This window comes from Legionella sp. ST3F1, assembly GCF_048553315.1.
Lineage (GTDB): Bacteria > Pseudomonadota > Gammaproteobacteria > Legionellales > Legionellaceae > Tatlockia > Tatlockia donaldsonii.
In genome coordinates this window covers 1-115,343 of sequence record NZ_JBLZIO010000006.1, presented here as the reverse complement: position 1 = coordinate 115,343, position 115,343 = coordinate 1, and the positions used below count along the sequence as shown (strand labels likewise).

Genomic DNA, 115,343 nt, shown 5'->3' with positions numbered 1-115,343 from the left:
TAATGAGTCTAATTAACGCGCATTCCATATAAAAAACAGTTTGCCAAATCAATGCTAACTATTTTCTGTAACATTGTAACAAGGCCTGATAATCATAATACAAACTACCAGGTGCAATGGGACGACATTCCGTTTTAAAGGCACTCTGTTCTTCATTATATAATTGACGAATAATAACGTGACTTTTGTCATTTTTATAAACATCCCACTGAATATTCGCCGTGAAAGGTGATACGAATTCACCACGCCAAGGATTATTTGCATAGGTATAAATTTCTTCTGGTTCCACTGCCTGGCAACAGCCTGGAATTTGCATGAGAGCAACCCAGGGAATAATCGTTTCAGCATGAGCAAAACGCAATTTAGCAACTTTATTGCTACTCCCCGAAATCACCTCATCCACCTGAGTAAAAAAATCATCTTGAAGAATTTTGGCTATTTGATAAGTCATTGTTTGATTCTTAAAGCCAGGCCCCTTGCGATAAAAATCCTGGGCATCTTTAAGATAAGCAAACCAAAGGGCTTCAGAATCATGAAAATAGCGCTCAAAATGCCATTTCCCTTCTTCTTGCATAGCAGGTGCAATGCAATAAAGATTATAAAGAGCTATGGCAGCATCGATTACATTGGGACGACGTATTTTTCCTGTTTCCCTACTTTGAAATGAATACCTCGTTTTTGCCAATCGATCAACAAAGCTTTTTGTATACAGGCGCTCTAAAACGGCTTGGGCAACCTCGTGGCTTTTGGGTTGATTTTTAATCTTATCCAGGGTTTTCAAGAGCGTTGGATCATTATGGATATAATTTTGATAAGCACTGTTTTCATCCGTTTTATGAAAATATAACCGTTTGCTGTCCTGTTGCAACGGATTGAATAAAGTGCGGAGAGATGGTGAAACAGTTAGCATGCCCTGCATAAAATAATCAGCGCTCATTTCTGCGCGCGCCTTGCCTGAGGTTGCTATCTCAATACGCTGATTTTTAGTTTGAGCCAAGCTAAATAGGCGTTCTTGTCGTGTTACCAACCGCTTACCTAACGCTTCCTGCTCCAGTTTACCCAATTGACTTAAATTGCCATAACCCATGTTTAAAGCTGCTTTGGCTATCTTTTCGATATCAAGAACCAATAACTCTCCAAGTTTAGTCAGACACTTTTCCCTTCTCGCCTGCTGCCAAATCTGCAGTGTAAGCTCATTGTATTTATTACTGGATAAGACCCGTGCGCCATGACGTGCCAACAATTGTGTAAAGATCGGGTAGTAGCCTTCGGGTACGGGCTGGCAATTGACTGCTTCTTTTCGAGCGGGATATGGCGTCTTACTGGCGTAGTTAAAATTAGTTTCCATAAAACAATCACCACAAATGAGGTAACATCGCTTTTAATATAATTATCTAATATTCTAGCATGTAGTATGGTATATCCTTAGCTATAAGGATCTATCAAAAACTCATTGAGCAGGGAGCAAAATGGCCAACTACAATGCATCTTTTTTTTATTTTAATGCCAAAAAGGAGCTAACAAAGGCAACCGAGTTACTCGGACTGGAATATGAAACAGCAATTCAACCTTACTACACGGTTGGTTATCATGCTACCGCAGTTTTTTATCCCTTTGTTAATGCTTTCAAGTGTTTTATGGGCGTTGGACGCATAATAGTCGGTACGTTGTTATTTTTTGAAGCTATTTTTAATAATCCCACTAAAGCAATACCGCGAGTTCTTGGCGGTCTCGTGTTTGAAGTTGGTGCTTTGATTATCAATATTATCAATACAGCAGTTACAATAATTACTCTGCTCTCAAGAACGATGGAAACCATTTTCAATTCAGGTTATTTATCCAGAAACCTGCTACAAACTGCAGCTGGCGTTCTTACTGGTGGAGTCAATAGCGGACGACAGCTAGTGGAAGCGATCAGTTCAGAAGATGCTAATTCAAAAGCCCGCCAACAAGAAGATAGCCTTTACCAGGCAAGCATGTCCTTCTAAGCCGTACCGAAGCGATTTGCTACTAATCTGAGAATGTATTTGCTTTAAAAATACCTTGCAATAAATTTTAGCGTCCACTTAATTTATTGCACAGATTAATATCGCTAGAATAAATGGCAGTTTATAATCGCAACCATTTGATAACTTAACGATTTGCAGAATGATATTATTTAAACCCATTAGAGCAAGTGATGTTCCAATTGTACACGGTTGGCTCCAACTACCCCATATTCGTGAATTTTGGGATGATGGGCATCGCAAGCAGAAACAAGTTAAACAACATTATTTGAAAAATGATACTGTTATGCGTTTTATCATCCAGATTGATGGACAACAAATAGGTTACATACAACGCTACACCATAAATAGTAAACACCCCTTTTGGAAATACATCACGAGCTCACCCTGTGTTGGTGTTGATATGTTTATTGGCGACCCCAATTTTTTAGAGCAAGGCTGGTCAACACCAATCTTGACTCAATTCATTAATCAATATTGCCCCTCAGCGACTGAAATTATTGTAGACCCTGAAACAGACAATTACAAAGCCATTCATTGTTATAAAAAACTTGGCTTTCAAGTCCGCACAACCATTAGACTGCTCAAGAAAGAATACCAGTTAATGGGATTAGAGCGCCAAACCAATTTGCCTAACCGTATTATGCTCCTTGGTCGACCAGGCAGCGGTAAAGCGAGTTTTGCTAAAACATTGAAAACTCGATTGGGTATTTCTCTTTATTATTTTGATAAATTTTTTTCACTCGCTAGTTGGACTGAGAGAGATTATCAAGAGTTTTTAGCTCTGCAAGAAGAACTGTTAACAGAAGAGCAGAATGCTATTTGTTTATACTTTAATTTTCCTCGCCATCGCTGTTATTGGCAGGTTTTAAAAAATTTGTTTAATAAACAAATGATTATCGATGACCCTGTCCTTGGTCGGCAAAAAAAAGCAAGTTGGTCATTGTTAAAATCCATGTGGAGTTATGAAAAACGAGTTCATTCACTTTTAGACACCTTAAGAACAAAATACCCGCATGCAAATTTTATTGAATTAACGTCTGAAAAAGAATTGGAGCGCTTTGGGAAAGACATATTAATGCTGGATTAAAGGACTTTTTAGAGATGCACAATAACAACTAAAATATGCCTTATTGTGCCTCCTCATTGAGGTACCATTTATGCGTTTCCGATCGTGGCAAGGCCTCCACACCATGAGCCTCAATAAAGGCCACAATAGCCCATCGCGCATAAGGCTTACCGATCAGTGTTTCATCCAATTGAACTACATCATGCCATCCTGCTGAAAACTCATTGGTATCCATAAGTTGCCTGAAATTACTTGCCAACATAAACACTGCGTGCTCATCTTTATGCTCTACCAGTTTCAAATCATCAGGACAGCTACCAATTCTCAGGCCAGGAGAGCTTTCTGCAATTGCCAACGTAAAAGAGCCCGCATCAAAATGAGGTTTGGCCAGATACTTTCCCGATTCTTGCCAATTATAGCGGAGGAAACGCAGTAGGACATGAACATCATCCGTAGCAAAAACTTTATCCACAATCCCAGGAAATTGCTTCTCAAAAACCTGCAGGATATCACGTACTGTTTTGTAAACTAGTTCCCAAATGGGTTTCGCCTTCCTTACAAAATCCAGAACTACGGGATGGGTTTGTAAAAAAACCCCATAACGTTCAAATAAGGCAGGGTGGAAATGAAAAAAATCCTTGCAGTCATTATAAAGATGATCATTAGGATCACGATGTTTAAAACCTACATCCCCTCTACGATGTAGTGGAGCGATAGTAAAATCAATATAATTTTTAACTGAGTCTGGTTCTTCTAAAAATTTGAAAAAAGCAATAACAGCCTCTTCCAAAACATCCTGTTTTAATGCAAAAGGGATCTGGATATACTTTTGCTTCTGCAGAAGCTGAATTGTTTCATCTCTTATCAACATGGAAGTCTCTTGAACGTGCTTTCAATAAATCTTTAATATAACTGCAACAGCAAAACCTTTATATATCTGGCAATAATCACAAAAATAAAGCGTCTGTTAAAAGCTTAGATCAAAAACTTTAAAATAAATATAAGCGAGTATACTCTCCCTTTTTTGTGCTTAACAACAGACTTCCTCTGTCGTACTGGCAGGGATTTTCTCTTACTCTCAAGATGACGAAAAATTCTACGTCTTGATTTATCTAATACCTTTAGATAACATGGTAGGGTTTTTGTATAAAAAAAACACATATTATATTGGAAAGATACTTAACCGGGCCATGAACTACTTTAATTCATAGCAATAGACGAGGATGTTTTTATGTCTCTAAATGACATCTCTGTGGTCATACCAGAAACAGAAAGCCGATTTTCGGCATGGCAAAAACAAGATACAGTATGGATGCTAAGTCTTTATGGTACGGCAATTGGTGCCGGAACCCTTTTTCTTCCCATCGATGCCGGATTAAATGGTATCTGGCCGCTGATCATCATGGCGTTACTTGCATTTCCAATGACTTATTTTTCTCACCAAGCCCTATGCCGTTTTGTGCTTTCTGGTTCCTCAGCAAAAACTGATATCACCACAGTGGTTGATGAACATTTTGGTCGTGCTGCGGGGCAAGTGCTTACCTTGCTTTATTTCTTTGCTATCTATCCAATTTTGCTCATGTATAGTGTGGCTATTACCAATACCACTTCAAGTTTTATCGTCAATCAATTGGGCATGAACGCGCCGCCACGCGCACTTTTAGCAATTATTCTCATTTTAGGATTGATGGCAATTGTTCGTTTTGGACAACAGATAATTGTAAAATCAATGAGTTTGTTAGTTTATCCTTTTGTGAGTATTTTGCTTTTACTCTCGATTTATCTAATTCCCCACTGGAACGATGCTATCCTGCAACACAGCAGCACGATTGTGCCCAATGGTGAATCGCATAGTTCACTGATGACCCTATGGCTCATCATTCCAGTTATGGTATTTTCTTTTAACCACTCCCCTATCATTTCTTCTTTTGCTGTTGCTCAAAAACAACAATATGGGGAACAAGCGGATGAGAAAAGTTCGTGGATTCTGAAATATAGCCATATCATGATGGTAACTACAGTCATGTTTTTTGTATTTAGCTGTGTCTTCAGTTTGTCACCACAGGATTTAGCCTTGGCAAAACAACAAAACATTTCTATTTTGTCTTATTTGGCTAACCATTTTCATACGCCAGTTATTGCCTATATTGCTCCAATGATAGCGTTTATTGCGATAGCCAAATCATTCCTGGGGCACTATCTTGGTGCGAGTGAGGGATTACATGGCTTAATTGTTAAATCCCTGCGTGTGCGCCACATCAGTGTTTGCAGTAAAAAGGTACACCGATTGATTGAAATATTTATCATCGTTACTTGCTGGGCCGTTGCTACGATTAACCCAAGTATCCTGGGTATGATTGAGACTCTTGGTGGGCCAATCATTGCCATCATACTTTTCTTAATGCCTATGTATGCCATTGCTAGAGTGCCAGCAATGAAAAAATACCGACAACCCTTTCAGAATGCCTTTATTACTATCCTTGGACTAATAGCTATTTCAGCTATTCTCTACGGCTTTTTCACCTATAAATAGTAATTCCCTCATAAGCTCTGCGCACTCTAAAGCGCGGAGCCCCTTCTACTTGATTACAATGTCAAAATGGTTTGAATCGCCGGATTATAATATTCAGCCTGGCCTGTTTTAACCATTAGATTGTGGCGAGGTTGATAGTTAGTTTCACTATGGATATGTCCACACAATACCAAAAAATCAAGCTGGGGGTATTCCTCGGCCATTGCGATTAATACCTCACCAGTTGCTTTTGATGTATAAAAAGGCAGGAAATCAATAGTATTCCTTTTTTCACCAAGCAAGGTGTTTTCTTGAAAAGGAGGCACATGAGTTACAACAATCATACGCTCAGCATGCTCGGTAATTGCCGCTCTAAGATTTTCCTTTAATTGCTGCGCGTCATTATCAGCCAACTCTTGCATTTTTTCTAAAAGTTCAGTTTTACCCAGGCAGTTTTTCCGAAATAAATCCTCAATCATTCTGCTGTCATTCATTATGATTGAGCTGCTGTAATAATCGCCAAATCGTCCATCCGCCCACCCATCTTGTCCCAACAGATAAATGTTTTTTTCCAGTAAAATTGGCCCAGCCGTTGCCAACCAAACCAGCAATGGTTCCTGATGTGTCAATTGTTGGATTTGTTCTCGAACGTTATCAACACACCCGTGATAATAATCGTGATTTCCAAGGACAAAATAAATGGGTTTGGCATACGCCTCACACATCTCTAGCAAAAAACTACTAACAGTCGGTGCTTCAGCAATATCACCACTAATAATAATTCGATCAGCACGACTATGAATAAGCGCTTTATAGAATAGATGACGAGCCTTACTATCTAAAAAATTTAAATGAATGTCTGTAAGCCAGGCAATGTTCATAACGCCTCTCATACAACAACTTTACCCTGATTAATCACCGATTAATCCATGTTTTCTATTATGTGTTTTCACTGTTTCATCCAAACTAGCGGCTTCTGTCAAAGCAGCCACATTTTCTTTAGTAAAAAAGCCATCAAAACCATGACAACGCTCAACATATTCAGTAATCAAGATTGAATATTTGGAGTGCTTAGAAAATATTTGTTTTAAATCAGGCTCTTCTTTACATGCTCCAAAAATCTTAGCTAAAAACTCAATATTGGCCTCGTCACGCAAGGTCTCAATGACATAATCGATATTCTTTTTACCAGTACTGTGATCGCCATCTGTTACCTCGATAGCAATATGATGCATGCGGCGCCCATAGTTTCTGACAAAATTCTCAGTAGGCATGGGGAGGCCTTCAAAAGAATTCACCATAAAAGGGGTATTGTTGGCAGTAAACACCTTGGCAGGCGATTTAATATCCTGGCCATGAGAGACACGATTCACATTCGTTGATGAATTCATATCACTAATGTTGTAAGCACCCCAGAAATAGTAATTAGACAAGCAAAGAAACTCTAAAATTGAATCCTCCCGCTCGCCAGCTAAAATTCGTGTTGCCATATGATCAATCCCTTTAAGCAAAGGTTTAATGCCTTTATCAATACTGAATTGTTCTGCTTTATCTAAAAGTTTCTTTTCCTGCTTGGTTAAATAAAATCGCTGCCCCAGATTCAGGCTATCAAAATCAAAAATATCACTGTCGGTATAACCTGTACTATTGAAGCAATAATCTGATAAACGAGTAAAATAAAAATGTTCATTACAATAAAATTTATTCTCAGTCATATCAGCATCATGAAAATGGAAATCCTGAGATCTTAAAATCTTACGAGTCTCGTCTTTGTCTTTTGTTTTGAATATTTCTCCGACATAACGAGCATTGAACTTTTCTCTTCCATTGGGATACATTTTATTAATACGAGTGATATCATCTTTGAAATTTGGATCTAAGGGCTCCAGTACAATAAAAATAGGACTATTTGGGGTGTTAACAAGAAAATAAATTTTGTGTGTTGCACTAATATAACTGACAGCATAACGATATGGTGTCATGATATATAGTTCATTTAGATAGCTAATAGCGTCACCTGTTTGTACCTGCACCACGATTCCACAAATATCCCCATAAAGATCCTTCAAGCCAACACCTTGTCGCCGCTCATATATTTTCATGCGATACTCGTTAAAATAATCTGTGTTTTTTTTATCCCCTTTGGGCTGATATTCAAATGGATTAATCATTGCACTCTCCCATCTAGCCAAAAGCGTGTTAGAAGCAACCTAAAATTAAGTATATACCTGATTAAACGATTTTTTATTTCTTCAACAAGAAAGCTTGGAGAAAAGTCTGATAAAAACTAGGTATTGCCAATCCCGTTCTTTTAATAACTTTATTCCTCTGAATTTCCAGTTGGATAACTTAGATAATTAATAATTTTCCATTCACCTTTGCTGTTTTTCTCCAAAATATCCAGACCTTCATCCTGAACGTGAATTACACCACCATTTTTATTGGCTATTTCTAAATACCAGGTAATTCGTACTGCTGCCAGAAATTCAGACCGATAAATTTCATGCAATTTAAAACTGTAATGATATTTGCGTGTGTCATCAGCAAAAATTTTTTTAAAACCATTACATATATTTGTATAATTTTTCCTACTGATCCCTCGATAATCTGCAACAATGTGAACAGAAAATAAATTACAAGATTTAGCCAATTCACGGTTATTAAACGCAGTAGTCCAATTGGTAAATAATTTTTTAAAAAACACTCTATCTTCGCTTATTGCGCCGAAAGCAACTTGAGAGCACAACAAAGCCAACGATACTAGAAGAGTGACATACTCTTTTTTAAATTGCTTAAATCTCATAACAAATCCTATATAAATTTTCATCTTTATCTCTAAAACCGATTATTTTCTAATAGTAATAACAGATAATTTTACATCTGCTAAAATTAAAGCATAAGATTTACATTAAAATCTAAAAATGAAGCACAAATATACGGCGAAAATCTATTTTGAGGATGGCAAAACAGTTAAAAACCATGGAGATAATATTGAAAAATTAGTTATTTGGATGCGCAACCAAGCACGAGAAAATTTCAGCGATATCAATGGTGAAATAATTGATAACAAACTACATAGAATCATCAAAAATATCCAATACAGCCCCCTAGACACTTAATAAGAATAGTGCTTGGAAAATGGAGTAATTCACTATGGATAAATTTAGTGATCGATACGAGGCAGGGAAAGTTATAGCAACCCAGCTGAAAGATTATGCCAATAAACCGGATGTGATTGTCTTAGCCTTACCCCGTGGAGGAGTTCCCGTTGGTTATGAAATTGCAAAAGCCTTAGCACTCCCCCTTGATGTTTTTATTGTACGTAAACTGGGTGTACCCGGGCATGAAGAATTGGCTATGGGGGCCATTGCAACAGGAGGAACAACCATTTTTAATGAGGAGATTATCGATGATCTCCATATATCTCCATCAGCTATTGAGCTCATTTTACAAACTGAACAAGGCGAGTTAAAACGTCGTGAAATAAGCTACCGTGATAATAGGCCTCTTCCGAAGCTGGAAGGAAAAACAGTTATTCTTGTTGATGATGGTATTGCCACAGGAGCAACCATGCGAGCAGCAATTAAAGCAATCCTTCAACATAAACCTGCAAGCATTATCTTGGCAGTGCCGGTAATAGCTCTGAGTACTTATAACGAAATGAGCGCTCTAGTTGATAAAATTATCTGTTCCATGAAACCACTCAATTTTTATGCTGTTGGCTTATGGTATGACGATTTTTCACAAACCACAGATAGTGAAGTATCTGATTTATTAAAAGCAAGCAAAAAAAACGAGGAGCATACCCCTTCTATTGCAACAGGAGTCCATCATGAGTAACTTCATGGTAGATATGGAACATCCTGTAATTATTCCCAGTGCGGAAATTTATCTTGAGGGTCTTTTATGTATACCTAAGGAAGCCCAAGGTCTTGTGTTATTTGCTCATGGTAGCGGGTCTAATCTGCATAGTGTGCGTAACCTATATGTTGCAGATGTTTTACATAAGGGCAAGATTGCTACCTTGTTATTTAATTTGCTAACTCCTGATGAAGATGCGATTGATGTAGCAACAAGGGAATTTCGCTTTGATATCCTTCTCTTGGCCGAGCGCCTGGTTGACGCAACCAATTGGTGTTTAAAAAATCTTTCTGTTTATCACCTGTCTATTGGTTATTTTGGAGCCAGTACAGGAGGGGGCGCAGCTATTGTTGCTGCCGCAAGCGCACCAGGCAATATAAAAGCCATTGTCTCACGTGGTGGAAGACCCGATTTGGCTAAAGAAGCATTGAGTCTTATCAAAGCACCTACATTACTCATTGTTGGTAGTAATGATGAAATTGTTATTGATCTGAATCAGCGTGCTATGTCCAAAATGAACTGCATAAAAAAATTGCAATTAATTCCCGGGGCTACTCATTTATTCGAAGAGCCAGGTACGCTCGCTGAAGTAGCCCAATTGGCTAAAGCCTGGTTTATTAAGTATTTGGTTGCTTGAGCGACAATAAATTCACTTTCATTCTTATGATACCGTCTCAGGATCATTACTTACATTAATGATTATCTTTCCCACAGCCCGTTGACTTTCACTGCGTTGATGAGCCAAACCCACATCTTGCAAATTAAACTCACTGTCTATATGGGTTTTTAATTTATTCTCTTCGATAAATTGCGTAAGACTGTCTAAGTCTTTTTTATTTTTTCGCAGTAAAATAATCTTTGCTTTTGTCCGGGTAAATGTGCTGATCAAACTATTAAAAATCAATGAAGGACTGGGCAAGGTAGCAATATAAATACCATGCTTGGTTAAACATTTCTTAGACTGAGAATAACTATAAGCCGCTACGCAATCAAAAATCACATCGTATTTTTCATCGCTGACAAAAGGAGGGCTCTCTTTATAATCAATGACTTTATCAGCTCCCCATAATTGCACAAAAGCCACATTCGCAGTGCTACAAACCGCAGTAACTTGAGCTCCCAGCAATTTGGCTATTTGCACTGCAAACATGCCAACACCACCAGAAGCCCCTAAAATTAATACCCGATAATTAGCTTTAACAGCACCCTTGTCTCTCAAAGCCTGTAACGCAGTCATTGCAGCTAAGGGAATACTCGCCGCTTGTTTGAAATCTATATTCTTTGGCTTCAACGACAGGCTTGCTTCGCTCACAGCAATTAATTGAGCATAGGCCTGCCCTTCTTTCTTAATGGAACAGCTATAAACTTCATCCCCAATTTGAAAAGTCTTAACACCCGCACCGACACCTTCTACGACCCCAGAAAAATCAAAGCCTAAAATTGCCGGTAACTTAATTGGATAAACATAACGCAAGGCACCAGAACGAATTTTCCAATCAATAGGGTTGACACTACAGGCTTGAACGCGGACTAAAACCTCATTCTTATGAACAACAGGATCAGGTAGGTCTTTGATGGTTAATTGATTAAAATCACCATATTTTTCAATAATCGCGGCTTTCATAAAGTTTAAATCATCCCTACTATTTAACTTAGTTATAAACTCGAAAGCGCCCCCTCGTCAATGACTATAAGCACGACCTACAAAATCATTACTTATTCGGAGTAATGACTTGATTTTAATCTACATTGTGAGCAGATTCGGTACATCATCCTTCGGTGGTTGATTGATTAAGCCGGCTCCTTGTTTCCATTGTTTAGGAAATTTGTCTTGTAGATGAGCTTCAACCAAGTGCATACGCAAATCAAACTGTTCTTGAGCAGCATAATAATCTGGTGAACTCGCACAAAGTTTAATAACTTCACGAAAAAAATCAGCCAATCTGTACTCGTTTTTCCCTATACGAAGTATCGTGTCCTGCTCCAAACAAGCCTCAAAGTGAACCCTATCATAAAGAAGATGGGATATAGAACTATTGAAAAGTAATGCCGGATCAGAAATAAATTTACTCACCAAATCATTTAAGCTCGTTATGCCTTTTTCAACAACCACATAACTATTTGGCGCGTCTTCGTTTATCTGACAAATATTACGGAATCCCCGAACACATTGGGATCTGATATGCGCCGCTTCAAAGCCTGGAACAAAAACCAGATCATCACCCTTGCCATCGCGTTTTATGAGCCCGATTACCATTTCAATCTGAGCAAATCGTCTGCCAAGTGGTAGAAAAGAACTGTCATTTTCCTGATGCTGATATTTCGTTGCATTGGGATTTAAACCAAACAACCTACTCGCGTTAAGAAGGTTTTCGATAATTCTGCTGGTATTTTCTCTAAACGATTTTTTTTGTTCATCGTATTCTTTGGGGCCATATCTTTTCTCGTTATTAGGAAGATGCTCAATAACATGAAGTCCATCTTTAAATCCAAACCATAGCGCATCCGCTAAACTAATATAGGTATCGTTCTCCTTTTCATCTCTTCTAATCGCTATGCTATCCTCAGGGCTTAATCTACCTAATTTACCTTGTTTTTTTAATTGTTGATGCTCATCAAATATCAAGGCCATGGTTTCTGGTGTTAATAAATCGGCTATCTCCTTATCCAGGAGAATTTTTCTATTTAATGCCGCATTACCATAATAGACTTTATCGCTGTATCTATCGGCACAGATAGTTTTTATTTTTTGTATATTCGCCACAGCATCCGTTGTCTCTTCAATTCGAGCACGAACTTTCTTATCGAGTTTTTTCATATCAGCTAAAAGCCTCGCTGGCTCCACGCCTTCACTGAACCGTTTATTTGCCCATTGAATTTGCTCTTCTACCTGTTGATTGACATCCCTCATGGCGAGAACAACAGTCTGTATGTGTTTATTCGATTCAGAAGGATTAATTTTGCTGACTTTTATCAGCTCTTCACTTATTAATTTTTTTACTTCCTGTAATTTTTTCAAATAACTTGCTTGATCGAGTGGGTTACTCACTGCTAAAAAATCAATTAGCCCATCAATTTTTTGCAAAATTTTCTTACTGGAAACAAAATGTATTTTTGAAAAAAAGCCTGTTTTCGCCGGTTTTCTTTCCCGTTGATAAGTATCGAGGGCTTGAGCAAGCTCTTCATGCAATTTTATAAGCTCATCACGTATAGCAATATTTTTTGCCGAATACCGAAGTGACTCAGCGGCTGTATCAAGAGAGCGAACTGGAATAGCAGCGAAATAGTGATGTTTTTCCTTGTTACGGTATTCATAAAATTTTAATTGTGTTCCAGGGGTGAAAAGAACCTCTCTTTCTTTTTTTAGATCAGCCAGTAACTCGACTCTTTTCCCCAGGGGATTTTTTCCAAAGGGCTGATAAATAGTAACGTAAGTATCATATCGGCTGAAATTAATATCATCTTTCAATGAAGAGCTGACAAAGGCTTCTTGTTTTTTTTCTTTTCTTTTCTTTTTAACAGCGTTAACTCGTTCTTGGAATACAGCCTCCATATCACTCTTTTTTTCAAAGCGATTTAACTTCTCCAACTTTACTGATTCATCACCGCCTTCGGGAGATTGTAGATCAATTTTATTAAGCCCTTGAGCTGCAATACAACAGACTAAAATAGTTTCTTGCACTTGTTGAGCCAATTCCCGTACCGGTAATTTTCTTAGATTTTCACTTTTTCCACGAGTTCTCAAGAATGCATTGATAAGGTGATAGGCAGGGGTTGTATAAACATTAACGGCCAATTTTTCAGCATAAGATAAATCGTCATAAATACCTTCGGGATCGCGAGTTTGGAAATCTTTCCGAGTAGGAAAACCATCTTTTTTTTGCCCGCTTTCTTTCTCTGCAACCCCCACCTCATCAAGCTCCAGGTCCGCAAGCTCCACGTATGTCAGTTCAGTCAGATCCTCCGTCATATCATCTATGAGTTCTTCGGTAAGATCCTCTGTAGCCTCTTCAGTCATTTTCTCTGTAGGGTTCTCTATAAACTCAACTGTCTTTGTAGGCTCGGCCGACTGCATCAGCTGATCCAAATCATCTTCACGATCCTCATCCAAATGAGGTCTATACCTATTCGTCTTTTTTCTCAGAAAGGTAACATAACCATCAAGAGCATTATCGGCAAATTCCAAGTGTTCGAAATCAGCATGTTCAAGGATTTTTGTAAGATTATAAGTATGATCATCAATTTGAACTTCCAGTTCTTGCCGTCCATTATAAAAGACTGTAATCATATGATCTGATTCGTTTAAAAATGCTAATGCTATTTTTTCAAGATCGTAAGTAGCTTCACTTTTGTTTCTTGGACCTTTCTCTAAATGGTATGTTTGCTCTGCATAAACATCTTTCATCATTACAACCGTTTCTCTACGCTTTCTTTAATTATAGATTCACAGAGAAGCAAATTGGCAAATAAATATACTCTATGATTAATTAATAGGTTTCAAGTATAACTATTTGATTGTTAGCGGTTTGATAAGAGGCTGTTGTAGGCGATTCCCGCTTATTTCTGCTATTTTTTAAATGAGGTAAAACGCACTAGAAGCCATGTACTATAGTTAAAAACTAAAATAAGCTCATTTTGAACTTAATAAATACCACAGGAAGGAAGGAGTGAAATGAAGCAAAATAATTTTCTTTCCATGTCGAAAGAAGGCTTTCATCGAATTGCTTATACTGAATGGGGTATCCCCTCTTCATCACGCGCTTCTATTATTTGTGTCCATGGCTTAACTCGCAATGGCCGTGATTTTGACGCACTTGCCAGGTATTTAAGCCTGCAAGGTCATCACGTCTTTTGTCCAGACATTGTTGGCCGAGGCGATAGCAGTTGGCTCAAGGATTCCCATCACTATACTTATGAACAATACATTCTCGATATGAATGCGCTGATTGCTCGTACTGCAACAACAGAAATTGATTGGATTGGCACCTCGATGGGCGGTCTAATCGGCATGATGATCGCTGCCCTGCCTAACTCACCTATTCGCCGTCTAATTATGAATGATGTTGGCCCACAGATACCTGTTCATGCTCTTTGGCGATTATCTAAATATGCGGGTAAAGATCCTGAGTTCTTGAGTAAGGAACAAGCTAAAGAATATTTCAAAACTATCTATGCTACCTTCGGTGCATTGAGCGAAGAGCAATGGGAAGAATTTACTGAGCATAGTATTGAAGAGCGCTCACCTGGCATTTATGTTGTTAAATTGGATCCCGGCATTAAAGATGTTAAATGGCATGGTCATTTCTTAAAAGAATTCCTATCCAATCCTCACAAAGCGTTGGAAGGCATTTTATTTGATATTGATCTTTGGTCTATCTGGCGAGAAATTAAATGCCCAGTAATGGTGATCCATGGGCGCCATTCAGATCTTCTGCTTCCCGAACACATAAAAAAGATGCGCCGAATTCACCCTGATATTGAGGTTTTGGAGGTAGAGGATGCCGGACATGCTCCCGCTCTCCTGGATTTGGCACAGCATGAAATAATATCCAGTTGGCTGGCACAGTAAAATGCCTCATACTAAATCTTAACAGTCGAAGAGAATTCCCAACTTTTTACGGCCAACCTCTGGCGTATAAAACACCGGAGGTTGGCCGTAGGAAGTATATAATAATAGATTATTATTTTGTGCCTCTCTGCGCACGACCCGCGATAATCGAAATTAAACTTAATAGACTTCGCAGCAGGCTTGTGTCATCTCCTCATTAAGCATGTAATTGATATATTGTAAATTTCTGGTCGCTTCAATGGATGTTGGTCTTACTATTTTCGTGAGGTCAAAATCATACTCTGCAAGAAAATGAACAAGTTTAATCGCACCGTCTTCCATTCTATTTTCTTTAAAGGAAGCTTCAATTTGTCGTTTGAAGACCTGTATATCTGCATCACCGACCGGAGCAAACCCCCACCTGCCTTTCACTCTGCCAATCCCAATATGGGTATATTGCCGCTTTTTTTGATCAAAATAGGAAACCACTAACAAGTCAGGTATTGAGCTTTCTCGAATTAGCCATACTGCTTTACTAACTTTCACTCTCGCCTGGTTGGCGTCCAATTTATTTTCCACCAGTACCGTATCGAGCTCGGTGAAAATAATAGGACAGGCTTCCATTCCCTTAGTTAACTCCTCTTTTGACCACATCGCTTTCTCCTTTAGGTGTAATCGAATTTGGATAGAAGAAAATTAGCACTATTCCAGAAATAATATTTTTCGTTTAGATCGCCAAACTTTAAGATAGCGCTATCTCAAGTTCAGCACAAGAATTTGCTAATAAAGAGGACATTCTCTTTAAACCTGCCGCGTAATCGAATACGATCATTAATCCAGGATTTAGAACATTGTAAGTAAACTAACATCAATAAATTTTGTGAATAAACCGCAATTTCATGGTAAAAAAACTAAAAAAATTAAATAATGAAAGAATAATAAGTACTAGCGCTGTTTACATTTCGCTAGCTTGAGTTTATACCCTACCTAGTAGTGGAAATGAAAATAGCTCCTAGAATGGTAATAGGAATCTTGACATGAGTAATCCTAGAAGTATTAGTAACGGCATACTTGCAGGTCTTGTCGCAGGGCTTTTTTTTGCTTTCTTTCTACTCATGAACGGGATGACCGAAGATCTTGGAAGTATCATTGGCATGCCTACCAGGCTTGGTGGTTTTTTTGTGCACCTTTGCATTAGTTTAATCGCTGGTATCGCTTTCGTTCTCCTGTTAGACCGCTTAATAAATTCATGGTTGAGCGCAACTCTTTGGGGATCTGTATTCGGTATTAGTATGTGGGTACTGGGCCCCATGACTTTACAGCCCTATTTGTCAACTGATATTCCATTATTGGCACAGTGGAGTATTTCCGGTTTTGACAACAATAAACTTTCTTTAGTCGGCCATCTTATCTACGGTTTGGTTTTAGGCCCCATTTATTATGTTTTAAAAAGTACTTACTACAAAACTTAAGATTTATTTACACCTTGATAGATCAGTTCGCCAACCAATGAAAGAAGCAAAACTCGTCTGTTTTAATGGGCAAATTCAACTACGTCTATCTCATCTGATCTCGCACTGAATCCCGCCATGCCATTGAAATGATACTTTTGTAGCTCCGCAACCTAAGGTTGATGGAAAATAAATTCCCTATTTTGATCAAATTACACTCCATAAAGAATTATACTTATACAGATAGGGCAGAGTGAATCCAGATATGGGAAGCGCTTATCATGACCACTAATCCTAAAACGATTAATCTTGCGCTACAAGGAGGCGGAGCTTATGGTGCTCTGGCCTGGGGGGTTTTAGATAAATTCCTGGAAGACGGCCGTATAAATTTTGGTTCAATTTCAGCCAGTAGTGTAGGTGCATTGAATGCAGCCGCGCTTGTCTATGGCTTAATTGAAGGGGGTAATGATGAAGCTCGTGAAACTTTATATAAACTTTGGAAAATGATTAGCAATGCAGGGCAGTTGTATAATCCAATAAAAATCACCCCAATAGAAGAATTATTTGCCATAGACCTTGAACACTCTTTGTCCTTTACTGCATTTGACTTGATGAGCAAAATGTTCTCACCTTATCAGTTAAACCCCTTTAATTTTAATCCCCTAAGGGAAATCTTAAAAACGATATTAAACATTGATCAAATCAAAATTGCTCATACACCAAAACTATTTATCACCGCAACCAATGTAAAAACAGGCAAGGTTAAACTTTTTAATAATGAGCATCTTTCCATAGATGCTATTATGGCCTCGACTTGTGTCCCCTTTATGTTTCAAGCTGTTCAAATCGATGACGATTATTTCTGGGATGGCGGTTATATAGGGAGTCCAGCACTATCCCCTCTTCTTTCTCATTCACCTAATAATGACATTTTAATTCTTCATACAAATCCAATTGCTCGAGAGCAAGTACCCGAATCAGCAACCGATATTTTAAATCGGGTTAATGAAATTAGCTTTAACTCTTCGTTAATACGAGAAATAAAGGATCTGGTTTTTGTTAATGAATTACTGGACAAAGATTGTATTAAGGAAAAATATAAAAAAAATATGAAGCAGGTTTATTTGCATAGCCTGCAAGCTGACAAAGTCATGCAAGCTTATCCAGTAGCCAATAAATTATATTTTGATTGGACGTTTCTTTGTCAATTATTCGAGGAAGGACGTAGAGAGGCTGCAGATTGGCTAGAAAAAAATCTTCGCTATCTTGGTAAACGCTCCACTATAAATCTGAATGAATATTTTTAGAAAACTCTCTATCCAACAGAAACGTTCTGCTAATCTTCGCTATTTTGTCTATATTTTAATCATGGATGACTAAAAGGACTTATCATGAATGAAGTCGATATTTTGCTGCTGTTTTATGAAGAAATGAAGGCTCAAGGAAAAAGCCGAGATGCTATTTTTATGAATATTGACGAATCAATTGCTAGTGTACTTGCCCAAAAATTTAAACGTGATGTGACGCTTGAAGAGGTTCACAAACTTGCTGATATCTGTATTGCCAATGAATGGTTAGAACGTACAACCATTGATCCAGGCTATAACTTCCTCTCACTTACAGCTGCAGGCTTACAAGTTGTCCTGGCGCATGAATATGCCAAAGGCGTTTAGAACAATGTTGTCGTCTGTGCCAACCTCCTTTTCATGTCAGAATTATCTATACTAAAGAAAAATAATTTAAGATCTCACTATGAAAACAATAAATTGTGATTGTCTTATCATTGGTGGTGGTATTCAGGGTCTAATGCTTTTAAACCTTCTTCAAGAAGCCGGTGTACAATCTCTTGCCCTTGTAACTGATCAGCCCTTAGGTGAGGGGGAGTCAAATCATACTCACGGCTATTATAATAGAGGCTATTTTAACAGTTTAGTCTCCACCGTTGAAAGCAGTCATTGGTGGGATCATTTTTTCAAGCAACATCATGATAAATGCGGGAAAAAAGATAACGCTTATGTGATAGCCAATGAATCAGATGCTCAACATCTAAAATCCATTTGGCAGGCCAAATCACTACCCTATCAATCTCTAGAAAAAATTCCAGCGAGTTTACAAAGTCTTGGTTGTGAATTAAAACCCCAACAACAACTTTTCTCTGTACAAGAAGGAACGATTAATGGCTGCGCTATTATAACTGTTTTAGCACAGCCATACAGAAAACAAATTGTCCATGCTCGTGTACAAAAACTCATTTATAGTGAAGAGCAAAATACAATTATGCAGGCCGAGATAAACACTTCCAAAGGAACTTTCTTAATTAAATCAAAACATTATTTCCTTTGTGCGGGTCGAAATAATCAATTACTCACCACTATGTTAACCCAAGCCCATCACTTAAGAAAAAACCTTGTCCCCAATACCGTTCGTTTTATTCCAATGCTACTCTTGAAAGGGAAAAGCCCTGACTTAACCGGTGTCTATTTGTCATATGGTTTAACAATGGCCACTACCTACGATGAGGAAAAACAGCCTGTCACTATTATTAGTTATATTAAAGGCCTAAGCAGTACTCATGAGCTTGTTGCTTTAGGAGAGAAAATAACGGACGATGCTCAATTGGTCTATCAATGTGTAACCCAATTTAAAAAATTATTTCCTCAGTTCAAATTTGATAATAATGATTACCAATTGGCTTATTTTACCGGGCCTAAAATAGACAGTCCTGCAGATAATAATGAAATTATGAATAATGATTGTTACATCGATGACTTAGGCATTAATAATTTTGATTTTATTTGGCCTGGCTTATTTACCAACAGTTACTATGCAGCCACAGAGTTAATAAAAAAATATCGCACAGCTGGCGCCTCCTGGCTAGTCACACCTGCAAAAAAACTATTTAACGCAGCTGACGAACAATTGCCTCTACAGCAAGAAATTGCCAAAGAATATCGCTCGCCAGGAAAGTTAGAATGGTACAGCTGGAACGATTTCTGTAAAAAATATCCCATCCTTTTGGGCAAATAAGTTTTACCAAGCCTAATCTACTGAGTCAATTCGCCGCTGTAATGATTGGCTGCCTGTAAACCAAGGCTCGCACCCAATTTTTGCGCTGCGGATATAAAACTACAGAAAGCAAGTAACTCAACTAATTCCTGATCAGAGAAATATTTTTTTAAGCGCGTAATTTCCTCTTGATCAATTGATAAATGGTCCAAAGCAAATTTATTAGCCAGACGCAGTGCTTCTGCCAATCTTAACGAGTCAGGATTTTCGTCCGCTGGCCCTGCTTTGGCCATACAATACTGACAAACATGATTAAACGCTAAGACACGTCTGATTTGCTCAAGAAAGTCAGCATCAAACGTATTACTTTGGAAGAAAGCAATTTCAAGTTGCTGCCATTGGACAGAAATTTCAGGTAAGTGACCTAAAAGTTTTTCAAAGGGTGTAACCCCTTGTTTTGATAACTTAATATGTGCCATGCTTATTCTATTCCTTAAATAAATGTTGCATTTAATCTCTTTTAGTGTAAAATTTATCCAGTTATGAAACAAAAATTCTTATACACAACACTTTTTGTTAGTTTACTTGCACTGCGCATTTTTGCCGGATGGTGGTTTTGGCCTCAGCAAGAACAACCAGCCGTTGTTTTAAAACAAATCCCTTTTACCCAATTACCCGGTTGGGAGACAACGAATGTCAGGAAGTCACTGCTAACCTTTCAGGTTTCCTGCCGCACCTTTTTAAAGCAAGATCCTGAGCAATCAGTTGGTAGTCAACAGATCGAGCTAAAAGCAGGAGATTGGCACCCCGCTTGTCAAGAAGCATTGTCGATTACCTCTACCTCAAAGACAAGAGCACAAAAATTTTTCCAAAAATGGTTTAAAGTCGTTGAATTTTCCAATAACGAGCCAGTAAGAGGTTTATTTACCGGCTACTATATGCCCTTACTTCATGGAAGTTTAACTAAAACCAAGAAATACAATATCCCTATTTATAGTTTACCTTCCGATCTAATTACAATTAACTTAGCTCCTTTTGATCCAAGCTTAAAAAATCGCCGGGTTATTGGGCGTTTAGAAAAAAATACCGTAGTACCTTACTACACACGTAAAGAAATCAATAAAGGCGCCATCGCTAATAAAGCGGAAGTGTTAGTTTGGATTGATAATCCCATTGACAGAGTATTTTTAGAAATTCAAGGTTCGGGCATTGTCCAGCTGCCTGACGGAAAACGCATGTACGTTGGTTACGCAGGCCAGAATGGCGCCCCCTATACGTCGATAGCACGGGTATTAATTGATAAGGGAGTTATGACGAAAGATAATGCTTCGATGCAAAGAATCAAGCGCTATCTTAAAGCACATCCTGAAGAGATTGACGCTGTTTTAAATCAAAATAAATCCTTTGTTTTCTTCCAGGACTTAAAACAAAATGCTGCTTATGGTGCGCAAGGGGTTGCCTTGACTGCCGGTTACTCTCTAGCCATTGACCGCAAATATATCCCGTTAGGTGCCCCGATCTGGCTAAATACCACCAGACCCGATAAGCATCATGACGATAAAAAAGTATTTCAACGCCTAATGATCGCCCAGGATACTGGTGGTGCAATTCGCGGAATGGTGCGTGGTGACGTTTATTGGGGAGCAGGTAAACAAGCGACTTTCATTGCCGGCCATATGAAGAATGCTGGCCATTACTGGTTGCTTTTACCACGCCATACCATTACTCAACTCGAGAAAAAGGAATTGTCCTAATAAAGACAATTTCTTTTCTCAACAAGCAATCAAGATTTATAGTTCTGAAATAGGCTATTAAGAACACTGTCTTGAAAAATCATTTCAAAAGCCTCCTCATTTCGTGCTTCTGCTGGGGTGATAAGCGTAGGGGCAGTACCCTCCAATGCGTCAGCTAAACTTATAAAGCGATACCCATGCTGCTGATATAAATCAATGATATCTCCTAAACAATAGCTGTTAATCAAATTGGCGTGAATTAACAATATTTGCTTAACTGGCTTATCTCCATTAAATTTTTTTGCTTTATTTTCTGCTCTGACTGTTTGACTCCAAATATAGGCAAGATACCTTTGTTTAAGGCGGTTTAAATTTTGCTCCCGTAAACGATAGGGAATAGCAAATAACTGACTGTTAAATAGAAAATCCTTACTATCAATCGTTACAGGCGCAATAATATATTGATGTTCAGTAAGGTAATCATAGACCTTCTGTTTTTTATCCCCTTTGCTTTCGGCCAGGTAGGGATAACGGAAATATTTCTGTGTTGTCATTAAAGGCGTTAAAATTTTATCTGCCTTATCGACATCCTCGATGTATTTTTCAGCACTGACGCTATTTAAACTTCGATGAGAATAAGTATGATTCCCTAAAATAAAACCGGCTTGCTGGAATTGCTCTAAAAGTTCCCATTGCCCCTTTTCAATTGAACCAGCAATCACAAAGCCAGTAGCTGGAACATTCTTATCACGCAATGTTTGCAGGATTTTCATAAAGCGATCATGTTCTCGCTGTAAATTGGAAGCCTTACCATTTGCTGAACCGACAAAAGGTAAATCATCAATGGTGATGGCTATTTCTCGGACTTCAGAAAAACTTGGATTACTAAGCATCCCCCCCAGTATGGCAAAACACAAAAGAGATCTCTTGCGAAACACGCTCCGGTATTTTTTCCACATTGCCAATCCCTCAACCCTTGTTTATGGATACTCCTAACCTGCAAAGTCTATACCACAATTTACCCGCTATTAACCGTATGAAATCACTAAAAATCGCTTGATGCCTGTAGCTAGTCAATCAGTTCTAGCCACTGCAATTGGCATAATTTAAATAAAAAGGCCAGATCCTGTTCCCGATTGCGGAAAGGCAAGAGCGCAGTATTAGTTAATAAACGATGGTTACAAACCAATTTGATTAAAGCAGGCGAAACATCATTGTCAGGCCATTCATCTCCATTAATAAATAAATTAAGGCGGGACTCTTGAGAGTTTACCTGGTAAGCAAAGCGGCAAGATGCATTACGAATCATCCCCTCGCTTTTAGTAAGCTGCCGGGTAAAAAGACCGATATCAATCATTTCCTCGTCCGCCAAAGGGATCGGTAATAAAGTTTCGGCCTGTTGATCCAATTGGGTCACAAAGCAGCCAAACCAATGTTGCAAATGGCTTTCATCGTCGATAACTGTTTGCAATAATTTTTTTGCATTTAACCAGGCTTGCTTCGGTATTTCCGCTGAACCTTGATTAACAGTCCAATCAGGATCTTGATATAAAAGACCAGTCGGTTTTTTTTCTGCTAAATAGTCTGCAAAACTATCTAACAATTCTTGCCCCTGATAACTACGGTATCCAAAAGAATAAGTCATGCAATCATTGCCAATAGCTATACCATAATGTCCAACATGGGGAGGAAGATAGAGCATATCCCCTTCTTCAAGAATATATTCTTCCTCCGTTAGAAACTGTTGCATAATACGTAATTCGACGCCGGGTAAATAATTATCTGTCCGACAATGTTTGGTCGTTAACGACCATTTCCGCTTTCCTTGTGCCTGATACAAAAAAACATCATAGTTGTCGTAATGAGGTCCCACACTGCCATGTTCAACGGCATAACTAATCATGACATCATCCACCCGCCACTGAGGAATGAAATTAAAATAATCAAGCATTTGTGTTACCTCTGGAATGAAGCGGTCTACACCCTGGACGAGTAAGGTCCAATGCGTTTCAGGTAACGTTTTAAAATCTTTCGCAATGAAGGGTCCGCGTTTTAAATGCCAATGAGGCGCTTTTTCTGGTGTTTCAAAAACAAGGCGGCTTTCTATCTCTTCTTCCATTGATAAACCAGCTAACTCATCGGCTGTAAGTGCATTAACAAAATCAGGTAATGCCTGACGAATTAGCAATGGTTTTTTTTGCCAATATTCAGTTAGAAATTTGTTTACATCGATCTCATGAAAATACACCATTATTAAACACTCTTTGATTTCATCTCGCTTTTGCGCAAAGAATATCATTTTTTAAGATTTTTCATCAGACCTATTTAGCTGCTGCAAATCTTACACTAAAGGGTTATAGTTTAAAAAAACTGTCAAATGAATGAATATGAAAAATAATAAAACCTGCTTATCCCTCCTCCTCAGCTGTTTTATGATGAACGCTGTGGCAAGCAATAGCAGCCTTTGCCAGGCAGAGGAAACGATTTTATTTTCCTGTATGACAAAACAAAACAAAATAATTTCTTTATGTGCTTCTAAGGAATTATCTGCTACTAATGGTTATATTCAATATCGATTCGGGAATAAAAAAGCAGTTGAATTGACTTATCCGGCGAATCAGACTGTCCCCGCTAGCAAAGCTTTTCAGGGTCGTTCCCAAATGTTTAGCGGTGGCGGCGGAATCTATTTACGCTTCAAAAACAAGGCTTATGATTATCTAATCTATGAAGGTATCGGTAAAGGCTGGACTGTCAGCGGCCTTGTTCTATTGAAAAATTCGAAATTTTTAACTTATTTTGCCTGTACGAATAAAGCAATTGTTGAAATTACTCCTGACCTGTTAAGCCAGATTAATATCCCGCAAGATAGCGATGAAACTGAATTTTTCCCTGCTGATATACCGGGACTAAGTTAAAAACTCCATAGCCATAATAAGAACTGTTCACGGTCGCTAGTTTAATGGTTAGGGCTTATTCGAATCGCGCGGCCTATGTGCGAAGCGCAAACACAAGATAGGAGACCTGTTACAGGTCTCTAGACGTAGTGTATCTTTAAAAGTACTGACTCCAAAGTCAATCCCGGCCCAAAAGCACAACTAAAGATCGACTTATTGTTATCCTTCTCCCCTAAGCTATCCCATATGCTTTTTAAAACAAATAAAACGGTAGCAGAAGACATGTTGCCATATTTCCGTAAGACCTCATAAGAATAGCGGTTGTCATCTGCGCTAATCGTTAAAGCAGCTTCACAGGCTTGCAGAATTTTAAGGCCGCCAGGATGAATAGCATAATAGTCAATCTCCTTAGCAGACCAACTCGAATGGCTGAGTAATTTCTCCATAAAACTGGCAATTCCAGATTTTATAACCTCTGGTACGTAGGCGCTGAGAATGATATCAAAACCATGATCAGCAATATGCCATGCCATTTCCTGCTTAGTCTGTGGAATTAAATCACAATAAAAAGATTCCAGGCTCAGGCAGATCTGATTTTGTGGTTTGGTTTCAACCAAGATTGCGGCAGCACCATCGGCAAAAATAGCATTTGAAATGATATTTTTCGTAGCAAGATCTTTTTGAAAATGAATGGAACACAACTCAATACAAACCACTAATACCTTTGCATCGGGTTGCGCACGACAAATTGCATCCGCTGCCTTCATGCCATTAAAAGCACCATAGCATCCCATAAAATTAATGGCCATACGGTTAGTAGACGAATTTAACTCCAACTGTTGTACAATTTCGATATCAATGCCCGGCGCATACATGCCAGTACAGCTCACAGTAATTAAATGAGTAATTTCTTTTTTAACGCAATTGGTTGCCCTACCTAAACAATTTTGAATCGCATGAAGCGCAAGCGTCAAAGCATGGTGTTTGTAGATAGCCATCCGTTGTGCAGTCGTAGGAAATGCTGCTGTAGGCTCATTTGGAAAAAAAACAAACTCACCCGGCATCTTACAATAATCACTCAATACACTATAACGTTCTTCGATTCCGGATGATTTGTAAATAGCCTTTAATAGTCTTCTTTTAACGGGATTAAGTTTTAGGCTAATACCAATGATTTCAGCAATTTCTTTCTGGCTGCGCTTATAAGGTGGATTGGCAGTTCCTATTGCTGTAATTGCAGATTGCATAATTAAATCCCTTTATTAACAATAATTATCTGGCATTAGCCGTTTTTAAACAGTCGTAAACGTTTGTTCTTGGCACGGAGTCTTCCTAATGTCCTTTTTACGCGATGCAAATAAGCTATACTACAAGAAATCTAATTGACAAGAGTGTAACATGAGCCTGGTACAACGTCTTAAAAACTCTTGGGATTTCTTAATCTGCTGTATTCAGTTTTTGAAAAAAAATCCGGATTTGATTGTCTTACCCGTACTTAGCTTAGTTGCAATATTAGTGGTTGTTGCTTCACTCGCGGGAGCCTCATTTTTGGAGATAGATGTACTACTCCAATATTACCAAACCAATATAGCCATTCTGATCATTGGTTTATTGCTTTTTTATTTTTTATTGTCCTTTGTGATTCTTTACTTTAACGCCTCACTTATTACTTGTGTCATCGAACGCATGCAAGGAAATAAAATAACTGTTTTCCAGGCTCTGTTTAGTACTTTAAAAAGAACAGGCCCTCTCTTGCAATGGACCTTCATTAGCGCCACCGTATGTATTCTCATTAATGCACTGGAACGAACACATGACATTGTTGGGGAGATTCTTTCAGCTATTTTTGGCTTTTCCTGGGCGATTACCACTTATTTCGTTTTGCCGATTATGATAGTAGAAGACATAGGGCCAATTACAGCATTCAAACATTCAATTACACTCATTGGTAAAGGCTGGCGAAAATTGCTCTCTGCAAATTTCATCTTGTTTTTGTTTGTTGCAGTAATGATTGGCGTTTTCTACTTGGTTGCCTATCTTTTTAACGAAACGAATCAATCATTACCAGTCAATATACCAATCATTCTGGGTTTTCTTGTTTTAGGGGTTATTATTAGTAAAGCGTTTAATACTATTTTTAATTGTGCACTGTACCTAACTATTAGTGGCAGACCCCTGCAGGGTTTTGACAAGACCTTACTGTCTGAATTAGTCGTAAAGAAATAGGCTGAATCTCTAACTAGACGCTATGGACAAAAAAAAAATTTTTGATCGAGTGTTCCCACTAAAGCATCTCATTGCAATTTTTTGCAGTTTAATAGCTATTTTCATCATTAAACAAATTACACTGTTTTTATATATTAAACCCTACCAGGACCTCGATCTCCTTAGCCTCTGCCATATTCTCTGGCATTCAAATGATCTTTTTTTACGGCTAATTCTAATTTTCAATTTTCTTATCAAACCACTTTTTATTTATTGGGTTATTATTTATTTATTTTTAATCTGCAAAGTAAAAGTAACACCTCCAAAAAATTGAACAATTCCTTTATCACTCAGTTCTTGCTCAATTCAAGGTGAGCCAAAGGGATATAATTAGAGTGTTCCTTACCAGGCCTGCTTTCAAATAAATGAATCTCATCAATCCAAATCCTGGGAATAAGTGGCATTTTAATTTTTTCCAGGGAAAAAGACTGATGAACACGACGTAAACGCCCCAGTGTTAGATGCCCCCGGAAAGCACGGGTTTCAACAGGATAATTACTTGCTTTAATTCCTTGGCCAATCACGGTGGACAATTGAGTTAAACAATCACTTGGACCTACAGCCAAAGAAATAATTCGTGGATGCGTTGGTGTCGGAAAAAATTCCATGCCCTTCAATTCCAAATAAAACGAAGACAGATTAGTTAGACTACTGCGAACATTTTCAATAAGTTGTGGCAGATCATTAATATGAACCTCTGGAATAAATTGCAGGGTGATATGTAAATTTTCCTTAGGCACCCAATGTACTTCAGCAGCAGGAATGTATCTCTGTGCTGAAGCCAGGATTTCTGCCAATAATCGCTGTGTCGATTGGGGCATGGCAAGTGCAAAAAAAACCCGCATTGGTTTCATTGTTTAATAAGCCACTGAGTTTGCAGTAATTGTTAAAGCCCCCGTTATATCACCAACAAGGAAGCGAAAAGCATCAAAGGTATTGGGTACAGTACCAAAGGTCACAGAAAAAGGTGCTGTAACTATTCTATCAGTACGCAACAACATCCATGTTCCATTTAAAGCATAAGTTCGCACATAGAACTGTGTTCCATCCGCAATTTCCCCTATTTTACCTGCCGAATTAGCACTACCCGTGGATTTTTGAAATCCAACAACCTCATATTCGTTGGAGCTGTTTAATATAACATTTAAATAACCATTAGAGCCTGTGGGGCTAACCTCTTTAACTGGAATTAAAAAAGTATCCTCCCCAGCAACGCTTGGATTAGTATCATTAGGAATAAAAAGAACCGGCTCCGTATTTAAGGAAGGCCAACTAGCAAGATTTTGTGCTTTATTAAAGCTAACATCAAACGTTGTACCTACACTGGGAGTGCTATTAATATTTGAATACTGTATGGAGGTATAACAGGGAACCGCACCAATATTGTTGTTGTTATTGTCAAACACATTGTTACAGCTATCATTCCCCACTGCAGCAAATAACTCATCAAAATCATTGCTCACTGTCGCTGTATAATTAGTACCATCGAAATTTAAATTAACTATATTGGCCACTAAACCGGCAGTATTCGCTGTATAAAAATTATTGTAGGCAGTTACTAAATTGATGTAATTAGTTGAAAAAAACTGATTTCCATTCAGTGATGTATTGTTAGGATAGTCTGTTTTATAAGAGGCCAAAATAGAAGGGAAATAGACCGTCAAACCAAAAGAAGCCTCCCTATTGGGGCTGTTTTTAAAATATTTCACTGCGTTTTGTGTGGCGTCAGCCAAGGCTGTTGATGCTGCACGCAAATCTAAATCAACAGGAAACTGGTCAAATACCCGACTGGCAAACTCCACCAAATCGACCAGATCATAGCTCTCATTGTCCCATACGGAAGTAGAATAATCTGGTGCTTTGAACCTGCTCCGTGCAATATTTTTCCAATTGGCGATACTATTGGTATAAGGTTGTAAAGCAACTGCAAAATGATCTACTGCAGATAGTAAATCAGGTATAGCAGCCGAGTCGACCACTGATAAAGTAGTCGAATCATTTTTATTTTGATTGGTATAACCATTAACAATCTCAGTGCCCACGGCCAAACCATCCGCTGTGGGATGTGTGTTCACATAACTCAGAAAAGTATTGTATTGCCACCCCTCGCCAGGCTCTAAATCTTCCGACCCCACGTAATAGTTTGTATAAGGATACAAACCGGCAATTGTCTCAGCACTGCCAAAAAGACAGGCATCAAAACCAATAATCTCAAAACGTTTTCCGGTATTATTGGAAGCGGCCATCGTGGCGGCGACGATTTGATTCATAGGTGTTATGGCAGGAGGATTCACTTCATCAAAACCGAAACCACCATTGGGCCCCCCACCATGATCCCAATAGACGATAATGTATTTATCCGCAGGATAGTTGGTCACACCCCATTCAAGAAAATCCTGCACAGTACTGGTAGCACCCATGCTAATAGAACCTAAATCCTGAAGTAAAAGCAAACTGCCGGGTAATACCAGTTTCCGCTGCACCGTAAGCCAACCTGCTTTTTGTGCCCCGCCGGTTTCTATCACAACATTCATATTTTTAGTAGAGCCAACTTGCATCATTTGGTTGATATTATCTGTTGCAGCACCACTTTTTGACTCTAAATCCGAACCTACTATGTATACCAGAATGGTATATTTAGCCTGTTCTACATTCATCATGATACTGCTGAGCAAAGGAGCCCTACCACCGTAGTCAATGCTTAAAAACCGTGCCAGAGCCCCCTGATGAAGATTAGAGACCACTACAGTAATTGAACAGGATTGATTTGGGGCAAGAGAAGAACCGCAAGTAGTACTCAAAGTAGTCGCTGCAGGAGCCTGTACGTCAGCACCATTGTTAACAATTGCGATTCTTCTGAGCGGTAAGCGCTGTGTTTTTACATTATTACGAATCGTATAAGTCAATATCTGTGTTTGGCCAACCGCCATTTGATTGGCTACAGGCTGAACTGTAAAAGAAAGAGGGAGAATGCCTGCCCAACTGGCAGATAACCCCAAAGACAAGAAAGCGAATAAATAAAAACAACGGCGAAAGTATTTGTGCATTCTATCAACCTTCATCAAATGAAATTACACTTTTACATGCACGCCAAATAAAATGGCTTGTGTGTGAAAAGAAAATTGCATGGGGTTAATTGCTATAGGGGTATTAAAATCAATAATCCCCTGACTACCTGTCTTGATAGTACCGTAATCGGTATAGAGGTAGGCCAAAGAAAATCTAAATTGTTTGTTGCAGTCATAAGCTAAACCCGCCCCAGCTTCGCCAACAGCCCCATGCTTCGTTCTGCTATTTAAAGATAGAGAACCAGGACTTGGCCGATCCTGGTAGTCTACCTGTGTCCAACCCGCCCCTACTCCACCCAATAAAAACACAGAAAATTGTTCCAGTGAAGCGACTGTCAGAGCCAGATCAATCATCACCCGTGTGCTGGCAAGTGACAAATCATAGGTATAATTGTTCATGCTGGAATCCTGGAATAGATCAACTTCCCCATAAACATCCTGACCGATAATTGCTTGATCCATATAACGGATATTCAAAGCTGTTCTTAACTCAGGAAACCAGATTAAATTTCCCCTGGCAGATGTATTCAAAGGAAAAAGGTAAGCAATTCCTAAACCCAGCTCTCCAGCAAGCGGTGTACGGGTCTGACGCAAACGATCAGTCTCAAACTCACTGATCACCACATTGGAGTTACCAGTCTGTAACCAGGATAAGCCTGCATTAGCTGACCACTCAAACTGGCCTTGTTGGGAAAAAATGGGAAAAGCGGCACTCACTGAAAAAGAGAAACTTAAAAGACCAGTAAAAAAACTTATCTTACTTAATTGCTTTGTATTATTTAGAAATCCTTTCAATCTATCACTCCCTCATGTGATCACAGTTAATGATACTTATTTTTAAAAAGGACGCAATTTTTTATGCCACAAATACAATCCGTTTTTTTACAAGAAGACAGTTAAATCAAATCAAGATAAAATTGTTAGCATGATAATTGTTGGTTTTTTATTATGTTTTTACAAAATCTCAACACAGAATTTTTTAAAAAAACAATCATTATTTTTTGGGCTATTTGGTGGCTAATAGCGCTCTGGACCGATAGCGTGGGCTTGCTGGCGCACTTTGGCTTATTACAAAAAAGCTGGGCACCAGATACCAACTATCTTTTTCTCGTCGAATCATTAAAGATGTACAATCCCCCTTTTTGGATCCCTCCACTTTGCTTTGCGGGAATTCTATTCTGGTCGCTACTCTCTACCTTAGCCTTCGGCTGGGCATGCGCCAGCCTAAACCAGCCTACTCCATGTTGGAGACAACGAGCTGATATAGCCTTCATTATCTCACTGAGCTATTGGCTGGCTTTTTTTCTTGCTGATCAGCTGGTCATGAAATTCGATTTGGAAGAAAATCACATGGTACAAGGCGGGTTTCAATTATTAACTTATTTAGCACTGTATATACTTCCGACAAAATCAGGGAATAATTTATCAAAACCCTAAATTTTTAACTTACTCTTTCGTAAACAGCTTTGGCAATCTGTAGATCTTGAACTGCCAGGCCGGTTAAATCAGCAATAGTAATTTGCTTATCATTACTACGCCCTCTTTCCAGGCCAGCAATTATTGCTCCTAACTCAATTAATTGGGTTTTAGCAATAATTTTTTTACGTAATGCATGCGCCACATCACCGCGCTCAATACTCTGCGAAATGCTGTCAGTAATAATTAGTTCTGCTTCAGCAAAGATGTTTTCATCCAATTCTTGTTTTAACGGCGTATCAGCACCCACCGCTGTAATATGAGTACCTTTTCTAATTTGATTTGCAAAAAGGATTGGTACAGAAGACGGTGTTGTTGTAACAATGAGATTACAACTATCGGTTAATACGTCCATCGATTGGGTGATCTTGATTCGACAAGTTTCATTTTGCATCTGATTTTGGAAAGCTAATAACCTAGTCTGATCTCTTCCCCATACAAGGATATCTTTACAGGAGACAATTTGTTGCAAAAAATAAAGCTGCAACCTGGCTTGTGTCCCTGTACCAACGATTCCGACTCTATCAACAATACGTGGGGCAAGGTATTTGGCTGCAATTGCACCCGCCACTGCTGTTCGCACATCCGTCAAATACCCTTCATCAAGGAGAATAGCCTGCAAAACCCCCGTTTTTTGGCTAAAAAGCAACATGAGGCCATGGCTGGAGGGAAGGTTTAATTCAGGATTTTCATAAAATCCTGACGCTATTTTTACTACATAAAACTCATCACCGTTGATATAGCCGTATTTAATATGTACATCGCCAGGAGGATTAGTAAAACATAACTCCCCGACAGGCGGCATCACAGTGTTTCCCATTGAATAAGCAACAAAACCTTCCTCCAGTTTGGGAATCAGGTTTACTGCATGAAGTAATTCTTTTATCTCCGCCAAAGCAATGATTTTCATTGGTATTAATCAAGTAACTTCTTTAAGGTCTCCAGGCTGATATTTCCCCCACTAAGAATAACCACTACATTTTTAGCATGAAATTGTTCAGCGCTTTTTATAAGGGCAGCCAGTGCAACAGCCGCTGCGCCCTCAATTAAAAGATGCTGTGTTTTGATGAGAGTACGAATTGCGTCTTTAATTTCTTCTTCAGATACCAGAATGTAATCATCAACCCATTGTTCACAAAGCTGAAAGGTGATGGCATCTGGTTCAATCCCACCCGATGTTGCATCAGAAAGGGTTGCCCTTGTTTCCAGATCTATAATTTGTCCTGCCTTTATGGATTCAGCCATAACAGGGGAGTTCTTTGGTAAACAACCATAAATTTTTGTTTTTGCAGAAACAGCTTTCAAATAACCTGCAATCCCAGCTATTAGCCCACCACCACCAATAGGGACCAAAACCACATCAATCGGATCCAATTGCCGAACTAATTCCGCAGCAATTATCCCTTGACCAGCGATGATTTGCGCATCATTGTAAGGCGAAATATAAATCATGTTATGCTGCTCGGCATAATGCCGAGCATACATTTCTGTTTGCATGCAGTCGGTAGCATAAAACTCCAGGGCAGCATCATAATTACGAATGTTCTCTATCTTTGTTGAAGAAATATTTTCTGGAACAAAAACCATACCGGGAAGATGTAGTTTTTTAAGACCAAAAGCAACCGCAGCCCCATGATTTCCAGACGAAGCAGTAACCACACCCTGCTGTTGTTGTGATGAATTTAACGAAAGCAATTTATTGAATGCCCCCCGTATTTTGAAAGAGCCAGTGTATTGTAGATTTTCGCACTTTAAGTAAGTATTGGTATTGGTCATTCTGCTCAATGCAACAGAATAATCCAGTGGTGTTTCACGTATATGAGCTTGTATTCTCTTTTCTGCCTGTAGTACTTCATTTTTAATATCGAACATAACGAATCCTTACCCCTTAGTGATCAGATAAATAGTTATAAACGGTAGCCCTTGAAATATGGAGAATTTGGGCGATGTAGGTTGCAGCATGTTTGGCAGTAAAAGCACCCACTTGCTGCAGATGCTCAATGAGTTCTTTTTTTTCTTGCCGTCTTAACATTTCAAGAGTTAAATGATGTTCTGCCAGATAATTATGGATGTAGTGATTAATACGCGCTTGCCAGTCTTCTTTAAATAAAGGAATGGGTTGCGGTATTAATTGCTCGCAACCAAGAAACTCTCCCATAACCGCCTGCATTTTTTCTAATTTGGAAATATCAAGATTAATACATAACATACCAACAGCTTGATTTTTTTCATCACGAATAATACTGCTTACTGATTTAAGCTTCCGTCTATCCCAATTTATTTTTTCATAAGGTCCAATACAGTCTGACAAGGTTGCCATTTCTTCCTCTTCACTTAACAAGGAAGAATCCCCCACTCTTCTTTTAGAAAAAGGATGATAAATTGCCACAATTCGATTCTCTTTTATATCGTGGATAACTACCTCCGCATAGGGATATAAGAGTCGTTGAATTGCTTCGGCGGTGGGTAGGAATGCTTTAATTGCTTTTTTCATAGACTAATTTAATAATCAAAAAAGACATATTAGTCTAATTTAGACTTAATTGTCAAAAAAAGACAACCATTCTGCTAAATTACTAGAGATATTTGACGCGCAATCATTGATCTTTGTTATAGTAGTTATATTCGTCAATGCTTGATTACCTGATATTTCAGGAGCTTAACCATGAAACGCCTTTTTTTTTCCTCTTTCTTGATATTTTTTTTCAGTAATGCGGCTTTTTCAAGCTATAGCATTAATGAGGTAAAGAATTACTATCAAATCAGCGGCAACACAGAACAAACCTTACGCGAGCAAATGGGTGAGTTAGGCCCAGTCATTAAAGGCCTTCACTACGATGCACAAACCATTTGGTATGTTACCTGGAATTATAACTGGCATTATAATCATCCCTCGCAAAATCCCTGTTATGTGAAAAATGTTACAGTCTCAGTCAATGTAACAAGCATTCTTCCGGCGTGGAGCAACCAAAACACGAGTACCCCTTATTTACAAAACAAATGGAATACTTATCTGAACAATTTAAGCAAACATGAAGAAGGCCATGGGAATAATGGCAAACGAGCAGCTATGGAAATTGAGCAGGCCTTGCTTAATACGCCAGCGATGCCGAATTGTAATGCTTTGAAAGCAGAGCTTAACATGAAGGCAAAAGAGATCATCAGTAAACATAATACCTGGGATACCCAGTATGATATGGATACCAATCATGGTAAAAATCAAGGTGCTATTTTCCCCTAGCCATGTACGGACCTCTTGCCCTGCCAGCTCACTATGAGTCATGCGAAGCGCCCTTACTTAATCTATACTAAAGATTAGATTTAGCTGTACAGAATGGATATCCATGAAACAAACAGGGATAGTACTGCAAGGCGGCGGTGCATTAGGAGCTTATGAATTTGGTGCTTTAAAACGCCTCTACGAGAATCCTCAATTCACACCAGACATTATTTCAGGGGTTTCTATTGGTGCCATAAATGCCATAGCATTGGTCGGTGCGAGAGAGGAACCAATTTCGACCCTTGAAGCAATGTGGGAAGAACTCACTGTTTTTTCTTTTCCCTTCGGTGAAAAACTAAGCTCTTATCTGGCCTTGTTTGGTAATCAATCCTTTTTCCGTCTACGCACTGACTATTGGAACCTGACTAATTGGACGAGTTTTTATTTCACCCAGCCTTTACAGCACTTACTAGACAAATACATTGATTTTAAAAAGGTCAATAATACCACTATTCGGCTAATTCTTACTGCAACAGATGTTGCAACAGGAAAAGTAAAAACGTTCACTAATCTAGGCAAGGGGTCTACAAAAATAACGCCTTTACATGTGTTGGCCAGCGGCAGCTTACCTCCCGGTTTTCCAATGACAACTATCAAAAACAAGTATTATTGGGACGGTGGTTTATTTGAAAACACACCGTTATCCCCAGTTTTGGACTGCCTGGATCCAAACCCGGCAGTAGAAAAACAAATTATTGTCATCAATCTTTTTCCCAGCCAAGGCAAAATACCGGACAATATGATTGATGTTTTTGACAGAATTTTTGAAATTCAATTTTCTAATAAAGTGAGGTTTAACAAAGAATTAACTGAAAAAATCAATGAATACATTGAAGCAATGGATGAAATTGAAAAAATCATCCCTGCTAATAGCCCTATTAAACAGCTACCAGGTTATCAACGTCTTATAAACTACAAATATATTGAGAATATCCTTTATATTGAAAATGTAGATCCAGAAACTGTAAGTGCTCCGTTTGATTTTTCTCCAAACACAATCCAAAAGCGAATCGCCGCAGGTTATCGCGATGCTGACAAAGTGTTATTGGCCATGAATTCTTAAGCCTTATGAGAACTGGCTAACGGCGGCGGTGCTTCTTCTTTTTTAACCGCCGATCTATTAACCATGTTTGAAAAATTGGTAATCTTAGCCGGTAGGAAAAAAAGCAGTTTACTTGCGACAGTTTCATCGGCTTGTTTAGGAGCAGGATTCGCCACACTCTCAGAACTAATCGTCACCGTTAAATGCGTTGTGTCGCCCGTTTCTGAAGATGAATTGCATTCCTCATCCAACTCATCCAGACTCCCATCAACACTGTACCGTTGCTGCCACTCTTTAAATTCCAGTTGAATTTTGGTTAAGGTAGGAGCAAGTTCTATTTGCAACGATTCAGGCAGTTTTTCGAAAAGCCAGAAGATTTTATTGACAACGACCCCCTTTGTATCAAAGGTAGTTATTAGTGCTAACTCTCTGATTAAGGTCGAGAGCAACCTATAATCTTCATGGAATTGGCGCAACCTGACAATTTCACGCACAGCCTTATCCTGACCAAACTCTTCACCCCCCTCATCAAACGCTAAATTCATTCGCATCCATAGCGCCTGATTTTTAAGTACAAGTCCAATTAACAAACTTGTACTGGCAAAATCAGCTTCCTCCAAACAACATTTAACAAGTTGTTTACCCGTCATAGACAATAGTGTTTCTTGGAGCTCCTGCACTAAACCTTGATAAGCGATACCAAACGACTCTAAAGCATCTTTTAGAGCCCCAAAAAGGAAATGAATAGCCGATGCTTTGGCAAGTTCAGTTGAATTTTGGGTATTTTGCAGTACCTTGATGAGAACAATCGTATTAAAACTGTACGTTAACGCCATTTCAACAGCCTGCCAATAAGGTTGTATATCGGAGCTGCGCTTTTCTGTGTAGGAGGTGAAGTGAGGGGTTAAATCGTCTTCCATAGTAAATAAACAACGGAGAAAATGACCAGGCTGAGAACCCTCTCCATGAGCAGTTGATAATGCCCCGGTTAATGTTTCAGCTTGCCGTAATAACCGGCTAGTAAACGCATTGAACTGTCTTACTAATTTGGCTAACTCTACGGTATTAAAGTCAAAAATACTTTTTTCATCAGAGGCAGAAAGGATACTAAACCAAATTTTCATCTGTTCAGCAAAAGGAGTAACCAGATTAACCGGCAAAGCAACTGCTTTTGGTGTACTTTCCACAAACATAATTTGCGACAAGCTTGATTCAGCGGAGGCAACAGCAAAATCCCGCAAGCCTGTCATTTTTGTTAATCGTGTATGTAATATTTCCGCTAAGTCACGAGAAAATTGTTGAGAATTACCTTCTTTGCCCAAAATGACCGCATTAAAGGATTCTATACAAAGATACGCGGTCAGCTCTGTTTTAGTCTCATGATCCACCAAATCAACAGGTATTTGTTGCAATGCACAGCCAACCATATCGGCAAATATTGCTTCATCGACTCGAGCCAGAAAGCTTTTTGCCTGTTCGGCGATAGCTGGAAATAACCCTTTGATTTTCTTGTAATTTAAAAAATAACCCTTTGTATAGCCTTTAGGATTGAACCAGCCCTGATATTCAAACGGGTTTAAAAGATCCTCATTATTTTTTTTGTGTCCAAAATAACGAAAGGCAGCCCCCCAGTCAATCCGTGCAAATTGTATAAAATCAATCGCGAGAGCAGCAATCACTTCCAAACAAACGACATTACCACTATGAACACTGTTATCCCCTAAAAGCAAAGAAAACATCAGAATGACAGCCAGGCCAAAATGCTGTCTTAATTGCGTGAGTAATAAATAATACTGAGGCCCGCAAAACATTTCCCACAAAGGATCCCGATCTGAACCATCACGATAGCCGGTACCAATGATTTTAAATAATTCTTTAAATACAATTTTTGGCTGAATAAGGCCATAACTCCCATCGTCAAGTTTAATAAAGTCGGCACAAATAAAAGAATCATGATAAATTTCATCAATCAATTCGCGCCTTATGAATTCTTTTAGCAACAAGCCAGCGAATAACTCTGTAAATAACTCTTTACGATCTTTGGGTTTTTTAATGAAAAATTCATTCCCATCCGGATCACGATAAAAACCGTCTACCTCAACGTGGTTTTTACCGCCTTTCTTATTCTTGAACTTGGTCAACAGCTTATCATTATAATAGATTGGCATGGTTGGCTCTAATAAGATTCCTTAATCATTTTTATCGCTTCTTGTAGAAATTAGCAACAAATTAACGATAGTTTCTTATCTTTCCATTTTGTTGACTGCGAATAGAGGATTGACGTTCAGAATTTCACTTCATCCACACGTCAAAACCCTTTGTGAATAGGTTGTTTACCTTGATATTCTTTTGATTGCACATGATTGTACTCATAGTGAATATCATTCTCAGTACCAGTGTGATCTACCGGTGTAGTGTCAAAACTCCCGCCATGATTACTAATAGTATACAAATCGCTACCCGTCCCTGGATTATAAGATTGTGGTAAACTGGCACCTGGTGGTTGTATTGGTGGTGAGGAAGCCCATCCACTCGCGGAATTTATCAATAGCAAGACTGTCAACAACCCCAAATTTGTCAATATCCTCCTGGCCATTAGTTTCTCCCTGAAAAAATGCCACCTCTAAATAAACTATAGCTGGAAATTATCGCTTCGTTTGACTACCTATCTTTCAAAAGGACCTGATTTGGCCATCAAAGAGAAAAAGAAATATGCTGTTAAAGAGATCTGACTGCCTATTCTATTTTCAAAAATTACAGTACACTGCAACCTCCTGAATTGATCACGGTAATTCTCTCAACAGCGAACGATTTAGCATGAATAAATTAAAAGAAAATATTAGCCGTCTAATTTTTGTGGGACGCTGGCTGCAAACCCCTTTGTATTTTGGCCTTATGCTTATTTTAATCGCCTATGTTTATCGTTTTATCAAAGAACTATTTCATTTAATTCTCCATATCAACGGCTTTAATGATATTCAAATCATGTTGGGCGTACTGGATTTAATTGATGTGGTTATGATTGCTAATTTACTGATTATGGTTGTTATGGGTGGTTACGAAACCTTCGTATCCAAATTGAATCTACATAATCATCCTGATCAACCCGAATGGCTTGACGAGTTAGATGCTGGTGCCATGAAAATTAAACTGGCACTCGCACTGATTGGGATTTCCTCGATCCATTTGTTGCGTACCTTTATCGATCCCACCAAGCAAACTAGTAATACCGTTATGTGGCAAGTAGTTATTCATCTGACTTTAGTTTTTTCAGCTTTAGCGATCGCATACATTAACCGCTTATTGGCCAAAAGCCATGGTTGATATTTAATTTTAATTTTAATTTTGACTTAAGATAAGCTTGCTATACTTTGGCAAAACAAATAAAACAGAATCAAAGACAACAATGGGTACTTACTGGAAATATAAACATTTAGGTATTTTTGCCTATGCAGAAGAAGAGAATACCGCCGCCCCCACAAATGACATGGAACAGGCACGTAGAGATTGGAACCGATGGGCACGAAGTGGCGAAAAATGCCCAATCCTAATCAATGGTCTATCGCTCCCTCAAGTACTAATAAATGCCAAAATTGAAATTAAAGACCCTGATACCTTTGCCAATAATGAAGAACTCATTAATTTTTTTAAAAAATTTTTATTCGCTAATTATCCTTCTGCAGATCAAGATGAATTAGTGCTGCAAGCACTGATGCATTTCCACCAAGCTGGTTTTCCCTTTGCCACTAATTATTGTGTCAGTAATGTGAACAGTGGTCTAATACGAGCTTGCGAACCACAAACCACCATTGATTTTGTTCCTACAGGAAATGGTTTGCAGGTTAAAGAGGAACAGATTTATAAAAAATTATCTACCAGTCAAGGAATAGATGAAATCAGTGGGAATGGGTATCATGCCAAGACAACCACAACCTCTTTGTTTAACCCTCAAGGAATCACGTTGCTTGATCTCGAGATTGATTGCCCCAGCAGCAATGCTGCAACTATCTTCGATAAAAGAAAACTGTGGGATCAAATCTGTCAATATGTAAAAAATATATTGATTGATTATAAATTTCTCCAGGATAGTCCTGCAGAGGTACTCGAGGGAAGAGAACCCATTGTCAGATTTAATAGATAACAGCCAGTTTATCTTTTTAATTCACTCTTCATTTCGTTAAGTAAGCTATAAAAATATGAATTGGTTAGTGTCCTATTTTTTAAAATAGTTAATTTTCTCATTTAAAAAATATTTTTAAAGCGTATTATTCTAATATAAAAAATAATATTAATATCAATGAATGAATATTTGCTTTTTGGATTAATTGGCTTTGGAGCCCAATTGATTGATGGCGGCCTTGGCATGGGTTACGGACTCATCAGTATGACCGCACTGATGGCCTTTGGTGTAGCGCCTTCGATGGCAAGTGCTGGCGTTCACACGGCAGAAATAGTTACTACCGCTGTTTCTGGCCTCTCACACATGATGTTTAAAAACATCGATCATAACCTGTTTCGCAGGCTTGTTATCCCAGGCATCCTGGGAGGTATTGCAGGCGCCCATCTACTAACAAAAGCTCCGGAACAACTTATTAAACCTTTTCTGATGATTTATCTGTTTGTTATGGGTATTTACATCATCTACAAAGCCTTTCAGCAAAGTAGTTTATCAGAAAGAATAAGGAACTATATCCTCTATAAATTACTGCGGCGTGAAAAACCAGCGCAAAAAATTCACCGTCTTATCCCACTAGGCTTTGCCGGCGGCTTCCTGGACGCAGCAGGTGGCGGTGGTTGGGGCTCGATTGTCAACTCAGCCTTACTCGCTCAAGGTGAACCACCCCGTTATACAATCGGTTCGGTTAATTTAGCCGAATTCCTGGTAACAACCAGTATCTCCGCCACTTTTTTTTCTACTATTGGACTTAAACACTGGCCAGTTATTATTGGTCTAATTTTAGGTGGTGCTCTTGCAGCTCCTATTTCCGCTTATATGATTCGTATTATACCAGCGAAGATACTGATGATTACTGTTGGTACCCTCATTATTCTCTTAAGTTTAAGAACTTTTTTCATGCTGTTATTAGGCTAAATGATTAAACGTTTCTATCGCATTTTTTGAGGTAAATTTGAGCCCTCACTTAGGTTAAGTTTTATGAAAAGGATAAGCCAATTACTTTACAAATAATTGATTTTATAATCATTTTTTCTTGTGTAATTCGATAATGCTTTGTAGAATGAATCGTCAATCGGATAGCTGATTACAGGAGTATTTATGAAGTTAAACAACAGTAAATTGAGTGTAGTGTTAATACTCTGTACAAGACTGGGAATGCAAGAAGTTCACGCAACTAATAATATACCTCTCTTTAACAATCTATCCTCTACTATTTATTCATCTTTTGTTGCAAGTTTAAGTAGCGGCCCTGTATGGGAAAATGGTGGAAGAACACAAACTTTTTTTCTCGCGCCACAGATTGAAAAATCCTATGTAAAAAATGAGACAACAGATGCTTTAGCAGAAGGTGAACTTTTTGTAGGAATACAAAAAACACTGCATGGGAATCAACTCCAAAGCCAAGTGGGCCTTGCTGTAGTCACTACAGGTAATGCAAAATTATCAGGCTATGTATGGGATGATGCGGACCCCCAATTTAATAATTATAGTTACAACTACCGCTTAAAACATTCTCATATTGCTCTAAAAGGCAAGATTTTGCTCGATAGCGGTTATGTTGTTATCCCCTGGATTAGCGGCAGTATAGGCATTGGATTTAACGAAGCTTACCGTTTTACTAACATGCCAACAATTTTTGAAGCACTGCCCACACCCGATTTTTCATCTCATACCAAAACAGCATTCACTTATAATCTTGGAGCTGGCGTACAAAAAGCATTAACCTCAAATTGGCAAATTGGCATTGGCTACGAATTTGCGGATTGGGGGAAAAATCAACTTAGTCGAGCGCCTGGACAAACGATGAGTACTGGCTTGACCTTAGCTCATCTATATACCAATGGATTTCTGGTGAATATTACTTATCTCGCTTAGTGAATAGCGAAAAACTACTTCTCTTGGAAACAAGTTACTTTTTTAGGGATAAAGCCTTTCTCACTCATCGCTGTTTGATCAAATGTTACTTCACAACGGTTAATGTTTGCAGGTAAGGCTTGGGTAAGTTGTATAGCAGTCTGATTATAGCCGCACACAATATAAATATTATCATTGGGTGAGAAAGACCATTTAGCCACTCCCTTGTTGGCAAAATCGGGTTTGAGATTCGCTAAATCCTTAGGGTCACCTGCGTAAAAAGCAATGCTGTTAAGGTAATAACTCCCTTTACTAACAACCTGACTCCAACCTGGATAAGCATTCATCAAGGTTTCCATTATATCGATTTCTTTTGGGCAGACAGGTGAAAAAACCGTGGCTGCGAACGCCATTGGCATACCAGCGATAAGACTTAAAATTGCTAAACGAAAGGTATAGTTTCTATCAATCAATTTGACCACCTATTAATACGAAAACGATGAATTAACTCTTCTCTGAGTTTAAAACAGCAATTGGTTAAAATTTGCCAATCTGTCTATAATTTAAAATAGCCCTAACCAACTAAGGACAGTAAACATGAACAGCCATTCTGTTAAAAACATTGGCTTGTTGCCTACACTTACAATCTCTGCTTTATTGTTTTTAACCACCGCTTATACGTCCAATTCTCATGCAGCGTCAATCCAAAATCAAACACCAAGCGCAACTAAGAACATGGAATTAGCCTATTTCCAAGTTTATCGCAACTACCCCAGGTATTACTACTATGGTCCCAGCTATTATCGTCCCGGTTATTACTATCGCCCAGGACCCGTTTACTGGCGTGGCCGGGGACCTTATTATGGTGTACGTTGCCAAAAAAACTGTTATGTTAATCGCTATGGGGCTGTTGTTCGTTGTGTAAGAAGTTGTTATTAATTTCCTACCAATAGTATTCGAGCTCAAAAAGCTGCGGGGGAACTGGTAAGAACTGTCCCTTCCCCCAAGGCAGGTTTTTCCTCTGGAACTACCGACTGCCAAAACCAGGGGTTACCTTTAGTATTGGATGTTAATAAATCAACAACGTCCCTCTCTCTCTTTAAAGCAGGGCGTTCTTCATCCTCTCCTATGGCGGCTGGATTACAAACAACGTTATCTTTTTTTCCTACAATTTTTTCATAAACCTCTCGTAAGGTATTAGGAAACCAGGGTAATGGTCTTGTCTGAGTATTTAAAATACCTTGTATCAATTTTTGCTTGGCAGCAAGTTGTTGAAAAGAGGAATGCTTGGGTCCAATTTCACTCTGATTCTCTCCTAGCACTTCACTAAACCCGGTGAGATCTCTAATCAACATTAAGATACAGGGTAGATCGTGATAGGGTTTTTGCCCTTTCGCAAGCTCCTTACGTAGAACTTGGAATGCTTTTAAAGGTGCAATGAGTGTTTCTAGCTCTAAAAATTGATTTCGGTAAATGTCTGGTAAATGAGCCACCAGTTTTAATTTAATATCCGATTGTATCAACACACCAACAACGACGTTAACTCCTTCATAACAGCCTTGTTGACGCAACATCTCTGCTATTGTAAGCCATCGGAAGCTGTGTCGCTTGGCTGGGATGCTGGAAGATATTTTGACGAATGAAATCCTCTAATTTAGTCCTTACCTTAAAAAAATTAACAACCTCTGGGCTTGCTTTTTTAGGTTGCGCAAAACCAGAGGGATTTTCAAAGTCAGAAGCCTGAAATTTTTTAAAGGCTTCCGTTAAGATATAGTCGACCAGCCTTGCATGTTGCAAGATGATTTTGTTATCCAGATAACTGTATATTGCGCGCGCTTTTTTATTGTTTTCAACCGCTTTTTTTACAGCATGTTCGCTTGCCTTCTGATCCCATTCTTTTGTAGTCAGCTTCTTATCAAGAAAATTACCATTCTGTTGGAACCAATCAAGAAAATAATTTTTAGATCCACTAGAAACTGACATGCTTAAACCTCCCATTAAAATGTGATTATTTAAAGAATGATTTTTTAAGCAAAATAGTCAATAAGGCTTTTACTGACTCTACCTGTTAATGACGTAGTGGCAAGTGCTTGTTCATCGTTGATTTCATGATCAACCCGTCTTTCTTCATCGTACTGCGGGGATTGTTGTCTCTGATTATTATTTGACTCAATATTGACCTGCGACAAATTGATACCTTGTTCAGCCATCATATCTCGCAATCGCGGGAGGGCTTGTTCAATTAAATCCCTCACCGGTGCCGAGTGAGTCGTAATATTGACAGTAGCAACTTCTTTAACCACTTTAATGCTGACCTCCAATGGACCTAGCTCCTGCGGATTTAATTTTATAGTCGCACTTTTAATTTTTTGTTGGCCAATCCAAATTATCTGCTGATTAAATTCGTCCCCCCACTCGGGATTCACGACGCTCTGTGACAACTCAATCACCTTGGCTGGAACTGTTACCGTAGTCGAAGTCTGCGTATTTGGATGATTAGTCAAGACAGGCATTATAGCTGCCAGATTTTTGTCACTTCGTTGTTCTATCACGAACATTTCACTGTCTTCTGAGCCCGATTCTAATAAATCCTTCTCGGAGGTTACTGATGGAATACGATTTTCTGAATTCCTAATTTGCTCAAAGAGAGCCTGCTCATGAGTCGTATCACTTGAATAATCACTAACTGGCTTTACAAGCGACAACTCTTGTGTGATTGGCTTATCCAATTTAACTGCCGTGGATTGCTCTGCTACCTCGTTGACTCTTTCAGGTATTATTACGTGAGGCTGTTCTATTTCCTGTCCCGTCAAGGCTTTTTGGTTGCTCGGTATAAGCTGATTAACAGAGACCGCTTCTTCTTCCTGGGAAAGTTCCAAACTCACCCCAGGCGCTTCAAAAGAAGAGGCATTAAACCAAGCTAATTGTGGGTTATCAACGATTATCAAATCGAGTTCGTCTTTGTGGTCGTTTATTTTATTTGCTGTTTCAATTGATTTTTCTTCGTCAATGGTTTGATTCTTATAACCATTTTCACAAAATTCTGCTATATTACACAATTCAATTTGCTCAGGAGATTCAGTACTCGCTTTTTCTTGTTGTTTAATATTTTTTCCTCGACCTATCACACTTGATTCATTAACTTCATCAAGCAATAAAGGTTCTAAAATAGCCATAAATGCCGTACTATCTTGCACGCTTTTATCACCCTCTATTGCATCATTTTCACAGGCCAACTGAAGTTCTTTGGCAGCTGGTTGTATAGAGGCTAACTGGATTAAATCAACCATGGGCAAACTCCCTGTAATCTTACATTAGTTAGCAAAATACATACCAGTTTTTCAAATAGTAACTTTCTTTTCCGCCTCACCTCGAACGTCAAGGACTAGTTAAAAGTTATTACCTGGCTGTAAATTATGCTAATAGCTCATTTTGACTATTGTTTGAACATGCTAATCTGCTTGAGTTAAAATTCATTGCGAGATATTCATGGGATATTTTTTTAGAGCAAGACCACACAAAACTGAAGACGATGCGCAAAAACTTTTAGTTGAAGCCTTCCAAAAATTGCAGGCTTATCAATATGTTATAAATTGGCAACCTGTCATTAACCAGCTCAAGGAAAAGCAACTTGTTATCCGACAACAAATTGCACAGGCCGACAACCAAACAACAAAAGAAAAATTGATTTGCTCTTACTTTCTTTTTGCCGAGACATTGACAGGCTGTATCGATACCCCAGCTGAGCAGCAAACCCTGGTAAGGAATTACCATAAATCACCCGATTATTACCATATTGGTGGCAAGAAAGGACAATATTCTTACACTTTTATGGACAATGTGATGACTAAGCTAACCCAAATGAGTACTACGATGCTTGTCTGCAGTTTAATTGCCCTGCCCTTTGATCTAACGGCCGGCCTCATTCTGCTAGGCATTGCTATTTTCATTTTAGCCCCTGCTCTTTTTTATGTTATTGCGGAAACAAACGCGAATAAACTTGAAGTTCAACAGGAAGAACGAGCCTTGTTTGCCACAGTGACTGCTTTAGTCCATCCTGTACCAACAGGAGATAAAGTCTCTGCTGATGGACAGCAAGCAAGCATGCCATTCATGGGCTAACACAGAGCGATGCTCAAGCATGTCTTGTTCCGTATGAAAAATTAGCCTTGGAACGAAAAGTGGCACGATTTGGTCAGTGCCATTTTTTACGTATAAAGAAAAGTTAATTAGCCCCCTTAGCCTCATGAAACTTTGCTGAATTTCAGCTATCATTACTGTTTTGAACTCAACGGAGTCAGTATATGCAAGTGGGTCAAGATAGCCTCTCGACTGAGAGCCAATTACAAGTAGATGGCAAAACTTATCACTACTATAGCCTGAAAGAAGCAGAAAAAAAGCATTTTAAAGGGATTAACCGCTTACCCTACTCTCTTAAAGTATTATTTGAAAATTTACTCCGTTTTGAAGACGGCCATACAGTAACCACAGACGACATTAAAGCAATCGCCGACTGGTTACATAAAAAATCATCTCACCATGAAATTGCTTATCGGCCTGCCAGAGTGTTAATGCAAGACTTTACCGGTGTTCCAGCTGTCGTTGATCTTGCCGCTATGCGCGATGCTTTGGAAAAAATGGGGGGTGATGCCAAGAAAATATCTCCGCTTTCCCCCGTTGATCTGGTTATTGACCATTCTGTAATGGTGGATAAATTTGCCAGTCCCGATGCACTTAAAATCAATACCGAAATTGAAATTGAGCGTAATAAAGAACGCTATGAGTTTTTGCGCTGGGGGCAAAAAGCCTTTGCCAATTTTCAGGTAGTTCCCCCAGGTACTGGCATCTGTCACCAAGTCAACCTGGAATATCTGGGTAAAACGGTTTGGTCTAGCACGCATAACGGAAATTTATATGCCTATCCCGATACACTCGTAGGTACTGACTCACACACCACAATGATTAATGGCTTAGGTGTATTAGGCTGGGGAGTGGGCGGTATCGAAGCCGAAGCAGCTATGCTTGGGCAACCGGTCTCTATGCTGATTCCTGAAGTCGTTGGCTTTAAATTAACCGGTAAGCTTAAAGAAGGTATTACAGCAACCGATCTGGTACTCACAGTCACCCAAATGCTGCGAAAAAAAGGGGTAGTAGGAAAATTCGTTGAATTCTATGGCCCAGGCCTGACTGATTTGCCTCTCGCTGATCGTGCTACGATCTCTAATATGGCCCCTGAATACGGTGCAACCTGCGGCTTTTTCCCAGTAGACAAGGAAACCTTACGTTATATGGAATTAACCGGACGTGATGCCCATACCATTGCTTTGGTTGAAACCTACTGTAAAGCACAAGGTTTATGGTATGACAGTCAAGCAGAAGACCCTGTTTTTACTGATACCCTCCAGCTTGATTTAACAACTGTTGAACCCTCCTTGGCTGGTCCAAAACGCCCACAAGACAAAGTTAATTTAAAAACCTTAACTCACGAATTTGACGTCTTTCTGGAAGAAGTCGGCAAGGCAAAAGAAAAGGGAAAAGCCTTTCCAGTCAAAAACAATGCGTTTGAGATGCATCATGGTAATGTTGTAATTGCCGCTATAACCAGTTGTACCAATACCTCTAATCCCAGTGTACTAATGGCTGCCGGTCTAGTTGCTAAAAAAGCAGTTGAAAAAGGCCTCTCACGTAAACCCTGGGTCAAATCCTCTTTGGCTCCCGGTTCAAAAGTAGTCACTGATTATTTGCGCCATGCCGGGTTACAAACTTATTTAGATCAACTTGGCTTCAATCTGGTGGGTTATGGTTGTACTACCTGCATAGGCAACTCAGGCCCGTTGCCTGATGACATTGCCCATTGCGTGGCTGATAACGACCTCGTAGTCTGCTCTGTTCTTTCTGGTAATCGAAACTTCGAAGGCAGAGTTCATCCACAAGTGCGAGCCAACTGGCTGGCATCACCTCCGCTCGTTGTTGCTTATGCATTGAGCGGTACCACTTGTATTGATCTAAGCCAGGAACCACTGGGACAAGATACAGATGGCAACGATGTATTCCTCAAAGATATCTGGCCAAGTAATGCGGAAGTCGCAGCAGCAGTTGCTCAAGTATCTGGCACAATGTTTCGTAAGGAATACGCTGAAGTATTTCAAGGGGATGAACACTGGCAAGCAATCAAAACAAGTAGCGGATCTACTTATAGTTGGGATGCCAATTCTACCTATATCCAACACCCGCCCTTTTTTGAAAATCTTTCAGCCAAACCGCAGGCAATTAAGCCAGTAACTAAAGCTTATGTCCTGGCGCTTTTAGGCGACTCGATTACTACTGATCATATTTCGCCTGCCGGCTCAATTAAAGCAAACTCTCCTGCTGGCTTATACCTGAAATCCAAAGGGGTTAGTGAGGCTGACTTTAATTCTTATGGCTCACGCCGCGGCAATCATGAGGTCATGATGAGAGGCACTTTCGCCAATATCCGCATTCGCAATGAAATGACCCCTGAGGTTGAAGGCGGTGTTACTCGCCACATCCCTTCAGACAAAATCATGTCAATCTATGATGCCTCCATGCTGTATCAAAAAGAACATCAACAGCTTGTAGTTATCGCTGGGAAAGAATACGGTACAGGCTCATCACGGGATTGGGCAGCAAAAGGGACAAACCTCCTGGGTGTCAAAGCAGTAATTGCTGAGAGCTTCGAACGCATCCACCGTTCCAACCTGATTGGTATGGGTGTGCTGCCCCTGCAATTCCAGGGGGATACAACAAGAAAGACTTTACAACTTAATGGTTCCGAGCGAATCAGCATTGCTGTTGATGACTCACTAAAACCTGGAGCAAAACTAACCATGGTTATCGCACGACAAGATGGTAGTGAAAACAAAGTAGAGGTGCTCTGTCGTATCGATACAGCCAATGAATTGGAGTACTACCGTCATGGTGGAATCTTGCAGTATGTGTTACGCAATTTAATCTGATCTTTCAGGGACTGTGGAGCCTGATAAATTCCGCAGTCCCAAAGCCCTTTTATGGGTTTCCAAAGGCTGTGCAGATTGATTTTATAAAGGTAAACTGCTAAATTTCCCCGCTTACAAATTTTACCTATTTATTCTGCATGATCAGACACCGCCAATTGTCTTAAGCTGCATCCACTAAGGACCCCGCATGCGTTCTTCTAAAAAAGTTTTGTCGGTTTTTTCTCTAGTTATGATTAATGTGATTGCAGTTGATAGTTTGCGCACGCTTCCTATCAGTGCAAAATTAGGCCTGCCTTTAGTCACTTATTATTTAGTTGCGGCAATCACTTTTTTTATTCCTATTGCTCTGGTTGCCGCTGAATTAGCAACAGCTTATCCCAATACAGGCGGCCTTTATGTTTGGGTACGTGAAGCATTTGGTCGTCGTGCTGGCTTTATTACCATTTGGCTGCAATGGATTTATAATGTGGTCTGGTATCCAACCATTCTCGCTTTTATAGCAGCGACTTTATCCTATCTTTTTGCACCCCAGCTTGCTAATAATAAAGCCTATCTTCTCATTACTGTGTTGAGCCTTTTTTGGCTTTTTACCTTACTTAATTGTTTTGGTATGAGACTATCCAGTATCGTTAGTATTATTGGTGCTAGTCTTGGTACGATTTTGCCTATGGTGGGTATCAGCCTTTTAGGAGCTATTTGGTTTTTTCAAGGCCGCCCGCTTACTACAGATATGCCCTCATCCTGGATCCCGGATTTCAGTTCGATAGGAAATTTATCCCTTTTTTCAGCTGTATTATTTGGCTTACTCGGGATGGAAATGTCTGCTGTACATGCAGAAGAAGTTAAAAACCCCCAACGCGATTACCCTCGCGCCATTTTGTATTCAGCTATTCTTATTTTCGCCACCCTCGTAGGTGGCTCCCTGGCTATTGTTCTTGTAGTGCCTAATCATCAATTAAGTGTGGTTTCCGGCTTGATTGATGCCTATGCCATATTCTTTGATTCTTACCACATGCCCTGGATGACTCCGTTGATTGCTGTGTTCATTATTCTCGGTGGCTTAAGTGGTGTATCAGCATGGATTATTGGTCCAACTAAAGGGTTACTGGTCTCTGCACTCGATGGTTCTCTACCGCAACTATTTGCCAAGGTTAACCGCTATGGAGCTCCTGTCGCTATTTTAATTACCCAGGGTATTATTTTTACTCTTTTAAGCTCTGTATTCATCTTACTGGATTCAATTAATGCCGCTTATTGGCTACTGAGCGATCTCAGTGCCCAAATGGCTTTATTAGTGTATATTTTCATGTTCGCTGCAGCAATAAAATTGCGTTACAGCAAACCAGATCAACCACGCAGCTATAAAATACCCGGAGGAAACCTGGTGATGTGGTTAGTCGCTGGTATTGGGCTTATTTGTTGCCTTGCTGCAATGGTTATAGGTTTTGTACCACCCACACAAATTCCAATTAATAATATTTTCTTTTTTGAAATGTTTTTATGTGGCGGTTTATTTGTCTTTGTGGCACTGCCCTGGTGGTTTGCTAAAAAACACGATGAGGCGTTTGATAAAACCCATCCCAACCATTATATTGACTAGCGATGACCGTCATTTCTGCGCCTTGCTGCACGGACATCAAACCGCGGTAGCCTGTTTACAAGCAAACAGACTACCTGGCTCTTTTGTAAGGTGGATTCCCGCCTATGCGGGAATGACATTATTTTTATGAGTATAAACAGCTAAATCCCTTCAGGAATCGACATCAAACTGGCATTACCTCCTGCTGCAGTGGTATCTACTGTGTAAGTTCGCTCATGACATAAACGCAATAAATAATGTGGCCCCCCTGCTTTAGGTCCCGTACCGGAAAGGCCTTCACCACCAAAAGGTTGCAAACCAACCACAGCACCGATCATATTACGGTTAACATAACAGTTCCCAACGTGCACTCGTTGTCGGATATATTCAACCGTTTGACTGATTCTGCTATGTATTCCCAAAGTTAAACCATAGCCAGTACTATTAATCTGTTCGATAACATTGTCTAACGCTTTACGCTTATAACTAATGACATGGAGCACTGGTCCAAACACTTCCTTTTTAAGAGCAGCTATATTATCAATAGCAATCGCCGTAGGCGGCATGAAATAACCTGTTTCGCATTCTTCCGGCAGCTTGCATTGATAAATAATCTCATAATTTTGTTGCATAGCGACCACATGGGCTTTTAATCCAGCCAAAGCTTCACTATCAATTACAGGTCCTACATCCGTAGCAAGCCAACGTGGATCACCAACTTGCAGTTCAGCCATCGCCCCTTTAAGCAGTTCGAGTATACGTGGATAGACTTCTTCTTGCACATATAAAACCCGTAAAGCCGAACAACGCTGTCCCGCACTACCAAAAGCTGACGCAATTGTGTCAACAACCACTTGTTCTAACAAAGCAGACGAATCAACAATCATGGCATTTTGACCACCTGTCTCAGCAATCAAAGGAATAATTTCTCCACCACGAACCGCTAAAATTTTATTAATACTTTCTGCTGTCTGTGTTGAGCCAGTAAAAATTACCGCTTTTATACGGCGATCCGCCACCAGGGGAGCTCCCACTGCTTCACCATTACCGGGTAATAATTGTACAACATCAACTGGAATACCGGCTTGGTGCATCAGTTTGACTGCGAAAGCAGCAATTAAGGATGTTTGCTCAGCCGGTTTGGCAATCACACAATTCCCGGTTACCAAGGCGGCAACAACTTGGCCGGTAAAGATAGCTAAAGGAAAATTCCATGGACTAATGCATAAAACAACACCTCGACCATGTAGGCTGAGCTCGTTTAATTCTCCTGTATAGCCATGAAGGCGTACAGGTTTAGCCATTAGTTTTTCAGCCATCATGGCATAGTAACGACAAAAATCTACTGCCTCACGCACTTCCGCTACACCATCACTCCAGGTCTTACCTGCCTCTAAACAAGCCATAGCAAGCAATTCTGGCATATTTTCTTCTAAAAGATTGGCAAAGCGCTCAAGACAAGCGGCTCGGTCACTAACCGGTCTATTACTCCACGCCGGGAAAGCCCGTTCTCCCTGGGATAAAGCCCAATCGATATCCTGTAACGTAGCGTCACTTACCCTACCAATCAATTGTCCTGGGTTTTGTGGTGACGTTACACTTCTATCAACTTCACCACCCTGTCTACCTGCTATAATAGGGTTGGCCTGCCAATGGGCCAGATCCATATTCATATAGAGCTGTTGTAAGGCGGCTACTGATTCCCGATCAGAAAAATCAAAACCGGCGGAATTTTTTCTTTCCGGTAAGAAAATGGACGCTGGTAAAGGAATATTTTGGTTTATCTTACTCAGTAAGTGATTAGCCTTACTTACCGGATCTTCAACCAAAGTACTGATTGGCGCTTTTTCATCAACAATACGATTTACAAAAGAAGAATTTGCTCCATTTTCCAGTAAACGACGAACCAGATAGGGTAATAAATCTTCGTGACTCCCAACTGGCGCATAGATTCGGCATGGTATACCAAGACGATTTGCTGGAACAACCTGCTCATAAAGTTCGTTACCCATACCGTGCAGACATTGAAATTCAAAATCACGGTAATCACCCACCAGATTTAAAATCATGGCAACAGAATAGGCGTTATGGGTAGCAAATTGCGGGTAAATAGCATCTGTCATTGTCAATAATTTTTTAGCACAGGCTTGAAACGATACATCGGTAAATACTTTGCGGGTAAATACGGGATATTCGGAAAAGCCTTGCATTTGTGTTTTCTTAATCTCACTATCCCAATAAGCCCCCTTAATCAAACGAACCATCATTCGTCGCTGTTTGCTTCTTGCCAGAGCAGCCACCCAATCCAACAAATAAAAGGCTCGTTTCTGATAGGATTGCACCGCCATTCCAAACCCATGCCAGCCATACAAGCTATCATCACTAAAAACACGTTCAATAACATCAAGGGATAAATCAAGTCGCTCTGACTCTTCAGCATCAATCGTTAGCGCAATATCATATTGTTTGGCCAATTGAGCAAGCGCCAAGAGCTTCGGAGATAACTCCTCCATAACTCGCGCACGCTTTGCTTCTTGATAACGCGGATGTAACGCAGAAAGTTTTATTGAAATGCCTGCGCGCTGATAAACATTCGTACGCTCATCCACGCTATTCCCTATTGCTTCAATAGCTTCTTTATAAGCAGTGAAATAGCGATCCGCATCAACAGCAGTGAGTGCTGCTTCGCCTAACATATCATAGGAATAGCGGTACCCTATCGCTTCTTTTTTCTTTGCTCGAGACAATGCTTCCTTGATCGTTCGACCGGTTACAAATTGTTTACTCATAATACGCATTGCTTTATCAACAGCCTTACGCACAACCCCTTCACCGCTGCGGTTAATTAATTTGAATACAGCCTTACTTAGCACTGAGTCAGCGCGCTCCGGGGTTAAAACCTTCCCAGTTAGCATCAAAGCCCAGGTTGTTGCATTAACAAAAAAGGAATCACTTTGGCCTCGGTGTGCCTTCCAGTCAGCTGTTGTGAGCTTGTCTTTTATTAAACTGTCGATAGTGGCATTGTCGGGCACACGTAATAACGCTTCCGCCAAACACATCAGTGCAATCCCTTCATCGCTGCTAAGAGAATACTGTGTCAAAAAGGAATCAATCCCTGTGCTTTTCTTACGCTCCGAACGAACCTGTTCAACTAAATGGGTTGCCGTATTGCGAATAGCAACAACTTGCTCACTACTTAATGCTGCTTTCTCGATAAGCTCGGTCATTAATGTTAATTCGTCAATCCGATACGCTTTGTTAATCTGCGCACGTGTACCTTGCGGAAATTGTGCTGAGTAGCGTTCAAGCATATTGCCTCCAATCCAACGGGTCAAAAAATATCAAGCGATAATAATGCAGAATATTTCTAATTGAAATCCATCTGTTGCAATCACAACAATAAAACAGACTAAATCGCAGCCCAAATGGAGCAAAAATGGCTTGCTCGACAAGCAAAAACAGATCTAATTACGCACTAATTGACCTAATTTAGAACCGCAAGGCGGGCGAAAATTCGCATACTTAGTTTACATTTTGAACTATTTAATGTACTATTAGCCAATTAATTTAGTCTAATCATTTGTTAACCCTCTGAATTGATTAATATTTATCCCTAATGTGCAAGGATACCCCTTGTGATTTTACATTTGCATTAGTTGTAAATATAATCACCACCTTTCTGTAGACCTTGTTTCAAGGCGAGTTAACAAGAAAAAAGGAGTAATATGAGTACTATATTAAGCATACTTTCTGCGGCTTTCTTTTCCACTACCGCTACTACGGGGACTACACCCCATGGAATAAAAACTGGCTTTGATGTCAACAAACACGTTCAACATCTAAGTCAAAAAGCCCCTAAACTTAACAGAAGAGTTCTTAAGCTTGCTCTGACTGCTTATAAAAAAGCCGCCGACAAAGGCGCAGTTAAAAAACCAGTTTTAACTGTTATTGATTATTCCTTACCATCTAACAAACAACGGATGTGGATTTTTGATCTCAGCAAAGAACGACTTTTATACAATACTTACGTAGCACATGGTAAGAATTCGGGAATGGATACTCCACATCATTTTTCTAACAAAGTTTCCAGTAAAGAAACCAGCCTAGGTACCTATGTTACTCGTAATACTTACATGGGCTCCAAGGGTTATTCTTTGAACCTCCAGGGCCTAGAAAGAGGTTTTAATGACAATGCTTTTAACAGACGAGTGGTAATCCATGGCGCATGGTATGTAGAACCGGATTTCATTAAGAAGGCTGGACGAGCAGGACGAAGCTGGGGATGCCCTTCTATTGCTAAAACCCTGGCGAAACCAGTAATTAACACAATCAAAGGGGGTTCAGTGGTGTTTGCTTACTATCCTGATAGCTACTATCTCTCTCATTCAGGTTACGCATCAGTATAAATAACAAAGCCAGGGTTTTAGGCCCTGGCTTTTTGCAATCATCCTTTCAGGACATCCTATCCTGAAAAAAATCATCCCTGATCATCATTTCCTTATGATTACAATTCCTTTTGGACGACCCCAAATCCGTTGAAGTCATGCTTAAAATTTAGCAATTAGCTTTCTGTTGTGCAAGACAACCAATTATCATTCAAATGAAGCATTTTCTTTCCTAAATAAAATTAAATAGTTACTATTCATAAAGTTACATTTAAATGAAGAGTAATTTCATTTGATTAAGCACCGTTTTCTTACTATAGATTGAGAAATGTCTTGGAGCAATGCAAGACAAACTAGTGATAAAAGATAACTGATAGTGCCTCAAATTGACTCCTATTTCTGCCTAATTAGTTTACTCCTTAGTAGCAAAAAACTGACTTTTTACTGATTAAATCGCGAAAGCGCCTTGCTAAAGCTACTATTTATGGTAGTTTAATCGGGATTTAATTGCTTCAGAGTGTGTGAGTATGAATAGGCAAAACGAAAGCGTTAAAAAAGATAAATTGCAAATCATTGATTGGTTAATAGAACATTTCCCCAATGCCTTTTTTAAAAAGGGAAATCAGGTCAAACCACTGCAAATTGGTATCTTCGACGACATTATCGATTTTTACGAACGTTTGGATACACCCACTTTTAGTAAGAAAGCCTTACGCGAAGCCCTTAGCTATTACAGTTCATCCCCTGCTTACTTAAACTGCCAAAAAGCCAACACAGCCCGTGTCGACTTATTTGGTAATGAGGTGGATATTGTTACAGAGGAGCAGGCTAAATATGCCCATCAACGTTACCAACAGCGTTACGGGGATAAAAAAGCTCAAGGCTTGAAGCAAGACACTAAATAATTAACATCAACGGCCTCTTTTAATCCTGCTATGCGGCTTAATGGATTATACGACAAGCCACTCATACCAATAAATTCAAGACCCGCTGTTCTTAACATGGCCACCATTTCGCTAGGTTTAATAAATTTATCAAAATCATGTGTTTGTTTAGGCAATAACCCTAATAGATATTCTGCTGCCAAAATCACTGTGGTATACGCTTTAAATGTTCTATTGATAGTAGATAAAAAAAGATAGCCTCCCGGCTTTAGCAAGCGAGCACAATGCTCTATCACTAACTGTGGCTCTTGTACATGCTCCAGCATTTCCATGCAGGTCACTACATCAAACAGTGGGCTCTCATAGTCTTCGATAGGACAACAACTATAATCAATGACCAAATTGCTTTCTTTGGCATGCGCTTTAGCAGCTTCAATTGCCTCTGTTTCAACATCCAGACCTGTTACATTAGCACCCTGTACAGCCATTCCTTCACATAAAATACCGCCACCGCAACCAACATCGAGGATTGTACTTTGGTTGAGCTCACAATGGTCATTTATGAACTCAAGGCGTGCAGGATTTATATCATGTAACGTTTTTAGCGGCCCATTTTTATCCCACCAGCGTGCAGCATGCTGAGCAAATTTGGCAATTTCTTGCGAATCTATCGTCGATTTACTATTCATGGCAACTCAGTAAGTCCAAAGGTTTAAAAAACTCCAATACCATCGGATTGGAAATGAAACTTAAATTGTAAGGATGCTCTGCGATTAAGCAAGAAAAAAAACTGGCCTCTGGTATTTCTTCAGCAATACGACCGAATAAAATTAACTGCAACGTTTGATTGTATTGAGCCAGTTGCGTTAGCAAACTGTGCATGAAAGGACGCCAGTGCTTTGCATGAAACCTTACCTTATCTTCACTATACACCAAAGACGCATTTAAAAGTAAAAAACCCTTATTAATCAGAGAGATAAAAAACTGTTCTGCCGTTTGCCAATAATGCGATTTATCAAGCGTCGCAATGGCTGCCTGTGAGCGATCCTGTTGCAAATCACCCCTGGCAACCAATAACATTTTTATCCAGTTACGCAGAGAGGTTGCACGATTCACTTCTTTGCTAAGTCCTGTTTGGCTCCACAAATTATGAACCGAGTTATCCCAAAAAGCATAACCATTCGCTGATTCGGGACGAGGATAAGGTGATTCACCCAATAAAATATACTTCGTATCAGAGAGAGGGAGGCTAAAAGCAGCAAACAAAGCATTGATGCCCGGCAACCAATGGCTACTATTTTGTAATTGTAAAAGATAATCTTTATCAACCTGTTCCAGGGCCTGAGCCACTATCTTGTGCCATTGCGGATGGACTTTTTCCAATAAACAGTACACGATTTCTCCAACAAAATCAGCATTATACAAAGTTCAATCCCCTCTTCCTATTCTTAGCGCATTCTTCTTCCACTTAGGTTAGGAAGTAACTATTCATCTGCTGCAGTACTCCCCCATGAAGTGACCGGCTATATTGCGGAGCATGAGAATTTCCGCTAATGTCATAAGCTTTGTGTATGAGTGAATGTAATGGATCGAGCAACAAAGGAATTGGTTCACGCTTTGAGTGGCCGTAAGCAGGCCATGATAGAGCAATTACATCAATTCTGCACCATCAACTCCGGTACAGAAAATTTACAAGGCTTGGCACAGATGCATCAGTTGTTAAGCAATGCATTCATGCCTGTCGCGGATAAAATACAAACGCCTAAACCACCTGTTACAACCACCATCAACATGACGGGTGACACGATAGTCCAGCATTGCGGAGATATCCTTTTCATTCGTAAACGACCTGAATTAAAACGTCGTGTTCTACTGTGTGGGCATATGGATACAGTCTATGCAGCAAATCACCCCTTTCAAAACCTAACCTACTTGAATGATAATGAAATAAACGGCCCTGGCGTTGCCGATATGAAAGGGGGCATTATCGTCATGTTACATGCCTTGGCTGCTTTTGAAGAAAGTTCTACTGCTTCCGGGCTCGGTTGGGATGTAATGATTAATGCCGATGAAGAAATTGGCTCCCCTACTTCAAGCCCTTTTCTGGCAGAAATTGCTGCTAACTATCAGGCTGCCTTGATTTACGAACCGGCCATGAATACCGAGGGTACATTGGCTAAAAATCGTCGCGGCAGTGGCAAATTGACCCTCGTTGCTACCGGTCGATCAGCACATGTAGGTCGTGCTTTCTTTGAGGGGCGCAACGCTATTTGCTATCTTGCTGAAGCAATTACCGCTATCCACGCCCTAAATGGACAACGGGATGGTGTTACTATTAATGTCGGTAAAATTGCTGGTGGCGAAGCATTGAATGTTGTACCTGATAAAGCAGTTACCAAATTGGATGTTCGTATCAATCAGCCAGACGACGAAGTATGGGTACGACAGCAACTCACTACGCTTATCAATAAAATGAAACGTGACGATTATTCATTAACCCTTCATGGTGACTTCGGCCGGCCAGTTAAACGAATCAGCGAGGGGACTGAACGGCTATTTAACCGCATCAAACAGGTTGGACGAGCACTCGGTTTATCGATAGACTGGCAAGATAGTGGCGGCTGTTGTGATGGCAACAATCTTGCGCAGCATGGTTTAGCGGTTATTGATACCTTAGGTGTTCGCGGAGGCAATATTCATAGTCCCAATGAATTTGTGTTACTGGATAGCCTTGTTGAACGTGCTTCACTTAGCACCCTGTTACTTCTTGATTTGGCAAATGGTGGGCTTGAGGAATTAATAAGATGATGCTATTTCGCCGTGCGCGAGAAACTGATCTGGATGCTATTTTTCATCTTGCTGAACATTGCGGTATTGGCATGACCACACTGCCAAAAGATAAAGAACTTCTCCGCAAGCGCCTTGCCTGGTCTTGTGCTTCTTTTGAAAAAACGGTTCACAAGCCAAGAAGTGAGTACTATCTATTTGTATTGGAAGAACCAGAAAAAGGGCAAGTTATTGGAACCTCGGCGATTGAAGCAGCGACTGGACATGAACTCCCTTTCTACTCCTACAAGTTATCTAAACGCACCCGAATCTGCCATTCTCTTAATATTCGCAGTGATTATGAAGTACTAAGCCTGGTTAATGACAATCAAGGACGCAGTGAAATATGTACTTTGTTTCTAGAGCCTGCTTACAGACAGAGTAGTAATGGTTTGCTTCTTTCACGAGCCCGTTTTCTCTTTATTGCCCACTATCCCAATCGCTTTGCCTCTACCATCATTGCCGAAATGCGCGGTATCTCCGACGAATGGGGACACTCCCCTTTCTGGGATAATGTAGGAAGGCATTTTTTTCATATGCCTTTTGCTGATGCTGATCGCTTAACAATTTCGACGAACAAGCAATTTATTGCGGATTTAATGCCAAGAAACCCGCTATATGTCAAATTACTTGCACCAGAAGCACAAGCAGTGATTGGCAAACCACATCAATCCACTGTCCCGGCAATGAATATCTTGTTACATGAAGGCTTTCGCTACCACTGTTATGTCGATATTTTCGATGCAGGGCCCACAATTGAGGCTCCACGGAACCAGATACGCACGCTTGCAGCCAGTCGCATTATGACTATTAAAAGTATTAGTGATGAGGTTGGTAGCAAACGTTTTTTACTTGCAAATACGAAACTTGATTTTCGCGCCACTGTTAGTCAAGCTATTTTTAATACTCAGCAAGCCTCTTGTATTATTAGCAAGGAAACCGCTCGACTCTTGGAAGTCAAACGGGGTGATTGTCTACGGATCGCCCCTTTACAGATTGAAGAACCAACTATTTATAGTGAGCAGAAAAAATGAATTTAGGCCAACAAAATAACAGCACAGCAAATCATTATTTTGGAGGCCATTGGGTACAAGGAGAAGGAAAACTGTTTGTCTCCAGGAATCCTGCAGATAATTCAGTAATTTGGCAAGGTACTAGCGCAACGCCTGCAGAAATAGCAAAAGCCTGTGAGGCAGCCCATCTTGCTTTGCCTTATTGGTCTTCCCTGGATGTTGCTACGAGAGCCAACTATTTGCAGCTTTTTGCCAAGGAAGTGGAAACGAAACGTAATGAGCTTACCTACCTAATTTCCTTGGAAACAGGAAAACCTTTATGGGAATCATTAACCGAAGTTAATGCGGTTATCGCTAAAATTAATTTATCGATTCAAGCCTATCAAGAGCGTAATGCCGAAAAACAAACCACACTGCCGGATGGAAACGCCTGCCTGCGTTATAAGCCACATGGCGTCGTTGCTGTTCTGGGTGCCTTTAATTTTCCTGCCCATTTAAGTAATGGCCATATTGTACCTGCCCTATTAGCAGGAAATACGGTTATCTATAAACCAAGTGAGCTGACTCCAGCAGTTGCACAATTCATTGTTCACTGCTGGCACGAAAGCGGTTTACCGCAAGGTGTTATTAATTGTGTGCAAGGTAATGCTGATTGCGGCAAAGAGCTCCTCGCAGCCGACATCCAGGGCGTTTACTTTACAGGCAGCTATCGTACAGGCCAGCAGATTCACCAGCATTTTAGTGACAAACCAGAGGTTATTTTGGCACTGGAGATGGGAGGCAATAATCCACTCATCATTGATGAGGTTAATGATGTGAATGCTGCTATTTATCATACGCTGGTTTCCACAATGATCACTGCCGGCCAACGGTGTAGTTGTGCGAGACGACTATTTATTGCAGATAACCAATTGGGTGATCAAATCCTTGCACGTTTTATAAACGCTTGTGAAAAAATGCGTATTGGCGCATTTACCGAGAAGCCAGAGCCTTTCCTAGGACCCGTTATTAGTCACGAGCATGCCCTACAGCATCTGCACGCACAGAAAAAACTGCTTCAAAATGGCGGTGTTGCCTTGTTAACCATGTCTTTACTTACCGAGAATACAGGCTTGCTTTCCCCCGGCATCATTGATATGACCAAAGCTCATACAATTGTTGATGAAGAAATTTTTGCTCCCTTGGTTCAGGTTTATCGTTATCAGAATTTTGAAGACGCTTTGGCACTTGCCAATCAAACACGTTATGGCTTGGTAGCAGGCTTGTTAAGCGACAATCCAGAACACTATCAGCGATTCTACCATACGGTACGTGCAGGCCTAATCAATTGGAATAGGCCAACCACTGGTGCTGCAAGCAGCCTTCCATTTGGTGGTATAGGTCGTAGTGGTAACCATCGTCCCAGCGCTTATTTTGCTACAGATTATTGCGCTTATCCTATTGCCAGTATGGAGCAACCTCATTTAACCACGCCAGCGCAACTATTGCCCGGCATCGACTTGAGCTAAGTTTATGCAAACCTATGAATTAAATCTGGATGGTCTGGTTGGTCCAACACACAATTATGCAGGCCTTGCTGCGGGTAACCTTGCTTCTGCATCAAATGCGTTGAGTGTCTCCAATCCTCAGGCAGCTGCGCTTCAGGGGCTTGCTAAAATGCGCTTATTGCATCAATCTGGCATCAAGCAGGCTTTGTTGCCACCGCACCAACGTCCTAATCTACATTTATTGTATCAATTGGGGTTTAGCGGTACAGCTGCACAACAGATTGAAAAAGCCTATCGCGGCGCTCCTGAGTTGTTGAATGCCTGCTATTCTGCTTCCAGCATGTGGACTGCTAACGCCGCAACTGTCTCAGCAAGCGTTGATACCGCTGATAAGCGAGTTCATTTTACAGCAGCCAATTTAATTAGTAATTTACATCGTTATCAGGAAGCCGATTTTTCGAGTTATTTGTTGCAAACGCTTTTTCACGATAAAACTTACTTTAATCATCACCCTGTACTACCGAGAAGTGCCATTACAGGCGATGAGGGTGCAGCCAATCATAATCGTCTATGCACTAAGCATAATGCAGCCGCTATAAATTTATTTGTTTACGGTAAACAGGCGTTAGCAAAAAATTCTGGCTCACCGAACAGTCCCTTAAAATACCCCGCGCGGCAAACACTTGAAGCCTCCCAGGCAATTGCCCGATCGCATTTGTTAAATCCCAATCAAGTTATTTTTGCCTGCCAAAATCCACTGGCAATTGATCAGGGTGTTTTTCATAATGACGTCATCGCTGTCGCCAATGAATCGGTGCTATTCATTCATGAGGATGCTTTTTGGTGTCAAACGGAGCTTCTGAATGAGTTGCAAACTAAAGCTAACTTTCAAATTCAGATCCTGAAAGTTAACCGTAATCGCCTCAGTGTCGCCGAAGCAGTCGGCTCTTATCTCTTTAACTCACAACTGATTACCCTGCCTAATGCTGCAGAAAATAGCAGGATGATTTTGATTGCTCCTGGTGAATGCCAGGAAAATACTGTGGTTAAGGCACTGATTGATGAGTTACTAGCTGATAATACAAATCCTATCGCTGCTGTGCACTATCTTGATCTTAGGCAAAGTATGCGTAATGGAGGGGGGCCCGCTTGCCTGCGATTACGTGTTCCTTTAACCGAATTAGAGCTACAAGCAATGCACCAGGGTGTTTTAGTAAATGATACGCTACTAGACCGTCTTGAGGTTTGGGTTAAACGCCATTACCGTACTCAATTACAAGCGAACGACTTGCGTGATCCCTTACTTATTGATGAGTGTTTATCAGCCTTAGATGAGTTAAGCAGTCTCTTAAACCTGGGGGCACTTTATCCTTTTCAACGCGAAAAAACTGAGTAAGGGTATGTGGAAAACTTTCGCAGGACGATGTATTTATCGCTCATCAACAGGAGTCAGAGTTTTTCAAAATTTTTTCTTTCGCTGGTTAAAGTTTGATGGTACTGCATTACAAACTGTTTTAAACAGATATTTTCCCCACCGACCAGCATTACGGTATATCAAATCGCTTATTTTGACGGTGCAATTACAACCAGCTAATTGCTGTATGCTAGGTCTTGGAGGCGGCGGAGCGGCTCATGCATTATCTTCCCTATTGGCAGACTCCCAACTGACAGTGGTAGAAAACAATAGCGAGGTGATTGATATTGCGAAACGATTTTTTATGATTAATAACCTTAAAAACGTTCATATTGTACATCAGGATGCCAGTCTATTTTTGCAACAAACTACCCTGCAATTTCAACATCTACTTGTTGACTTATTCAGCGCTGAAGCCTTCCCACCCCAATGTAATACGGAACAATTTTTTGTTAATTGTAAGCATTCACTGTTACCTGGCGGTATTCTCGCGGTAAATTTAGCCAACAGACATGAACAATGGCCAATTTTTCAACTTATCCGACAACAATTTTTATCTGCTACAGTTGCTTTACCCGTTAAAAATTGTCCCAACATGATCATACTGGCCTGCAAAAGCGAGACTGTCGCTTCTTTACTGGATCTTCTTAAGCAAAGTAAAAAAATTAAACATTTGACTTGGGATAGTAAATGGGGTTGTGTAGCGGAGATAAAAAACTAGGTGCAATTGACTTGTGCCTTGATTATCGAGCATCGCAGCGGAGCACAGAAAATCAAGGCACAATCGTCAAGATAGTTGAAATGTCATTAAATTTCCATTAAATCTTTTTCTTTTTCAACAAGCGTTGCGTCAACATCAGCGATGTATTTATCAGTAAGCTTCTGAATAACTTCTCCGGCTCGACGCTCATCATCTTCAGAAATTTCTTTCTCTTTGACAAGCTCTTTAAGGTGGGTATTTGCATCACGGCGTATATTTCGAATCGCTACCCGACCTTGCTCACCCTCAGCTCTGACAACACGAATCAATTCTTTACGACGCTCCTCAGTCAAAGGAGGCATCGGTACGCGGATCGCACTACCTGCTGTTGCTGGGTTTAAGCCTAAATCAGAGGTCAAAATCGCTTTCTCAATAGCTGCGACCATCGCTTTTTCCCAAGGTGTTACCAGTAAAGTCCGGGAATCACTACTCGTAATATTGGCTACTTGATTCAAGGGAGTTAGTGTACCGTAGTAATCAACCTGCACATGATCCAATAAACCGGCGTTAGCACGACCAGTTCGAATCTTAGTCAAATCATGTTGCAAAGTCTCAACGGTTTTTTTCATCCGCTTTTCAGCGTCTTGTTTAATATCATTGATCATGGTTTGCTCCTACTATGGTACCAACACGTTCACCAAGGACAATTTTCTTTAGCGCATTTGGAGCCGTCAGCTTAAATACTTGTAAAGGCATACCGTGATCCTGGCATAAGCAAATGGCAGTAGAATCCATTACCTGCAATCCGTCACTCAATACTTTTTTGTAGGTTAAGTAATCATAACGGGTCGCCTGAGGATTTTTAATCGGATCATCCGAATAAATACCATCTACCTTTGTCGCTTTTAACACGACATCCGCTCCAACTTCAATGGCACGTAAACAGGCAGCAGAATCTGTCGTAAAAAACGGATTTCCAGTACCCGCAGCAAAAATAACGACATGCCCATTGCGTAAATGGGTAATAGCTTTACGGCGGTGGTAAGGGTCAACCATTCCCATCATAGGAATGGCTGACATTATCCGCGCTGGTAAATCAATACGCTCCAACGCATCTCTCAAGGCCAAGGCGTTCATGACAGTGGCAAGCATACCCATATGATCGCCGGTAACTCGGCCTAAGCCAGCCTCAGACAAGGCTTTACCACGAAATAAATTGCCACCGCCAATCACCAAGCCGACTTCAACACCCATGTGAATAAGTTCAGCCACTTCATTGGCAATACGGTCAAGAACAGACGGGTCAATACCAAATTGGGCTTGTCCCATTAACGCTTCACCACTGTACTTAAGTAAAATGCGTTTATATTTTAATTGCGGATGCTGATTACCATTCATAATTAATCACGAACCTGAGCCATTACTTCTTCTACGAAATTATCTTCTTTCTTCTCGATACCTTCACCTACTTCGAAGCGAATGAAAGAGATTACTTCAGCATTTTTTTCTTTTAGTAATTGCCCCACTTTCTTGTTGGGATCCTTCACAAAAGGCTGACCTAAGAGACTGACTTCATCAATAAACTTGTTGATACGCCCTTCAATCATTTTGTCAATGATGTCTTGTGGCTTACCACTCTCGCGTGCTTGTGCTGTGAAAATATCACGCTCATTTTCGATCGCTTCTGCAGGAACCTGATCACGATTAACTACCAGCGGACGGCTAGCAGCAATATGCATAGCAATATCTTTTGCAAGCGCTTCATCACCATTCTTAAGAGCAACCATAACACCAATGCGAGTACCATGGAGGTAGAAACCAATAACGCCATCACACTGCATTCTCTCCATGCGGCGCAACTTGATATTCTCACCGATTTTAGCAACGAGTTCTTGTCGTGCTTGTTCAATCGTATTATTAGCACTGATTAAAGTTTCATTTGCTAAAACAGTCACGTCGTTGGCTGCGCTTCTTAATGCTGTTTCCGCAACTTTACCAGCAAACCCAGTGAAATTCTCATCACGGGCTACGAAGTCAGTTTCACTATTAATTTCTAACATAACAGCAGAGCGGCCATCAGCTGCTCGAGCAACAACGATAACCCCTTCTGCGGCAACCCTATCTGCTTTCTTATCCGCTTTAGCCTGTCCAGCTTTACGCATTTCAGAAATTGCCAGTTCAATATCACCGTTAGTAGCAATCAAGAATTTCTTGCATTCCATCATTCCAGCGCCAGTACGCTCACGTAATTGCATGACTAATGCAGCACTAATCGACATATTTCAATCCTCCACATAGCAAAAAGGGGGCACGTTAACGACGCAACGCCCCCCTTTATATTCAAAATTAATTACTCATCCGCTTTGTCTGATTCTTTATCAGCAACAGCAATCTCCACAAACTCAGCATCGGAGGGTACACCACCAACTGTGTTACCACGCTTAGCATCGAGGATGGCATCTGCAATACAACGAACATAGATATCCACTGCTCGCATAGAATCATCATTACCGGGAATAACGTAATCGATGTTATCAGGGGAGTTATTAGTATCAACAATACCGATAACAGGAATTTTTAAACGTCGAGCTTCTTCAACAGCAATGTGCTCAAAACCAACGTCAACAACAAACAACGCGTCAGGCAATCCACCCATATCTTCGATACCGCCTAAGCCACGCTCTAATTTTTCAAGCTCTCTGGTTAGCATCAAGGCTTCTTTCTTGATCATTGATTCAAAGATGCCCTTATCACGCATTTCTTTCAACTCTTTCAAGCGGAAAATGGATTGACGAACTGTTTTGTAGTTAGTCAACATACCACCCAACCAACGGTGATCAACATAAGGCATCCCACAACGCTTTGCATGCTCACGAATACTGTCTTGAGCCGCTCTTTTAGTGCCCACAAACAGAATTTTGGCTTTATTCGAAGCTAAACGACCAACATAGTTGGTAACATCATTTAGCATTGGCAGCGTTTTTTCCAGGTTGATGATATGGATCTTGTTTCGCGAACCAAAAATGAATTCCGCCATTTTAGGGTTCCAAAAACGGGTTCTATGCCCAAAGTGAGCGCCCGCTTCGAGTAATTCACGCATACTAACATTCATTAATAAATCTCCAGGGTTAGGCCTCCACGCCCCCCATACGGTACCCTTGCATTGGGACCCAACCGTATGTGACGAAACGTGTGTGTCGTTAAAAGCGCGATATTTATACCACAAGCTGGGGTTATCAGCAAATGTAATTGACTTTATTTAATAATTAATTTTAGCGAGAAACACGCAAAAATAATCGGCTACGTCTATACTGCTTGCTGTAACTCATAAAAATTAGCTAAGGATAGTATCATGACTAGAAGAATATTAACTGCAGTAACGTTGGCCTTTTCATTATTTGCGGCTCAAACCTTACTGGCTTCTACCTCAACACAAATAACGCAAGGCTGTAATTGCTGTGTTGGCGGCATGGGGAAAATTCTTAAGGCTTTGAATCTTAATGCGGATCAACAAGCGAAAATAAAAGCAATCAAAGATCAACTCAAATCAGACACGAAAGATACCTGGGCTCAGCTCGACGATATTCGTGGACAAATCCACACCCTCATGCAGTCTGACAAGGTCGATGAAGCCCAACTGGATAGTTTGGTTGATAAAAAAATAGAACTTCTCGGTAAGGGAATAAAAGCTAAAATTAAAGCTAGAAACCAAATGTACAATGTCCTTACTGCGGAGCAAAAAACCCAATTTCAATCGTTAATGAAACAACAAATGGAAAAACGCAAACAACTTTTTAAAAATTGTCACTAAGTTGATATACCCCCGCGTCGCGGGGGTGTTTTATACTGCATATTACAGTGTGTGGTGGAAAAACTATGCTTGACTCTCATATCCCTCTCATTACTATTTTAGTCTCTGGTTTTGGTTTAGCTTTTTTATTTGGTTATGTGGCTTATCGTTTACGTATCTCTCCTATTGTTGGTTATCTTCTGGCAGGTGTTGCTATTGGTCCATCAACGCCTGGCTATACTGCCAATTATGCGCTTGCTTCAGAGCTCGCTGAAATTGGCGTTATTCTCCTGATGTTTGGAGTTGGACTTCATTTTTCTGTCAAAGATCTCCAATCCGTCAAAAAAATAGCTATTCCTGGCGCCATTGTACAAATGGTCATTGCAACGTTATTAGGAACTGCATTTTCTTGCCTCCTGGGATGGCCGCTCGTAGCAGGATTCGTGTTTGGTCTAGCCTTATCCGTTGCAAGTACTGTGGTGTTATTGCGAGCTTTAGAAGAATGGAATTTGCTGAAAACAATTTATGGACGCATAGCCGTCGGTTGGTTAATTGTTGAAGACCTGGCCGTTGTAATTATCCTTGTGTTTATCCCGCCGATGGCTGCGCTATCCAGTTATGAGACAGGCGCTAGCCCGTCATCTTACTTTAACCATGAAATAGCAATGGCCTTCTTAATAACTTTACTTAAAGCAGCCAGCTTTATTGTGCTTATGTTAATTTTTGGTCAGCGCTATATCCCTCGTTTGTTACACGGGGTTGCCCGAAAAGGGTCAAACGAACTATTTCGCTTGGCTGTGCTTTCTGTAGCCTTGGTAGTTGCCTTTGCGGCTGCTAAATTATTCGGCGTTTCTTTTGCCTTAGGTGCTTTTTTTGCCGGTATGTTTCTTGGTGAATCCACCTTAAGCCATCGCGCCGCACAGGAAACACTCCCTTTACGCGATGCCTTTGCTGTCTTGTTTTTTGTGTCGGTAGGCATGTTATTACGCCCTGACATTTTAGTTGAACACCCCTTTCTGGTGCTTATAACTGCCTTGATAATTATTTTAGGGAAATCGATTGCCGCCTTTGTCATTGTTATTTTGTTTCGTTATCCTTTTTATACGGCCCTTACCATTTCAGTAAGCCTCGCCCAAATTGGTGAATTTTCATTTATTCTTGCTGAATTGGGTTACAAACTGGGGATCCTTTCACAGCAGGCCAAAGACCTGATCCTTGTCGGTGCCTTTATTTCTATTGTAGTGAATCCGTTTCTGTTCAAAATGGTTAATCCATTCATCCCCAGAAAAATGGATCGCCAATCTTAATTTTCCCTTTATAATTAAATAGGCCTCTTTCGAAATTCGCTGCGGTGAGTGTTGATAAAGATAAGCTTATGCTACTATTAAATTTTTTGCGGATTAAACAATGGCAGTAACAATTAAGACTCCTGAGGAAATTGAAAAAATGCGCGTGGCTGGCAAACTGGCCGGTGAAGTATTGGAAATGATAGGGCCGCACGTGCAGGAAGGAATTACTACTGATGAACTCAACTCAATCTGTCATGATTATATTGTCAATGAGCAGAAAGCCATTCCTGCACCATTGAATTATAATGGATTTCCAAAATCAATTTGTACTTCAATTAACCATGTGGTCTGTCATGGCATCCCTGGCAAAAAGGCGCTAAAAGACGGTGATATTATCAATATCGATATTACTGTTATTAAAGATGGTTATCACGGTGACACCAGTAAAATGTTTTTTATTGGTAATCCTTCCGTCAAAGCCAAGCATGTCGTTGCTGTTGCTCATGAGTGCCTGTTTATTGGTATTAACATGGTAAAACCCGGCGCCCGTCTGGGTGATATTGGCCATGCGATTCAACAACACGCTGAAAAAAATCGCTGCTCAGTCGTTCGAGAATACTGCGGGCATGGTATTGGGCGCATTTTTCATGAAGACCCACAGGTTCTCCACTATGGTACACCAGGAACTGGGGAAATTTTACGCCCAGGAATGACATTTACTATTGAGCCGATGGTGAATATTGGGAAACATCATACTCGATTGCTACCTGATAACTGGACTGTGGTTACCAAAGATCACAGCTTATCTGCCCAATGGGAGCATACCTTGCTAGTTACTGACGACGGGGTTGAAATTCTCACTTTACGTAATGAAGAACGATAATCGCCTTTTAAAACAATCCATCAAACAGTTCAAGGATGAACTGTGTGAGGAATTTTGCCAAAAAGGAAGTATTAGTACCATCACACGCAAATTAGTCACCTTTATTGATAAAGTTCTTTTTACTCTTTTCCAAAAAAACCGCTTGCACCTTGGTAATAAATTTTGTCTTTTGGCTTTAGGCAGTTATGGACGTCGTGAGTTACAACTGTATTCTGATGTTGATTTCCTGTTACTTCATACGGAAAAAATTACCAAAACCCATTCACAACGTGCCCAGGCGTTCATTCAGGATTGCTGGGATGTTGGTTTGGATATTAGCCATCAGATAACTACTGTCGCAGCTTGTGCTGAACTAGCCAGTAAAGATTTAAGTGTGATATCCAGTATTCTTGATATGTACTTAATTTGCGGCCGTGGTGCATTGATGGAAGAATTACTCTATCAAACCCATCCTCTACATATGTGGTCAAGCCACGACTATTTTTTTTCCAAACAACAAGAGCAGCAACAGCGTTATGCGAAATACGGTGAAACGGCCTATAACCTGGAGCCCAATGTCAAATATGGTTCGGGTGGCTTACGTGATTTACATACTTTATTAAGTATTGGCAAACGCCATTTTGGCATCAAGAAATTGGCAGATGGGATTAATAGTGGTTTTATTACCGATAAAGAATACGAAGAACTAATCTACTGTCAACATTTTTTATGGCGGGTCCGTTTCGCTTTGCATATGATGGCTGAAAAACGTGAAGAGCGCTTACTATTTGATTATCAAGTTAAATTAGCAACGCTTTTTGGCTTCAAGGACAATACAAGCTCACTAGCCATTGAACAATTTATGAAAGCCTATTTCAAAATTATAAAGCGTAACCGTGAGCTTAATGAAATGTTGGTACAATGGTTTTCTGAAGCAATTGTCCATCATCAAAAACAACTAATTACTCGTTTAGACAGCGCTTTTCAACTCTCAAACAACCATATTGAAGTAAGACACCCTAAAGTCTTTGCCCAAAAACCCCAAGCCTTACTTGAATTATTCTTATGGATGGCCAAACGCCCTGACATTGAGGGTGTTCGAGCAAGCACTATTCGGCTAATTCGCCAACATCTTTATTTAATGAATAAACAATTTCGCTCTTCCAAAGCAGCGACGCAATGTTTTATTGCCATTTTTAATACGGCACAAAATCCTTATGAAGCGTTACATCACATGAATCGATATGGGATCCTGGGGCATTATCTGGATTGTTTTGCTGCAGTAACGGGACAGATGCAATATGATTTATTCCACATCTATACTGTTGATCAACATACGCTTTTCGTCATTCGAAATTTAGCGCGTTTTCTGAAAATCGACTATAACAAACAATTTCCTCTAGCCGCACAATTAATGGCTACGATTAAAAAACGTGGTATTTTATATTTATCTGCCCTCTTTCATGATATTGCCAAAGGACGTGGCGGTGATCACTCCGAATTAGGAGCCGAAGAAGCGCAGCAATTTGCTCTACGCCATAAATTAAGTGAGGAAGATAAAGACTTACTCGTTTGGTTAGTACGCAATCATTTATTAATGTCACAAACAGCACAACGACAGGATATTTATGATCCGAAAACCATTCGCCAGTTTTGTAGTTGCCTCCCCAAAGCAGATTATCTTGAATACCTTTATCTCCTCACTGTAGCCGATATCTGCGCCACTAACCAAAAACTGTGGAATGCCTGGAAAGATTCTTTATTGCGAGAATTATACTGGGCAGCCCATCAAGCCATGCAACAAGAGCAAGCCCTGCTGGATGAAACGGTTCTTATCAACCAACGCAAGCAAGAAGCCCTTGCTATTTTGGTAAGCGAAGCTGTCTCATCGGCAGCGATTGAAGAATTATGGTCCCATTTTAAAGGCAGGTATTTTCTCCATGAACCACCCGAGGTTATCGCCAGACACACTGTCGCTATTCTTAACTGCCAGCAATTTCCTCTTGTACTTATTATGCCGCATCATAGCGAAGGGGGAACGGAAGTATTCATCTATATGCCACATCGCGATGACCGCTTTACTATCACGACAACCGTACTAAGCAATCATTATGCAACGATTCAGGAAGCGGCTATTTTAACTTGCGAAAATAATTACGATCTCGATACTTACATTATTCTTGATGAACATCATCAAGCTTTTTTCGATGAACGCAGAACTGCCGATATTCAACAAGCATTAATGCGTCAATTAGCTGATAAAACCCAACTCCCTACTATCTCTCACCGCAGGATTTCGCGCACACAAGCCCATTTTAATCTAAAACCACAAATTACCTTTAGTGACGATAATCAACATCAACAAACACGTTTATTTTTAGTCACCGCTGATCGGCCTGGTCTATTAGCCAATATCAGTCGCGTATTCCTAAAACTACGTATCTATTTGCACAATGCAAAAATTGCTACTGCAGGTGAACGAGCAGAAGATATGTTCTTTATATCCAGTGAGACAGGCCATCCCTTGAATAAAGAAGAAAAAGACTTACTTAAACAAATACTGATGGCGGCTCTAACTAACGACGGTTTTTGAAAAAATCAGCCAATAGCGTGGCACAAGGTTGTTGCATAATCCCTTCATCAATTTGAACCTGATGATTCAGTGGGTACCCTTGTAATAAATTATAAACGGAACCTGCTGCGCCGGCCTTAAAATCACGCGTGGCAAAGACCAGACGCGCAATACGGGCATGAATCAAAGCACCAGCACACATAGAACAAGGTTCCAGGGTAACATAGAGCGTCGTGTTTAAGAGTCGGTAGTTATGAAGATGCGTTGCTGCGGCCCGAATAGCCATTAACTCGGCGTGAGCGCAAGGATCATTCGTTTGAATGACCTGATTCCATCCTTGTCCTAACAAAGTAACATTATCGTCAGCAACTAAAACTGCTCCGACAGGGACCTCACCCTGCTCTTTGGCTTTAAGCGCAAACTCATAGGCCTGCGCCATCCAAAAGGCATCATTTATTCCCATTCAATCGTCGCGGGTGGTTTACCAGAAATGTCATAAGTTACCCGTGACACACCAACAACTTCATTGATAATACGGTTGGATACCTGCGCTAAAAAATCCCAAGGTAATTGAGCCCAGTGCGCAGTCATGAAATCAATGGTTTCAACAGCGCGCAAACAAATCACATAATCATAGCGACGACCATCCCCCATCACACCAACGCTTTTCACTGGTAAAAAGACGGCAAAAGCTTGACTGACTTTGTGGTATAAATCAGCAGCATGTAACTCTTCAAGGTATATAGCATCCGCCTGGCGTAAAATATCCGCATACTCTTTTTTAACTTGACCTAAAATTCGAACGCCAAGTCCAGGTCCAGGAAATGGATGGCGGTAAACCATTTCGTAGGGTAACCCTAATTCCAACCCAATTTTGCGCACTTCATCTTTAAACAATTCGCGGATCGGTTCCAATAACTGTAAATTTAACGTTTCTGGTAACCCACCCACATTATGATGAGACTTAATCACGACCGCTGCACCATTCGTTTTTGTGGCAGCTGATTCAATAACATCAGGATAAATAGTGCCTTGAGCTAACCACTTCACTTCAGGTATACGTTGTGCCTCTTCATCAAAAACTTCAATAAAAGTATGCCCAATAATTTTTCGTTTTTTCTCAGGACAATCAACTCCCTCTAAGGCTTTTAAAAATCTTTTTTCTGCATTGACAGCAATAACCCGTATTCCCATATGTTGGCCAAACATAGCCATAACTTGCTCGGCTTCATTTAATCGTAGCAAGCCAGTATCAACAAAAACACAGACTAATTGCTTGCCGATAGCTCGATGCAATAAAGCAGCAACTACCGATGAATCCACACCGCCGGAAAGCCCTAATAAAACGTGCTGATCACCAACTTGTTGCCGCACAGTCGTTATGGCTTGCTCAATAATATTATCAGCGGTCCAATTGGTTTCAGCCTTACAAATATCGACTACAAAACGCTGCAAAATACGCAAGCCTTGCAAAGTGTGTGTCACTTCAGGATGAAATTGCAAACCATACCAATGCTTTTCTTCATTCGCCATACCAGCAATTGGTGCATTCCGTGTTTCACAAATAACTTTAAAACCCGGAGGAATAACAGTCACCTTGTCCCCATGACTCATCCAAACATCCAACAAAGCATCACCTTCTGAGGCCGCTCGATCTTCAATATTATCCAGTAATTGGCTATGCCCATGCAGGCGCAATTCAGCGTAACCAAACTCACGAATAGTCGAAGATTGCACTTCGCCACCTAGTTGCACTGCCATTGTTTGCATGCCGTAACAAATACCCAACAAGGGTAACCCGGACGTAAATAACCAGTCAGGGGCTCGCGGGTTCGTATGAAGAGTCACTGTAGAAGGACCGCCAGAAAGAATAATACCGCAAGGCTCCAAAGCCTGCAGTGTACTCTTTTCAACATCGAAAGGATGAATTTCACAATACACACCTATTTCACGCACACGTCGTGCTATCAACTGCGTATACTGAGAACCAAAATCAAGAATAACCAGCGGACGCTTTTTTATATTTTTCATCATAATCAATTATCAACCTGATAATTAGGTGCCTGTTTAGTAATGCTTACATCATGTACATGTGACTCACGCATACCCGCATTTGTCACTTGAACAAATTCAGCTTTTTCATGCAACTCAGCAATTGTGTTGCAACCTGTATACCCCATGCATGAACGTAACCCACCGATCATTTGATGAATAATGGTTTGTACAGGACCTTTATAAGCAACGCGTCCTTCAATACCTTCAGGTACCAATTTTTCAGCCCCTTGGCTAATATCCTGGAAATAGCGATCACTTGATCCCTGTGCCTGAGCCATAGCCCCGATAGATCCCATACCACGATAATTTTTATAAGTACGGCCTTGATAAAGCTCAATCTCACCAGGAGATTCTTCTGTACCAGCAAACATTCCTCCCAACATTACAGTGTAAGCACCGGCTGCCAAGGCTTTACAGATATCACCGGAAAAGCGGATACCACCGTCTGCTATAAGCGGCACTTTTCCTTTAAGTCCTGCTGCAACATTCGCTATAGCAGTAATTTGTGGCACACCAACTCCTGTAACAATCCGGGTAGTGCATATAGACCCAGGACCAATTCCCACTTTAACCGCATCCACACCAGCAGCAACCAGATCAAGAGCAGCAGAGGCAGTAGCTATATTTCCACCAATAACCTGAACCTGGGGAAAATGCTTCTTTATCCATTTCACACGATTTAAAACACCTTGGGAATGCCCATGGGCTGTATCAACAATAAGAACATCAACCCCTGCGTCAACCAGGGCAGCCACCCGATCATCCGTCCCTTCACCAACACCCACAGCAGCCCCTACCCGCAATTGTTCGGAACTATCTTTGCAAGCAAAAGGATTCTCTTTTGCCTTTTGAATATCTTTTACGGTAATCAGGCCACGTAAATTAAACGCATCATTGACAACCAGTAGTTTCTCAATTCGGTGTTTGTGCAACAAAGTGCGTACTTCCTCACGTCCAGCGCCCTCTTTCACTGTGACTAGACGCTCGCGTGGTGTCATGACGGCCGATACTGGTAAACCCAAATTAGTTTCAAATCGAATATCTCTCGAAGTGACAATCCCCACCAATAAATCGCCCTCTACAACAGGAACGCCGGAAAAATTATGCTTGGTCATTACCTCTAGCAATTCACCAACCGTCACTGAAGGTGTGACGGAGACGGGATCCTTGACCATCCCGCTTTCAAATTTCTTTACTTTCCGTACTTCCTCGGCCTGATCAGCAATACTCATATTTTTGTGAATAATCCCTATCCCCCCTTCCTGGGCGATAGCAATCGCCAATCGGGCTTCCGTCACAGTATCCATAGCAGCTGATATTAGAGGGATATTTAATTCAATTTCGCGAGTAAGGAAGGTTTTGAGAGCAACCTCTTTTGGCAGAACTGTTGAGTGGGCGGGAATCAATAATACATCATCGAAAGTCAGTGCTTGTTGCGCAATAGAAAGAGACATACCACACTCCAACAATTAAATTAACCGGACATTATACAAGCATTCTGGAAAATGATAAATAACTGCCCATAAAATAATGGGCCAATTCACGGTATATATCAACAAAAAGAGCAATTTGTTAAATATAAAAACAATGCTTATACTTACTTATATCCAAACTAGCAAGGACGCATCATGAAAAAAATGTTAATCCTAGTAGCGGTAGTCGCCTCATTTGCTTTACTATCTGGCTGTGGATGCGGTACTTTCAGCTGTACAACCAGTTGCCCCTGTGAATATACATCAACTTGTTGTGGCTCTAATGGTTGGTATTAATAGCTGATTCAAGAGTATCTAGTTAGCAGCTTAAAAGATTAAGAATGGCTGCCTTGTCTCATGAATGAAAAGCAGCCAACTCGCTTGTACATGATTGGTACAAGTCTATTATCCCTAACTCAATTTCCTTTATAAACAAGGATAGAGTTTAATTTAGCTTATCTCGAACATGACACTTTCAAACCCGTCCTGACTGTTTGTATAAATTAATTTTCTCTAAGCCATCATTGAGCTTGAACTGAACAATCAATAACGTGTAAACTGGGCTAAATTATTTAACTGGTCGACTAACAGGAAGGGTTCAGCGTTGGCTAAAATTATTGTTGTCACATCAGGTAAAGGTGGTGTAGGTAAAACGACTACTTCCGCAGCTTTGTCTTCCGGTCTTGCCATGCGAGGCCATAAAACAGTAGTTATCGATTTTGATATAGGATTGCGAAATCTTGATATTATCATGGGCTGCGAACGACGTGTTGTCTATGATTTTATTAATGTTATTAATGGTGAAGCAAGTCTGAACCAGGCATTGATAAAAGATAAGCGTCTACCGCATTTATCTATTTTGCCCGCATCACAAACTCGCGATAAAGACGCATTAACACTGGAAGGTGTTGAAAAAGTTTTAAACGATTTGGCCAAGGAATTTGATTATATCCTTTGTGATTCTCCAGCGGGTATCGAAACAGGCGCTCATATGGCAATGTATTTTGCTGATCATGCCATCGTTGTGACAAATCCTGAAGTATCATCGGTACGTGACTCCGATCGAATTTTGGGTATTTTAGCCAGTAAAACCAAACGTGCAGTTGAAAATAGCACACCAATTCAGGAACATTTGTTGTTGACTCGTTATGATCCTGAGCGTGTCGAAAAAGGTGATATGTTATCTGTTGATGACGTTAAAGAGATTCTCGCGATTCCTCTCATTGGTGTTATTCCTGAATCAAAAGCTGTTCTCAAAGCCTCTAATACGGGTACACCGGTTATTCTTGATGAAGCCAGTGACGCTGGTCTTGCCTACCAGGATGCCATAGCCCGCTTTCTGGGGGAAACCAGACCTATGCGTTTTGTTCAAAATGAGCGGAAAGGCCTATTGCGCCGCTTGTTCGGTAAAAACAAGGAGGACGTACCAGCATGAGCCTATTTAACTATCTGAGAAAACGTAACAGTACTGCTTCGGTCGCCAAAGAGCGTCTGCAAATTATCATTTCGCATGAGCGTTCTCAGCGTAATACACCTGATTATTTGCCCAAACTACAGGAAGAAATTCTGGCAGTCATTGCCAAATATATTCGTATCAACCGGGATCAAGTCAGTGTGAATTTGGAACGTATGGGTGATAATTCAGTGCTAGAATTAAACGTTACTATGCCGGATGAGGCCGTAGAAAACGCTTAGACTATTCTTTGACTGGCTGCTTATTTCCCCCTTTCCTGGGACAACGTTCATGGTCTGCTCCTTTAATCAGTAAGGGGCACGAATAGTTCCTCAATTCTCCCTTCCTAATCCTGAATAATGAAATTGTGATAACTCTTTGACTAAGGTGAATATTAATAATTACGAAAGCAGCAACGTTTTCTACTTTCGACGGATTCTTGCTAGGTTCATACAGTTTTTTCAGATATCCTTTAATTTATTTAATTATATTTGTAGAGTAAAAGGATGGCTGTTACTGCCAGGACTAAGGGAATAATTTATATAGCTATCAGCTATATAATCTTCAGTGCTGATGAACCAGTAATTGCCAAACTTATTCAGCTTGGTCAAAATAATACAATACATGGCCATAACCCGATCTCATTTTGTAATTTATTATTTGCAGGAAGTTTAATTGGTGCAATAACACTCTTCATCCTGCAGTATAAAAATTTTAAAGCATTTAATTTCAAAAAATTGACAAGCATAGAATGGCTTTGGATTCTTGTAAGCGCCCTTCTGATTGGTTTTTTTACACCAACTTTTTTCTTCTTTGGCATTATGTATACAAACGTAATTAATGTTATCCTTCTTTCGACCCTTCATCCCCCCTTGACCTTGTTTGCTGGATGGCTTTTTTTTCGCGAAAAACCAACCATTCGATTGGTTATCGCTTCAGCAATTACAATGACAGGGAGTGCTGCGATTGTCTTACTTCAACAATGGTTCTCTATCAAAAATCCAGTATCACTCGCATCCACGCCTCACCTTGGGGAAATTTATGTGATACTCGGCGTTGTCTCAAGTACCTTCTCCACGTTAATCAGTTTTCATGCAATTAGAGTACTTCCTGGGGGAATTTTTAATACTCTACGGATGGGACTAGGGGCTGTTTTTTTCTTTTTAATTGCTGTCATGATGTTTGGGTGGTCCCATTTCGCTGATCTTTTCTCTCCCTTTCTCTGGAAGTGGATGCTATTTTATGGCAATGTCATTGTGGCACTGGGAATGCTCTTTAATTATTTAGGAATGCAAAGAATTAAAGTAGTGGATGATGTTATCGCTGCATCCTTTGTCCCCGTCTCATCAATTTTCTTTTCTTATTTGATCTTAGGGATAGCACCCGGAATCGAGCAACTTATTGGAAGTATTATAATTTTAACCGGTATAATGCTTGCAGTCAGAGAGCAGATTGTCACTCTTTAAGGCTTGTTGCTTCCCCCCGCAGGAGGAAGACCTGAAATAAAATACGCTGGTATTCTGGAGGCGGCATCCCAAAAAACGAGAGGGATGCACGGCAATGAGTACCCAATCAAACTACTTCAGTCGCTAAACCATCCTGAGTAGGGATTTTTTTCTTAGATTGATTAAATAGATTATCTATTGGCTGTCGACGCAATTCGTCATCGCTGAAATCGTCAACCGCAATAATTTGCTGTCTGGCTTGCTCAGCCTCTCTAAGTTGTGCTGCCTGCTTGACATCCAAAATACCGGCATGCTCAGCTTCATCAATTTGTTCAAGTAAGGTTAATGACGTCAGTGTACCTTCTTTAACTGCCTTGCCAACTTTTCTCTCAAGCTCTTCAACAGCACATATTTTATGGAACGTTTCTTCCAAACGTCCTAAAGGACAATTATCCAGCGGCTCAACAAATACAAATCGGGTTAACCGTGTACGCGCTTCATTGGGTTCAGTGAGTAAGTGTGCCAATTTTTTCCCCAATTTGTCAGAAGGTCTGTGCCGTTGACTGCCCAAAGGTTGCAGCAACAATTTCAACACAATACGAGCCCAACGCGCTGGGAAATTCGCTATTACACCGTGAATTGCCAATTCACACTCATGAAGTAACTGTTGACAACTCCACTCCACCAAAGGGATATCAGCCTCAGGCTCACCATCATCATGAAAGCGCTTTAATACCGCAGAAATTAAATATAAATTGCTAAGTACATCACCTAAACGCGCTGAAATTTTTTCTTTACGCTTTAATTCACCGCCCATCACTACCATCGAAAAATCAGCCAGGAAAGCTAAATTAGTACTGTAGCGATGTACAAGTTGATAATACCGCGCTACTGAACTTCTTGGCGTAGCAGTAAAACGCGCATCAGTGAATGCAAAAATCAGCGATTTGGTTAAATTAGCAAGTACAAATCCTGCATGTCCCCAAAAAGCACTATCAAAAGCAGCAAGATTGTGTTCCCGGACACTTTCCAATTCGCGAAATACATAAGGATGACAGCGAATAGCCCCCTGTCCAAAGATAATGAGACTACGCGTTAAAATATTGGCTCCTTCAACGGTAATACTGATGGGTGCATTTTGGTAACCACGGCCGAGGTAATTATTAGGTCCAAGACAAATCCCCTTTCCGCCATGAATATCCATGGCGTCCATCACTAATTGGCGCGCTCTTTCTGTCGTATTGTATTTCAAGATAGCGCCAGCAACGGAAGGTTTAGCACCATGATCTATCGCTGCTGCAGTCATGGTTAACCCGGCATCAATAAGATAAGTATTAGCAGCAATACGGGCTAACGGCTCTTCTATGCCTTCGAAATTAGCAATTGCCTGGTTAAATTGCTTACGTACTCTAGCGTAGGCACCACTTACCAATGCCCCCGCTTGTGATCCGCCCGCAGCACTTGAAGGCAAAGAAATCGCTCTGCCAGCACTTAAACACTCCATTAACATCCGCCAGCCAGCACCAGCCATTTCAGCACCGCCAATGAGGCAATCAATCGGTACAAAAACATCTTTTCCCTGTGTCGGTCCATTCAAGAAACCGGTGTTTAACGGGAAATGACGACGCCCTTTTATAACGCCGGGTGTAGTGGCAGGAATTAAGGCACAAGTAATACCAACATCAGTTCCTTTACCCAGTAAATTATCTGGGTCAAAGAGACGGAATGCCAAACCAATCACCGTTGCTACCGGACAAAGCGTTATGTACCGTTTACTCCAGGTTAAACGTACGCCTAACACCTCTTGGCCATTAACTTCCTGACGGCAAACGATACCCTTGTCGGGGATAGATGCAGCATCAGAACCTGCATTTGGACCTGTCAACGCAAAACAGGGAATTTCCCGGCCGTCTGCTAAACGTGGCAAATAAAATTCTTTTTGCTCCTGAGTACCATATTTCAATAATAGTTCTGCAGGGCCTAATGAGTTGGGTACTGAAATAGTACTGCCAACAGTCACGGAACGGCCATAGATTCTCGCTAAAATGGACATCTGTGCCGTTGCAGAGAAATCAAGGCCACCAAAATTTTTGGGTATAATCATCCCCAGGAAACCTTTGTCTTTAATAAATTGCCACATTTCAGGAGGCATATCTGTTCTTACATGGGTAATATCCCAATCATCAATCATGCGGCATAATTCATTGACCGGACCATCGATAAAAGACTGTTCTTCCGCTGTTAATTTAACAACTGGTGCCCGAAGCAAGGCATCAAAATCAGGTGAACCGCTAAATAAATCCCCCTCCCAACTCACTGTACCAGCTTCTAAGGCCTCGCGTTCAGTGGAAGACATGGCTGGCATTGCTTTACTGACGACAGCAAATATACGGCGAGATAACAAGGTCCTCCGTAATGGTTTGATTGCGCAAAGAACAAATGTTGCTAAAACAGCCCATAGAAAGAACTGTGCTACAAAACCGGGGGAACCATAGCGCACAAGCAATAAGGCAAACAAAGCATAACTTATAGCCCATACAGCAAGGGAAGCCTGCCTGGCCAGTAATAAAAGAGCGCCACTCAACACCGCCAGAACAATCAGACTATGCAACACTGTTTTCTCCTTTCAGTAAACAATCCTTGAATTCAATTGAAATTTCAACAACACGATAATGTGCAGCAAAAAACGGAGTAAGGCAATATTTGCCAATACCTTATTTGTGCAATAAATGCCGTCATTTCAGTATAGCATTAAGTAACGTGGAAATTTGCGTTGCCAGTTGAGTTGGATGCTCCATAGGCAACATATGTGTCCCCTCTACCTTACAACATAAAATATGGTAATGTTTTTTCATATAGCGCACATCAAGTCTGTCTACTACAGTACTTTTATTTCCATAAATCAAAGCGACAGGAACTTTCGCCTTTCCAGCGTAAGCAGGCAAGATATGCGGGATCGTACGATAAATCAAATATTCAATGTGGCGATCAAAACGGAGTACATATCCTTGGTCTGTTTGTTGTAAGCCATAATCAATATAGTCTTGCAAACAAGCGTCCGTAAAAGTTTGAAACAATTCCCGACCCTTCAAATAAGCCAACAATTGCTCTCTATTTTGCCAATGCTCTCTCCGGCCACGCGTACGGCCAGCCGGGGTTATCCTGTCAATTACCCCAAGTGCTTTAGCAAGACGTACCATGCTTGATTTAAAATGCCCCAGAAGCGGTGAATCCACCATAATAACTGCTTTAAATAACTGGGGCTCCTCAATCGCTGCCAAGAGACTCAATACACCGCCAAGAGAATGTCCAAGGCCAATCACTGGTTGACTGGCCTGTTTTTTGATGCTGGCAATGACTTCTTCAACCAGAAAATGCCAATTCTCGGTGACAGGGAATTGAGGGTTATGGCCAATCCTATCGATGTAACAACAATCATATTGCTCTTCTAACTTATCCAGTAATTGCTTATAACAAAGCGCAGGAAATCCATTACCATGAGCAAAATGAATCAATTCTTTCACGAAACCACCAGTTTATGGCTTTCTCGCTTCAATGAAATAATCGCATAAGTAAAATAAATCGATAAAACGATAAGCAAGACGATGCCAAACCAATTAAACAACCACCCCATTGTTAACATAAATAACAACAATACAATCTGAGGTGTTGAACTGACTATCAATAATCGACTGGCTTGTTTATAGCCAAGCGATAATTTAAGAAAGAGCTTCGCTACAAATTGTCCCATGAGAGCAAAGGCCAGAAAAAAAACGAGGTACATAGCGAAGAAAATCAATGCCACCATAGGATAGATAATCGCAGCAGAAAGATATTTAACACGTTCAATCCCGGAAGATTTCACCCAACGCTTACCATCGAAAACCTCATTCACTTGTTCACTAATTGTTTGGACAAAAAGACTGCTCTCTGAAGCAACTGGCCCTTTGGAAAAAAAGAATTGCGGCGAAGGAAAACGGTACATAAATTTATTTTTGGTAATGAGGGTCGTCAAATGGGGATAAGTATTATCAATAGTCTGTACCTTACCTGTCGTATCAACAATCAAAACAACCTGACCAGATTTATTCTTTACCATATAGGGCATTGGCTTATCGAATGACACTTTACCATTTTGAATGTAAATTGAAGGTAGCTGTTCAAGTGGTTGAATCATCTCTTCGTTAATAAAACGATTAAAATCAGATGTAACACGCATGGCAAAGGGAATAGAAACAATAAACATCAGCAGTAAAAGATAAAGAAGGCCAAACCCCTTCCATCGTTTCCCCACGTCGACATAAAGACGGCTACTAAAAAAAGAAAGATAGAGAGCCTGCCAGTAATTATAAAAAGGGGTATCAATTTCGCGTAATGTCTTCGTTTGCTCAGTCATGCCAGCCTCCCAATCGCAATCCGGTTTTTTGATGAAATAGATTAGCTTTATTTACAAGAACTTCCAAGGCAAGTTGCTCCTCAACTATCTCAGTATCAGCAGAAATTTTTACTGAAAAGCGGGCTTTTCCACAATAACTCATCACTTGCATGAGTTTGTCAGCGCCCATATCATCAATAAATTCTATTTTTACTGGAATTGCCCCAGGTTTATTCCTGACAGTAAGATTTAAATGCTCAGGCCTTATTCCCACTACCACCCCCGTCCCACAGGTCAGAGATTCCTTCAATACAGGTAAGGATAGCTCAATCCCCATTTCTGTGACTACTTTCTGTTTCACCAGATCGATCTTTGCAGGTAAAAAATTAATTGGATAATGCCCAGTGAAGCCAGCCACAAACAGTGAAGCCGGCTGTTGGTATAACATCTGCGGAGAACCGATCTGCTCAACCTGCCCTTTATTTAAAACCAATACCCTTGACGCCATTGTCATTGCTTCAGTCTGATCATGCGTTACGTATAAACAAGTAGTACGGAGTTGTTGATGCAGTTTTTTAATTTCATAGCGCATTTCTGCCCGTAATTTTGCATCCAGGTTAGAAAGAGGTTCATCAAATAAAAACACAGCGGGTGAACGAACAATAGCACGTCCCATTGCTACTCGTTGGCGTTGCCCTCCGGAAAGTGCCTGTGGTTTACGCAGTAAATAATCCGAGAGCTGCAACATTGCAGCAACCTCGTGTACTCTTTGCTGGATCTGATTCTTCTTCATCCCACGCATTTTCAAGCCATAGGCCATATTATCGTAAACCGTCATATGCGGATAAAGCGCATAGTTTTGAAAAACCATTGCCATATCACGCTTGGAAGCAGGAATTTTGTTAACACATTGATTATTAATCAGAATACTGCCATCACTGACGGTATCCAAACCTGCAACAAGACGCAGCAAGGTTGATTTGCCGCAACCAGAAGGCCCAACAACAGCGACAAACTCACCTTTCTCAATACTTAAACTGACTTTATTGAGAATAGGCTGTTGGCCATAGAATTTGCTCACATCCACTAAGTTTACTGTTGCCATTAATGCGTTAACCCCTTTTCAAACCAACGTTGCATGGTAAGTACTACCAAGCAAGGTGGTAACAAAGCAATCAAGGCAACCATCATAATGTAATGCCATTGAGGGATTTGATCAGCTACTCCCGCTAAATAACGAATACCCATCACTATCGTTGCCATATTAGTATCTGTGGTAATTACCAATGGCCAAAGATACTGGTTCCAACCATATACAAAAAGAATAATAAACAAAGCAGCAATCTGTGTCTTGGATAAAGGCAAAAGAATATCTAAAAAAAATCTCAAGGGCCCCGCGCCGTCAAGTTTAGCTGCATCAATAAGTTCTTTAGGAATCGTTTTAAAAAACTGTCTAAACAAAAAAGTAGCGGTAGCAGAGGCCATTAGCGGTAAAGTTAAACCGGCAAAGGTATTCAACCAGGCAAAAGAAGCGATGACTTGAAAAGTTGGTACTATTCTTACTTCGACAGGTAGCATCATCGTGGAGAAAATTAATGCGAAGCAGAACTTTTTAAAAGGGAATTCGAAATATACCAGCGCAAAGGCTGAGCCGAGAGCCAAAATAATTTTTCCTCCAGCAATTAAAATTGCCATTAACAAACTATTAAGCAACATCTGCCAGACTGGTTGACCACCTGTTACTACCAAGCCCTCCGTGAGCACCGCTTTCAGGTTGTGAAAAAAAGCAGTACCAGGCCAGATAGGCAAGGGCGCCTGCATCATAGCAGTTCCCTCATGACTAGCCGCTACCAAGGCCAGATATAAAGGTATGAATAAAACAGCAATAGCTAAACACAATAACCCGTGAATAAGAAGACGATTTAATGTTTTCATTCGTAATGCACCTTTTTTTCAAGGTAACGGAATTGGATTAGAGTGAGGGCGACAACCATAAACATGAGCATCACCGATTGAGCTGACGAGCTACCTGGATCCATACCGACAAAACCATCTTTGTAGACTTTATAAATTAAGGTTGTGGTACTGCTACCCGGCCCGCCATTAGTCATTACATCAATAATGCCAAAGGTGTCAAAGAAAGCATAGATCAAATTCATGACCAGCAGGAAAAAAGTGGTTGGCGATAATAAAGGAAAAACAATTTGCCAAAATCGCCGCCAGGCTGAAGCACCATCAATGATAGCCGCTTCAATCAAAGCGGTCGGAATCGCCTTAAGCGCCGCAAAGAAAAAAAGAAAATTATAACTAAATTGTTGCCAGCTTGCTGTCAATACCACAACGAGCAAAGCCTGTTTGGCGTTAATCAAATAATTAAAATTAATCCCTAACGCTTGTAACGCATGCGCCAACCAGCCAATCGTAGGTTGACACAAAAAACGCCATAATATAGCCGCTACCGCAGGCGCAACAGCGTAAGGCCAAAGAAATAAGGTTTTATAGAGGCGCTGACTCTTTTTCCGGCTCTGTACAAGGACCGCTAACAACAGCCCTGAACTCATTGTCAGCAGCGTTACAAAGACAGCAATGACTATAGTTACCAGAACTGCTTTGCCATAGCCAGGGTCTTTAAATAAATCAAAAAAATTAGCGAGGCCAGCAAAACGATTATGCAAGCCGAAAGCATCACTAAAAAAAACTGATTGAATCAGCGCGCTGCAGGCAGGCCAGATAAAAAATAACAAAGTAATGAGCAGTTGAGGTAGTATAAACATCAACGCTACTTTCTTATGCTGCGTGTATTTTGCCATCAGCCACCAAATTACTAGCTAATCCGCAAGTATATAACGAAGACTTTTCATTTTGCGAGTCTTAATAAGTCAAGAAATTGTAAGTACCAGGGTTTGTTAACATTTCCCTAGCCTGAGTCGTAACGCATTGATTTACGAGCAGCGAAGCGCAGGAAATCAATGCTTTTCGGCCAGGATAGTAGAAATGTCAACAGCCCCTAGAATCTGTTTTGGAGAAGCTTTATAGTACTGTTTCTACTGGCCAATAAGAAAGTCACTTATGCGCTGCGTAATCATAGAGAATCCAGGCCCTGAAAGCCGCTTACTTATCAAAGAAGAAGCAAAGCCAATCTACGACAAAGAACAGATTTTAATACAGGTAAAAGCGACCGCTTTAAACCGTGCTGATTTACTGCAACGTCGTGGCAAATACCCACCACCACCTGGTGAATCAACCATTCCCGGGTTGGAAGTTGCAGGTGAGGTGGTTGAGGTCGGCTCTGCTGTGAAAAAATTTAAAACAGGGGATCGCGTTTATGGTTTAGTAGCTGGTGGAGGTTATGCCGACTATTGTTCTGTGCATCAAAATCTTGCTGCAATTATTCCAGAGCCCTGGGATTTTAGTTATGCAGCAGCCCTCCCCGAATCGTTAATGACAGCACATGCCACTATTTTTGTAATTGGGCAACTAAAGCAAGGACAGACCCTATTAATCCATGCAGCCAGCAGCGGTATTTCTTCAATTGCAATTCAAATGGCCAGCCATTTGGGTGCCAAGGTCATTAGTACCATCAGTAGCCAAGAAAAAATGGACAAAGCCCTACACTTAGGCGCATCGACTCTTATTAATTATAATCAAGAAGATTTTGAAGCAGTCCTTGGCTCTGAGTCAGTCGATGTCATTGTTGATTTTATAGGCGGAAGCTATTTTCCCAAGCACTTGAGACTCTTGAAGCCACAAGGAAAATTAATCCAGATTTCCTGCATGGATGGCCATAAGGTCGAATGTGATTTAGCACTTCTCATGAGAAAACGGCTAGCGATTCATGGTTTTGTTTTACGTTCCCAATCCCTTTATGAAAAGGCCATGTTATGGAGAGCAGTACAGCAACAATGGCCTACAGCACTACTTAATAAGCATATCGTTCCCGTAATCGATTCTGAATTCAAGTTTGAAGACATCGAAGCGGCCCATGCCCGCATGTTAAATAACGCCCACTTTGGCAAGATCATTGTGCGTCTTGATTGAGGCTAGGCTAACATCCAAGATAAGCGGTAGAACTCCCTGATTACAGCCTTCGGCTTTCATCAAGGCTACCCAATAAGCCAGAGCTCGCCTGACCCAAGATCCCCAAAACAGCCAAGCTATGTTGGTTTCTTTAATATGAGCAGCGAAGTACAGAAAATTAAACGATAATATGCCAGGAATAAGGACGGATTACTAGTTCGCTAGCTTGTGTGCTTATGGCTCGATTTGCGAGCATCGCAGCACAGCATACGTATCAGTATGTGAGCAGCGAAGCACAGAAAATCGAGCCATAAGCGCCAAGATAGTAGAAATATTACCCGTCCTTACGTTGCATCCTTAAAGTGCGTTGTAACAACTGCGTATAAATAGGTTCATTACCAGCCAATTGCACTACCGTTGTTGAAGTCAGACAACAAACCATTAATGGTAATATCAATAAATAATTTTGCGTCATTTCTACCACGAGAATAATACCGGTAATCGGTGCACGGACGGCTGCAGAAAATAACGCACCCATTCCAGCTACAGCAAACATCCCTGGATGGATAGTCGCATCATGGCTGAATGCTTCAAACAGGTAGGATGCAGCAACACCAAGTAAGGTCCCCAAGGCAAGCATAGGAGCAAAAATGCCTCCTGGCACGCTCGATGAATAGCAAAGCATGGTGGTAAAAAACCTAATAACAAATAATATTAACAAGGCTGAGAACGGTGGTGATAAGGTTAGAGAGCGTTCAATAATATCGTAGCCGCCACCTACTGTTTGCGGGTAAGCATAAGCAAGATAACCGACAAACAATCCTATTAACAGCACGTAAACAACCCGTGTATTAAATGTTAATCTATCGGTTAAAGACAACGTCTTCATCAATACTATATTAAATAGTAAGCCGACAAAACCCACAACGATACCAAAAATAAAAAAGAACCATAATGATTGCAGGCTGGGTAAGGTAAAAATATCCATCGCGATTGCTGGTTGCGAACCAATAATACAATGCAAGGTTATAGTGGCTATCACACAACAAATAGCTACTGTTTTAAAATTGGTAAACGAAAAATTAAATTGACTGCGCATTTCTTCCAGCACAAAAAGTACACCAGCCAGGGGGGCATTAAAAGCAGTTGCCAACCCTGCTGCAGCACCAGCTGCAATTAATGTATCACAGCGTTCACGGGAAAGGCGCAAATAATCTCCCAACATAGCGCCAAGATTCCCGCCCATTTGGATAGTTGGCCCTTCGCGACCCACAACCATTTTTGCACAAATTGCCATCACTCCACCAATGAATTTCACCGGCAATAATCGGCGCCAAAAAATTTCACGCTCATGCAATAAAGTTCCTTCGATTTCCTGCACGCCACTGCCGGATGCTTCTGGTGCAAAACCTCTTACTAAAAACCAGGCAACAAAAACCAACATCATGGAAACCAGTGCCGAAACGATCCAAACCGGCCAGCCTTGAGCCGAAGTGACACGGAAGAACGCTTCAAGTAACTGATTGCCATAAGAAATCGCTATTTGAAAAAAAGAGCCAGCCAGACCTGTCAGAATTCCTAATAAGATCGCTGTTGCATAAATGACTAAAACTTTATCGCGCATTGCCCCTCACCATGTTCATTAAATTCCCTATAATGCGTAACCCAGCTTGATTAGGCATAGACAAAATGGTTTCCGGATGAAATTGCACAGCATGCACAGGGAGTGTTTTATGAGACACTGCCATAACAATACCGTCACGGCTCAAGGCTGTTACCCGCAATTCTTCCGGGACTTGCTCAAGTATTGCGTAGAGTGAATGATATCTCCCTGCAGTAAAAGACGTACCTAAGCCCGCAAATAATCCGGTTTCATCTTTAACATCAATTTCAGAGGCCTTGCCATGCATCGGGTAAGTCAAAATATCCAGTTTACCACCAAAATATTCCACGATGCCTTGTAACCCCAAACAAACGCCAAACAAAGGGATCTGACGTTCAAGCACTGCTGTAATAGTCTGGTCTAACTTAAAATCGACCGGCTTTCCAGGACCAGGAGAAAGAAGAACCAGGTCAAAATTTTGTTTTTGCAAATAATCCTGAGCATATTCGCTGCGAACAGTCAAAACTTCCGCCCCAGTCTGACGAACATAATTAGCCAGGGTATGAACAAAAGAATCTTGATGATCAACCAGTAATACGCGTTTACCAACCCCATTTTGCGGTATTGGACTAGTCATACCGACCTTAGCATGCGGCTTTTGCAAAATATCCAAGAACGCAGAGGCTTTTAATCTTGTTTCCTGTTCTTCAGCCTTTGGTTCTGAATCATAAAGTAAAGTTGCTCCTACACGAATTTCAGCTATTCCCTGTTGAATACGCATCGTTCTTAATACAAGTCCTGTATTTAAATTCCCATTAAAACCCAACCAACCTACAGCACCGGCATACCATCTACGTGGTGATTTCTCATATTGCTCAATGAAATTCATTGCCCATAGCTTGGGAGCCCCAGTCACAGTCACTACCCACATATGTGTTAAAAAAGCATCCACAGCATCAAAATCCGGCCGCAAAATTCCTTCCACATGATCAACCGTATGAATCAAACGGGAATACATTTCGATTTGACGACGTCCTACTACACGAACGCTCCCTGCTTCGCAAATTCTTGACTTATCATTTCTATCAACATCAGTGCACATTGTCAGTTCGGATGCTTCTTTCTCTGAATCCAGCAAAAGCTGGATATTGTGAGCATCCTCTATCGCGTCAGCCCCGCGCTTGATAGTGCCTGAAATCGGACAGGTTTCGACACGTCTGCCTTGTACGCGCACATACATTTCAGGGGAAGCACCAACTAAATATTCATCCTTACCTAAATTAAGGAAAAAACCATAAGGCGATGGATTAATGCGACGCATACGGGTAAAAATCGCCGAAGGTTGTTCCGAACAATAGGCATAAAAAGTTTGACTGGGAACCACTTCAAAAAGATCACCACGAGCAAAACGTTCCTTGGCGATCTCCACCAGTTTCGCGTATTCACCAGGCGCATGATCACACTCTTTTTCCGGTTTAAACTTAGGCTCATAAGACTTAAACTCGCCTTCTCGCGGCAGAGACTGAGTAGACTTTCCCTGGTATTGAAAATCATAACGGCGAATAAAAGCAATTTCTTTGCGATGATTAACTACATAAATTTCATCAGGAAGATACAAAACCATTTCCCGCTGTTCGGGCGAACGTTCTTTATGCTGCTCCAATTTTTCAAATTGAAAAATCAAATCATAACCAAAAGCACCATACAAACCTAAATAAGGTTCATCCGATTTAAAAAAAGCGATTAGCTGACGCAATACTGTGAATATGGAAGGCTGATGACTACGCTCCTCCTCACTAAAAATTTGTTGCGTTCCTTGCACCTTGAGTATGCAACATTGCAGGGATTGCTCAGAAATTATTAATTCCTTGCTTGCCTGCAGTAAAGGTAAAATCATTGCCAATAAAATTTCACCGCGCTTGTTCAAAGCCTCCAAACAAATTTCGTCTACTTTACATGTGACTGCCAGGGGCGGGTTATAAAAACCGATATCCCAACAGGTATATCGTCCGGGGTATTCAAAACTCGAGGCAAATAATGCCCCTCGATGCGTATCAAGCCGCTCGAGAAGTGGCTCAATAGCATTTTCATAGGCCAAAGTATGCTCTTCATACTCGATATGAATTCCACCCGTGGTTTTTACCTGTTGTAACATCGCTAATACACTCAATCAAAAAAACAATAATAGGTTCCATCCATTCTACTTTAAAACCCAGCCTCTGCAAGAAATAACGAGGAATCCAACTCATCAGGCAGCTTCACGGCTTCCAAAGAAAAGCAGCCTGTATTCAGGGGTAAAAGTGGACACCTCTAACCAAGTAAATCGGCGGTTATCACTGGATGCGGGTACCAAGCATTTGTTGCAGGAAAAACTCCGTAGGAAGGGGATTGTATCTTGTGAGCAGCAGGGTATAATTTTTTTTCACTCTTGCGGGAAAAATGATGTTTAAAAAAACTGATTTAGAAAATATTGCACAACTTGCTTACCTCGATCCGGAGGCTGGTGAGGACACACAACTCGCTGAAGAAGTTGGTGCGATTATGGATTTTGTCGAACAGTTACGCCAAATCCAAACAACGGGCATAGCGCCCCTTTTTCACCCTTTTGATTTACACCAGCGACTGAGAGAGGATGCAATCAGTGAGGAAGATTGCCGTCAGCAATTGGCAGAAATTGCACCACTGTTTGAGGATGATTTGTATCTCGTTCCCAAAGTAATCGACTCAGGACAATAAGCTTATGCACAAGCATTCTTTACGTGAATTAATTCTTGGTTTACAACGACGTGAATTCTCAAGCACTGAGTTAACCCAACATTATTTGAATCGGATTCGACAACACCAAGAACTCAATAGTTTTATTAGTATTGACGAAGAAGCTGCTCTTAACTGTGCAGCTAAAGCGGATAAACAATTACAAGCTGGGAAAGCCAAGTTACTGACTGGCATCCCTATAGCACATAAAGATATCTTCTGTACGCAATCATTGCCCACTACCTGCGGATCAAAGATGCTGGCCAATTTCCATGCCCCCTATCAGGCTACCATTGTTTCAAAACTGGAAGCCGAAGGTGTTGTTGTTTTAGGTAAAACCAATATGGATGAGTTTGCCATGGGGTCTACCAATGAAAACAGTTATTTTGGTGCAGTAAAAAATCCCTGGGATCTTGAACGAGTACCTGGCGGCTCTTCGGGTGGTTCTGCAGCAGCTGTTGCGGCACGCCTTATCCCCTTTGCAACCGGCTCTGATACTGGTGGCTCTATCAGGCAACCTGCTGCTTTTTGTGGTATTTCGGGGATTAAACCGACCTATGGCCTAGTCTCCCGGTTCGGTATGGTAGCTTATGCCTCAAGCCTGGATCAGGCAGGGCCAATGGCTAACAGTGCGGAAGAATTAGCCTTGGTTTTACAAGCAATGGCAGGTTTCGATGCGAATGATTCCACTTCAGTCTCCTGCAAGATTCCTGATTTTTCTGCAGCCTTGAACCAACCTATAAAAGGATTACGCATAGGTTTACCCTCCTGTTTTTTCCAGAAAGAAGTTGAAGCTGATATTCAACAAGCCATACGTGATGCCGTCAAACTATTGCAATATGCAGGCGCAGAAATTGTGCAACTTGATTTAACACTGCAACCTTTATGGGTGCCTTGCTATTATGTCATTGCCTGCGCAGAAGCATCCTCTAATCTGTCACGCTATGATGGTATACGCTTTGGCTACCGTAGCAGTAAAGGCAATAGCTTAAAAGAGTTAATTACGAACTCTCGAAGTGAAGGATTTGGTAGGGAAGTTAAACGCCGTATCCTTACCGGTACCCATGTCTTATCCTCAGGCTATTTTGACGATTATTACCTGCAGGCTCTAAAAATCAGGCGTTTAATTCAAAATGAATTACAAGACGTTTTACGCCAGGTTGATGTCATACTTGGCCCTACCACACCCACTTGCGCTTTTAAGCTGGGTGAAAAAACTGATCCGATACAAAACTATCTGGCCGATGTATTTACGGTAGCAGTGAATTTGGCTGGTCTCCCTGCCCTTTCTATTCCTGCAGGGTTCAGCAGGGGTTTACCTATTGGTATGCAATTAATCGGCAACCATTTTAGCGAGGCACAATTACTCAATCTTGCTTATTTTTATCAACAAGACACCAACTGGCACCAAGCCAGACCAACCTATAAAGGGTGATATTTATGGCATGGGATACTGTTATTGGTCTTGAGGTTCATGCGCAATTAAAAACGCAATCGAAACTTTTTTCAGGTGCGGCAACCCGTTTTGGCGCGCAACCTAATTCACAAACCTGTTTTATTGATGCTGGTTTACCTGGCATTTTACCTGTGCTGAATCAGAAAGCAGTGGAAATGGCTATTCAGTTCGGCTTGGCTATTAATGCTGAAATCAATGATCACTCCTATTTTGAACGAAAGAATTATTTTTATCCGGATTTACCCAAAGGTTATCAAATAAGCCAATTCCAACGCCCTATTGTTAGTAATGGTTCTCTGCTTGTCGAAATGAATGATGGAAGTACGAAAAAAGTGACTATAGTCAGGGCTCATCTGGAGGAAGATGCGGGTAAATCACTGCACGACGCTCACCTGCAGTATACCGGGATCGATCTGAATCGCGCGGGTATCCCGCTGCTGGAAATTGTAACCACTCCCTGTCTTTTCTCTGCGGAAGAAGCAGTGAATTACCTCAAAGCCCTGCATCAGTTAGTTCGCTTTCTAGGAATTTGTGACGGCAATATGCAGGAAGGTTCTTTTCGCTGCGATGTGAATATTTCTCTCAAGCCTGCTGGTTCAAACAAGCTTGGTACCCGCACAGAACTAAAAAATCTTAATTCTTTCCGCTTCATCGAGAAAGCAATTGCCTACGAACAAGCCAGGCATCAGGATTTACTCGAGAGTGGGCAAGCAGTTCAACAAGAAACAAGACTCTATTGTCCAACCACAGAGACTACGCAAGTTTTAAGATCAAAAGAAAATGAAAACGATTATCGTTATTTCCCTGATCCGGATTTATTGCCAATTCATATAACAGCTAAAAATCTGGCGGAAATGAAGCAAAGAATGCCCCCTTTGCCTGAACAAATTAAACAAACGCTAAGACAAAATAAATCACTGCATCCGGATGATATTTATTTTTTACTATCCACCCCAGCCACCTACCATTTTTTCCACACGGTAAAACAACTCTGTCATGCAGATGAAAAAACCATTATTAATTGGCTTAAAGGTAATTATGCAGCCGCACTTAATGAAACAAATCTTGATTTTGATAATCCACCCGTTTCTGCACAGTCCCTGGCTTCTTTGCTAAATCATCTTCATGAGCAAAAAATATCAGGCAAAATAGCCAAGGAAATTTTTGCCAAATTATGGGCAGGCGAAGGCAGTGTTGAAGACATCATTAAGAAAGAAGGTTACGAGCAAGTTGGTAACAACCAGCTTGAAGCACTTGTTCAGACAATCGTTCAGCAATATCCTCAACAAGCAGCAGATTACCGTGCTGGTAAAGAAAAATTACTGGCGTTTTTTGTTGGTCAAGTGATGAAACAAACTAAAGGACAGGCTAGTCCTGAGCAAATTAATTGTTTGCTAAAAACTTACCTGTCGCAAGATAACTAAACGACAACCCGCTTTTAAAAGCGGGTTGTATTACTTTGATCAATAGGGCTTCACAATCACGGTTGAACCAACATCCATAAACTCCTGATTCAACCATTTTGCAGCGCCTGGTAAAACTCTTATGCAACCATGGCTGGCATTATAGTTAGGCACTTCATAAGCAGCATGAATAGAATAACCGCCATTGAAATGCATACAATAAGGCATTCTCGCACCACCGCCCGTTTCAATTGGGTAAATGCTGGAAGTACACTCCTCTCCTTTCTTGGAATAAACCCTGAAAGTTCCAGTGACTGTACGGCATCCTCGCCCAACGTCTTCACAATAGTCTTTACCCCCAGAGGCACTTCCTGTTTTAACGCGATTACCTTGCGCATCATAGGCAGCCCAAGCGGTCGCTTTCGGGTCAAAAATAAAGACTTTTCTACCCGTCGCTGGTCGTTTTTCCGGGAAATAGCTTGATCCTTTTGAATCTGACAGGTAACTTATGGTGTAATGCGTATAACCCGCATCATCCACAATTGAATCACGCCCCCCCATCGTGGAACAGGCGGCCGTCAACACACACAACGGTCCAATGATTAGTTGTTTTTTCATTGGTGAACCCTCCCTCTTTTTTTTATGTTATCGGGAGAATTTTGAATAAATTTAGGCTTTTTTATAAAAATTTTTAACTAATTGTTTTTTTTATAAACTTTTCGATCAATTAAAAGCTTTTTTGCAAACTCATCAGGAAGCATCGCCAAGATAGCTAAAGTGAGTTGTTTATCACTGCATTCAAAACAACCACCCCTAGGAGGCATGGCATTAAATCCGTTTTCGGTATGTTCTACCAGTTGCTTTAGCCCACCTTTAATACGAGCCTCCCAGTCCGCTTTCTGTTTCATTCCAGGAGCACCAAGAGGGATCAAAGGCTTTACTGCATGACAATTGCTACAAAAATGCTGTACGATTTGCTCACCTTCATTCTTACTGCCTTTGATGGAGTTTAGAAAGGCTTGCGGATGATGGCTTTCCGCACACGAAAACGTCGTTGTAAACCATCCACACAATACAATCATTATCAGTTTATAATGCAAACTCACCATTCCCCCCGAAAGTTGGCCCGTAATTTGCTTAAAAGCAGAATTCCTCTAAATGAGAACAATTTATGCTAAAACGCAGTATCCTAGTTTTTTTACTAATTTTTGCAAGCCCTTTATTACAAGCAGAAGCCATCCAATCATTAACCACCATTGAAGAACGCATCACCCAGCATATACTTAATGCCTTAAACGCTTCAGAGCATAAAGATGTCCATATCTCAACCGGTAAAATCGACGCAAGATTAAAATTGCGTGCTTGTGATACCGATAAACTTGAAGTCTTTAACCCCTATCAAACGTCAATATTAAATGCCACCACCATGGGAATTAGGTGTCAAGAACCTGACAAACACTGGACACTCTATGTACCAATAAAAATAAGTGTACAAAAAACCATCCTGGTCGCTAAACGTCCTTTACTTAAAGGAGCCCAAATTGGTAAAGATGACATTGAAATCGCTACTGTGGATGTCAGTCAGCTAAAACAAGGCTATTTTACTAAAATGGAAGATATTATTGGTCTTGTTTGTAAACAAAATCTAATTCAGGGCAGTGCTTTTAATCCTGCAATTTTGCAAACAGCAGTAATAATTCACAAAGGCGAGCAAGTGAGCATCCAGGCAGTGGGTGAAATGCTTAGTGTAAGTATGGAAGGAATAGCCCTAAATGATGGTAGTTTAGGAGACATTATTAAAGTGAAAAATCTGTCTTCCAAACGAATTATTGAGGCGCAGATCCAGGCTAAAAAACAGGTTAGGGTTGCCATTTAAAAATGTTATTAAAATCATAGTGACTTCTGTTTAAAAATATGATATAGGTTAAAAATTAAACGAAAATTACTAAAGATTTCACTACAGGAGCCGATAACAATCATGAGTGCAATTGAGAGTAATGTTATGGTCAACCCAATTAATGAGTCAGGCAATTTCAAACGATTAGAGGCAGACTCTCGTCCGCAGCGTACACAGCCCGCTGCTCAAGAAAGCCATGCCGAAGAAACTAACCTTGTTAGTCGGAGTGATACCTTAAAACAAATAGATGCACTCAAAGAATTTATTCGCGATGCCCAAGAGATCGATCAAGAGCGAGTAGCCTTTTTTAAAGAAGAACTTGCAGCAGGACAATACCACATCCGCAGCGACAATATTGCTCAAAAAATAATTGCTGATCTTGAAGTAAATTGATCAATACTGCGCCTGATTGAATAGTAGGCAACAACCTTCTATGTAAATCTTGCCTAATATGAATTATAAGGACGTAAAAATGACTCAATCCAAAGCCGCCCAATTAGTTGATTTACTCCAGCAAGAACTGACATGGCTTGATTCACTGATTGCTCTGTTATCTGAAGAAAAAAACGTTCTCATCCAGCGTCAATTCGATGCCTTAGAGTCATTAGCGGAACAAAAACAAGCGCTTTCCGAGCAGCTTGAACAAAGCGCCAAGCAACGTATTGAATTGCTCGCAATGAATCTGCATGACAATCAACCCAAATTAGCTTTACAAGCCCTTTTGCGAGCATGCTCAGTCGAAGAAGCCAATCAAATTCAACAATTAAATAATCAACTTGCAGAAAAATTGCTTTCCTGCCGTGAATTGAATGCTGTTAATGGGCAAGTCATTACAAGTAATCTCAACACTAGGCAAGAAATCCTTGGCGCCTTAACAGGGAAAAATCAGGTCAATGCAACCAACCTTTACACAGCCAATGGCGATGTGCAAAGCACCACAGCGACAAGCAGACATCAAGAAGCGTAAATTTTATTCAGAACAATAATAATTTATTAATAATTGTCTGTAATTGATCATTTTTCCCTTCAAATATATAATCTGTTCTTTTTTTATCATGGAAAAACTGATTATGGCAAAAAATGTTCTTTTTAACTTCGTTGATTTTTATCTTGCAGCCTCCGAAGCTCCTCTCCCTAATTGCCAGTCTGTCAAGTTGGGTTCCACTAAAGAAGAGCGCCTGTATTACCGCTTTGAGTTAGAACATACCCACCCGGTTGTACTGCAAGACGGCGAGTATCTTTTACTCGATCACCATGTCAGTGTTTACCAAACCGAAAACCAGGCAAACCCTTTCCTTAGTCAATATCACTACACGGCCTATTTCAAAGGGCGAGATGGAACAAGATATCAATTACATGTCTATTATAATGATCAAAACGACATGACAGTAAAACCTGTGTTTTCCATCCAGAATGAAACTGACGGCAGTTTCACGCCCTTAGAAAGCGAGCAGTTACAGGAAGACTTCATTAATTTGGCTCGTGCTTATGCTAAACCTCTGATTAAAAACATTAGGAAGCAACTGACTGATACGGTTAAAGCGTTAGAAACACAATATAGTGAATGGGACCGAGAGGCGTCTCTATTAGCCACCTCGATAGCTCATAATCATGAAAATTATCTGGCTACACTAAGGGAAGGTGCTGAAATAGCAAAACGCTTGGCACGATTAGTCAAGCATGATCATTATCAAAATGTTTATCGATATACACAGCGCATGATCACGGCGGTTACAGAGCGATATAAACTCTTGGAGACCGCCACAGAAACACACTCTTCATCTCTTGTAGTGGGTGAAAAAACCAGCAAAGAAACAGTGAGCCATTCTGGCGGAGTAAAACCATCCACCCCGAGTAAACAAGGAAATGCCAAGAAGGAACGAGTGAAAGTTAAACCCTCTCCCTTTGATAAAAAAGTTCAGCGGATTGCTACAGAATTTAACAAGCTGGCTAAAGAGAGTGATGAGATCTACGCCACTCAACTTGCTGATTTATTGGCAAGAATTAATGAACTCTCTTTAACATTAGAGGATAGCGAAACCCTTGTCTCTCTGAACTCATTAACCAAATTAAAAAATATACAGCAACAAGTGCAGAACGAAGGACAAAAATTATTTGCGCGACTCGTAATAAAAGGTGAATTTAAAGTAGCGGAGCAAATGCCTTCTTTTTATTATCTTTTAGAAAATTACCTGGAGATGGCATTACTGACCAGAAATCATCGGTTATTAGATTTTATTTTGCAACATGGTGACGTTAATATTAATAACCAGGAAGTTACTGTCAAAGGGATCGTTTATCCTTCTGCCGTTCATTACTGTCTAAGCTGTGATATCAGGGAAAATCCAATCGCTGATTGTTTATCGGTATTGATAAGGCATGGTGCTTCCCTTTTTGGAAGCGATGAGAGCGGTTTGCCAATTGCTCATACTATCTTATCAACAGAAAACCACCCACTTAAAAAAGCGCTCACTGCCAATCGCGACAAAACGATAGAGTCAATTGCTTTCTATAAGCAATTAATATCAACCCTTAAACGCTATTTAGCGGAGCACCCCTCTTCCAGCACAGACGCCTCTATTGAAAAAGCAATCGAATACTACCAAACCAACATCGAAAGACTCCGACGTGTAGTACTTCCCACTAACTCCGGCGAAAGGAGGTTAAAAAGTCAATTGGATGCTTTTACGGATAAACATGATACAGACGTTATGGAAAGAGTTCGTCAAGATAAAGACGTGATCGCTTTACAAAAAAAAGTGCAAACCGCAGCAAATGCCTTCCACAAGAAGTTAGACTATAAGCAACGCATGGCATTTGCCAAAGCAGGTTCACAAAACTTAACCAATATCGATAAAGCCTTAGAGTATTTCGGAGTTAAGTTTGATAACTTTGAGGAATTGAAACAGTTGACCATGGAATTTCTTCAGCATTCTTTAGTACTGATTGCAAAACAATCGGAATTAGCTGAATTACAAAAAAAGATTCGCGGTTTTCCTCTCAAATCAGGCAGGGCTCCCTCCAGCTATAGTCGAATGTTAAATGAACAGAGGCTATTACTCGACGAAATAGCAGAAATGGAAAATAAATATGCCGTAAAAGACATAGAGGAAATAAAAAATTTGGATGTTGGGCTTCAAAGTTTGACCACGCTCTCTAACCAACTTAATAAAATTACGGATTCTTTGAAAGCGTTGAGCCAACTAACTTCTTTAATTTCGAGTGACTTCAACCCTACTTCTGAAGTCGATGATGAAGGAGTTCAAGAAGAAGGCTTGCCAGGGATTAGCAACGTAAACACTATCTTTAATATGTTTGCCCCGCTTCTCCAAAGCGTTGGCAGGCAGACCGATACCGCAAATGGAATAACTGAAAGTAACCACCCCTTTGCCAGCAATTCCTAAGGCCAAAGACCAGGCTAATCGACTTCAGTAAGCCTCTAAGAGGCTTACTGGCTTTCTCTTGCCAAAAACAGATTACGTCATCATAAAACCCTGCGTACTTAGCAATGCTACATTCGCCTATGCTCATCTCTCCTCATCGCCCTAACAGCAACTGAGAACAAATTTTAATTGGATTTTTTATAGCAGCTGACACCGAAGTGATCTCGCAAGAGGCTTTGACAAACTTAATCGCTTAACGGGCTTGCATACGTAAAGCACCATCAAAACGAATTACCTCGCCATTGATAAAACTATTTTCAATAATATGTAGCACAAGTGCTGCAAATTCCTCTGGCTTGCCTAACCGTTTAGGGAACGTTACCGTAGCGGCCAAGCTGTCTTGTACTTCCTGCGGCATGTTGAGTAGCATTGGTGTCGCAATTAAACCGGGGGCTATCGTATTCACGCGAATGGCATGTTGCGCCAGTTCTCGCGCCGCAGGCAAGGTCATCGCGACAACGCCGCCTTTGGAAGCACTATAAGCAGTCTGGCCAATTTGCCCTTCAAAAGCAGCAATAGAGGCCGTATTAATAATGACCCCCCGCTCTTGTGAACCCGGTTCAAGTTCCAACGTGGCCATCGCAGTAGCTGCTACTCGCATGACATTGAAGGTTCCTACCAGATTAATATCAATAACCTGCTTAAAAGCAGCTAAAGGCATCGCACCTTCTTTACCTACCATCCGTTTAGCAGGTGCTATCCCAGCACAATTGATGCAAATTCTTGGTACACCGATTTGTACAATCGTTTTTTGCAGTGCCTGCTCAATTTCGTCGGCAGAACTCACATCACAAGTCACAGCAAAAGCAAATTCTTTGGCAGTACTAGCCGCTATCTGTTTATCCCAGATAACAACCCTTACCCCACGTGCAGTTAATGCTTGCGCACAGGCGTTGCCCATTCCTGAAGCACCACCGGTAATAACAGCGATTTGATTATCTAAATTCATTGTTTATCCTTTTGTTGTAAATAGGCTTTGCTTAATGCTTTGAATTGCGGTGTACCAGCCTGGCCAACCCATTCAAAAAATACCATTTCTGAAGTCACTAAATGAATACCAGCTTGCTCCATACGTCTAAGGCCATAACTATAATCAAGTTGACTTCTGCTGCTTACCGCATCGACTACGAGATAGACTTCGTAACCCGCTGTCTTCATCTCCATTGCTGATTGTAAAACGCACACATGGGCTTCGATACCGATTAAAACAAGTTGCTTTTTATTGAGCGCTTTTAAGCTCTGCTTAAAGGCGGGTTGTCGAAAACAGGAAAAGTGTACTTTTTCAAAACATTCACCTTGCGCAATCAGGGAATGTAATGGCTCGACAGTGTCACCCAAGCCACTAGGGTATTGCTCACTCACTAACAAAGGTATCCCCAATTCTTTCGCCAGGTGGATGACCCATTGGCATCTCGCTACCAAGGCATCTGCTTCCTGGACAAAGGGGGTTAATTTTTCTTGCACATCAATCAATACAACACAGGACGTTTCTTTCTCTAACAGCATTCCTTTCTCCCACAGAAAAACAACATCTCAACGCAAACCCAGAGCGCTGTCAAATTTATTTGACAGCGTAGAGTGGAATCAATACAATGTAACAATGTTATATTACGTTAATACATTATCATGAAAGCACATCATAGCAACAAACAACATGCTACCCATCAACTCATGCATGCGATTAGTCTGCTAAACAATGCGGATGAAGCCTTGGCCTTCTTTACGGATTTATGCACACCCGCTGAACTTGAAGCCATGGTGGATCGCTGGGAAGTTGTTCCTATGTTGCAGCAAGGGATCCCCTACCGCAGCATTCATGAGCAGACAGGAGTCAGTGTCACAACGATAACTCGTGTCGCCCGTTGCCTGAGTTTTGGTAGCGGCGGCTATTCCTTAATTGCTGAACGCTTGGAGCAGTCGTGAAAAAACGTTTACGTATAGCCTTGCAGAAAAAAGGGCGCTTGGCGCAAGAATCCCTAAGTTTGTTGCAGAAGTGTGGTTTGAAATTTCGTATTAAAGAGAGTGGTCTCCTTGCCCACGTTGATAACTTTCCCATTGATCTGCTTTTTGTTCGTGATGATGATATCCCAACCCTCATTTTTGATGGCCTCTGTGATGGCGGCATTGTTGGCGAGAATGTCTTGCTGGAAGCCGCTCTGAGTGCAACAACTAAATCCTATCAAACCATTTTAACCTTAGGAAATTGCCGTTGCCGTTTATCCATTGCAGTACCCGAAACGTTTGACTATCGTGGTCCAGGCAGTTTGGATGGTAAACGTATTGCTACCAGTTATCCCCTGCTGTTAGCACAATATTTAGCGAAAGAACAAATCTGTGCCGAAAGTCTTGTTTTGTCAGGTTCAGTTGAAGTAGCCCCCCGTATGGGAATGGCCGATGTCATTTGTGACTTGGTCTCCTCCGGTCAAACCCTGGAAGATAACAAATTAGTTGAAGTTGAAATCGTGCTGCATAGCCAGGCTGTTTTTATTCAAGCCGAGCACATTATGGATCCTTCGTTCCACGATTTATTTGCCATGTTGCAAAGACGGATCCAGGCTGTCCAACAAGCGAGTGAACGAAAATACATTCTTTTTCATGCACCCAAAATGGCCCTGGAGCGTATCTGTGAGCAGCTACCCGGTGCGGAATCACCGACCATTATGCCCTTGCCGGCTAATCCAGAGAAAGTAGCTGTCCACGTCGTTTCCAGTGAAGGTATTTTCTGGAATACCTTGGAAACAATTCAATCCCTGGGTGCCAGCTCAATCTTGGTACTACCCATTGAAAAAATGCTGGAGTGACTCCGATGTTAACTATCAATAATTGGCAAAATTTATCCCTGAAAGAAAAACAACAACAACTAACAAGACCACGAATCAATAATTACTGCCGCAAAAAGGTCGAAGACATTATTGCTACAGTACAACAACGAGGGGATGACGCTTTATTTGCTTTTACACGTGAATTTGATCGAGTCGAATTAAGCAGCTTGCAGGTTGCAATTCACACTATCGAGACAGCAGAAATTAGCGCACAGGCATTACAAGCTCTCACTGCTGCGATACAGACTATTACTACTTACCACCAGGCAGTGATGCCGCAAGCAAGACAAGTGGTCACCGCAAAAGGGATCTCGATTGCCCGTACTCACAGACCCATCAATAAAGTTGGTTTATATGTACCTGGTGGAAATAGTACGCCACTGGTTTCTTCCTTACTTATGCAAGCAATTCCAGCCAAAATTGCAGGTTGCCCAATCAAAATCTTGTGTACACCACCCAATGCACGCGGAGAAATTGATCCGCACCTTTTAGTGGCGGCACGTCTCTGTGATATTGACACGATTTATCAAATTGGCGGTGCCCATGCGATTGCAGCGATGGCTTATGGCACCGAATCAATTGCCAAAATGGATAAATTGTTTGGTCCAGGTAATAGCTATGTAACCGAAGCAAAAGCGCAAGTGGCAGCCGATCCCTACGGTGTCGCAATTGATATGCCTGCGGGTCCCTCCGAGGTGATGATCACGGCCGATGATCAGGCTAATCCTGATTTCGTCGCCGCCGATTTATTGGCACAGGCTGAACATGGTATTGATTCGCAGGTGATTTTACTCTGTGAAAGTGAGGATTTTGCTGCTAAAGTCAATCAATCAATTAGCCAGCAACTAGCTGCCTTATCAAGACAGGCCATCATTAAGCAGGCTTTACAACATAGCATTATTCTCGTGTGCGACGAACGGAGCGAACAACTGGATATCATTAATCGCTATGCACCCGAGCATTTAATTATTAATCGTATTGACGCTGTTAATTGGGTACCAGAGATTAGCGCTGCAGGGACTATTTTTCTCGGTCCGTGGGCTGCGGAAACGATGGGCGATTACCTAAGTGGATCTAACCATGTTTTACCAACCAATGGTTATGCCAGAAATCACAGCGGCCTTAGTACCATCGATTTCCTAAAAACGCTAAGCGTACAGTCCATTACAGCTGAAGGACTGAGGACCTTGGGGGAAGCCGCACAAACGCTTGCACACATTGAAGGCTTGGACGCCCATGCCAAAGCCATTGAATTACGGTTAAACACCCTGGAGTCTTGATATGTCAGTCTTAAATTTAATTCGTCCTGATCTGGTCACTATGAAAGCTTACGCCCCCAATGGTGATGAGTTGAATTGCCGCTTACATGCCAATGAATCACCCGAATCACCAATACCGTTTATGGATATTCCTGTAAATCATTATCCGGATTTTCGACAGCAACAATTGGTGCTGGAACAACTCGCTGAACACTATCAAATCCGTAGTGAGCAAATGGTCTTGACTCGTGGCAGCGATGATGGGATTGAGCTGGTAATGCGTTTATTCCTACGTGCCGGAATAGACAGTATTTTGCAATGTCCGCCTACTTTTCCCATGTACGCTTTTTATGCCCGTCTACAGCAGGCTGATATAATTAATTGTCCATTGGATGCAGAGAACAGCTTTAGTCTGGATATCCAAAAACTACTATCCCTCTGGAAACCCGATTGCAAAATTATTATGCTCTGCCAGCCCAATAACCCAACAGCGAATTTGTTGGATTTAGACGCTGTCTCACACCTCTGTAAACACTTCAAAGATAAAGCGGTGGTGGTTGTTGATGAAGCCTATATTGATTTCGCTCAATATCCCAGTGCTGCAAGTTTGCTTGCTTCTGTTGATAATTTGATCGTGCTGCGTACGCTATCAAAAGCCTATGGCCTGGCAGGATTACGCCTGGGGACTGTGATTGCCCAACCCCAGGTTATCCAGGCCTTGAAAAATATTATGCCCCCTTATACCTTATCCAGTGTGGTGCTTGCCTTGGCTAACAAAGCGTTAACTGATCAACAGTGGTTCGCTGAGAATGTACAGCAAATACTTAATGCTCGTACCCAATTAATGGCTGAATTGCAACAATCACCCTGGATAGATATTGTCTACCCAAGCCGTACCAATTTCATATTGGTACGCAGCACCTACGCATCCCGTCTGGTTACCTGGTTTGCTGAACAGGACATTGCGGTCCGTCATTTTGCTGGCTCTCCTCTGCTCCAAAACTACTTACGTATTAGTGTAGGCGATGAATCCCAGAATCAACGCCTGTTAATGGCATTGAACACATTTAAGGGAGAATAACAATGCAAAAAATTCTCTTTATTGATCGAGATGGTACTCTGGTTGAAGAGCCTGACGATTTCCAGGTGGATGCCTTAGACAAGATTCGCTTGTGTGCTGATGTTATCTTCGCCCTGCTCTCTTTACAACAGGCTGGCTATCGTCTGGTTATGGTTAGTAATCAGGATGGTTTGGGAACTGACCGTTTTCCGCAGCAATCTTTTCAACGCTGTCATGATTTCATTCTCTCGTTATTCACTACACAAGGTATTTATTTTAGCGACGTGTTTATCTGCCCTCACAGAGACAGTGATCAGTGCAATTGCCGCAAACCGAAAACGGGCTTACTGGATACCTTCTTACAACAAAATGCGATCGATCGAAAGCAATCTTGGGTCATTGGCGATCGCCAAACTGATAAAGAGTTAGCTCAAAATCTGGGGATTTCCTTTTTACCAATTCAGATAAACCACGGTTGGAAAGCTGTTGTACAGACCATTTTACAACAGGAAAGAACAGCAGCCATTCAACGCCAAACCAAAGAAACAGCGATTGAATTGCGAGTCAATCTGGATGCCGGGCTAGAAAACAAGATCCAAACTCCGATTGGTTTTTTCAGTCATATGCTGGAACAAATTGCCAAGCACGGTGGTTTTGGTTTGCAAGTACACGCGGAAGGCGATATTGAAGTCGATGAGCATCATTTAATTGAAGATACCGCTATCGCCTTGGGCGAAGCACTTAAGCAGGCTTTAGGAGATAAATGGGGTATTGGCCGCTATGGCTTTACCCTGCCGATGGATGAAGCACTGGTTACCATTGCTTTGGATCTTTGCGGCCGTAGCTATTGTGTTTTTGAAGGTGAATTTACACGTGAATTTGTTGGTGGCATGGCTACTGAAATGGTACCGCATTTTTTCCACTCACTGGCCAGCAGCTTAGGCGCTACTTTGCACATCAAAGTGACGGGGCAAAACCATCATCACATGATAGAAGCCTGCTTCAAAGGACTGGGCCGGGCGCTGCGCCAGGCCTGTTTGCGATGTGATAATAACTTGCCTTCCACCAAGGGGGTTTTATGATTGCTGTGATTGATATTACTGGTAATAACCTAAGCTCATTAACGAATGCGATTAAACACTTAGGCTATCACTATCAATTAACCCACCAGGCAGAAGATCTCATCCAGGCAAGTCACGTCATTTTACCTGGTGTGGGTGCAGCAGCAAGCGCCATGCGTGCCTTGCATGACTATCAATTAATTGAAGTCTTACAGCAGCTAACCCAGCCTTTATTAGGTATTTGCCTTGGCATGCAATTACTGTTTGCGCATAGTGAAGAAGGCGATGTGCCCTGTTTAAACTTGCTTCCTGGTGCCATCAAACGTTTATTGCCAACAAAGGAACATCCTATCCCCCACATGGGATGGAACAAATTGCACTGGACGAAAACCACGCCGCTGGCAAAAGGATTGGCCCCTGACGATTATGTCTATTTTGTCCATAGTTATGCGTTGCTGAGTGATGAGTATGCCTTGGCTCGTTGCCAATACAGCCGAGATTTTACAGCCATTGTGCAGTATAGAAATATTTACGGGATGCAATTTCATCCGGAAAAATCAGCCGACACCGGACTGAAACTACTCAACAATTTTTTACAGTTGGAGGAACCATGCTAATTATTCCTGCGATTGATTTACAACAAGGCCGTTGTGTACGCTTACGCCAAGGACAATTTGAAGACGTGTCGATTTACGACTATTCTCCCGTCTCACTGGCACAACACTATGCCCTGCAAGGTGCAGCTCATTTGCATATCGTTGATCTGGATGGTGCCAAAACAGGCAACATCCAGCAATTGAAACTCATAAAAAGCATGCAAACACCGACCCTAACTGTGCAGGTTGGCGGCGGAATTCGCAGCCTTGAAAGTGCAACCGCTTGTATTAATGCAGGGATCAATAAGCTTGTTTTAGGAAGTATCGCCATCACCAATCCCGAACTTACAGCAGAAATTATCAACCAGCTAGGTGCGCATAAACTTGTTTTGGCCTTAGATGTTCACACCGACAAAGGGATGCCAAAGCCAGCGATTCATGGCTGGCAAACGACGACCGATGATAACTTGTGGGACGTGGTCAATCACTACCAAAAATTGGGTATTAAAACAATCTTATGTACCGATATTGCTTGTGATGGGATGATGAATGGCCCTAATTTTATGCTCTATTCCGAGGCTATTAACCGCTTTCCAACCCTCCACTGGCAGGCATCCGGTGGCATTCGCCATGTGGATGATCTCGCTCTTTTATCTTCCCTTGGCGTAACAGCAGCCATCCTCGGACGCATGCTTTATGAAAGTGATTTTGAACTTGCAGCTTATTTAGCGAGGCAAAAAAATGTTAAGTAAACGTATTATTCCCTGTCTCGATGTTCATGATAATAAAGTTGTGAAAGGGGTTAAATTTCGTAATCATCGGGTTATTGGTGATATTTTACCCCTGGCTACCCGCTACTCCAGACAAGGTGCTGATGAACTGGTTTTTTATGATATTACAGCAAGTAGTGATCGACGTAGTGTGTGTCCCAACTGGGTTAACCAAATTGCAGCAACAATCAATATTCCTTTTACTGTGGCAGGCGGAATCCGCAACCTGGAAACAGCGAAAGCTATTTTACATGCCGGGGCGGATAAACTGTCAATCAACAGTCCAGCCTTGGAAAATCCCTCCTTAATCAATCAGTTAAGCAGTGAGTTTGGCAGTCAATGCGTTGTGATCGGTATTGACAGTCAATGGGTAGAGGATGATTTTTATGTCTATCAATACACGGGCGATGAAAGTAAAAGTAAAAATTCAAGACGCAAAACAAGCGACTGGGTTCAGGAAGTCCAAGAGCGCGGTGCCGGTGAAATTGTCTTGAATTGCATGCAAGCCGATGGCGTGCGTGAAGGCTATGATCTGAAGCAATTGGCGCAAATTCGTCAGTTAAGCAAAGTGCCATTAATTGCGTCAGGTGGCGCCGGAAAAGCAGCTGATTTCGTGAACGTTTTTCTGCGCACAGAGGTTGCCGGAGCGCTGGCTGCCAGTGTTTTTCACGATAACATTTTAAGTATCACTGACGTCAAGCAACAACTGGCTGCCAATCACATTGAGGTAAGATTATGAACAGTTTTAAAATCGGGGATCTGAATTGGCACAAAATGAATGGCCTTATTCCCGCCGTTATTCAAAATAGCCAAACGGCTGAGGTCCTCATGCTGGGTTACATGAATCAGGAATCCTTACAAATCACCCTGGACACCCAACAAGTCACTTTTTATAGCCGCAGCAAACAACGCTTGTGGCGTAAAGGTGAAACCTCAGGCAACACCATGATCATGCAATCCATTGCCAGGGATTGTGATGGCGACAGTTTATTGGTGCAGGTACTCCCTGCAGGCCCAGCCTGTCATTTAGGTTTCGCTACCTGTTTTCAACCAGCCACACCAGCCCTGCTGAGTTTTTTAGCTAACTTGATTCACCTGATTCAAGACCGCGCAGGCAAGAAAGAAACTAGCAGTTATACCTCCCAATTATTGGCAACAGGTATTTCTCGCTGTGCACAAAAAGTAGGTGAAGAAGCGGTTGAAACCGTTATTGCGGCAATGAGTAATCATCGGGATGAACTGATGAACGAAACAGCGGATTTATTGTTTCACTTATTAGTCCTGCTGCAAGCCTGTGAACTTAGTTTTTATGACGTATTACAATGTTTACAAACTCGCCATACAGGACACGAAAAACATTGATCTCTTCGTTGAAAAAAATTTTAATTCGGTCATTTAGTCGTATCTGGATTTCCTCATTAAAAACTTTTTTCGCCTTGACGTTACGCAAGTGCCTGAAGATATCAGACTACGGCCAACAAAACCGCCGTTAAATAATTTCCTTCTGGAAAAGCTGCCAAGGTAGGATGACAACTCGATGGCCCCAAAATGCCAACGATACGCGCTTGTTTTCCTACTGCCGCAGCTTGACTACTCACCAAGGAAGAAAATTCCTGGGTGGATAAGGCCGATGAACAGTTACAGGTCATCAGCAAAGCGCCAGAGCGCATGGCTTTGAATACTTCTCGGTGCAAAAAGCGATAATAGTTTTTCGCACGCTGTAAATGTTGCTGCGAAGGAACCAATTTGGGTGGATCCAGGATGACCAAATCATAGTCCCCCGCATGGGTTAAATAATCACGCGCATCCGCTTCAATGAATTCAATCGTATCAAGATTATTCAATGCTGCGTTTTGTTTCGCTTGGAGAATCGCTTGTGCAGAACTATCGACAGCCGTTACTTTACTAGCTCCCGCTTTCGCCGCATGTAAGGCGAACCCGCCTGTATAGGAATAAAGATCCAATACTTTCTTGCCTTTCGCCAACGCTGCAATACGCTGATGATTTTCACGCTGATCAAGAAAAAGGCCTGTCTTTTGTGCCTGGGAAAAATCAACCTGATAAATGACACCGCCTTCAAGCACTTGCGCAGTCTCTGCGGCCGGTTCTTCCGTTTCTTTTTTCCAACCATCTTGGGCCAAGGGCTTTTTTTGCGCCAGCCAAACAAGGTTATCCTTGGGTAAAAGTTCACCCAGGGCCTGTTTAATCATTTCCTTATTTGCCTCGACCCAATAAGCTGAACTGGCTACTACACAAACCTGATTAAAACGGTCGATGGTCAACCCAGACAAACCATCGGCCTCGCTATTAAACAAGCGGTAAGCTGTTGTCATTTCGTTAGGTAAATTAAGGCTTTCCCGAATGGTTAAAGCTTGCTTTAAGCGCAGCAAGACAATCGCTGCCAATGAATTGTTATCACTCATTTCTCCGGCTTGCGCAAGAACACGGACGCGATAAAGGGAATGTTCATTATAAACACCCGTTGCCAGGAACTCCTTTTCCTCACTAAAGACATCCACTAAATCACCCGTCACCAATTTGCCCGTTGTTTTACTGATTGCCTTGGGAAAAACCCAGGGGTGACCGCGTAACAACGCATTTTGTTTAGTTTTATGAAGATAAACTGCAGGTTTCATGGCTATTTCCGAAACACTAAAAGTCGGCTAATCTACACTACTGTGTTGTGGTATCGCAAGGTAGAGGACTTTATGCGCGGATTTTTTACAGTATGCACGCTTGCCCTTCTATTCTCCCATGCCCAAGTTTCTGCTGCAGGACCTTGGTTTACTGGTCCTTTATTAGCTCCCGCTGGGCATACGGTGCCTAATGGCCATACTAACCTTGAAATTTACGGTTTCGATACTATCAATGATGGCATTTATAGTCGTCATTGGAAATTAATTCATGTACCAACCGGCCAAAGTCAGGTTTTAAACCCGATATTTACCCATGGCATAACCGATCGAATGGATGTGCAATTTGGTCTGCCTTATGTCTATAACCGTTTGTCAGGTGCCAATTCGACTGGTATCGGTGATACCTCTGCCGGTATGGGCTTACAATTAATAGAACAAAAAGATAAACTCTGGCGCCCTGATCTGCGCCTTTTGGTGCAAGAAATTATCCCCACAGGAAATTATAAAAAGCTGGATCCAACCAGTAATGGCGTTGATGCAACCGGTTTAGGTAGTTACCAAACCGTTTTTTCCCTTAATTTTCAACATCTCTTGCACCTAACGGACGTTCATTATTTTCGTTCGCGTTTAAGTCTAGCCTACGTTTATGCCAGTCCTGTATCCATTCAAGGTTTAAGTAGCTATGGCGGGACGCCTGACACGGATGGCAACATTCGACCTGGCGATCTGGTGAGTTTGGATGCGGCCGCAGAATTAACCCTAACCCAAAACTGGGTTGCAGTGATGGAAACTTATATTGCCAATCGGCAAAAAACTCGATTTAGAGGCATTATAGGCAATGATGCGATGGGAAAGCCCGGCACGATAGGCCATGGGGCTGTTGATAAAATCACCCTGGCACCCGCTATAGAATATAATTTTTCTTCCAATGTAGGCATCATTGCTGGCCCATGGTTTACCGTAGCTGGGCGCGAAACTGTTGATTTTATCTCCTACGTGCTCGCGTTTAACGCTTACTGGTAAAAATTTCTTGCTGTTGCTATTAACCAACTATATCATTTTCACCCTTAATGACCTTTTAAGAGAAATTAATGCCTTTTTACCCCGAAAAAAAACCTGACGAATTGCTTGAATTCTTAAATGATATGCCCCTCGAAAGACTTGAGGCATTGAATCGCAGCTATGGCCCCCACTTTGAGAAACTGGAAGAAAAAATAGAGACAACAGAGCAAGGTATCGAGGCCGATCAGGAGCAACTGGTTGCTTTGCAAGACCGCTATGATGCACTTGAACGCCAAAGTATAGCCGAGGCAGAAAAAAGAAAAGAAGCATTAGCCAGTCTTCCCGGCAATGGTGCTGAACGTTATTTACAGCTTGGTTTTTTTGGCGTTTTTTTTGTTGCTGATAGCCAGCAAGGAAAGGTATCAATTGAAATTAAAAAGATTAAAGAACGAATTAAAAACAACGAAACGCAACTAATTGACTTAATAGAAGAAAAAAAAGCTTCTATCGATGAATTAATCATCGTCAATTCAGTCCTCGCTATAAAACGCAAAAAAGCTGAGACAGATCATCTGGAAGTCTCTTCCTCCTGTTCACCTGCTTTACGTAGCTAATACCGTACGCCTCACCTTGCCTGGTCAGCCTATTCTACGCTGACAGGCATTATTGTAAAAAATCAACACCCTCTGTGAATACTAAAGTCATATCCTTTATATGAAAATCAGCTTGAAATATAATCGCTCAATCAATTACTACAGAGAGAACATCATGCGCTTTTTTCCACAACTACCGCCTCTCCAACTCTATAAAACCTTATACCAAATGACTCTTGAAGAGCTTGAAGAATTAAATCGCAGTTATGAACCTGAGTTTGTGCAACTGGGAATGCGGGAAGCACAAGAAGAAAGAAACCTTGCTGACTATCGCCAGGAAATTGCTACTCTGCGTTCACACCAGGAAAGCCACAACCCGCCAGAACTAAGTGCTCAAATTACAACATTCGTTCTTGCCATCAATGCAAGTGAAAAGAAATTAGAAAAGATCCAGCAAGAAGTGACTGCCCTCACCAATGAACTAAGGAAAGTCAATGCCGTGTTGGCGCAAAAGCGGAAGGAAACGATACAACATCCCCAAGAGAAATACTCTCCTGCCCCAACTTCACCGAATTCGCCCTAGTGAATAGCAAGTCAAACTGATTATTAGCCATTATAGGGTCCCACCCTGCGGGGGGAATGGAAAACTTCGATACTGACAGATCGTGAGTTCCCCCCCTCTCCCAGGTCATAAATCCAAAGCAATTTAATTTTATAAGCCTTAAGTAATCGCAGACAATTTGGAAACATGTTAGCATCCCTTTTTTGCTAATCGAGGATGTATCATGTGGTTTAACAACGCACTTATTTATCACTACGAATTCAAAGAACAGCCTGACTTAATGACTGCTATGGCCGAGGAAATCCTTAAACCCTGTCCTCCCCATGCACGCTTCATTTATGGCTGGCTACCAGCATACGCCGATGAACTGGTGCAAGAAGTAGCTGGTTGCTCCTTGATTTGCTTAGGTAAAGAAGAGCGTATTCTACCGCGAGGAGTCATTAAGCGCATGTTAGATGAGCGCATTCAAACGATCGAAACACAGCAAGGCCGTACTATAAAAAGAGCTGAGAAAGCACAACTTGCCGAAGATTTGGAATTTGAATTACTACCGAAATCATTCTGCGTCCAAAAAAGATTATTTGCCATGCTGGATACCGTGTCTAATCGATTGATTATTAATTCCTCAAGCAACAATCAAGCCTCACAATTGACTGCTTTATTACGAAAATCACTACCCGGCCTTCACCTTGAGCCCTTGGCCCTCAATGAAAATTTAGCCTTACGTTTCGCTCAATGGCTTAGTAATCCAGAGCTTCTTCCTCCTTCATTTCAATTAGCCTCTGATTGTCTCTTGTTTTCCCTTGATAATGAAAAGAAACGAGTCAATTGCAAAGGCTATGAATTACCTGCAGAAGAAATTTTGACACTTTTGGCGCAAGGATTAGGTGTTGCTGAAATTTCTCTGGTATGGAATGAGCGCATTCAATTTACTCTGACTCAGGATTTAACCTTCAAACGCCTCAAAAGCCTTGATTACCTTATCGATGAATTTAACGAAATCCAGGAACTGGAAGAAGAATACCTACAGCGCGATGCAGCCCTTACCCTGCTCGGCGGAGAGTTACGTAATCTGACTAATGATTTGCTGGCGGGACTCAATGCAACAAGCGATCAAACAAAAACGACTAGTCCCGCAGTAGAACTCGAAGGTAGCCCAGCTTAATGGGCCACTTTCTGGCGTAAATCAATCAAGGACAAGCCCCGGATTTCACCATCACGCACAGTAAATTGCTTTGAAGTGCTTAACCCAGCTGTATTGATAAAAAGCTGGTAGCGTCCCGGGCTTAGACCAGTGGTATAAAATTCACCACCATTCGTGACCGTTAAAGGTATCGCCTGCCTGAACCAGGGATCCTCGCTCGCTTTACCCTCTCCAACGACCCTTTGTAACAACATATTCGACCGATCAACACCACCCCAGGGTAAAACCCGCCCCACGACGCCAGTTGGTTTAGTCCCCCCCTCCGCGTCTAAAACAATGGGTGGAATAGCCTGTACTTCATAACGGGGATTGATGCCAAAGCTCGCAGACTTATAACCGGGCAAAGCAAAAGAAATCGTCGTTCTATCGGGATGACCGATAAAAAAACCACCCGGCAGAATTTCCAGTTCTGAATTAACCAGCGGCAATGGCTCAGGCCCCTTGACGATAACCTGGCCATAGACAATGGGGAATTGCCTGGCAGCGATTAAATCGCGCATACGCCGTTCAAGCGTTGCTGCTAGCGCAGGGTTAGCGGTCTTTGCCAGCCAATCCAACCAAGCATTAAAATTGTTCCATACTTTCTCAGGCGGCAACACCAGCTGCAACGTACGCCAGGAAATCTTTTCCTCATGGAGGATATACACACGATACAATTCGTCTTCGTTAAAAGGCGGTAGCAAATCATATTGCTTCCTCAACAAAGCGGAGAGTTTTTTGGCTTCTTCTTTCTGCCCAACCGATAATCCCTGACTGTAGACACTGAGCAGTTTTTCTTTTTCAGGATAGGACGCTGGCAATTGCTCCACATACACCAATTGCCAGGCAAGTGCCTTGATGCGGTCTTGTTTGACGGTGGTACCAAAAAAATAATTACGCCCCAACACCCAGGCTTGATATTGCTGATACTCCTTCTGCAACAAGCGAGCATCTTCCATCGTTAAAGCATGGGCTGAAAGAATGAGCAAATAAAGTATAAAAAACAAACAATAGCGATACCCTAATTTGCTCACGACGTTATAAACCTATACAACAGTTTCCGGCATTTGTTTGTGATAAGTAGACTGATAAACAGCCAGCGCATCATCAGCCGCTTTTTTCAGACCTAACGCTTTATTGGAATAATAAACCAGAACCAAGGCTTGTTGCACACTCGGTGCCTGGGGATAGTTTTTCACTAAGTAGCTGGCACGCTCCGCGGCTGCTACATACATTTTCCGATCGTAATAGTAACGTGAAGTATTTAATTCCCGCTGCGCAAACATATTGCGTAAATAAATCATACGCTGCAAAGCATTTGCCTTATAGCGGCTATTTGGGAATTTTTCGATCAAAATAGCAAAATCGGCATAAGCCTGGCTTTGTGTACCAGGATCCCGCCAGGATTCATCCAATGGCAGGAAGTTAGCGAAGGTACCTCGTGTTTGCTGGAAGTTCGCCAATGCTTTCATATAATACGCGTAATCCACATTTTTGGCTCGCGGGTAAAGATGGATAAAACGCTCTGCTGTAGCTGCCGCAGAAGGATAATCCTGCTTCTTGTAATAGGCATAGATCAAATCCATCTGTGCTTTTTCAGCATAATCACTAAAGGGATACATGGATTCGAGGGCTTCCAAACGCTTGGCAGCACTCTCGTATTGTTCTTTAGCCATCGCTTGCTGAGCTTCGGTAAACAACTGTTTGGCTGTCATCCCCTGGAAAGGACTGTTATCATCATCATCTTTATTCCACCACTTGGCACAAGCAGTCAAAGAAAGCAAAAGCCCTATCAGGAATAACGCTCGAATCTGTTTCATAAAAAAACACCTGTCAACTATGAGTGCTCTAATCCATCACGACATAGCTCTCTTACCTAATAAGCGCCTGACTTATTATCAAAGAAGCTATATCACAACAACCTTGCAAATGTGGCACATTATACTCATCTACAAGGATTTTGCGAACTGTAAAAAGGAAAAGACACACAAATTGAAAATGGGTTAAAAATCGTTTGCAAAGCGCAACCTGTTAAGATACTATTCTGCCCTGTCGGAGAGGTGGCTGAGCGGTTGAAAGCGGCGGTCTTGAAAACCGTTGAAGGGCGACCTTCCCAGGGTTCGAATCCCTGCCTCTCCGCCAAATTTGATTTCCTGTTGTGTCCTATTCCCCTTCTTTTCTAATCAATGTTATAAAAGCATCGTGGCGCAATGGCGCAATTCAGGATTCAAAAAAGCCGTCTTCCAACACAGTACTTCAGATAGGTCGTTTATCAATATTTTATTGTGTGTGAATAAGTGTTTTAGGGATATCAGCCTTAAGCTATAAGAAAAAAGCGATAACTTAAAATGAGGTAAATTCATGAGAAGTGTAGTTGAAGTTCATGGTGATAGTGGTGTGCCTCTAGGAAAATCTATTGTCCGCTTATTAACATCGAATAGCACTCTAGAACCCGTGCTGGCATTAGAAAGATCCGATAAAATAATTCTGGTAACAGCGGCAAGACCACCAGTACCAGCACCTCAATTGTCTTATTATTCCTTTTTTAACATTTTTAGTTATTTTCAAAAACCCCAACCAGTCCCAAACCTCAACCCTTACCAATTATACATTGAAATATTTACCGGCGAGGATATCCCCAAACAAAGCGCCAAAGGTAAACTATTAAAAACTGCTGAGATAGATGATCTATGTGCCGATTCGCTTGAGAGTGACATGTTAGCTGCAGCATCACTATTTACTAAACATGATAACGCCTGTTCATTGGTCGTTAATTTATTACGTAAATGTACTGATCTGCGTATAAAGAGAGAGTGGATTAATGACATATTTGCTGTAGATAACGATAGTCCCTCCCAAAGTCCAATTCCACCTTAAATTGAAGCCCCGATCCGTGGCTTTGGCGTTATTTAACGCAGAGCAACCCTTATTCATCATAAAATTTCATTGAAAATATTGTTTATTTTATAAATAGAAAACAATAATGAACACCACTCTTCATTAACAAAAAAACGGATGCAGTCACATCCGGTATCGCCCAACTTCATTAATGCAACAAGGCACTCTCCACCATTCGCCGCAACATCGCAGGAAGTAATGGTTTTACATAAATGTGGTTCGCCCCTAAAGCCAAACATTGCTGGCCTAACGCCTCATCCACATGCGCGGAAATAACAATCACCGGTGTATTGCCATTTAAGGGATTACGACGAATCAAAGGCAGTAACTCCTCGCCTGGTTTATCCGGTAAACCCAAATCGAGCAGGATGCAATGGAAAGGCTGCTTTGACAGGCAGTCGAGGGCTTCTGCCGCTGTCGCTGCCAAAACAGGTTGATACTCGTTGAGTAAGGACAGATAAATGTGCTGACAAACAAAATCATCTTCAACGATTAACAGTGGTGAGTA

111 protein-coding genes and 1 tRNA gene (1 of these 112 running past the window's edge) are annotated in these 115,343 nt (G+C 41.0%); 62 read left to right on the top strand and 50 right to left on the bottom strand.

The window, feature by feature from the left end; genetic code table 11:
* Positions 1-16 carry the end of a DUF2157 domain-containing protein gene (locus ACN4Z1_RS06270; protein WP_228364146.1) on the top strand. Its footprint begins 1,022 nt before the window's first position, so 16 of the gene's 1,038 nt are visible here — the last part of the coding sequence; its start codon lies beyond the left edge, outside the window; it ends in the stop codon at positions 14-16.
* 42 nt (positions 17-58) lie between these two features.
* Here the strand turns inward: ACN4Z1_RS06270 and ACN4Z1_RS06265 are convergent, their stop codons facing one another.
* Positions 59-1,348 (bottom strand): histidine-type phosphatase, encoded by a 1,290-nt coding sequence (locus ACN4Z1_RS06265; RefSeq protein WP_228364147.1) that lies wholly within the window; start codon positions 1,346-1,348, stop codon positions 59-61.
* A 121-nt stretch (positions 1,349-1,469) separates the two neighbouring features.
* Between ACN4Z1_RS06265 and ACN4Z1_RS06260 the strand changes: the two genes are divergently transcribed.
* Positions 1,470-1,988 (top strand): hypothetical protein, encoded by a 519-nt coding sequence (locus ACN4Z1_RS06260; RefSeq protein ID WP_228364148.1) that lies wholly within the window; start codon positions 1,470-1,472, stop codon positions 1,986-1,988.
* A 160-nt stretch (positions 1,989-2,148) separates the two neighbouring features.
* Entirely contained in the window at positions 2,149-3,096 is a 948-nt protein-coding gene (locus ACN4Z1_RS06255; protein ID WP_228364149.1) for a GNAT family N-acetyltransferase, read from the top strand.
* Between the two features lie 40 nt (positions 3,097-3,136).
* On the opposite strand, the gene ACN4Z1_RS06250 is transcribed toward ACN4Z1_RS06255, so the two are convergent.
* Positions 3,137-3,946 (bottom strand): hypothetical protein, encoded by an 810-nt coding sequence (locus ACN4Z1_RS06250; RefSeq protein WP_228364150.1) that lies wholly within the window; start codon positions 3,944-3,946, stop codon positions 3,137-3,139.
* A gap of 360 nt (positions 3,947-4,306) precedes the next feature.
* Between ACN4Z1_RS06250 and ACN4Z1_RS06245 the strand changes: the two genes are divergently transcribed.
* Positions 4,307-5,608: a serine/threonine transporter gene (locus tag ACN4Z1_RS06245; protein WP_228364151.1), complete on the top strand. Its 1,302-nt coding sequence runs from the start codon at positions 4,307-4,309 to the stop codon at positions 5,606-5,608.
* Positions 5,609-5,661: 53 nt separating this feature from the next.
* On the opposite strand, the gene ACN4Z1_RS06240 is transcribed toward ACN4Z1_RS06245, so the two are convergent.
* The 3 genes from ACN4Z1_RS06240 to ACN4Z1_RS06230 all read right to left on the bottom strand — a co-directional run bounded on the left by ACN4Z1_RS06240 (position 5,662) and on the right by ACN4Z1_RS06230 (position 8,414).
* Positions 5,662-6,468: a metallophosphoesterase family protein gene (locus ACN4Z1_RS06240; RefSeq protein ID WP_228364152.1), complete on the bottom strand. Its 807-nt coding sequence runs from the start codon at positions 6,466-6,468 to the stop codon at positions 5,662-5,664.
* A gap of 30 nt (positions 6,469-6,498) precedes the next feature.
* Complete coding sequence (locus ACN4Z1_RS06235) at positions 6,499-7,758, bottom strand: hypothetical protein (protein ID WP_115221144.1); 1,260 nt, start codon at positions 7,756-7,758, stop codon at positions 6,499-6,501.
* Positions 7,759-7,907: 149 nt separating this feature from the next.
* The gene (locus ACN4Z1_RS06230) at positions 7,908-8,414 is read right to left on the bottom strand and encodes a hypothetical protein (protein ID WP_228364153.1); all 507 of its coding nucleotides are present in this window, start codon (positions 8,412-8,414) and stop codon (positions 7,908-7,910) included.
* 326 nt (positions 8,415-8,740) lie between these two features.
* On the opposite strand from ACN4Z1_RS06230, the gene ACN4Z1_RS06225 reads away from it, so the two are divergent.
* Both ACN4Z1_RS06225 and ACN4Z1_RS06220 read left to right on the top strand, forming a co-directional pair.
* Positions 8,741-9,427, top strand: coding sequence for a phosphoribosyltransferase (locus tag ACN4Z1_RS06225; protein WP_115221141.1), 687 nt, complete (start codon positions 8,741-8,743; stop codon positions 9,425-9,427).
* Complete coding sequence (locus ACN4Z1_RS06220; RefSeq protein WP_228364154.1) at positions 9,420-10,085, top strand: dienelactone hydrolase family protein; 666 nt, start codon at positions 9,420-9,422, stop codon at positions 10,083-10,085. Before ACN4Z1_RS06225 ends, ACN4Z1_RS06220 begins: the two co-directional genes overlap by 8 nt.
* Before the next feature lie 24 nt (positions 10,086-10,109).
* Here the strand turns inward: ACN4Z1_RS06220 and ACN4Z1_RS06215 are convergent, their stop codons facing one another.
* Both ACN4Z1_RS06215 and ACN4Z1_RS06210 read right to left on the bottom strand, forming a co-directional pair.
* Positions 10,110-11,072, bottom strand: a complete 963-nt coding sequence (locus ACN4Z1_RS06215; protein ID WP_228364155.1) for an NAD(P)-dependent alcohol dehydrogenase — start codon at positions 11,070-11,072, stop codon at positions 10,110-10,112.
* 120 nt (positions 11,073-11,192) lie between these two features.
* Positions 11,193-13,856 carry a hypothetical protein gene (locus tag ACN4Z1_RS06210; RefSeq protein ID WP_228364156.1) on the bottom strand — a complete coding sequence of 888 codons (2,664 nt, stop codon included), beginning with the start codon at positions 13,854-13,856 and terminating at the stop codon, positions 11,193-11,195.
* Between the two features lie 264 nt (positions 13,857-14,120).
* On the opposite strand from ACN4Z1_RS06210, the gene ACN4Z1_RS06205 reads away from it, so the two are divergent.
* On the top strand, positions 14,121-15,017 hold the full coding sequence (locus tag ACN4Z1_RS06205) for an alpha/beta fold hydrolase (RefSeq protein ID WP_115221137.1): 897 nt from the start codon (positions 14,121-14,123) through the stop codon (positions 15,015-15,017).
* A gap of 159 nt (positions 15,018-15,176) precedes the next feature.
* Here the strand turns inward: ACN4Z1_RS06205 and ACN4Z1_RS06200 are convergent, their stop codons facing one another.
* Positions 15,177-15,650, bottom strand: a complete 474-nt coding sequence (locus ACN4Z1_RS06200) for a hypothetical protein (RefSeq protein ID WP_228364157.1) — start codon at positions 15,648-15,650, stop codon at positions 15,177-15,179.
* 383 nt (positions 15,651-16,033) lie between these two features.
* Here ACN4Z1_RS06200 and ACN4Z1_RS06195 point away from each other — a divergent pair, with 383 nt between their 5' ends.
* The 4 genes from ACN4Z1_RS06195 to ACN4Z1_RS06180 all read left to right on the top strand — a co-directional run bounded on the left by ACN4Z1_RS06195 (position 16,034) and on the right by ACN4Z1_RS06180 (position 19,474).
* On the top strand, positions 16,034-16,468 hold the full coding sequence (locus ACN4Z1_RS06195) for a hypothetical protein (RefSeq protein WP_228364158.1): 435 nt from the start codon (positions 16,034-16,036) through the stop codon (positions 16,466-16,468).
* Positions 16,469-16,728: 260 nt separating this feature from the next.
* The gene (locus ACN4Z1_RS06190) at positions 16,729-17,754 is read left to right on the top strand and encodes a patatin-like phospholipase family protein (RefSeq protein WP_228364159.1); all 1,026 of its coding nucleotides are present in this window, start codon (positions 16,729-16,731) and stop codon (positions 17,752-17,754) included.
* Between the two features lie 84 nt (positions 17,755-17,838).
* Positions 17,839-18,120 (top strand): hypothetical protein, encoded by a 282-nt coding sequence (locus tag ACN4Z1_RS06185; protein WP_115221134.1) that lies wholly within the window; start codon positions 17,839-17,841, stop codon positions 18,118-18,120.
* A gap of 79 nt (positions 18,121-18,199) precedes the next feature.
* The gene (locus ACN4Z1_RS06180) at positions 18,200-19,474 is read left to right on the top strand and encodes an FAD-dependent oxidoreductase (RefSeq protein ID WP_228364160.1); all 1,275 of its coding nucleotides are present in this window, start codon (positions 18,200-18,202) and stop codon (positions 19,472-19,474) included.
* Between the two features lie 17 nt (positions 19,475-19,491).
* On the opposite strand, the gene ACN4Z1_RS06175 is transcribed toward ACN4Z1_RS06180, so the two are convergent.
* Positions 19,492-19,932, bottom strand: coding sequence for a carboxymuconolactone decarboxylase family protein (locus tag ACN4Z1_RS06175; protein ID WP_228364161.1), 441 nt, complete (start codon positions 19,930-19,932; stop codon positions 19,492-19,494).
* Positions 19,933-19,995: 63 nt separating this feature from the next.
* Between ACN4Z1_RS06175 and ACN4Z1_RS06170 the strand changes: the two genes are divergently transcribed.
* Entirely contained in the window at positions 19,996-21,207 is a 1,212-nt protein-coding gene (locus tag ACN4Z1_RS06170) for a murein transglycosylase A (protein ID WP_228364162.1), read from the top strand.
* Positions 21,208-21,236: 29 nt separating this feature from the next.
* Here the strand turns inward: ACN4Z1_RS06170 and ACN4Z1_RS06165 are convergent, their stop codons facing one another.
* Both ACN4Z1_RS06165 and ACN4Z1_RS06160 read right to left on the bottom strand, forming a co-directional pair.
* The gene (locus ACN4Z1_RS06165) at positions 21,237-22,145 is read right to left on the bottom strand and encodes a polysaccharide deacetylase family protein (RefSeq protein ID WP_370634590.1); all 909 of its coding nucleotides are present in this window, start codon (positions 22,143-22,145) and stop codon (positions 21,237-21,239) included.
* A 110-nt stretch (positions 22,146-22,255) separates the two neighbouring features.
* A complete protein-coding gene (locus ACN4Z1_RS06160) occupies positions 22,256-23,437 on the bottom strand; it encodes a cupin domain-containing protein (protein ID WP_228364163.1) in 1,182 nt (393 codons plus the stop codon).
* A gap of 136 nt (positions 23,438-23,573) precedes the next feature.
* Here ACN4Z1_RS06160 and ACN4Z1_RS06155 point away from each other — a divergent pair, with 136 nt between their 5' ends.
* Entirely contained in the window at positions 23,574-24,101 is a 528-nt protein-coding gene (locus tag ACN4Z1_RS06155) for a hypothetical protein (protein WP_228364164.1), read from the top strand.
* Positions 24,102-24,220: 119 nt separating this feature from the next.
* Here the strand turns inward: ACN4Z1_RS06155 and ACN4Z1_RS06150 are convergent, their stop codons facing one another.
* Positions 24,221-25,327 (bottom strand): type III polyketide synthase, encoded by a 1,107-nt coding sequence (locus ACN4Z1_RS06150; RefSeq protein WP_228364165.1) that lies wholly within the window; start codon positions 25,325-25,327, stop codon positions 24,221-24,223.
* A 151-nt stretch (positions 25,328-25,478) separates the two neighbouring features.
* Between ACN4Z1_RS06150 and ACN4Z1_RS06145 the strand changes: the two genes are divergently transcribed.
* Positions 25,479-26,306, top strand: a complete 828-nt coding sequence (locus tag ACN4Z1_RS06145) for a DUF6159 family protein (protein WP_228364166.1) — start codon at positions 25,479-25,481, stop codon at positions 26,304-26,306.
* Positions 26,307-26,635: 329 nt separating this feature from the next.
* On the opposite strand, the gene thpR is transcribed toward ACN4Z1_RS06145, so the two are convergent.
* The 3 genes from thpR to ACN4Z1_RS06130 are packed head-to-tail and all read right to left on the bottom strand — an operon-like array spanning position 26,636 to position 30,208.
* Positions 26,636-27,190 carry an RNA 2',3'-cyclic phosphodiesterase gene (thpR, locus tag ACN4Z1_RS06140; protein WP_228364167.1) on the bottom strand — a complete coding sequence of 185 codons (555 nt, stop codon included), beginning with the start codon at positions 27,188-27,190 and terminating at the stop codon, positions 26,636-26,638.
* A gap of 12 nt (positions 27,191-27,202) precedes the next feature.
* Positions 27,203-29,392 (bottom strand): clostripain-related cysteine peptidase, encoded by a 2,190-nt coding sequence (locus tag ACN4Z1_RS06135; RefSeq protein ID WP_228364168.1) that lies wholly within the window; start codon positions 29,390-29,392, stop codon positions 27,203-27,205.
* Between the two features lie 24 nt (positions 29,393-29,416).
* Positions 29,417-30,208 (bottom strand): outer membrane protein, encoded by a 792-nt coding sequence (locus ACN4Z1_RS06130; protein WP_228364169.1) that lies wholly within the window; start codon positions 30,206-30,208, stop codon positions 29,417-29,419.
* 153 nt (positions 30,209-30,361) lie between these two features.
* On the opposite strand from ACN4Z1_RS06130, the gene ACN4Z1_RS06125 reads away from it, so the two are divergent.
* Entirely contained in the window at positions 30,362-30,850 is a 489-nt protein-coding gene (locus ACN4Z1_RS06125) for a hypothetical protein (protein ID WP_228364170.1), read from the top strand.
* Positions 30,851-30,854: 4 nt separating this feature from the next.
* On the opposite strand, the gene ACN4Z1_RS06120 is transcribed toward ACN4Z1_RS06125, so the two are convergent.
* Genes ACN4Z1_RS06120 through ACN4Z1_RS06110 form a run of 3 tightly spaced genes read right to left on the bottom strand, consistent with a single transcriptional unit; the run spans position 30,855 to position 33,383 of the window.
* Positions 30,855-31,799, bottom strand: coding sequence for a hypothetical protein (locus tag ACN4Z1_RS06120; protein ID WP_228364171.1), 945 nt, complete (start codon positions 31,797-31,799; stop codon positions 30,855-30,857).
* Between the two features lie 5 nt (positions 31,800-31,804).
* Positions 31,805-32,761, bottom strand: coding sequence for a threonine/serine dehydratase (locus ACN4Z1_RS06115; RefSeq protein ID WP_228364172.1), 957 nt, complete (start codon positions 32,759-32,761; stop codon positions 31,805-31,807).
* A 16-nt stretch (positions 32,762-32,777) separates the two neighbouring features.
* Positions 32,778-33,383: a helix-turn-helix transcriptional regulator gene (locus tag ACN4Z1_RS06110; RefSeq protein WP_115221118.1), complete on the bottom strand. Its 606-nt coding sequence runs from the start codon at positions 33,381-33,383 to the stop codon at positions 32,778-32,780.
* Between the two features lie 171 nt (positions 33,384-33,554).
* Here ACN4Z1_RS06110 and ACN4Z1_RS06105 point away from each other — a divergent pair, with 171 nt between their 5' ends.
* Together ACN4Z1_RS06105 and ACN4Z1_RS06100 are read left to right on the top strand one after the other, a co-directional pair.
* Entirely contained in the window at positions 33,555-34,130 is a 576-nt protein-coding gene (locus ACN4Z1_RS06105; RefSeq protein WP_228364173.1) for a DUF922 domain-containing Zn-dependent protease, read from the top strand.
* 103 nt (positions 34,131-34,233) lie between these two features.
* Positions 34,234-35,232 (top strand): patatin-like phospholipase family protein, encoded by a 999-nt coding sequence (locus ACN4Z1_RS06100; RefSeq protein WP_228364174.1) that lies wholly within the window; start codon positions 34,234-34,236, stop codon positions 35,230-35,232.
* Here the strand turns inward: ACN4Z1_RS06100 and ACN4Z1_RS06095 are convergent.
* Positions 35,229-37,379, bottom strand: coding sequence for a LepB GTPase-activating domain-containing protein (locus ACN4Z1_RS06095; protein ID WP_228364175.1), 2,151 nt, complete (start codon positions 37,377-37,379; stop codon positions 35,229-35,231). The two genes, ACN4Z1_RS06100 and ACN4Z1_RS06095, sit on opposite strands and share 4 nt — an antisense overlap.
* Positions 37,380-37,519: 140 nt before the next feature.
* The gene (locus ACN4Z1_RS06090; protein WP_115221115.1) at positions 37,520-37,807 is read right to left on the bottom strand and encodes a hypothetical protein; all 288 of its coding nucleotides are present in this window, start codon (positions 37,805-37,807) and stop codon (positions 37,520-37,522) included.
* A gap of 221 nt (positions 37,808-38,028) precedes the next feature.
* On the opposite strand from ACN4Z1_RS06090, the gene ACN4Z1_RS06085 reads away from it, so the two are divergent.
* The 4 genes from ACN4Z1_RS06085 to ACN4Z1_RS06070 all read left to right on the top strand — a co-directional run bounded on the left by ACN4Z1_RS06085 (position 38,029) and on the right by ACN4Z1_RS06070 (position 41,263).
* Positions 38,029-38,535: a TIGR00645 family protein gene (locus ACN4Z1_RS06085; protein ID WP_115221114.1), complete on the top strand. Its 507-nt coding sequence runs from the start codon at positions 38,029-38,031 to the stop codon at positions 38,533-38,535.
* Between the two features lie 82 nt (positions 38,536-38,617).
* Positions 38,618-39,352, top strand: a complete 735-nt coding sequence (locus ACN4Z1_RS06080; protein WP_228364176.1) for a hypothetical protein — start codon at positions 38,618-38,620, stop codon at positions 39,350-39,352.
* A 156-nt stretch (positions 39,353-39,508) separates the two neighbouring features.
* Positions 39,509-40,303 carry a sulfite exporter TauE/SafE family protein gene (locus ACN4Z1_RS06075; RefSeq protein WP_115221112.1) on the top strand — a complete coding sequence of 265 codons (795 nt, stop codon included), beginning with the start codon at positions 39,509-39,511 and terminating at the stop codon, positions 40,301-40,303.
* A 183-nt stretch (positions 40,304-40,486) separates the two neighbouring features.
* Entirely contained in the window at positions 40,487-41,263 is a 777-nt protein-coding gene (locus tag ACN4Z1_RS06070; RefSeq protein ID WP_228364177.1) for an outer membrane protein, read from the top strand.
* A gap of 14 nt (positions 41,264-41,277) precedes the next feature.
* Here ACN4Z1_RS06070 and ACN4Z1_RS06065 read toward each other — a convergent pair whose 3' ends face one another.
* Entirely contained in the window at positions 41,278-41,715 is a 438-nt protein-coding gene (locus ACN4Z1_RS06065) for an STY0301 family protein (protein ID WP_228364178.1), read from the bottom strand.
* 124 nt (positions 41,716-41,839) lie between these two features.
* Here ACN4Z1_RS06065 and ACN4Z1_RS06060 point away from each other — a divergent pair, with 124 nt between their 5' ends.
* On the top strand, positions 41,840-42,181 hold the full coding sequence (locus ACN4Z1_RS06060; protein ID WP_228364179.1) for a hypothetical protein: 342 nt from the start codon (positions 41,840-41,842) through the stop codon (positions 42,179-42,181).
* Between the two features lie 23 nt (positions 42,182-42,204).
* Here ACN4Z1_RS06060 and ACN4Z1_RS06055 read toward each other — a convergent pair whose 3' ends face one another.
* Genes ACN4Z1_RS06055 through ACN4Z1_RS06045 form a run of 3 tightly spaced genes read right to left on the bottom strand, consistent with a single transcriptional unit; the run spans position 42,205 to position 44,532 of the window.
* Entirely contained in the window at positions 42,205-42,816 is a 612-nt protein-coding gene (locus tag ACN4Z1_RS06055) for a hypothetical protein (protein ID WP_228364180.1), read from the bottom strand.
* Entirely contained in the window at positions 42,791-43,225 is a 435-nt protein-coding gene (locus tag ACN4Z1_RS06050) for a hypothetical protein (RefSeq protein WP_228364181.1), read from the bottom strand. The genes ACN4Z1_RS06055 and ACN4Z1_RS06050 overlap by 26 nt, the downstream gene beginning before the upstream one ends.
* A gap of 44 nt (positions 43,226-43,269) precedes the next feature.
* The gene (locus ACN4Z1_RS06045; protein ID WP_228364182.1) at positions 43,270-44,532 is read right to left on the bottom strand and encodes a flagellar hook-length control protein FliK; all 1,263 of its coding nucleotides are present in this window, start codon (positions 44,530-44,532) and stop codon (positions 43,270-43,272) included.
* Positions 44,533-44,731: 199 nt separating this feature from the next.
* Between ACN4Z1_RS06045 and ACN4Z1_RS06040 the strand changes: the two genes are divergently transcribed.
* The 3 genes from ACN4Z1_RS06040 (at position 44,732) to ACN4Z1_RS06030 (ending at position 49,819) form a co-directional block, all read left to right on the top strand.
* Positions 44,732-45,364, top strand: a complete 633-nt coding sequence (locus ACN4Z1_RS06040; protein ID WP_228364183.1) for a hypothetical protein — start codon at positions 44,732-44,734, stop codon at positions 45,362-45,364.
* A gap of 182 nt (positions 45,365-45,546) precedes the next feature.
* Positions 45,547-48,219 (top strand): aconitate hydratase AcnA, encoded by a 2,673-nt coding sequence (acnA, locus tag ACN4Z1_RS06035; protein WP_228364184.1) that lies wholly within the window; start codon positions 45,547-45,549, stop codon positions 48,217-48,219.
* 187 nt (positions 48,220-48,406) lie between these two features.
* Positions 48,407-49,819: an APC family permease gene (locus tag ACN4Z1_RS06030; RefSeq protein WP_115221104.1), complete on the top strand. Its 1,413-nt coding sequence runs from the start codon at positions 48,407-48,409 to the stop codon at positions 49,817-49,819.
* 140 nt (positions 49,820-49,959) lie between these two features.
* Here the strand turns inward: ACN4Z1_RS06030 and putA are convergent, their stop codons facing one another.
* Positions 49,960-53,109 carry a bifunctional proline dehydrogenase/L-glutamate gamma-semialdehyde dehydrogenase PutA gene (gene putA, locus ACN4Z1_RS06025; protein ID WP_228364185.1) on the bottom strand — a complete coding sequence of 1,050 codons (3,150 nt, stop codon included), beginning with the start codon at positions 53,107-53,109 and terminating at the stop codon, positions 49,960-49,962.
* A 414-nt stretch (positions 53,110-53,523) separates the two neighbouring features.
* On the opposite strand from putA, the gene ACN4Z1_RS06020 reads away from it, so the two are divergent.
* Entirely contained in the window at positions 53,524-54,204 is a 681-nt protein-coding gene (locus ACN4Z1_RS06020) for a murein L,D-transpeptidase catalytic domain family protein (protein WP_115221103.1), read from the top strand.
* 506 nt (positions 54,205-54,710) lie between these two features.
* A complete protein-coding gene (locus tag ACN4Z1_RS06015; RefSeq protein WP_181879339.1) occupies positions 54,711-55,088 on the top strand; it encodes a ProQ/FINO family protein in 378 nt (125 codons plus the stop codon).
* Here the strand turns inward: ACN4Z1_RS06015 and ubiG are convergent.
* Complete coding sequence (gene ubiG / locus ACN4Z1_RS06010) at positions 55,061-55,756, bottom strand: bifunctional 2-polyprenyl-6-hydroxyphenol methylase/3-demethylubiquinol 3-O-methyltransferase UbiG (RefSeq protein ID WP_228364186.1); 696 nt, start codon at positions 55,754-55,756, stop codon at positions 55,061-55,063. The genes ACN4Z1_RS06015 and ubiG overlap by 28 nt on opposite strands.
* Positions 55,749-56,462: a uracil-DNA glycosylase gene (locus ACN4Z1_RS06005; RefSeq protein WP_228364187.1), complete on the bottom strand. Its 714-nt coding sequence runs from the start codon at positions 56,460-56,462 to the stop codon at positions 55,749-55,751. Before ACN4Z1_RS06005 ends, ubiG begins: the two co-directional genes overlap by 8 nt.
* Positions 56,463-56,651: 189 nt before the next feature.
* On the opposite strand from ACN4Z1_RS06005, the gene ACN4Z1_RS06000 reads away from it, so the two are divergent.
* Genes ACN4Z1_RS06000 through ACN4Z1_RS05980 form a run of 5 tightly spaced genes read left to right on the top strand, consistent with a single transcriptional unit; the run spans position 56,652 to position 62,528 of the window.
* Positions 56,652-57,875: a hydrolase gene (locus tag ACN4Z1_RS06000; RefSeq protein WP_228364188.1), complete on the top strand. Its 1,224-nt coding sequence runs from the start codon at positions 56,652-56,654 to the stop codon at positions 57,873-57,875.
* Positions 57,872-58,927 carry an arginine N-succinyltransferase gene (locus ACN4Z1_RS05995; RefSeq protein ID WP_228364189.1) on the top strand — a complete coding sequence of 352 codons (1,056 nt, stop codon included), beginning with the start codon at positions 57,872-57,874 and terminating at the stop codon, positions 58,925-58,927. Before ACN4Z1_RS06000 ends, ACN4Z1_RS05995 begins: the two co-directional genes overlap by 4 nt.
* Complete coding sequence (astD, locus tag ACN4Z1_RS05990; RefSeq protein WP_228364190.1) at positions 58,924-60,414, top strand: succinylglutamate-semialdehyde dehydrogenase; 1,491 nt, start codon at positions 58,924-58,926, stop codon at positions 60,412-60,414. The genes ACN4Z1_RS05995 and astD overlap by 4 nt, the downstream gene beginning before the upstream one ends.
* Before the next feature lie 4 nt (positions 60,415-60,418).
* Positions 60,419-61,789 carry an N-succinylarginine dihydrolase gene (gene astB / locus ACN4Z1_RS05985; RefSeq protein WP_228364191.1) on the top strand — a complete coding sequence of 457 codons (1,371 nt, stop codon included), beginning with the start codon at positions 60,419-60,421 and terminating at the stop codon, positions 61,787-61,789.
* 4 nt (positions 61,790-61,793) lie between these two features.
* Positions 61,794-62,528 carry a spermidine synthase gene (locus ACN4Z1_RS05980; RefSeq protein ID WP_228364192.1) on the top strand — a complete coding sequence of 245 codons (735 nt, stop codon included), beginning with the start codon at positions 61,794-61,796 and terminating at the stop codon, positions 62,526-62,528.
* An 86-nt stretch (positions 62,529-62,614) separates the two neighbouring features.
* Here the strand turns inward: ACN4Z1_RS05980 and frr are convergent, their stop codons facing one another.
* The 4 genes from frr to rpsB all read right to left on the bottom strand — a co-directional run bounded on the left by frr (position 62,615) and on the right by rpsB (position 65,619).
* Positions 62,615-63,172: a ribosome recycling factor gene (frr, locus tag ACN4Z1_RS05975; protein ID WP_115221095.1), complete on the bottom strand. Its 558-nt coding sequence runs from the start codon at positions 63,170-63,172 to the stop codon at positions 62,615-62,617.
* On the bottom strand, positions 63,162-63,905 hold the full coding sequence (gene pyrH / locus ACN4Z1_RS05970) for a UMP kinase (RefSeq protein ID WP_255673196.1): 744 nt from the start codon (positions 63,903-63,905) through the stop codon (positions 63,162-63,164). The genes frr and pyrH overlap by 11 nt, the downstream gene beginning before the upstream one ends.
* 2 nt (positions 63,906-63,907) lie before the next feature.
* On the bottom strand, positions 63,908-64,786 hold the full coding sequence (tsf, locus tag ACN4Z1_RS05965; protein WP_228364193.1) for a translation elongation factor Ts: 879 nt from the start codon (positions 64,784-64,786) through the stop codon (positions 63,908-63,910).
* A gap of 71 nt (positions 64,787-64,857) precedes the next feature.
* Positions 64,858-65,619 carry a 30S ribosomal protein S2 gene (gene rpsB, locus ACN4Z1_RS05960; RefSeq protein ID WP_058444430.1) on the bottom strand — a complete coding sequence of 254 codons (762 nt, stop codon included), beginning with the start codon at positions 65,617-65,619 and terminating at the stop codon, positions 64,858-64,860.
* A gap of 240 nt (positions 65,620-65,859) precedes the next feature.
* On the opposite strand from rpsB, the gene ACN4Z1_RS05955 reads away from it, so the two are divergent.
* The 4 genes from ACN4Z1_RS05955 to glnD all read left to right on the top strand — a co-directional run bounded on the left by ACN4Z1_RS05955 (position 65,860) and on the right by glnD (position 71,041).
* On the top strand, positions 65,860-66,318 hold the full coding sequence (locus ACN4Z1_RS05955) for a Spy/CpxP family protein refolding chaperone (protein ID WP_228364194.1): 459 nt from the start codon (positions 65,860-65,862) through the stop codon (positions 66,316-66,318).
* 65 nt (positions 66,319-66,383) lie between these two features.
* Complete coding sequence (locus tag ACN4Z1_RS05950; RefSeq protein WP_115221091.1) at positions 66,384-67,604, top strand: cation:proton antiporter; 1,221 nt, start codon at positions 66,384-66,386, stop codon at positions 67,602-67,604.
* 100 nt (positions 67,605-67,704) lie between these two features.
* Entirely contained in the window at positions 67,705-68,469 is a 765-nt protein-coding gene (map, locus tag ACN4Z1_RS05945; RefSeq protein ID WP_228364195.1) for a type I methionyl aminopeptidase, read from the top strand.
* Positions 68,456-71,041 carry a [protein-PII] uridylyltransferase gene (glnD, locus tag ACN4Z1_RS05940; protein ID WP_228364196.1) on the top strand — a complete coding sequence of 862 codons (2,586 nt, stop codon included), beginning with the start codon at positions 68,456-68,458 and terminating at the stop codon, positions 71,039-71,041. The genes map and glnD overlap by 14 nt, the downstream gene beginning before the upstream one ends.
* On the opposite strand, the gene tadA is transcribed toward glnD, so the two are convergent.
* From tadA to guaB, 3 genes are read right to left on the bottom strand one after another with little or no spacing between them, the layout of a single operon-like run.
* Complete coding sequence (tadA, locus tag ACN4Z1_RS05935; protein ID WP_228364197.1) at positions 71,025-71,483, bottom strand: tRNA adenosine(34) deaminase TadA; 459 nt, start codon at positions 71,481-71,483, stop codon at positions 71,025-71,027. The genes glnD and tadA overlap by 17 nt on opposite strands.
* Complete coding sequence (guaA, locus tag ACN4Z1_RS05930) at positions 71,474-73,054, bottom strand: glutamine-hydrolyzing GMP synthase (RefSeq protein WP_370634593.1); 1,581 nt, start codon at positions 73,052-73,054, stop codon at positions 71,474-71,476. The genes tadA and guaA overlap by 10 nt, the downstream gene beginning before the upstream one ends.
* Positions 73,055-73,056: 2 nt before the next feature.
* Positions 73,057-74,529, bottom strand: a complete 1,473-nt coding sequence (gene guaB, locus ACN4Z1_RS05925) for an IMP dehydrogenase (RefSeq protein ID WP_115221088.1) — start codon at positions 74,527-74,529, stop codon at positions 73,057-73,059.
* Between the two features lie 622 nt (positions 74,530-75,151).
* On the opposite strand from guaB, the gene minD reads away from it, so the two are divergent.
* The 3 genes from minD (at position 75,152) to ACN4Z1_RS05910 (ending at position 77,466) form a co-directional block, all read left to right on the top strand.
* Positions 75,152-75,982 carry a septum site-determining protein MinD gene (minD, locus tag ACN4Z1_RS05920; protein WP_228364198.1) on the top strand — a complete coding sequence of 277 codons (831 nt, stop codon included), beginning with the start codon at positions 75,152-75,154 and terminating at the stop codon, positions 75,980-75,982.
* Positions 75,979-76,242 carry a cell division topological specificity factor MinE gene (minE, locus tag ACN4Z1_RS05915; protein ID WP_115221086.1) on the top strand — a complete coding sequence of 88 codons (264 nt, stop codon included), beginning with the start codon at positions 75,979-75,981 and terminating at the stop codon, positions 76,240-76,242. The genes minD and minE overlap by 4 nt, the downstream gene beginning before the upstream one ends.
* A gap of 264 nt (positions 76,243-76,506) precedes the next feature.
* Positions 76,507-77,466 carry a DMT family transporter gene (locus tag ACN4Z1_RS05910; protein WP_228364199.1) on the top strand — a complete coding sequence of 320 codons (960 nt, stop codon included), beginning with the start codon at positions 76,507-76,509 and terminating at the stop codon, positions 77,464-77,466.
* A 106-nt stretch (positions 77,467-77,572) separates the two neighbouring features.
* Here the strand turns inward: ACN4Z1_RS05910 and ACN4Z1_RS05905 are convergent, their stop codons facing one another.
* The 6 genes from ACN4Z1_RS05905 to ugpA all read right to left on the bottom strand — a co-directional run bounded on the left by ACN4Z1_RS05905 (position 77,573) and on the right by ugpA (position 84,630).
* A complete protein-coding gene (locus ACN4Z1_RS05905) occupies positions 77,573-80,056 on the bottom strand; it encodes an acyl-CoA dehydrogenase (protein WP_255673220.1) in 2,484 nt (827 codons plus the stop codon).
* Between the two features lie 124 nt (positions 80,057-80,180).
* Positions 80,181-80,969 carry an alpha/beta fold hydrolase gene (locus tag ACN4Z1_RS05900; RefSeq protein ID WP_228364201.1) on the bottom strand — a complete coding sequence of 263 codons (789 nt, stop codon included), beginning with the start codon at positions 80,967-80,969 and terminating at the stop codon, positions 80,181-80,183.
* On the bottom strand, positions 80,966-81,841 hold the full coding sequence (locus ACN4Z1_RS05895) for a DUF1189 family protein (protein ID WP_228364202.1): 876 nt from the start codon (positions 81,839-81,841) through the stop codon (positions 80,966-80,968). The genes ACN4Z1_RS05900 and ACN4Z1_RS05895 overlap by 4 nt, the downstream gene beginning before the upstream one ends.
* Complete coding sequence (locus ACN4Z1_RS05890) at positions 81,834-82,925, bottom strand: ABC transporter ATP-binding protein (protein WP_228364203.1); 1,092 nt, start codon at positions 82,923-82,925, stop codon at positions 81,834-81,836. Before ACN4Z1_RS05890 ends, ACN4Z1_RS05895 begins: the two co-directional genes overlap by 8 nt.
* A complete protein-coding gene (gene ugpE, locus ACN4Z1_RS05885; RefSeq protein ID WP_228364204.1) occupies positions 82,925-83,755 on the bottom strand; it encodes a sn-glycerol-3-phosphate ABC transporter permease UgpE in 831 nt (276 codons plus the stop codon). Before ugpE ends, ACN4Z1_RS05890 begins: the two co-directional genes overlap by 1 nt.
* Positions 83,752-84,630 (bottom strand): sn-glycerol-3-phosphate ABC transporter permease UgpA, encoded by an 879-nt coding sequence (gene ugpA, locus ACN4Z1_RS05880; RefSeq protein ID WP_228364205.1) that lies wholly within the window; start codon positions 84,628-84,630, stop codon positions 83,752-83,754. The genes ugpE and ugpA overlap by 4 nt, the downstream gene beginning before the upstream one ends.
* Before the next feature lie 259 nt (positions 84,631-84,889).
* Here ugpA and ACN4Z1_RS05875 point away from each other — a divergent pair, with 259 nt between their 5' ends.
* Positions 84,890-85,858, top strand: coding sequence for an NAD(P)H-quinone oxidoreductase (locus ACN4Z1_RS05875; RefSeq protein WP_228364206.1), 969 nt, complete (start codon positions 84,890-84,892; stop codon positions 85,856-85,858).
* 313 nt (positions 85,859-86,171) lie between these two features.
* Here the strand turns inward: ACN4Z1_RS05875 and clcA are convergent, their stop codons facing one another.
* Together clcA and ACN4Z1_RS05865 are read right to left on the bottom strand one after the other, a co-directional pair.
* Positions 86,172-87,461: a H(+)/Cl(-) exchange transporter ClcA gene (gene clcA, locus ACN4Z1_RS05870; RefSeq protein ID WP_228364207.1), complete on the bottom strand. Its 1,290-nt coding sequence runs from the start codon at positions 87,459-87,461 to the stop codon at positions 86,172-86,174.
* Entirely contained in the window at positions 87,451-89,595 is a 2,145-nt protein-coding gene (locus ACN4Z1_RS05865; RefSeq protein WP_228364208.1) for an anthranilate synthase component I, read from the bottom strand. The genes clcA and ACN4Z1_RS05865 overlap by 11 nt, the downstream gene beginning before the upstream one ends.
* A gap of 284 nt (positions 89,596-89,879) precedes the next feature.
* Between ACN4Z1_RS05865 and gatC the strand changes: the two genes are divergently transcribed.
* From gatC to gatB, 3 genes are read left to right on the top strand one after another with little or no spacing between them, the layout of a single operon-like run.
* Entirely contained in the window at positions 89,880-90,176 is a 297-nt protein-coding gene (gene gatC / locus ACN4Z1_RS05860; protein WP_115221075.1) for an Asp-tRNA(Asn)/Glu-tRNA(Gln) amidotransferase subunit GatC, read from the top strand.
* A 4-nt stretch (positions 90,177-90,180) separates the two neighbouring features.
* Positions 90,181-91,629, top strand: coding sequence for an Asp-tRNA(Asn)/Glu-tRNA(Gln) amidotransferase subunit GatA (gene gatA / locus ACN4Z1_RS05855; protein WP_115221074.1), 1,449 nt, complete (start codon positions 90,181-90,183; stop codon positions 91,627-91,629).
* Positions 91,630-91,634: 5 nt separating this feature from the next.
* On the top strand, positions 91,635-93,074 hold the full coding sequence (gene gatB / locus ACN4Z1_RS05850) for an Asp-tRNA(Asn)/Glu-tRNA(Gln) amidotransferase subunit GatB (protein WP_228364210.1): 1,440 nt from the start codon (positions 91,635-91,637) through the stop codon (positions 93,072-93,074).
* 39 nt (positions 93,075-93,113) lie between these two features.
* Here the strand turns inward: gatB and ACN4Z1_RS05845 are convergent, their stop codons facing one another.
* A complete protein-coding gene (locus ACN4Z1_RS05845; protein ID WP_115221072.1) occupies positions 93,114-93,671 on the bottom strand; it encodes a L,D-transpeptidase in 558 nt (185 codons plus the stop codon).
* 77 nt (positions 93,672-93,748) lie between these two features.
* A complete protein-coding gene (locus ACN4Z1_RS05840) occupies positions 93,749-94,135 on the bottom strand; it encodes a c-type cytochrome (protein WP_181879448.1) in 387 nt (128 codons plus the stop codon).
* A gap of 89 nt (positions 94,136-94,224) precedes the next feature.
* Here ACN4Z1_RS05840 and flgA point away from each other — a divergent pair, with 89 nt between their 5' ends.
* The 4 genes from flgA to ACN4Z1_RS05820 all read left to right on the top strand — a co-directional run bounded on the left by flgA (position 94,225) and on the right by ACN4Z1_RS05820 (position 98,354).
* Positions 94,225-94,929 carry a flagellar basal body P-ring formation chaperone FlgA gene (gene flgA, locus ACN4Z1_RS05835; protein ID WP_228364211.1) on the top strand — a complete coding sequence of 235 codons (705 nt, stop codon included), beginning with the start codon at positions 94,225-94,227 and terminating at the stop codon, positions 94,927-94,929.
* Positions 94,930-95,031: 102 nt separating this feature from the next.
* A complete protein-coding gene (flgM, locus tag ACN4Z1_RS05830; RefSeq protein WP_115221069.1) occupies positions 95,032-95,343 on the top strand; it encodes a flagellar biosynthesis anti-sigma factor FlgM in 312 nt (103 codons plus the stop codon).
* A gap of 79 nt (positions 95,344-95,422) precedes the next feature.
* Positions 95,423-95,917 carry a flagella synthesis protein FlgN gene (locus ACN4Z1_RS05825; RefSeq protein ID WP_115221068.1) on the top strand — a complete coding sequence of 165 codons (495 nt, stop codon included), beginning with the start codon at positions 95,423-95,425 and terminating at the stop codon, positions 95,915-95,917.
* Between the two features lie 103 nt (positions 95,918-96,020).
* Positions 96,021-98,354, top strand: coding sequence for a hypothetical protein (locus ACN4Z1_RS05820; RefSeq protein WP_228364212.1), 2,334 nt, complete (start codon positions 96,021-96,023; stop codon positions 98,352-98,354).
* Positions 98,355-98,586: 232 nt separating this feature from the next.
* Here ACN4Z1_RS05820 and ACN4Z1_RS05815 read toward each other — a convergent pair whose 3' ends face one another.
* On the bottom strand, positions 98,587-99,342 hold the full coding sequence (locus ACN4Z1_RS05815; RefSeq protein WP_115221066.1) for an SDR family NAD(P)-dependent oxidoreductase: 756 nt from the start codon (positions 99,340-99,342) through the stop codon (positions 98,587-98,589).
* Entirely contained in the window at positions 99,339-99,899 is a 561-nt protein-coding gene (locus tag ACN4Z1_RS05810; protein ID WP_228364213.1) for a hydrolase, read from the bottom strand. The genes ACN4Z1_RS05815 and ACN4Z1_RS05810 overlap by 4 nt, the downstream gene beginning before the upstream one ends.
* A gap of 120 nt (positions 99,900-100,019) precedes the next feature.
* On the opposite strand from ACN4Z1_RS05810, the gene ACN4Z1_RS05805 reads away from it, so the two are divergent.
* Genes ACN4Z1_RS05805 through hisIE form a run of 9 tightly spaced genes read left to right on the top strand, consistent with a single transcriptional unit; the run spans position 100,020 to position 107,323 of the window.
* Entirely contained in the window at positions 100,020-100,316 is a 297-nt protein-coding gene (locus ACN4Z1_RS05805; RefSeq protein ID WP_115221064.1) for a YerC/YecD family TrpR-related protein, read from the top strand.
* A complete protein-coding gene (gene hisG / locus ACN4Z1_RS05800) occupies positions 100,313-101,194 on the top strand; it encodes an ATP phosphoribosyltransferase (RefSeq protein ID WP_228364214.1) in 882 nt (293 codons plus the stop codon). Before ACN4Z1_RS05805 ends, hisG begins: the two co-directional genes overlap by 4 nt.
* Before the next feature lie 5 nt (positions 101,195-101,199).
* On the top strand, positions 101,200-102,495 hold the full coding sequence (gene hisD, locus ACN4Z1_RS05795; RefSeq protein ID WP_228364215.1) for a histidinol dehydrogenase: 1,296 nt from the start codon (positions 101,200-101,202) through the stop codon (positions 102,493-102,495).
* 1 nt (position 102,496) lies between these two features.
* A complete protein-coding gene (hisC, locus tag ACN4Z1_RS05790; RefSeq protein ID WP_228364216.1) occupies positions 102,497-103,555 on the top strand; it encodes a histidinol-phosphate transaminase in 1,059 nt (352 codons plus the stop codon).
* A gap of 2 nt (positions 103,556-103,557) precedes the next feature.
* A complete protein-coding gene (hisB, locus tag ACN4Z1_RS05785) occupies positions 103,558-104,616 on the top strand; it encodes a bifunctional histidinol-phosphatase/imidazoleglycerol-phosphate dehydratase HisB (protein WP_115221060.1) in 1,059 nt (352 codons plus the stop codon).
* On the top strand, positions 104,613-105,212 hold the full coding sequence (hisH, locus tag ACN4Z1_RS05780) for an imidazole glycerol phosphate synthase subunit HisH (protein WP_228364217.1): 600 nt from the start codon (positions 104,613-104,615) through the stop codon (positions 105,210-105,212). Before hisB ends, hisH begins: the two co-directional genes overlap by 4 nt.
* Positions 105,206-105,943, top strand: coding sequence for a 1-(5-phosphoribosyl)-5-[(5-phosphoribosylamino)methylideneamino]imidazole-4-carboxamide isomerase (gene hisA / locus ACN4Z1_RS05775; protein ID WP_115221058.1), 738 nt, complete (start codon positions 105,206-105,208; stop codon positions 105,941-105,943). The genes hisH and hisA overlap by 7 nt, the downstream gene beginning before the upstream one ends.
* Complete coding sequence (hisF, locus tag ACN4Z1_RS05770) at positions 105,933-106,700, top strand: imidazole glycerol phosphate synthase subunit HisF (RefSeq protein ID WP_228364218.1); 768 nt, start codon at positions 105,933-105,935, stop codon at positions 106,698-106,700. The genes hisA and hisF overlap by 11 nt, the downstream gene beginning before the upstream one ends.
* Positions 106,697-107,323, top strand: a complete 627-nt coding sequence (gene hisIE, locus ACN4Z1_RS05765; protein WP_228364219.1) for a bifunctional phosphoribosyl-AMP cyclohydrolase/phosphoribosyl-ATP diphosphatase HisIE — start codon at positions 106,697-106,699, stop codon at positions 107,321-107,323. The genes hisF and hisIE overlap by 4 nt, the downstream gene beginning before the upstream one ends.
* 101 nt (positions 107,324-107,424) lie before the next feature.
* Here hisIE and ACN4Z1_RS05760 read toward each other — a convergent pair whose 3' ends face one another.
* Entirely contained in the window at positions 107,425-108,597 is a 1,173-nt protein-coding gene (locus ACN4Z1_RS05760) for a class I SAM-dependent rRNA methyltransferase (protein ID WP_228364220.1), read from the bottom strand.
* Positions 108,598-108,669: 72 nt separating this feature from the next.
* Here ACN4Z1_RS05760 and ACN4Z1_RS05755 point away from each other — a divergent pair, with 72 nt between their 5' ends.
* The 4 genes from ACN4Z1_RS05755 to ACN4Z1_RS05740 all read left to right on the top strand — a co-directional run bounded on the left by ACN4Z1_RS05755 (position 108,670) and on the right by ACN4Z1_RS05740 (position 111,919).
* Complete coding sequence (locus ACN4Z1_RS05755; protein WP_115221054.1) at positions 108,670-109,620, top strand: transporter; 951 nt, start codon at positions 108,670-108,672, stop codon at positions 109,618-109,620.
* A 68-nt stretch (positions 109,621-109,688) separates the two neighbouring features.
* Positions 109,689-110,213 (top strand): hypothetical protein, encoded by a 525-nt coding sequence (locus ACN4Z1_RS05750; protein ID WP_228364221.1) that lies wholly within the window; start codon positions 109,689-109,691, stop codon positions 110,211-110,213.
* Between the two features lie 154 nt (positions 110,214-110,367).
* Positions 110,368-110,775 carry a hypothetical protein gene (locus ACN4Z1_RS05745; protein ID WP_228364222.1) on the top strand — a complete coding sequence of 136 codons (408 nt, stop codon included), beginning with the start codon at positions 110,368-110,370 and terminating at the stop codon, positions 110,773-110,775.
* A 202-nt stretch (positions 110,776-110,977) separates the two neighbouring features.
* Positions 110,978-111,919 (top strand): recombination-associated protein RdgC, encoded by a 942-nt coding sequence (locus ACN4Z1_RS05740; protein ID WP_228364223.1) that lies wholly within the window; start codon positions 110,978-110,980, stop codon positions 111,917-111,919.
* Here the strand turns inward: ACN4Z1_RS05740 and ACN4Z1_RS05735 are convergent.
* A complete protein-coding gene (locus ACN4Z1_RS05735; RefSeq protein WP_228364224.1) occupies positions 111,916-112,971 on the bottom strand; it encodes a hypothetical protein in 1,056 nt (351 codons plus the stop codon). The genes ACN4Z1_RS05740 and ACN4Z1_RS05735 overlap by 4 nt on opposite strands.
* A 12-nt stretch (positions 112,972-112,983) precedes the next feature.
* Positions 112,984-113,757 carry an outer membrane protein assembly factor BamD gene (locus tag ACN4Z1_RS05730; protein ID WP_115221049.1) on the bottom strand — a complete coding sequence of 258 codons (774 nt, stop codon included), beginning with the start codon at positions 113,755-113,757 and terminating at the stop codon, positions 112,984-112,986.
* Positions 113,758-113,991: 234 nt separating this feature from the next.
* Here ACN4Z1_RS05730 and ACN4Z1_RS05725 point away from each other — a divergent pair.
* Both ACN4Z1_RS05725 and ACN4Z1_RS05720 read left to right on the top strand, forming a co-directional pair.
* Positions 113,992-114,079: transfer RNA gene (locus tag ACN4Z1_RS05725), tRNA-Ser, on the top strand.
* A gap of 219 nt (positions 114,080-114,298) precedes the next feature.
* Positions 114,299-114,814: a hypothetical protein gene (locus ACN4Z1_RS05720; protein ID WP_228364225.1), complete on the top strand. Its 516-nt coding sequence runs from the start codon at positions 114,299-114,301 to the stop codon at positions 114,812-114,814.
* A 169-nt stretch (positions 114,815-114,983) separates the two neighbouring features.
* Here the strand turns inward: ACN4Z1_RS05720 and ACN4Z1_RS05715 are convergent, their stop codons facing one another.
* The gene (locus tag ACN4Z1_RS05715; RefSeq protein WP_419413441.1) at positions 114,984-115,334 is read right to left on the bottom strand and encodes a response regulator; all 351 of its coding nucleotides are present in this window, start codon (positions 115,332-115,334) and stop codon (positions 114,984-114,986) included.
* Between the last annotated feature and the right edge of the window lie 9 nt (positions 115,335-115,343).

Excerpts from the sequence above, each read along its gene's own strand:
- ACN4Z1_RS06175 (WP_228364161.1), bottom strand. The coding sequence starts at position 19,932 with ATGGCACATATTAAGTTATCAAAACAAGGGGTTACACCCTTTGAAAAA.
- ACN4Z1_RS05740 (WP_228364223.1), top strand. The coding sequence starts at position 110,978 with ATGTGGTTTAACAACGCACTTATTTATCACTACGAATTCAAAGAACAG.
- ACN4Z1_RS05980 (WP_228364192.1), top strand. The coding sequence starts at position 61,794 with ATGTGGAAAACTTTCGCAGGACGATGTATTTATCGCTCATCAACAGGA.
- frr (WP_115221095.1), bottom strand. The coding sequence starts at position 63,172 with ATGATCAATGATATTAAACAAGACGCTGAAAAGCGGATGAAAAAAACC.
- ACN4Z1_RS06145 (WP_228364166.1), top strand. The coding sequence starts at position 25,479 with ATGAGCCTGGTACAACGTCTTAAAAACTCTTGGGATTTCTTAATCTGC.
- ACN4Z1_RS06110 (WP_115221118.1), bottom strand. The coding sequence starts at position 33,383 with ATGAAAAAAGCAATTAAAGCATTCCTACCCACCGCCGAAGCAATTCAA.
- ubiG (WP_228364186.1), bottom strand. The coding sequence starts at position 55,756 with ATGAATAGTAAATCGACGATAGATTCGCAAGAAATTGCCAAATTTGCT.
- rpsB (WP_058444430.1), bottom strand. The coding sequence starts at position 65,619 with ATGAATGTTAGTATGCGTGAATTACTCGAAGCGGGCGCTCACTTTGGG.
- ACN4Z1_RS06090 (WP_115221115.1), bottom strand. The coding sequence starts at position 37,807 with ATGGCCAGGAGGATATTGACAAATTTGGGGTTGTTGACAGTCTTGCTA.
- hisB (WP_115221060.1), top strand. The coding sequence starts at position 103,558 with ATGCAAAAAATTCTCTTTATTGATCGAGATGGTACTCTGGTTGAAGAG.
- ACN4Z1_RS06060 (WP_228364179.1), top strand. The coding sequence starts at position 41,840 with ATGAACAGCCATTCTGTTAAAAACATTGGCTTGTTGCCTACACTTACA.
- ACN4Z1_RS06200 (WP_228364157.1), bottom strand. The coding sequence starts at position 15,650 with ATGTGGTCAAAAGAGGAGTTAACTAAGGGAATGGAAGCCTGTCCTATT.
- ACN4Z1_RS06210 (WP_228364156.1), bottom strand. The coding sequence starts at position 13,856 with ATGATGAAAGATGTTTATGCAGAGCAAACATACCATTTAGAGAAAGGT.
- ACN4Z1_RS06115 (WP_228364172.1), bottom strand. The coding sequence starts at position 32,761 with ATGTTCGATATTAAAAATGAAGTACTACAGGCAGAAAAGAGAATACAA.
- tsf (WP_228364193.1), bottom strand. The coding sequence starts at position 64,786 with ATGTCGATTAGTGCTGCATTAGTCATGCAATTACGTGAGCGTACTGGC.
- ACN4Z1_RS06240 (WP_228364152.1), bottom strand. The coding sequence starts at position 6,468 with ATGAACATTGCCTGGCTTACAGACATTCATTTAAATTTTTTAGATAGT.
- gatB (WP_228364210.1), top strand. The coding sequence starts at position 91,635 with ATGGCATGGGATACTGTTATTGGTCTTGAGGTTCATGCGCAATTAAAA.
- ACN4Z1_RS05750 (WP_228364221.1), top strand. The coding sequence starts at position 109,689 with ATGCCTTTTTACCCCGAAAAAAAACCTGACGAATTGCTTGAATTCTTA.
- acnA (WP_228364184.1), top strand. The coding sequence starts at position 45,547 with ATGCAAGTGGGTCAAGATAGCCTCTCGACTGAGAGCCAATTACAAGTA.
- ACN4Z1_RS05815 (WP_115221066.1), bottom strand. The coding sequence starts at position 99,342 with ATGAATTTAGATAATCAAATCGCTGTTATTACCGGTGGTGCTTCAGGA.
- ACN4Z1_RS05995 (WP_228364189.1), top strand. The coding sequence starts at position 57,872 with ATGATGCTATTTCGCCGTGCGCGAGAAACTGATCTGGATGCTATTTTT.
- flgM (WP_115221069.1), top strand. The coding sequence starts at position 95,032 with ATGAGTGCAATTGAGAGTAATGTTATGGTCAACCCAATTAATGAGTCA.
- ACN4Z1_RS05840 (WP_181879448.1), bottom strand. The coding sequence starts at position 94,135 with ATGATTGTATTGTGTGGATGGTTTACAACGACGTTTTCGTGTGCGGAA.
- flgA (WP_228364211.1), top strand. The coding sequence starts at position 94,225 with ATGCTAAAACGCAGTATCCTAGTTTTTTTACTAATTTTTGCAAGCCCT.
- ACN4Z1_RS06000 (WP_228364188.1), top strand. The coding sequence starts at position 56,652 with ATGGATCGAGCAACAAAGGAATTGGTTCACGCTTTGAGTGGCCGTAAG.
- ACN4Z1_RS05910 (WP_228364199.1), top strand. The coding sequence starts at position 76,507 with ATGGCTGTTACTGCCAGGACTAAGGGAATAATTTATATAGCTATCAGC.
- minE (WP_115221086.1), top strand. The coding sequence starts at position 75,979 with ATGAGCCTATTTAACTATCTGAGAAAACGTAACAGTACTGCTTCGGTC.
- ACN4Z1_RS06080 (WP_228364176.1), top strand. The coding sequence starts at position 38,618 with ATGGGTACTTACTGGAAATATAAACATTTAGGTATTTTTGCCTATGCA.
- ACN4Z1_RS06235 (WP_115221144.1), bottom strand. The coding sequence starts at position 7,758 with ATGATTAATCCATTTGAATATCAGCCCAAAGGGGATAAAAAAAACACA.
- ACN4Z1_RS05875 (WP_228364206.1), top strand. The coding sequence starts at position 84,890 with ATGCGCTGCGTAATCATAGAGAATCCAGGCCCTGAAAGCCGCTTACTT.
- ACN4Z1_RS06150 (WP_228364165.1), bottom strand. The coding sequence starts at position 25,327 with ATGCAATCTGCAATTACAGCAATAGGAACTGCCAATCCACCTTATAAG.
- gatA (WP_115221074.1), top strand. The coding sequence starts at position 90,181 with ATGCACAAGCATTCTTTACGTGAATTAATTCTTGGTTTACAACGACGT.
- ACN4Z1_RS06050 (WP_228364181.1), bottom strand. The coding sequence starts at position 43,225 with ATGTCAGTTTCTAGTGGATCTAAAAATTATTTTCTTGATTGGTTCCAA.
- ACN4Z1_RS06260 (WP_228364148.1), top strand. The coding sequence starts at position 1,470 with ATGGCCAACTACAATGCATCTTTTTTTTATTTTAATGCCAAAAAGGAG.
- ACN4Z1_RS06185 (WP_115221134.1), top strand. The coding sequence starts at position 17,839 with ATGAATGAAGTCGATATTTTGCTGCTGTTTTATGAAGAAATGAAGGCT.
- ACN4Z1_RS06265 (WP_228364147.1), bottom strand. The coding sequence starts at position 1,348 with ATGGAAACTAATTTTAACTACGCCAGTAAGACGCCATATCCCGCTCGA.
- clcA (WP_228364207.1), bottom strand. The coding sequence starts at position 87,461 with ATGCGCGATAAAGTTTTAGTCATTTATGCAACAGCGATCTTATTAGGA.
- ACN4Z1_RS06030 (WP_115221104.1), top strand. The coding sequence starts at position 48,407 with ATGCGTTCTTCTAAAAAAGTTTTGTCGGTTTTTTCTCTAGTTATGATT.
- putA (WP_228364185.1), bottom strand. The coding sequence starts at position 53,109 with ATGCTTGAACGCTACTCAGCACAATTTCCGCAAGGTACACGTGCGCAG.
- ACN4Z1_RS06225 (WP_115221141.1), top strand. The coding sequence starts at position 8,741 with ATGGATAAATTTAGTGATCGATACGAGGCAGGGAAAGTTATAGCAACC.
- guaA (WP_370634593.1), bottom strand. The coding sequence starts at position 73,054 with ATGATGAAAAATATAAAAAAGCGTCCGCTGGTTATTCTTGATTTTGGT.
- ACN4Z1_RS06015 (WP_181879339.1), top strand. The coding sequence starts at position 54,711 with ATGAATAGGCAAAACGAAAGCGTTAAAAAAGATAAATTGCAAATCATT.
- map (WP_228364195.1), top strand. The coding sequence starts at position 67,705 with ATGGCAGTAACAATTAAGACTCCTGAGGAAATTGAAAAAATGCGCGTG.
- pyrH (WP_255673196.1), bottom strand. The coding sequence starts at position 63,905 with ATGAATGGTAATCAGCATCCGCAATTAAAATATAAACGCATTTTACTT.
- ACN4Z1_RS06125 (WP_228364170.1), top strand. The coding sequence starts at position 30,362 with ATGTTTTTACAAAATCTCAACACAGAATTTTTTAAAAAAACAATCATT.
- ACN4Z1_RS06135 (WP_228364168.1), bottom strand. The coding sequence starts at position 29,392 with ATGCACAAATACTTTCGCCGTTGTTTTTATTTATTCGCTTTCTTGTCT.
- ACN4Z1_RS06155 (WP_228364164.1), top strand. The coding sequence starts at position 23,574 with ATGAAAAATAATAAAACCTGCTTATCCCTCCTCCTCAGCTGTTTTATG.
- gatC (WP_115221075.1), top strand. The coding sequence starts at position 89,880 with ATGATGTTTAAAAAAACTGATTTAGAAAATATTGCACAACTTGCTTAC.
- ACN4Z1_RS06245 (WP_228364151.1), top strand. The coding sequence starts at position 4,307 with ATGTCTCTAAATGACATCTCTGTGGTCATACCAGAAACAGAAAGCCGA.
- ACN4Z1_RS06100 (WP_228364174.1), top strand. The coding sequence starts at position 34,234 with ATGAAACAAACAGGGATAGTACTGCAAGGCGGCGGTGCATTAGGAGCT.
- ACN4Z1_RS05890 (WP_228364203.1), bottom strand. The coding sequence starts at position 82,925 with ATGGCAACAGTAAACTTAGTGGATGTGAGCAAATTCTATGGCCAACAG.
- ACN4Z1_RS05895 (WP_228364202.1), bottom strand. The coding sequence starts at position 81,841 with ATGACTGAGCAAACGAAGACATTACGCGAAATTGATACCCCTTTTTAT.
- ACN4Z1_RS05865 (WP_228364208.1), bottom strand. The coding sequence starts at position 89,595 with ATGTTACAACAGGTAAAAACCACGGGTGGAATTCATATCGAGTATGAA.
- hisD (WP_228364215.1), top strand. The coding sequence starts at position 101,200 with ATGTTAACTATCAATAATTGGCAAAATTTATCCCTGAAAGAAAAACAA.
- ACN4Z1_RS06160 (WP_228364163.1), bottom strand. The coding sequence starts at position 23,437 with ATGGTGTATTTTCATGAGATCGATGTAAACAAATTTCTAACTGAATAT.
- ACN4Z1_RS06205 (WP_115221137.1), top strand. The coding sequence starts at position 14,121 with ATGAAGCAAAATAATTTTCTTTCCATGTCGAAAGAAGGCTTTCATCGA.
- ACN4Z1_RS06195 (WP_228364158.1), top strand. The coding sequence starts at position 16,034 with ATGAGTAATCCTAGAAGTATTAGTAACGGCATACTTGCAGGTCTTGTC.
- ACN4Z1_RS06190 (WP_228364159.1), top strand. The coding sequence starts at position 16,729 with ATGACCACTAATCCTAAAACGATTAATCTTGCGCTACAAGGAGGCGGA.
- ACN4Z1_RS06180 (WP_228364160.1), top strand. The coding sequence starts at position 18,200 with ATGAAAACAATAAATTGTGATTGTCTTATCATTGGTGGTGGTATTCAG.
- ACN4Z1_RS06070 (WP_228364177.1), top strand. The coding sequence starts at position 40,487 with ATGAAGTTAAACAACAGTAAATTGAGTGTAGTGTTAATACTCTGTACA.
- ACN4Z1_RS06255 (WP_228364149.1), top strand. The coding sequence starts at position 2,149 with ATGATATTATTTAAACCCATTAGAGCAAGTGATGTTCCAATTGTACAC.
- hisIE (WP_228364219.1), top strand. The coding sequence starts at position 106,697 with ATGAACAGTTTTAAAATCGGGGATCTGAATTGGCACAAAATGAATGGC.
- glnD (WP_228364196.1), top strand. The coding sequence starts at position 68,456 with ATGAAGAACGATAATCGCCTTTTAAAACAATCCATCAAACAGTTCAAG.
- ACN4Z1_RS06055 (WP_228364180.1), bottom strand. The coding sequence starts at position 42,816 with ATGTTGCGTCAACAAGGCTGTTATGAAGGAGTTAACGTCGTTGTTGGT.
- astD (WP_228364190.1), top strand. The coding sequence starts at position 58,924 with ATGAATTTAGGCCAACAAAATAACAGCACAGCAAATCATTATTTTGGA.
- ACN4Z1_RS06085 (WP_115221114.1), top strand. The coding sequence starts at position 38,029 with ATGAATAAATTAAAAGAAAATATTAGCCGTCTAATTTTTGTGGGACGC.
- ACN4Z1_RS05720 (WP_228364225.1), top strand. The coding sequence starts at position 114,299 with ATGAGAAGTGTAGTTGAAGTTCATGGTGATAGTGGTGTGCCTCTAGGA.
- ACN4Z1_RS06165 (WP_370634590.1), bottom strand. The coding sequence starts at position 22,145 with ATGTGGAAAAAATACCGGAGCGTGTTTCGCAAGAGATCTCTTTTGTGT.
- ACN4Z1_RS05755 (WP_115221054.1), top strand. The coding sequence starts at position 108,670 with ATGCGCGGATTTTTTACAGTATGCACGCTTGCCCTTCTATTCTCCCAT.
- ACN4Z1_RS05760 (WP_228364220.1), bottom strand. The coding sequence starts at position 108,597 with ATGAAACCTGCAGTTTATCTTCATAAAACTAAACAAAATGCGTTGTTA.
- ACN4Z1_RS05810 (WP_228364213.1), bottom strand. The coding sequence starts at position 99,899 with ATGCTGTTAGAGAAAGAAACGTCCTGTGTTGTATTGATTGATGTGCAA.
- ACN4Z1_RS06040 (WP_228364183.1), top strand. The coding sequence starts at position 44,732 with ATGGGATATTTTTTTAGAGCAAGACCACACAAAACTGAAGACGATGCG.
- ACN4Z1_RS05745 (WP_228364222.1), top strand. The coding sequence starts at position 110,368 with ATGCGCTTTTTTCCACAACTACCGCCTCTCCAACTCTATAAAACCTTA.
- tadA (WP_228364197.1), bottom strand. The coding sequence starts at position 71,483 with ATGGGAATAAATGATGCCTTTTGGATGGCGCAGGCCTATGAGTTTGCG.
- ACN4Z1_RS06075 (WP_115221112.1), top strand. The coding sequence starts at position 39,509 with ATGAATGAATATTTGCTTTTTGGATTAATTGGCTTTGGAGCCCAATTG.
- ACN4Z1_RS06170 (WP_228364162.1), top strand. The coding sequence starts at position 19,996 with ATGAAACAAAAATTCTTATACACAACACTTTTTGTTAGTTTACTTGCA.
- ACN4Z1_RS06120 (WP_228364171.1), bottom strand. The coding sequence starts at position 31,799 with ATGAAAATCATTGCTTTGGCGGAGATAAAAGAATTACTTCATGCAGTA.
- hisA (WP_115221058.1), top strand. The coding sequence starts at position 105,206 with ATGCTAATTATTCCTGCGATTGATTTACAACAAGGCCGTTGTGTACGC.
- hisF (WP_228364218.1), top strand. The coding sequence starts at position 105,933 with ATGTTAAGTAAACGTATTATTCCCTGTCTCGATGTTCATGATAATAAA.
- ACN4Z1_RS05820 (WP_228364212.1), top strand. The coding sequence starts at position 96,021 with ATGGCAAAAAATGTTCTTTTTAACTTCGTTGATTTTTATCTTGCAGCC.
- ACN4Z1_RS05730 (WP_115221049.1), bottom strand. The coding sequence starts at position 113,757 with ATGAAACAGATTCGAGCGTTATTCCTGATAGGGCTTTTGCTTTCTTTG.
- ACN4Z1_RS05805 (WP_115221064.1), top strand. The coding sequence starts at position 100,020 with ATGAAAGCACATCATAGCAACAAACAACATGCTACCCATCAACTCATG.
- ACN4Z1_RS06220 (WP_228364154.1), top strand. The coding sequence starts at position 9,420 with ATGAGTAACTTCATGGTAGATATGGAACATCCTGTAATTATTCCCAGT.
- hisC (WP_228364216.1), top strand. The coding sequence starts at position 102,497 with ATGTCAGTCTTAAATTTAATTCGTCCTGATCTGGTCACTATGAAAGCT.
- thpR (WP_228364167.1), bottom strand. The coding sequence starts at position 27,190 with ATGCGGGTTTTTTTTGCACTTGCCATGCCCCAATCGACACAGCGATTA.
- ACN4Z1_RS06095 (WP_228364175.1), bottom strand. The coding sequence starts at position 37,379 with ATGCCAATCTATTATAATGATAAGCTGTTGACCAAGTTCAAGAATAAG.
- hisH (WP_228364217.1), top strand. The coding sequence starts at position 104,613 with ATGATTGCTGTGATTGATATTACTGGTAATAACCTAAGCTCATTAACG.
- ACN4Z1_RS06215 (WP_228364155.1), bottom strand. The coding sequence starts at position 11,072 with ATGAAAGCCGCGATTATTGAAAAATATGGTGATTTTAATCAATTAACC.
- ACN4Z1_RS06045 (WP_228364182.1), bottom strand. The coding sequence starts at position 44,532 with ATGGTTGATTTAATCCAGTTAGCCTCTATACAACCAGCTGCCAAAGAA.
- ugpA (WP_228364205.1), bottom strand. The coding sequence starts at position 84,630 with ATGGCAAAATACACGCAGCATAAGAAAGTAGCGTTGATGTTTATACTA.
- ugpE (WP_228364204.1), bottom strand. The coding sequence starts at position 83,755 with ATGAAAACATTAAATCGTCTTCTTATTCACGGGTTATTGTGTTTAGCT.
- ACN4Z1_RS06230 (WP_228364153.1), bottom strand. The coding sequence starts at position 8,414 with ATGAAAATTTATATAGGATTTGTTATGAGATTTAAGCAATTTAAAAAA.
- ACN4Z1_RS05955 (WP_228364194.1), top strand. The coding sequence starts at position 65,860 with ATGACTAGAAGAATATTAACTGCAGTAACGTTGGCCTTTTCATTATTT.
- ACN4Z1_RS06250 (WP_228364150.1), bottom strand. The coding sequence starts at position 3,946 with ATGTTGATAAGAGATGAAACAATTCAGCTTCTGCAGAAGCAAAAGTAT.
- ACN4Z1_RS05845 (WP_115221072.1), bottom strand. The coding sequence starts at position 93,671 with ATGAAAAAACAACTAATCATTGGACCGTTGTGTGTGTTGACGGCCGCC.
- ACN4Z1_RS05950 (WP_115221091.1), top strand. The coding sequence starts at position 66,384 with ATGCTTGACTCTCATATCCCTCTCATTACTATTTTAGTCTCTGGTTTT.
- ACN4Z1_RS06105 (WP_228364173.1), top strand. The coding sequence starts at position 33,555 with ATGAAACGCCTTTTTTTTTCCTCTTTCTTGATATTTTTTTTCAGTAAT.
- ACN4Z1_RS06020 (WP_115221103.1), top strand. The coding sequence starts at position 53,524 with ATGAGTACTATATTAAGCATACTTTCTGCGGCTTTCTTTTCCACTACC.
- guaB (WP_115221088.1), bottom strand. The coding sequence starts at position 74,529 with ATGTCTCTTTCTATTGCGCAACAAGCACTGACTTTCGATGATGTATTA.
- astB (WP_228364191.1), top strand. The coding sequence starts at position 60,419 with ATGCAAACCTATGAATTAAATCTGGATGGTCTGGTTGGTCCAACACAC.
- ACN4Z1_RS05825 (WP_115221068.1), top strand. The coding sequence starts at position 95,423 with ATGACTCAATCCAAAGCCGCCCAATTAGTTGATTTACTCCAGCAAGAA.